This window comes from Thioclava sp. NG1, assembly GCF_003122275.1.
Taxonomy (GTDB): domain Bacteria; phylum Pseudomonadota; class Alphaproteobacteria; order Rhodobacterales; family Rhodobacteraceae; genus Thioclava; species Thioclava nitratireducens.
The window spans coordinates 111,048-220,449 of sequence record NZ_QFBB01000004.1 but is presented as its reverse complement, the minus strand read 5'-3'; the positions used below and the strand labels follow the sequence as shown (position 1 = coordinate 220,449).

Below are 109,402 nucleotides of genomic sequence, written 5' to 3'. Positions count from 1 at the left end.
TGCACGCGGTGCGAATGTCACCGATATCGTGGTGCTCGTGGTGGCGGCCGATGACTCGGTGATGCCGCAGACCATCGAAGCGATCAATCACTCGAAGGCCGCTGGCGTTCCGATGATCGTCGCGATCAACAAGTGCGACAAGCCCGAGGCGAACGCCCAGAAGGTCCGCACCGAGCTGCTGCAGCACGAAGTCGTCGTCGAAGAGATGTCGGGTGACGTGCAGGACGTGGAAGTTTCGGCGAAGACCGGCAAGGGTCTCGACGAACTGCTCGAAGCGATCGCGCTTCAGGCCGAACTGCTCGAACTGAAGGCGAACCCCGATCGCGCCGCGCAAGGTGCGGTGATCGAGGCGAAGCTCGACGTTGGCCGCGGTCCGGTCGCGACGGTGCTGGTGCAGAATGGCACGCTGCGCAAAGGCGACATCTTCGTCGTCGGCGAGCAGTGGGGTAAGGTCCGCGCGCTGATCAACGACAAGGGCGACCGCGTCGATGAGGCCGGTCCGTCGGTTCCGGTCGAGGTGCTCGGCATCAACGGCACGCCCGAGGCTGGCGACGTTCTCAACGTCGTCGAAACCGAGGCGCAGGCCCGCGAGATCGCCGAATACCGCGAGCAGGCTGCGAAGGACAAACGCGCCGCTGCCGGTGCCGCGACGACGCTGGAACAGCTGATGGCGAAAGCCAAGGCCGACGAAAGCGTCACCGAACTGCCCGTGCTGGTGAAGGCCGACGTGCAGGGCTCGGCGGAAGCGATCGTTCAGGCGCTCGAGAAGGTCGGCAACGAAGAGGTGCGCGTCCGTGTGCTGCATTCGGGCGTCGGTGCAATCACCGAATCCGACATCACGCTGGCCGAGGCGTCCAACGCGCCGGTCATCGGGTTCAACGTTCGTGCCAATGCGCCTGCGCGCAACGCCGCGAACCAGAAGGGCGTCGAGATCCGCTACTACTCGATCATCTACGATCTGGTGGACGACATCAAAGCTGCCGCTTCGGGCCTCCTGTCGGCCGAGATCCGCGAACACTTCATCGGCTATGCCGAGATCCTCGAAGTGTTCAAGGTCACCGGCGTCGGCAAGGTTGCTGGTTGCCGCGTCACCGAGGGTGTCGCCCGTCGTTCGGCTGGCGTGCGCCTGCTGCGTGACAACGTGGTGATCCACGAAGGCACGCTGAAGACGCTCAAGCGCTTCAAGGACGAGGTCAAGGAAGTGCCCTCCGGTCAGGAATGCGGCATGGCCTTCGAGAAATACGACGATATCCGCCCCGGCGATGTCATCGAGATTTTCGAGCGCGAAGAGGTCGAGCGGACGCTCTGATCCTTCGGGACCATCCTACAGATATGAAAACGGGGGCCTTCGCGCCCCCGTTTTGCATTTGTGGTTGTGATGTGCGGGCTCTGGGCGTGCGGTTCTTACTTTGCGCGCCCGCTAGAAGCGCAAGCTCAGGAGGATCCGCGACAAATAAGTGAACCGAGGCTGGGCAGGTGCGAGAGATTGCGGACAGGATCACGAAGGTTAATCGCGTCCGGACTCCGCTCAGAGCCAGTCGCGCAGGATGGGGATCAGCGGGATATCCGCTGGCGGCATCTCGTAATCGCGCAGATCGCGCGCCCGCGCCCAGGCGAGCGTTTGTCCCTCGCGGGGGCTGACGATCCCCTGCCACTTGCGGCAGGCAAAGAGCGGCATCAGCAGGTGAAAGTCGTCATAGGCGTGGCTGGCGAAGGTCAGCGGCGCGAGGCAGCTCTGATGGGTCTGGATGCCCAGTTCTTCGTCCAGCTCGCGGATCAGCGCGGCCTCGGGCGTCTCGCCCGGCTCGACCTTGCCACCGGGAAACTCCCACAGACCTGCCATCGACTTGCCCTCGGGGCGCTGTGCCAGAAGCACGCGCCCGTCGGCGTCAATCAGGGCGACGGCGGATACCAGAACCATCTTCACGAACGATAATCCGCGTTAATGTCGATGTAGCGGTGGGTGAGATCGCAGGTCCAGACCGATTTCGATGCGCGACCGAGCCCGAGATCGACGCCAATCACCAACTCGTCATTCTTCATATAGGCGCTCGCGGCCTCCTCGGAGTAATCCGGCACGCGCCAGCCTTTCTCGGCCACCACCATGTCCCCGAAGGAAATCTTGAGCTTGTCGCGATCGGCCTCGGCCCCGGACTTGCCGACGGCCGCCACGACGCGGCCCCAGTTCGCGTCCTCGCCCGCGATCGCGGTCTTCACCAGCGGCGAATTCGCGATCGACATCGCGATCTTATGCGCGTCCTCGTTCGAGCGCGCCCGCGTCACGCGGATCTCGACGAACTTGGTGGCGCCTTCGCCGTCTTTCACGACCTGATGGGCCAGATCCATCATCACGCCGCGCAGACCGGCCTCGAACGCCTTCGCCGGCTCCGAGCGCAGATCGGCGATCTCGGCGGCGTCGGATTTCCCGGTCGCCGCGACGATCAGCGCATCCGAGGTCGACGTATCGCTGTCCACGGTGATCGCGTTGAACGTGTCATCCACCTGCCGCGACAGCATCTTTTGCAGCCGCGCCGGCGTGATTTTCGCATCGGTGAAGATATAGACCAGCATCGTCGCCATGTTCGGCGCGATCATCCCAGAGCCTTTCGCGATCCCGGCGATCTTGATCTTGCCGCCTTCGCCCTGAACTTCGGCAAAGGCGCCTTTGGGATAGGTATCGGTCGTCATGATCGCGCGCGCGGCATCCTCGATCCCGGCAGGGGAGAGGCGCTGCGTCAGGCTGTCGATCACCGCGACGATCTTGTCATGGGGAAGCGGCTCGCCAATGACGCCGGTGGAGGAGGAGAACACGCGGCTGATCGGCATGTCGAGCGCCTGAGCCACCGCTCCGGTGACCTTGTCGACGCTCTCCTGACCGCGTTTCCCGGTGAACGCGTTGGCATTGCCGGAGTTGACTATGATCGCGGCACCGGCGTCGTCCGGCGCGCGCATCGCAAGCTTTTCCTGACAATCGAGAACGCAGGCCGCGCGGGTGGAGGACGTGGTGAACACGCCCGCGATCGAAGCGCCCGGCGTAATCCGCGCCAGCATCACGTCGGTGCGACCGGCATATTTGACCCCCGCCGCAGCGGAGGCGAATTCGACCCCCGCGATTTCCGGAAGATCGGGAAATTTCGCGGGGGCGAGCGGCGAGATCGTGACCGATTTCGCCTTGGTCTGTGCCGCAGGCGCGGCAGGGGCGGGCGCGTCGGAAAGGTCGGACTTCAGCGCCTTCACCTTGGCGCGGAGCTTTTTGACCTTGGCCTTCAGCTCCTTGGTGTCCTTCGACTTTTTCTTCGCCATCGCGCCCGCCTTTTGATCGATCAGTTGCTACCCAGGATGGACTGATCTTTCAGAACGCTCGGATCAATCCCGTCGGTCATCTTGTCGATTTTGGCTTCGTCCACAACAGCCTTTACGCGGTTTTGCACAGCCTCCTGGCGAATATCGCCCACCAGCTTCTTGCGCACATCGGCCAGTTTCGGGGCATCGACCATCTTGGTGCCGAGCAGCTTCACCACGTGCCAGCCGTATTGGGTCTGGATCGGACCGGCGACTTCGCCTTCCTTCATGCCCGCGACCTCGTCCGCGAAGGGCTTGACCATCGCGTCGAGCTTAAACCAGCCCAGATCGCCGCCATTCGCCGCAGCGCCATCGGTCGAGTTCTTCTTCGCCAGTTCCGCGAAGTCGGCGCCGTTATCGATCTCTTTCTTGATCTTCTCGGCCTCTTCCTTGGTTTTCACGATGATATGGGCGGCGTGATATTCCTTGGTCGGCTCGGCCTTGGCGTATTTCGCGTCATAGGCTTTCTGCACGGCTTCGTCGGTCACGGCCTTGTCGGCGGTGTAGTTGAGGAACGCACCCGACAGGTAAGCGCGCTTTTGCACTTCAAGGGCGATCTTATCGCGCTGGGTGATGCGCTTTTCCTCGAGCTGTGCGAGCGCGGTCTGCTGGATCAGCTGCTGCAGGACGCCGTCGAACAGCTTGTCGTCGGGCAGCTGCTGGTATTGCGCGGGCAGGCCGTCGCGCACGGTTTGCATCATGCCAAGCGTGATGTCCTGGCCATTGACGGTAGCCACGACAGTGTCGGCGCTCAGGTCGGTGCGCGGCTTGGCGGCGGTTTCCGATTTCGCGGTATCCCCAGCGGGTGCAGGCGCTTTTGCGTCCTCTGCCTGTGCGATTCCGGCAGTCATCGCGCAGATCGCTACGCTCGCAAGCAGTTTCGTCAGATTCGGCATCCTTGCCACTTCCTTTCTGCCGCGTCTTTAGGCGGCGTTGACACTCTGGCAGTCGCCCCTTACATCGCCAAGGGTCTGTAAGAGCCGTTTCGGCCTTGTTTCGCTAGCTCTTCTAGGCAAGCAAACCCTATGCGGCAAGGCACAGGGAATAACGATCTGGTCAGCTACCCTCGGAGATTACATGCTCGGCATCGGAACACTCGCGAAGAAGGTCTTCGGCACGTCGAATGATCGTAAGGTGAAATCGGTGCGCCCGCTGGTGGCCAAGATCAACGCGCTGGAGGAGGAATACGCAGCCCTCTCCGACGAACAGATCATCGAAAAGACGCGCGATTTTCAGCGCCGCGTGCAGGAAGAGGGCGAGAGCCTCGACAAGATTCTGCCCGAAGCCTTCGCCAACTGCCGCGAAGCCGCGAAGCGTGCACTCGGCCTGCGGGCCTTCGACGTGCAGCTGATCGGTGGCATCTTCCTGCATCAGGGCAACATCGCCGAGATGAAGACGGGCGAAGGGAAAACCCTCGTCGCGACCTTCCCGGCCTACCTGAACGCGCTGGCGGGCAAGGGCGTGCATGTCGTCACCGTGAACGACTATCTCGCGCGGCGCGACGCGGAATGGATGAGCAAGGTCTACGGTGCGCTGGGTCTGACCACCGGCGTCGTCGTGCCCTTCCAGGCCGAGCCCGAGAAGAAGCAGGCCTACGCCGCCGACATCACCTATTCTACGAATAACGAGCTCGGCTTCGATTATCTGCGCGACAACATGAAGACCTCGGTCGACCAGATGATGCAGCGCGGCCATTTCTACGCGATCATCGACGAGGTCGACTCGATCCTCATCGACGAGGCGCGCACGCCGCTGATCATCTCGGGCCCGTCCGACGACCGCTCGGAGCTGTATATCACGCTCGACAAGTTCATCCCGAGCCTGACCGAAGATCATTACACCATCGACGAGAAGGCCCGCACAGCGACCTTCACCGAAGAGGGCAACGACTTCCTCGAAAACCTCCTGCTGGAGGCAGGCGTTCTGCCCGAGGGGCAGTCGCTTTACGATCCGGAAAGCACGACCATCGTGCACCACGTCAACCAGGCCCTGCGCGCCCACAAGCTGTTCTTCAAGGATCAGAACTACGTCGTGCAATCGGGCGAGGTCGTGCTGATCGACGAATTCACTGGCCGCATGATGAAGGGGCGCCGCCTCTCGGAAGGGCTGCATCAGGCGATCGAAGCCAAGGAAGGCGTCGATATTCAGCCCGAGAACGTGACGCTCGCCTCGGTCACCTTCCAGAACTACTTCCGTCTCTACGACAAGCTCGGCGGCATGACCGGTACCGCGGCCACCGAGGCCGAGGAATTCGCCGAGATCTACTCGCTGGGCGTGGTCGAGATTCCGACCAACCGTCCGATCGCGCGGAAAGACGAACATGACCGCGTCTACCGCACGGCGCAGGAGAAATACGACGCTGTCGTTGAGGCGATCAAGAAGGCCCACGAGAAGGGGCAGCCGATGCTGGTCGGTACCACCTCGATCGAGAAATCCGAGATGCTCTCGGATATGCTCAAGAAGGCCGGCATCAAGCACAACGTCCTCAACGCCCGTCAGCACGAGCAGGAAGCGACCATCGTCGCCGAGGCCGGTCGTCTGGGTGCGGTGACCATTGCGACCAACATGGCTGGCCGCGGCACTGACATTCAGCTCGGCGGTAATGTCGAGATGCGCGTTCAGGACGAACTCGCTGCGAATCCCGACGCCGATCCCGAAGAGGTCCGCAAGCGGATCGACGCGGCGACCGCCGAGGAAAAGGCGAAGGTTCTGGAAGCGGGCGGCCTGTTCGTTCTCGCGACCGAGCGCCACGAAAGCCGCCGCATCGACAACCAGCTGCGCGGCCGTTCGGGCCGTCAGGGTGACCCGGGCCGTTCGCTGTTCTTCCTGTCGCTGGAAGACGACCTGATGCGGATCTTCGGCTCCGACAAGCTCGATTCGGTCCTCTCGAAGCTGGGCATGAAAGAGGGCGAAGCGATCGTCCACCCGTGGGTGAACAAGTCGCTCGAGCGTGCGCAGGCGAAGGTCGAAGGCCGCAACTTCGACATACGCAAGCAGCTTCTGAAATTCGATGACGTGATGAACGACCAGCGGAAAGCGGTCTTCTCGCAGCGTCGCGAAATCATGGAAACCGAAGAGGTCGGCGAGATCACCCGCGATATGCGCGTGCAAGTGATCGAAGATCTCGTGGACCGCTACATGCCGCCGAAATCCTATGCCGATCAATGGGATGTCGAAGGGATGCATCAGGCGGTGATCGAGCAGCTCAACCTCGACGTTCCGATCGCGGAATGGGCCGAGGAAGAGGGCGTCGATCAGGAGGTCGTCACCGAGCGTCTCGAAGAGGCGACCGATACGCTGATGGCCGAGAAAGCCGAAGCCTTCGGTGCCGACACGATGCAGATGATCGAAAAGCAGGTCCTGCTGCAGATCATCGACGCGAAATGGCGCGAACATCTGGTTACGCTCGATCAGCTGCGCCAGACCATCGGTTTCCGCGGTTATGCGCAGCGCGATCCGCTTTCGGAATTCAAGACCGAGGGCTTCCAGCTGTTCGAGATCATGCTCGACAGTTTGCGCTCGGACGTGACCCAGCAGCTGGCCCGCATCCGCCCGCTAACCGAAGAAGAGCAGGCGCAGATGATGCAAGCGCAACAGCAGCAGCTCGCGCCCGCCGAGGCGCCGGCGGCCGAGGCTGCGCCCGAGGTCGAGGTGGTGGGAGAGCCGCTGCCGGGCTTCGATGAGACCAATCCGGCAACCTGGGGCGAGCCGTCGCGGAACGATCCCTGCCCCTGCGGCTCGGGCAAAAAGTTCAAGCATTGCCACGGGCAGCTCGTTTGACACAACTCTGACGGGAATATGGCAAAGTTGAGGCGGCTTCGGCCGCCTTTTCCATATCTTGTTGGAGTCGTTGACTCTCTTGGCAGGGTGACCCCACCCAAAGCCAGCTATGGGTGCACGATTTCCCCAATCGCGCCCCAGCTTCGCCGCTTTCGGCCATTAGGAAAAAATTAAGCAGTTTTCTAAGACCGAGTTCGAGGCGGCGATGCGCACCATTCGCAAGATTTCCATGATCGGAGCGACATTCCTGCTCGCCGCCGCGACTGGTCATGTGATGCAAAGCGTGGGCCCGCGTCCGCAACTCGGTGCGTCTTTGGTCGCCAGCTCGGTCGGAAGCGAGTCCTGGGAAAAGCGTGTCGCGCCGCCCCGCGAAGAGCCAAAGGTCCGGCTGATTTCGAAAACCGTGCTGCGCAATCCTCCAGTCTATCATTTTGCGACCGATCCCGGCGTCGGGATCGTTCCGGCGACTGTGCGCACCTCTGGCGACCAGTTCAACGCGCCTCTGCCGCAACCGATGCCGCTGAAAACCGGTGCCACCGATTGCGACAACCCGGTGCTGTCGGTGAGCCCAGTCGGAGACGGCTTGACCAAGCTGGAACTGAACGCGCCGTGCCATCCCGATACGAATCTGGCGATCCGTGACGAATCGCTCTCGATCGCGGGGCAAACGGATGCGTCGGGGGTTTTCGAGGCGGTGCTGCCGCTTCTCGCGCCCACGACATCGCTGCAAGTCACTGCTGACGGTGCGATGATCGCGCAGCTGGAAGCCGGAGCCTCCGGCCTTGATAAGATCAACCGGGCGATCTGGGTGACGAAGGCCGAGAGCCCTTTGCATCTCAACGCCTATGAGAACGGCGCGCAGTTCGACGACGCTGGCCACCTCGACGCGACGAAGCCGCGTTCGCCGGACACGTCGCTGGGCGGGTATATGCAAAGCTTCACCGCCGCCGATGGCAAGCGCATCGAGATCTATACTGCACCCAAGACCCTTACAGATCTCCGGCTGCAGTTGGAGGCGAGTTTTTCACCCGAGGATTGCGGTAAATCCGTCGGCGGGCGCCTGATGCGGATGCATGGCACGGGGACTGCCGCGATGCCGATCACGCTCGATCTGCCCGCTTGCCCCTCCGATGGCGGCACGGTGGTTCTGCCGCTTGACGGGTTCGAATCTCAGGGCCTGACCGCTCAAAAGTAACCCTCCGAGCGTAGGCTGATCTCGCAACCCTTTCCGAGGATCAGGTGATCATGAAGCACGATGCCGAAGAGCTTCGCTGCCTCGTCGATCTGTCGGGTCAGGACGATGTCCGCCTCTGACGGAGTGGGATCGCCAGAGGGATGATTATGGACGAGTATCAGCGCCGAGGCATTTGCCTCCAGCGCACGCTTCATCACCTCGCGCGGATAGACCGGGACATGATCGACCGTGCCGCGGCCCTGTTCCTCATCCGCGATCAGCGCGTTTTTCCGATCCAGCAGCAGCAGGCGGAATTGCTCCGTCTCGGCATGGGACATCGCCATGTGGCAGTAATCGACAAGCGCCTGCCACGAACTGAGCACGGGGCGATGCATCACCTTCGACCGCGCGAGCCTTTGTGCTGACGCCTCGACCAGCTTCAACTCGATCACCACAGCCTCCCCGACGCCGGTCACCTGTCGCAGCCGGTTCGGCGGGGCGGAGACCACCCGCCCGAAATCGCCAAAGGTCTGGATCAGGCGGCGGGCGAGGGGCTTCACATCCTGCCGGGGAATGGCGCGAAACAGCACCAGTTCGAGTAGCTCGTAATCGGGCAGGGCCCGCGCGCCGCCTTCCATGAACCGCGTGCGCAGCCGGTGCCGGTGGTCGAGCAGATAGGAAGGTTTGGACGCACGCGGCGGCGGACGGACCGCAGTCCCGCTGGCAAACAGCGGCAGCGGAGGCTCCTCCATATGATGGGGCGTCTGGTCCATGAAACAGACCATGAACGATTCGGATTGAAGAAAGCCTTAATCGCCCTCTGTCAGACCAAGAAAAAAGGCGCCCGAAGGCGCCTTTCCTATGTTTGTCACTGGGTCATGCCATCCCAGAAGCTTTTGACTTTCTTAAAGAAACTCGCACCTTCCGGGTTGTTCTCGGCTTCGATCCCCTGGAACTCCTTGAGGATTTCCTTCTGCCGTGCGGTCAGGTTCACCGGGGTTTCGACGGCCAGTTCGATGAACATGTCGCCGGACCCGCCGCCGCGCAGCGCGGGCATACCCTTGCCGCGAAGGCGCATCTGGCGGCCCGATTGGCTGCCTGCCGGGATTTTAACGCGGCTGCGGCCACCGTCTATCGTCGGCACCTCGACCTCGCCCCCAAGGGCTGCGGTCGCCATGCTGACCGGCACGCGGCAATGCAGATCGGTGCCTTCGCGTTCGAAGATCGCGTGCGGCTGGACCTCGATGAAGATGTAGAGATCGCCCGACGGACCGCCACGCAGCCCCGCCTCGCCTTCGCCGGCGTGACGGATGCGGGTGCCGGTCTCGACCCCCGGAGGGATGTTAACCTGAAGCTGGCGATCGACCTCCACGCGGCCTGCGCCATGGCAGACCTTGCAGGGGTTCTTCACCACCTGACCCTGACCACCGCAGGTCGGGCAGGTCCGCTCTACCGTGAAGAAGCCGTTCTGCGCGCGCACCTTGCCCAGACCGGAACAGGTCGGACAGGTCTGCGGCTCGGAGCCGCCCTCCGCGCCGGAGCCGTTACACGCCGTACAGGCGGCCGAGCTCGGCACGTTGATCGTCTTGTGGGTGCCGCGATACGCCTCTTCGAGCGTTACGCGCATATTGTAGCGCAGGTCGGAGCCTCGCTGTGCGCGCGAACGCCCACCGCCGGGACCGCCTCTGCCGCCGCCCATGAAGTCGCCGAACAGGTCTTCGAAGACGTCGGAGAAGGCCGAGGCGAAGTCGCCCTGACCGCCCGCGCCGCCATAACCGCCGCCCGGACGCCCGCCGCCCATGCCGCCTTCGAACGCCGCATGACCGAACCGGTCGTAAGCCGCCTTCTTCTCGGCGTCCTTGAGGACGTCATAAGCCTCGTTCACTTCCTTGAACTGGGCCTCGGCATCGGGATTGTCGGAATTTCGATCGGGATGAAGCTCTTTCGCCTTCTTGCGATAGGCTTTCTTGATCTCTTCGGCCGAGGCGCCTTTGGCAGTTCCCAGAACGTCGTAATAGTCGCGTTTTGCCATTGGTTACCCCCTTGGCGGAACGCAGGCGGGCCCGCCCTTGGAAAAGGCAGGCCCGCCCGACATTCCATGCGCAATTACTTGCGCTCGTCCTCGCCCAGATCTTCGAAGTCAGCGTCGACGATATCGTCATCGACATCGCGCGGGCTGTCTTCGTCGTTGGAGCTCTCGCCCTGACCGGCTTTCTCCTGCTCGGCCTTGTAGATGGCCTCGCCGAGTTTCATCGCCGCATCCGTCAGGTTCTGGATCGCGCCTTTGATCTTGCCGGCTTCATCGGTCTTGAGGGCTTCCTCAAGCGCGTTGGCCGCGAGTTCGATCGCTTCGACGGTCGAGGCATCGACCTTGTCGCCATGCTCTTCGAGCGACTTGCGGGTCGAGTGCAGCAGCGATTCGCCCTGGTTCTTGGTTTCGACCAGTTCCTTGCGGGACTTGTCCGCGTCGGCGTTCGCCTCGGCGTCCTGAACCATTTTTTCGATCTCTTCGTCGGACAGGCCGCCGGACGCCTGGATCGTGATCTTCTGCTCCTTGCCGGTGCCCTTGTCCTTCGCCGAAACGGAGACAATACCGTTCGCGTCGATGTCGAAGGTCACTTCGATCTGCGGCATGCCGCGCGGGGCCGGCGGGATGTCCTCGAGGTTGAACATGCCGAGCATCTTGTTGTCGGCAGCCATCTCGCGCTCACCCTGGAAGACCCGGATCGTCACCGCGTTCTGGTTGTCTTCCGCAGTGGAGAACACCTGGCTCTTCTTCGTCGGGATCGTCGTGTTGCGATCGATCAGGCGGGTGAACACGCCACCCAGCGTCTCGATACCGAGCGACAGCGGCGTCACGTCGAGCAGGACGACGTCTTTCACGTCACCTTGCAGAACGCCTGCCTGAATGGCCGCACCGAGCGCCACGACCTCATCCGGGTTCACGCCCTTATGGGGCTCCTTGCCGAAGAAGCCGGTCACTTCCTGCACGACTTTCGGCATACGGGTCATACCGCCGACGAGCACGACTTCGTCGATCTCGTCCTTGGAGACGCCGGCATCCTTCAGCGCGGCGGCGCAGGGCTTCAGCGAGGCCTTGATGAGATCGCTCACGAGGCTCTCCAGCTTCGCACGGGTCAGTTTCATGACCATGTGCAGCGGAGTGCCGTCCTTGCCCATCGAGATGAAGGGCTGGTTGATCTCGGTCTGGCTCGAGCTCGACAGTTCGATCTTCGCTTTCTCGGCAGCTTCCTTCAGACGCTGCAGCGCCATCTTGTCCTTGGTGAGGTCAACGCCATGCTCTTTTTTGAACTCGTCAGCGAGGTAGTTGACGATGCGCATGTCGAAGTCTTCACCGCCGAGGAACGTATCGCCGTTGGTCGATTTCACTTCGAAGAGACCGTCGTCGATCTCGAGGATGGTGATGTCGAAGGTACCCCCGCCAAGGTCATAGACCGCGATGGTTTTCGATTCTTTCTTGTCGAGGCCATAGGCCAGCGCAGCCGCGGTCGGCTCGTTGATGATGCGCAGCACTTCGAGACCGGCGATCTTGCCAGCGTCTTTGGTGGCCTGACGCTGGGCGTCGTTGAAGTAGGCAGGCACGGTGATGACGGCCTGCGTGACTTCTTCGCCCAGATAGCTCTCGGCGGTTTCCTTCATCTTCTGAAGGATCACGGCCGAAACCTGTGCGGGGGAATATTTCTCGCCCTTCACTTCGACCCATGCGTCGCCATTGCCGCCGTCGACGATGGAATAGGGAACGAGTTTCTTGTCCTTCTCGACTTCCGCGTCCGTGGTGCGGCGACCGATCAGGCGCTTCACGGCGAAGACGGTGTTCGAGGGGTTGGTGACCGCCTGGCGTTTCGCCGGCTGGCCGACCAGACGTTCGTCGTCAGTATAGGCGACGATCGAGGGGGTGGTGCGTGCCCCTTCGGAGTTTTCGATCACTCGGGGCTGTGCGCCATCCATGATGGCGACGCAGGAGTTCGTGGTCCCGAGGTCGATACCAATGACTTTACCCATGATGTTACCTCTCTTGGCGATATGACGGGGAACGGGTCCATTCAGGCCCCCGGCCCCTATCCCTTGGGTTTCGGTTTCATGTTCTGCTATCTGGCGGTGTGGTCCGCCATCGGCTTCGAAGCGTATATAAGGAGGGGAAAATCGGCCTGCAAGAAGGCTCCCCCGAGGAAGATTGCGAGAAAATGACAGAAAATCCGAAACACGCAATATCTCGCCCCGACCCGCAGGAGATCCGTGGCTTCCGGCATTACCCCGGCTGGCTCGGTCTCGAGGAGCAAAAGGCGCTGATCGAGACGCTGCGTAGCGTCGTGGCGCAGGCACCGCTTTTCTCGCCGATGACCCCTTACGGCAAGCCGATGTCGGTGCGCATGACCTCGGCCGGGCGCTTCGGCTGGATCTCCGACCGACGCGGCTACCGATATTCCGAGACTCATCCCGACGGGCAACCGTGGCCCGCGATACCGCAACCGATCCTCGATATCTGGGAGGCGGTCTCGGGCACGAGTCGCGCCCCCGAATGCTGCCTCATCAACTTCTACGGCGAAGGTGCGAAGATGGGGATGCATCAGGATCGCGACGAGCAGGATTTCGACCAGCCCGTTGTCTCGGTCTCGCTGGGCGATGACGGGCTGTTCCGCATCGGCAACCGTACCCGCGGCGGAAAGACCGAAAGCATCTGGCTGCGTTCGGGTGACGTGATGGTGATGGGGGGCGAGGCGCGGCTCCTTTATCATGGAATCGACCGCGTGAAGCCCGGCACCTCGCCGCTGATGCCGAAGGGCGGGCGGATCAACCTGACGATGCGCGTCGTGACCTGAGGCCTGTGCGGGCTGCGCCGGCGGGAGCCTCCGGCGGGGATATTTTCATCAAGAGGAAGGGGCGCGTCAGAAAGAGCCGCGCGGCAACGGCGTCATGCCCGTGTTATAGGGCGTCCAGTCCTCGACATCCGGGTAGTATTTCCGCCGCCACGCCCGCACGCGCGGGTTCATCCGGCGGCGCCAGAGCGGCGGGATCATCGCGAGCGCCGTCATACCGGGATAGCCGAAGGGCAGCTGCGGGGCTTCCTCGGCATCGTAGGTCTGCAGCAGCGGGAAGCGGCGATCGGGTTTGTAATGGTGATCTGAGTGGCGCTGCAGGTTGATCAGCAGCCAGTTCGAGGCCGTGTGATCGGCGTTCCAGCTATGGCGCGGGAGGACATGTTCGTAACGCCCCTCGCCCTTGTATTGCCGGGTCAGGCCGTAATGCTCGACATAGTTGGTCAACTCCAGCTGCCAGACCGCGAAGAGGGCCTGCAGCAGGAACAGGCCGAGCCCCATCCATCCGCCGAGCAGCGCCGCCACGACCAGCGCCAGCACCTGCAATGCGCCGTAGCGCCAGAACGGGTTGGAGCGGTGCCAGACCGGGCGGCCCGCGCGGCTCAGTTTCAGCTTCTCGGCTTTCCAGGCGGAGCGGGGGCATTCAAAGATCACCCGCCAGAAGAAGCGGTGAAACCCTTCGTTGTAGCGTGCCGAGACCGCATCGCGCGGCGTGCCGACCCAGAGGTGATGGACCAGCAGATGCTCGGTCCGGAAATGGGAATAAAGGACTGTGGCCAGCAGCAGGTCGCCCAGCCAGCGTTCCAGCCTGGACTTCTGGTGGAGCAGCTCATGCGCATAGACTATGCCGATCGTGCCCGAGATCACGCCCACGCCGAACATCAGGGCGACGATCTCGAAGCCGTTCAGGTGATCGGTATGCGTCACCCACCAGATCGTGCCGAAGATCACTGCCGCCTGAATCGGGAACCAGATCAACGTGATTGCGCGGTACCAGAACAGGTCGTCCTCGGGCGTTTCCGTGTCGGGCTGGTCCTCGTTACGCCCCAGCAGCTGGTCGAGCACCGTCGTCAGCCACCACGCATAGGCGGGCAGCAGGATCAAGGTCCAGCCGCCGAACCACGCCTCGATCCCCGCCAGCGGCACGGTGCCGAGCGATAGCCAGAAGGGCAGGGCGTGCGAGGGGCGGCGGATTTCGTCGCGGCTGGACATCGGGGCCTCGTGAGCGATGCGGGCGCGGTCATACTAGCCGAACGCTAACCCGATACAATCATTCAGCTTGCGACCCATCGGCGCTCTGCGCGGCATCCCAGACCTTGCGCATCAGGGTGGGCAGATCGCCCGGGCGGAAATCTGTCCGCGAGGTCATGGACTCGGTCTCCTTGCGGGCGACATGGACCTGAAGGATCAGATGGAAATGGGTGAAGGTGTGGCGCACCTCGACGGGGGAGAGAATCCAGTCGGCCTGCACCGGCGGGGCGGGTGTCGGCGCGTCGGACCAGTCCGAGCCGGGAAAGCCTAACGTGCCGCCCAGAAGCCCCTTGTCCGGGCGACGTTCCAGCAGCACGTCGCCTTGAGCGTTCATCACCACATAGGCAAAGCCGCGACGGGTCGGCTTTTCTTTCTTTGGGGCTTTGCGCGGCAGCGTCTCGGCAATACCGGCGGCACGCGCGGTGCAACTGTCGATCAGCGGGCAGATGCCACAGGCCGGGTTGCGCGGCGTGCAGATCGTCGCGCCCAGATCCATCATCGCCTGAGCGAAATCTCCGGGTCGGTCCTCGGGCGTGATCTGCGCGGTCAGGTCGGTCAGTTCCGCTTTCGCGCCGGGAAGGGGCGTGTCGACGGAGAAGAGGCGCGAAACCACGCGCTCCACATTGCCGTCGACCACGGCGACGGGCTCGTCATAGGCGATTGCGGCGATGGCTGCGGAGGTATAGGGGCCGATGCCGGGCAGCTTTTGCAGTTCCGCCGCGCTTTCGGGGAAGCGACCGTCCATGTCATCCGCCACGACACGCGCGCATTTCAGCAGGTTGCGGGCGCGGGCGTAATAGCCGAGCCCCGCCCATTCTGCCATCACGTCGCCGTCTTCGGCTGCCGCCAATGCACCTACATCGGGCCAGCGCTCGGTGAAGCGGCGGAAATAGTCGCGCACGGCGGCGACCGTGGTCTGCTGCAGCATCACCTCGGAGAGCCAGACGCGGTAGGGGTCGGGTCGCTCGCCCTCTGCCCGATCCGCAGGCGATACGCGCCACGGCATGACGCGGGCATGGGTGTCGTACCAGTTGAGCAGGGTTTCGCCGATTGCCCCTTTACCGTCACGCAATGTTTATGCTCCCCTCTTGCCGACCGGTTGGCCCGGCCCGATGTGCTGCCTAGAATGGGATGGATCAAGAGGAACCGCCCCGAATGAGTAAAAGCGACCCGCAAAAGACGCCGGATCGGCGGATGCGTGGCTTTGAAGCCGCGGGCGGGCTGCTGCGCAACCGGATCCGAGCCGCGGGCGAAGCGCGGGGTTTCGCGGTGTCGCGTCTGCTGACCCATTGGGCCGAAGTCGTGGGTCCTGAGACGGCCGCGCAATGCCGCCCGGTGAAGATCGGCTACACGAAAGGCGGCTTCGGGGCGACCCTTACTCTGCTGACCACCGGGGCGGCGGCGCCGATGCTGCAGATGCAGCTGCCGCAAATCCGTGACAAGGTGAATGCCTGCTACGGCTATAACGCGATCTCGCGTATCTCGCTGACGCAGACGGCGCCGACCGGCTTCGCCGATGGTCAGGCGCAATTCGCACCGAAACCGAAACCTGAACCCAAGGCGCCCGATCCCCGTATCATCGAAGAAGCGAAGGCGCGCGTTGCGGAATGTAGCGATGCCGGTCTGAAATCGGCGCTGGAAGAACTGGCAAGAAACGTTCTATCGAAGTCCGCAGAGCGGGCTGGACAGAAGAAAGGCAGATAAATGAGCAAAACTCTTTCGATCCTCGGCGGCGCGGCCGTTATGGGCCTCCTCGCTACGGGCGGCTGGTACGCCAGCCAGCATAGCGAAGCGAGCCTGATCACTGCGGCGCAAGCGCAGGAAGCCACGGCGAGCAAAGATGTCGAGACTCTGCCCGACGTGGTTCTCGGTCAGGAAGATGCGCCGGTCACGGTGATCGAATACGCCTCCTTCACCTGCCCGCACTGTGCGGAATGGCACAAGGTCGAGTATCCGCAACTGAAGAAGAACTACATCGATACCGGCAAGGTGAAGTTCATCCAGCGCGAAGTCTATTTCGACAAGTTCGGCGTCTGGGCGGGTCTGATCGCGCAGTGCGGCGGCGACCCGAAATATTACGCGATCTCGGACATGATCTATAACAAGCAGAAGGAGTGGATCGGCGACGGGAAGCCGCAGACCATCGCGGACAATCTGCGCAAGATCGGCCTGCAGGCCGGGCTGAGCAACGATCAGGTCACCGCCTGCATGAACGACGAGAAGCGCGCCGAGAAGATGGTCGCGACCTTCCAGAAGAACGCGGGCGACGACAAGATCGACGCGACGCCGACCTTCATCATCGATGGCGAGAAGCATTCCAACATGGCTTGGGACGACTTCAAGAAGATTCTCGACGACGAGCTGGCGAAGCAAGCCAACTGAGCTTTTGTACAGATCAAGCGAAGGCCGGTCCTGCGGGGCCGGCCTTTCTCATATCCCGAGTTGGTCGAGCGCGGCGTCGAGCTCTGCGGAGTCGTCGATCGCAAGCCGCACGGGCAGCGCGAGAACCTTCGGACGGAAGCTGTCGGGCAGGCGCACCGCATCCTTCTCGGTCGTGACCATCTGCGCGCCGAGCATGTCGGCCTCCGTCTCGATCCGCTGCAAGAGGCGCATTGTGAAAGGCTGATGATCTTCCAGCGCCTCGCCGCGCAGCAGGTTAGCCCCGAGACCGCGCAGCGTGGCGAAGAATTTCTCGGGATGGCCGATGCCCGCGAAGGCGAGGACGGGAAGCCCTTCCCAATCCATGCCCGTCTGCAGCGGCGCGAGTTGGCCCGTCAGGTGCGGTTTAGAAATTCTGGAACCCCAGAAATTCGTGAAATCTGCCTGTGCGGTCTCCGGTCCGATAGACAGCAGGAAGTCCGCGCGGGCCATCCCAGCCTCGATCGGTTCGCGCAGCGGTCCGGCGGGCAGACACCGCCCGTTGCCGAAACCCTTATGGGCGTCGACCACCACGATGGAGAGGTCTTTCTCCAGCGTGGGGTTCTGATGGGCGTCGTCCAGAACGATCACCTGTGCCCCGGCGGCGACCGCGGCGCTCGCCCCGGCAGCGCGGTCTCGCGCGACCCAGACCGGTGCGAAGGCGGAAAGCAGCAACGGCTCGTCTCCGGTCTCTTCGGCGCGGTGGCTGCGCTCGTCGACCCGCACCGGCCCTTCGAGTGATCCGCCATAGCCGCGTGTGACTACATGCGCCGTCACACCGCGTGCCGCCAGCCGCTGCACCAGCCAGATCACCGTCGGCGTCTTGCCCGTCCCGCCCGCGTTGATATTGCCGACCGAGATCACCGGCACGTCGAGCCTCAGACCCGGCTGCGCCACGCGCCGCTTCGTCATCGCTGCGTAGATTGCCCCAAGCGGAGACAGCAGCCGCGCCCGCAGGCCTGGCGCATCGGGGGCGTTGAACCAGAAACCGGGCGCGCCCATCACGCCACCCTTGCGGGCTGAGTGCCCGACAGGATCTCGGCAAGATCGCGGGCGATGGTCTCCACCGCACCGGCCCCGCCAGACGTCACGGCCCAGGCGTTATGGGCGAGTTGGGCGGAGCGTTCGGGCGCGATCAGGTCGGCCACCACTTCGGGCAGATCCTCCGGCACCACGACGCCGCGACAGGCTTTCGCGGCCTCGAGCCGCAGGTAATCCTCGCGGAAAGGCGCAAGTTTCGGGCCATGCAGGATCGCCGAGCCAAGTGCCGCCGCCTCGACCGGTGAGCGCGGCGACTGTGCGGTCCCCGACAAAGTGCCGCCCATGTAGCTAAGCGCGGCGAGCCGATACCACAGCCCGTATTCCTGCGCGTCGTCCGCGATGAAAATCTCGGTCGTCAGTTCCGGCTCGCCCTCGAGAGAGCGGCGCGCGACCGACCAGCCCTCGGCGGTCAGTTGCGCGGCAAGGGTTTCGCCTTGGGATTCATCATCCGGCACGAGCAGAAGCAGCAGCCGATGCGCGTGGCGCTGAGCGTAGCGATGCGCCGCCGTCACCGGGCCGACTTCGGCCTCGGGCACGGCTGCGGCCAGCCAGACCGGACGCGCGCCCATCGACTCGGCCATCGAGGCGCGCTCGGCCTCGGACCCGTGAAGCGGCTGCGGTGGCTCGCCGAGCGCGCCATCATTGACCACGATTACCGGGCCGCTCAATCGGTCGTCCACCCGTTCTAGGCTCGCCTCGTCTCGCAGGTAAATGCGGTCGATTCGGCCCAGCAGCGCCAGCGAGACATCGTCGAGCCGCAGCCCGTCCTGCCCGCCGAATTTCGCGTCGGCCAGCACGCTGGCGATACCGCGGGTTTGCGTCTCCGCGATCAGGGCGGCGGGCAGCGTTTCGTCCATGATGAGCACGAGATCGGGGCGCCACGCATCCAGCACGAGACGGACGGAGGCCGGGCGATCCTCGGGGGCGGCGCGCAGGAAAACCTGATCGGGCAGCCCATCCGGCGCGCTCTCCGAGCCGCGCACCGTCATCGCGATGCGGATATCGGGCATCCGCGCCGCGACCCTGCGCGCGACCAGCCCGGCGGCCTCCGCGCATGTCCCCGCAGCCCAGATCCACAGTAGCGGGGCGTCGGCGCGATCTTCCCCCTGACCGGCCTCGACCGCGGCTTTCGCCTTGGGTCCCGCAGGACGCAGGGCCGAGAGCCGCAGTCTGAGCCAGAGAGGAAGAGAGCCCGCCATGCCAGCCTTAGCTGCCGAGCTCTTCGGTGGTCGAAACCTCGAGCTCTTCGTCGCGCAGGCGATGCAGGTGCGCGATGAAGTAGCGGGTGTGGGCGTCGTCGACGGTACGCTGCGCCTCGGCCTTCCACGCGGCATAGGCGGAAGCGTAGTTCGGATACATCCCGACGATATGGATATCGTCGACATTCTTGAATTCGGTGCGGCTCGGGGTCACCAGCTCGCCGCCGAAGACGAGGTGAAGACGTTGCGGGGTCTTTTTGGCCATGTGAACTCCTGTCGGCTTTTCTGCGGCGCAGAGATTACGCTTTGCCCTCACCCTTCACAAGGAGAGGGCCGGGGCCGCACGTAGCCGTTACCGCGCCAGTCCCAGAGACTCCAGATATTCCGCGCCTTTTCTCACCCCAATCTCGTCATTCACTTCGAGGATCAGGCGAGGCATCTTGGGCAGCTTGCCAAGCGCCTTGAACACCGAATGCCACGCGATCGTGCCCTCGCCCGGGTGCCAGTGGCGGTCGCCATAGCCGTCGATATCCTGCAGGTGGACATGCTCCAGCGCCGCGCCCGCCGCATGGACGAACACATCGACCGGCGGCGCGCCGCAGCGGCGATGCATGAACTGCGCATGGCCCGTATCGAGCGAAACCTTCACCGCTTCGCTCTTCATCTTCGCGGCCAGTTCGACGCGCAGGTTCGGCGTGATGTCCTCGCAATTCTCGATGACCAGCTTCACGCCCAGCTCCTCTGCCCTTTTGATCACCGGGGTGAGGACATAGCGCACGCGTTCGACCTGAATGAACGCGTTCGCGGGGTTCTGCTCCAGATCGGCCTCCTTCCAGAGGGTGTAGGGCGAGTGGATCACCATCTGATCGCCGCCCAGTTCCGCCGTGATCTCCAGCACACGCAGCATCCGGGCGCGAATGATCTCGACGATCTCCGGGTCGGCGCAGTCGATGTTGAAGGAGGTGAACGGCCCATGCAGCCCCAGCCGTCCGGTATAGCCGTCGAGCAGGTCTTTCGCGCGTGCCACCATCTTGCGCAGGTCCGCATCCGTCGCGTTCGGCCAGCAGAAGCTCTGCAATTCCAGATCGCGCTGATCGGCGACGATCCAGTCGCGATGATGCGCGAGCATATCGAGGCTCAGCGCAGCGCCGAGCAGCGGTAATTCCTTGGCCATGGGGTCCTCCTCCGGATCGGATGCTCGCGCAAGCCGCGGGGCTTTTCAATCCCGTGAGCGCGCTATATCGGAACGTCATGAAACGCAGCTTGCCCGAGTTTTACGAGTCCATGGTGGAGAACGGGGACCTCAACCCCGATCCCGCCCAACGCTCCATTTTGCCCGAACTGGAGCGCGTGCGCCGCGCGCTGGAAAATGCCCCCGCCGCCGAGCCGGTGAAACGCGGCTTCTTCAAGCGCAAGATCAAGCCGGTCGAAGGCGTGCGCGGCCTCTATATCTGGGGCGGTGTCGGGCGCGGGAAATCCATGCTGATGGACCTGTTCTTCGGCCAGACCGACGTGCCGAAACGCCGGGTGCATTTCCACGCCTTCATGCAGGAAGTCCAAGGCAAGCTCGACGATGCGCGCCGCGCCAATACCGTGGATGCGATGCGCCCCGTGGCCGAAGAGGTGGCGGGCTCGCTGCGGCTCTTGTGCTTCGACGAGATGCAGATCACGGACATTGCCGATGCGATGATCGTGGGGCGTCTCTTCGAGGCTCTGTTCGAGCGTGGCGTGACTATCGTCACCACCTCGAACCGCGTGCCCGAGGACCTCTACAAGAACGGACTCAACCGGCAGCTATTCCTGCCCTTTATCGGGCTGATCCGCGAGAAGCTCGACGTCTACGAGTTGGCCTCCGAAAACGATTACCGACAGAACCGTCTGGCAGGCCAACAGGTCTATTTCACGCCTGCGGGCCGCGAAGCGCGCACGAAGATGGATGCGCTTTGGGATGAGCTGACCGGGGGCGATCATCACGGCAAGCTCGATATCCCGGTGAAGGGACGCACGGTCGAAATCCCGCATTTCCACAACGGGGTCGGTCGTGCGAGCTTCTGGGATCTCTGCGCGCAGCCGCTGGGTCCTGCGGATTACCTCGCCATCGCGGATGCGGTGAAGGTGCTGTTGCTCGATGATATCCCGCTGCTCTCGGCCTCCAACTTCAACGAGGCGAAGCGCTTCGTCACGCTGATCGACGCGCTCTACGAGGCCAAGGTCCGGCTGATCTGCTCGGCCGCGGACGAGCCCGAGCGGCTTTACGTAGAAGGCGAAGGCACGTTCGAATTCGAGCGCACCGCCAGCCGCCTGCGCGAGATGCAGGCAGACGGCTGGGCGGCGGAGGCTTAAGCCAGCATCTCCGCCAGAAGCGGGCGCACCTTGGTGCCGTAAAGCTCGATCGTCTTGCGCAGATGCGCGGGGTTCTGCGGCCCGCCGCTGTATTTCAGCGTGAATCGCGACAGACCCAAGGCTTTCACCGTCCGCGCGATCTTGCGCGCCACGGTTTCCGGGCTGCCGACATAGAGCGAGCCATGCTCGATCTCCGACAGGTAGGCCTCGCGCCGGAATGGCGGCCAACCGCGCGAGCGCCCGATCATGTCATGCATCCGCGCGTAGCCTTCGTAGAATTCTTCCTGCGCGATCTCGTCGGTCTCGGCGATATGGCCGGGAGAGTGGACACCGATCTTGCCGGGCTTGGTGCCCAGCTGCTCATGCGCGCGGTGATAGAGGTCGACATGCGGTTTGAACCGGGTCGAATCCCCGCCGATGATCGCCAGCATCAGATCCATCTGCATCGCGGCGGTCTCGACCACCGATTGCGGCGAGCCACCGACCCCGCGCCAGATCTGCAGCGGCGTCTCGGGGCGGGGATAGACTGTGACGTTCTTCAGCGGCGGGCGCATCTGCGCATCGAAGCTGACCTTCTCCTGCGTCGCGAGCAGGTGCAGAATCTGCGACTTCTCGGTGAACAGCGCCTCGTAATCGTTCAGGTCGAGCCCGAAGAGCGGGAAGCTCTCGGTAAAGGAGCCGCGCCCGATGGTGATCTCGGCCCGCCCCGGCGCGAGCGCGTTCAGAGTGGCGAAGCGCTGGAACACGCGGATCGGATCGTCCGAGGACAGCACCGTCACGGAGGTGCCCGCCTTGATCTTTTCGGTGCGCGCGAGGATCGCAGAGAGGATCGGCTCGGTCGAGGAGATTGCGAAATCGGGGCGGTGATGTTCGCCCAGACCGATGTAATCGAGCCCGACCTGATCGGCGAGCTCGCCTTCGGCCAGCGTGTCGCGGATCACTTCGGCATGGCTGCGCAGCAGGCCGTCCTCGCCGCGCGTCACATCGCCGAACGTGTCGATCCCAAGCTCAAGCTGCATGGTGGTCTCCTTTCCTGTTCACGCGAAGATAGGGGCGCGGGCGCAGGTCAGCCACCGGCATACTCGCACAGAGCTCGTGCGAGGCCGCAGCTTCAGCCGTTCTCGCGCAGCACCCGGCCCGCGAGATAGAGCGAGCCGCAGATCAGGATGCGGGCATGCGGATGGATCGCGACGATCCCCGCGATGGCCGAGCCGACCGAGGCCGCCGGGCGTGCCTCGATGCCGACCGCGCGCGCCGCTTCGGCGGTGTCTTCCGCCGAGAGGGTGTTCGCCTCGCCAGGGATGGACACGGCTAGAAGGCTCGCTGCGTGAGGGGCCAGGGGACGCAGATACCCGGTCACGTCCTTGGTATTCAGCATGCCGCAGATCAGGTGGGTCGGGCGCTGCGGCAGCGTGCCCAGCGTCTTCGCGATCATGTCGCCCGCCGCCGGGTTATGGCCGCCATCGAGCCAGACCTCGGCCTCGGGCGCGCCGTCGACCAACGGTCCGTGGCGCAGCCGTTGCATCCGCGCGGGCCATTCGGCCTTCGTCACGGCTGCCTCGCAGGCGGCTTCGTCAAAGCCCAGGTGCCGCAGCGCCGCGAGCGCTGCCCCGGCATTCGCGATCTGATGCGGGCCGGGCAGGTTCGGCAGCGGCAGATCGAGCAAGCCGTTCTCGTCCTGGAAGATCAACCGGTCGCGCTCTTCCCAGACCTGCCAATGCTGGCCATGCACCAGAAGTGGCGCGCCGAGCTTTTCCGCCCGCGCCTCGATCACGTCGAGCGCCCCCTCCTGCTGGGGACCGACCACGCAGGCCACGCCGCGCTTGAGGATCCCGGCCTTCTCGCCCGCGATCTCGGCCAGCGTCTCGCCAAGGAATTGCTGATGGTCGATCGAGACCGGCGTGATGATGCTCAGCGCGGGTTTGTCGATCACATTGGTCGCGTCGAGCCGCCCGCCGAGACCCACTTCCAGCAGCGTGTAGTCCGCAGGCGTCCGGGCAAAGGCCAGAAGCGCCGCCGCCGTCGTCACCTCGAAGAAGGTGATCGGCTTGCCGCCATTCGCCGCCTCGACCTCATCGAGAAGCGCGGCGAGATCGTCCTCTGAGATCAGTGCTCCGGCGATCCGGATACGTTCGTGGAAGCGCGCAAGATGAGGCGAGGTATAGGCGTGGACGCGCTTGCCCGCAGCCTCCAGCCCGGCCCGGATCATCGCCTGGGTCGAGCCCTTGCCATTGGTGCCCGCGATATGGATTACCGGCGGCAGGTCGCGCTCGGGATGGTCGAGATCCTCAAGCAGCCGCTCCATCCGGTCGAGAGACAGGTCGATGACCTTGGGATGCAGCGCCATCAGGCGGTCGAGAATATCATCGGAGCTTTGCGTCATTGGCCCCTCCGGCCTCAGATGGCGGACCGGGGAGGGGGCGCTGCCCCCGCGGCTGGCGCCGCCCCCCGGGATATTTCAGCCAATACGAAGATCAGGTCTTGGGCTTCGCCTCGGCCTCGGGAGCGGCCTCGGCGACCGCTACCTCGGGGGCCTTCTCCGGCGCGGGCAGATCGCCCTTCACCGCAGGCGGCAGGTTCATCAGCATGCGCAGGATGGTGATCAGCTCGTCGCGCATCTTCATGCGATGCGTCACGCGGTCGAGCATCCCGTGATCGAGCAGATATTCGGCGCGCTGGAAGCCTTCGGGCAGCTTTTCGCGGATCGTCTGTTCGATCACGCGGGGGCCCGCGAAGCAGATCAGCGCATTGGGTTCGGCGATATGCACGTCGCCCAGCATCGCGTAGGAGGCGGTCACGCCGCCGGTCGTCGGATGGGTCAGCACGACGATATAGGGAAGGCCCGCTTCCTTGAGCATCTGCACGGCGACAGTGGTGCGCGGCATCTGCATCAGCGACAGGATACCTTCCTGCATCCGCGCGCCGCCAGCCGCCGAGAACAGCACCAGCGGACGTTTGAGCTTCACCGCACGCTCGGCCGCCGCGATGATCGCGTTGCCGACATACATGCCCATCGAGCCGCCCATGAAGGTGAAGTCTTGCGCGGCCGCGACGATCGGCGTGCGCCCGATCTCGCCCTCGGCCACCAGCATCGCCTCTTTCTCGCCGGTCGATTTCTGTGCCGCCTTCATCCGGTCCGGATAGCGTTTCTGATCCTTGAAATGCAGCGGATCGGCGATCGGTTCGGGCACTTTCACTTCGGAGAAGATGCCACCGTCGAACAGCGCCTCGAAGCGCACGCGGGGCGTGATCGCGAGGTGATGGTCGCAATTGGTGCAGACGTTCAGATTGTCCGACAGCTCCCGGTGGAACAGCATCGTCCCGCATTCGGGACATTTCGTCCAAAGGTTCTCGGGCACTTCGCGGCGCGAAAACAGCGAGTTAATCCGAGGACGGACGTAATTGGTGATCCAGTTCATCGTAAGAGCCTCTCGCTGGGGCGGGTCGGTTTGGCTTGAAATACGCCGCCCCTGCGTGAATTGCAATCAGACGCGCAGGGTGAGGCGGATCAACAGCCACGCGATCAACAGGTGCAGCATGTCGAGAACGAGCCACGGCAAGAGGTCCCACAAGTCGCGTGTATTGATCACGATCGTGTAGAGCGCCAGCCCGTCGAGCTGGCCGTAGAAGCCCACGAGGAAAAGCGAGCCGAAGTTATTGGCGAAATGCAGCGCGAGGGCGGCCCCGAGATTGCCGGTGCGCGCGGTCAGGTCGCTCGCGAGGCAGCCGAAGCCGAAGGCCCAGAGCGCGGGCCAGAACGCGTTGCTGCCATAAGTGCCGGGCGAATAGTGCAGCGCCCCGAAGAGCGCCGAGGGCAGGACCATCCAGACCAGGGGGCTGCGCCAGCGCGCTGCGAGCTGCTGCAGCAGGTAGCCGCGAAACAGGACCTCTTCGGTGGCGATCTGGACGAACAGAAGCGGCAGTGCGATCGGCGCCCAGCCCAGCACGTTCATCAGCGGATTGGAGCGGGCCGTGGATTCGCTGAGCTGGGTGAGCGCGAAGGAGAAAAAAGCAAAGAGCAACAGCGTCGGCAGCACCTTCGCGAATGTCGAGAGGCTCTGCTTTCCGAACAACGTCGCCGCCGCGCGGTGGTGCAAGTGGCGGCTGACGAGGAAGGTCGCGATCAGAAGCGGCGCGAAGGTTGCAAGCAGGATGGCGAGGCCGCGCGGGGTCGAACCATGGGCGATTTCCTGAAACAGCCTGAGCATCGAAAAATCGTCGAGCATCGAGGAGAAGAACAGGATCATCGCCCAGCCGCTGAGCAGGTAGAAGGCGACGATCACGCCCAGTCCGAGCATCCCGCGCCAGATCTGGGAATAGGGTTTCGCAGGGGCCGCGAAAGCGTCGAGCGGCGCATATCGGTGGGTCCGCGCGATCACGACGCGGCCTTCGCGGAGGGGGGGACGGTTTCGGAGCGCGAGTGGGTCATCTGGGTCTTCCGCAAGGCTATGGGTCGGTGATAGCGGCTGCGGCCCCGTTGAGGCAACGGCTTTACTTTTCGCGGCGCGGGCAGGACAAGAGGCGGCTGTCTTCTGACCGGGGTGCAAATGTTTGAACTTCCTCTCGATCTGGTGGTGATGCTGATCGGCGCGGCTTTCGCGGCGGGGGTGGTCGATTCCATCGCGGGCGGGGGCGGGCTGATCACGGTGCCGGCGCTTTTGCTGGCGGGCGTGCCGCCGGTTCAGTCGCTCGCGACGAACAAGATTCAGGGCACGTTCGGCGCGGCGACGGCGGCGATTTCCTACGCGGCTTCGGGCCATGTGGTGCTGCGAAAACAGTTACTGGCCGCCGTGATCGGGTTCCTCGGAGGGCTCGCGGGGGCGCTTCTCGTGTCGCGCATCCCGACCGACAAGATCGAGATCGCCCTGCCGTTCATCCTCGTCGCAATCGCCGCGTTTTTCGCTTTGCGGCCGGGTTTGGACGACACGGATCGGGTGCAGCGTATTCGGCCCGGCCTGTTCACCGCCGCCTTCGTGCCGGTGATCGGCTTTTACGACGGTCTGATCGGGCCGGGGACGGGCTCGTTCTTCATGATCGGTTTCGTGACGCTGGCGGGTTACGGCGTGCTCAAGGCGACCGCACATACGAAACTGCTGAACTTCTCGTCGAATATCGGGGGGCTGACGGGGTTCCTGCTGGTCGGCTCGCCGCTCTGGGTGCTAGGCATCGCGATGGGGCTGGCGCAGATCGCCGGGGCGCGGCTGGGCTCGCGGCTTGCGATGCGGGTGGGCGCGCGGCTGATCAAGCCGCTGCTGGTGACGACCTCGACGCTGCTGGCCGCGAAGCTGCTTTGGGACCTGGTGTAGACCCTATCCCGGCACCTGCGACAGGATCCTGCGCAGCCGCGCGAAACTGCCCGCGATGCCGTCGGGGGCGGGTTCGGCAATGAAGGCGTCCAGTTCGGGCCAGACCTTGATCGCCGCGTCGATGCGTGGGTCCGAGCCTTCCGCATATAGCCCCGCCTGAATCATCATCTCGGCCCGGTCATAGGCGCCGAGCAGGCTGCGCGCCTTGCCGATCAACCGGTTTTCCTCGGGATCCGCCGCGTCGGGCAGCGAGCGCGAGACCGAACGCAGCAAATTGATCGCCGGGAAGCGCCCACGCTCCGCAATCTCGCGCTCCAGCACGACATGCCCGTCGAGCACGCCGCGCAGGATATCGGCGATCGGCTCGTCCATATCGGAACCGGCCACGAGGACCGAGAAGATACCGGTGATGTCGCCCTGACCTTCGGCGCCGGGGCCCGCGCGCTCGCCCAAGGCCATGATCTGATAGGAGGTCGAGGGCGGATAGCCGCGCAGCGAGGCGGGCTCGCCCCCGGCCAAAGCGACCTCACGATGGGCTTCGGCAAAGCGCGTGATCGAGTCGGCGAGGAACAGCACGTGCTGGCCCGCATCGCGGAAATGCTCGGCCACGGCCATCGCGGCCCAGGCGCAGCGACGGCGCACCAGCGGTGATTGATCCGAGGTTGCGGCGACGATCACCGCGCGGGCCATCCCCTCCGGGCCAAGGGTCTTTTCTACGAATTCCCGCAATTCCCGGCCGCGTTCGCCGATCAGCGCGATGACGACGATATCGGCAGACACCCCGCGCGCGAAACTCGCCAATAGCGAGGATTTTCCGACGCCCGATCCCGCGAAGAGGCCGACCCTTTGGCCTTGGACCAATGGCAGCATCGTGTCGAAAGCGGCGAGTGACGTCTCCAACCGGCCGCCCAACCGCTTGCGCTGGGCGGCAGGCGGAGGGCTTGCGCGCAATTCGCGCTCGCGCGCGCCGTGGATCAGCGGTTGCCCGTCGAGCGGCTTTCCGAACGGGTCGATGATGCGCCCGACCCAGCTGTCATGCGGAGCGATCCCGCCCTGACCGAGCAGCTCCACCTCGTCGTCGATCGCCACGCCATCGGCGGCTCCGTCTGGCAGCACGGTGACCGCCCCGCGCGTCAGCGACAGAACTTCCGCGCCGATCTCGCGCCCGCTTTGGCAGCGAATCGTCGCGCGGTCGCCTAGGGCCGCCGAACGGTCGAGACCGCTGACCTCGATCATCCCGCGCCGCACCTCGCGCACGCGCCCGACGGCGTGGGCGCTGGCGATAGCGCGCATTTCGGCGTGCAACAGGTCGAATCCCGCAAATGCCATTCTGGCCTCCGATGTTCTCGAAAGGTTTTCTAAACGATTCGCTCTTAAAGCTTGGTTGATAGCTCGGAGGAGAAGCCCCGATGTTCGAGAAGATTGAGATCATGAAAATGACCAGTGCGATGGCCCGACACGCAGCAGCCCGCCAGAACGCGGTTGCGAAAAATATCGCCAATGCGGACACGCCCGGCTACGCGGCGCGGGATCTGCCGCCTTTCGAAGACCTCTATCGTAGCGAGGTCGGCGGCGACCTGCGCGCGACGCGGCCCGGCCATATCGGCGCCGCGTCGACGATCACGACCGGACCGGAACCGCTCGCCTCCCCCGGGGTGACCTCGCCCGATGGCAATGCCGTTTCGCTGGAAGAGGAGATGGTCCGCTCGGTCGAGGTGAAGCGCGAGCATGACCTGTCGCTCGCGATCTACCGCTCCTCACTCAACATCTTGCGCAGTTCGCTTGGGAGGGGATGAGGATGACCGATTTCACCCAATCCATGGCGCTCTCCGCCTCGGGCATGAAAGCGCAGGCGATGCGGCTTCGGCACAGTTCCGAAAATATCGCGAATGCCGACACCCCCGGCTATCGCCGCAAGATGGCGGCCTTCGAGGAGGTCGTCGAGGCGGGCGGACGAACCGGGGAGGTTGCGCTCGGCCCGGTCCGGCTCGACCGTACGGAACTCACACGTATTTACGATCCTGGCCATCCGATGGCCGACGAGAACGGCTACTACGACGGCTCGAATGTCGATCTGGTGGTCGAAATCGCTGACGCGCGCGAAGCGCAGCGCAGCTACGAGGCGAATTTGCGCATGTTCGATCAGGCCCGGCAAATGTCGGCCTCCCTGCTCGAACTGCTTCGCCGCTAAGGACCGAGGAGATCTAGAATGGATTTGAACACCTCCCTTGCAACGCAAAGCTACGCCCAGGCCCGGGCCGCTGTCCCGCCGAAAACGGGTGGTTCCGGGCCGGGCCCCTTTTTCGAACAGGCGGCGAGTTCTTTTGTCGATGCGGTAAAGGCAGGCGAAGACGTCGCCAAATCTGCAATGACGGGCAAGGCCGATCCGCACGCGCTGGTGCAGGCCCTCGCGCAGAGTGAACTCGCGATCGAGACCGCGGTGACCGTCCGCAACAAGGTCGTCGAGGCCTATCAGGAAATTCTCAGGATGCCGGTCTGATGCAGGATGCGATCTTCTTCGACACGCTTCGGCAGGGCCTATGGATCGCCGTGCTGATCGCGGCGCCGCTGCTGTCGGTCGCCCTCGTCGCCGGGGTGACGATCGGCCTCTTTCAAGCGTTGACTTCGGTGCAGGAAATGACGCTGACATTCGTGCCGAAAGTGGGCGCGATGCTCGTCGTGTTCTGGGTGTCGATGAGTTTCATGTCGGAAAAGCTGGTGGAGTTCTTCACCCGCACCCTCCTGCCGATCATCGCCGGGGGCTAAGATGGATAACGCGATCTATGCCACGCTGACGCGGCAATCCGGCCTGATGCGCGAAATGCGCACTGTCGCCAACAACATCGCGAATGTCTCGACGACGGGCTTCCGGCGCGAAGGGGTGATCTTCTCCGAATACCTTTCGGGGCTCGAGGGCAACGAGCCTTCGCTGTCGATGGCGCGCGCGCATGGCCGCATGATCGACCGGAGCCAGGGGGGGCTGACCCAGACGGGGGGGGCCTTTGACTTCGCGATCGAGGGCGAGGGGTTCTTCATGATCGAGACCCCGCAGGGCAATCAGCTGACGCGGGCGGGAAGCTTCATTCCTTCCGCCGCAGGCGAGTTGTTGACGCCCGACGGCTATCGCCTCCTCGATTCCGGCGGCACCCCGGTTGCGATCCCGTCCGGGGCGAGCTCGGTCGCGCTCGCGGCCGATGGCACGCTGTCCAACAATGGCCAGCCGATCGCGCAGGTCGGCGTCTATCTTCCCACAGATCCCAACGGATTGCGCCACGTCGGCGGCACGCGGTTCACCGCCGAGGCGGGCGCCGAACCCGTCGAGGGCGCGGTGCTGATGCAAGGTTTTCTCGAAGACAGCAACGTCGATCCGGTCACCGAGATCGCACGCATGATCGAGGTCCAGCGCGCCTACGAAATGGGACAGGCCTTTCTCGAACGCGAAGACGAACGAATTCGCAGCGTCATCCAGACGCTCGCCCGCTAACAGGAGACCATGACATGAGAGCGCTTCAGATCGCGGCCACCGGCATGAGCGCGCAACAGATGCGCGTCGAGGTGATTTCCAACAACCTCGCGAACATGTCGACCACCGGCTACAATGCGCGCCGCGCCGAATTCGCCGATCTCTTCTATCAGCAGGCGACCCGCCCTGGCACGATCAACGCGACCGACGGGACGACCATTCCCGCCGGCGTTCAGCTCGGCCTCGGGGTGCGCCCGACCGCGGTGACGGTCAATGTCGCGCAGGGCTCGCTCAGCGCCACGGGCGGCGATCTGGACGTCGCGATCGATGGCAATGGATATCTGGAGGTGATGCTGCCATCGGGCATCTCCGCCTATACGCGCGATGGTGGGCTGAAACGCAACGGCACAGGCCAGATCGTGACCTCCGACGGCTACCCGGTCGTGCCCGAGATGACGATCCCGAACGATGCTCGGGCGATCGCCATCAACGCTCAGGGCGAGGTCTATGCCTATTTCAGCAATCAGGTGGCGCCGCAACTATTGGGGCAGTTCACCCTCGCGAATTTCTCGAACCAGAAAGGGCTCGAGGCGATGGGCTCGAACCTGTTTCTCGAAACCGGGGCCTCGGGGCCACCCAACGTAAACACGCCCGGCGCGGACGAATTGGGCACGCTGCGGCAGGGCTATCTGGAGGAAAGCTCGGTCGATCCGGTGCGCGAGATCACGGAGTTGATCAAGGCGCAGCGCGGCTACGAGCTGAACGCGAAGGTGATTTCGGCCGCGGACCAGATGCTCGGCGCAACGACGCAGGTGCGCTGATGCTGTTTCGGGCGATCCTGATTGCGCTAGCCGGCCTTTTGGCAGGCCAAGCTTCGGCGGACACGCTCGTCGCGCTCCACACTTTGCGCGCGCGCACGATCGTCACGCGGGCGGATGTCGGGCTGCGGCCGGGCGAAGTGGTCGGGGCGTTGAGCGGGTCGGAGAAGGCCGTCGGCCTCGAGACGCGCACGGTGATCTATGCCGGGCGCCCGATCCGCGCGCGCGATCTCGGCCAACCCGCGATCGTCGAGCGTAACCAGATCATCCCGCTGCTGTTCCGCTTCGGATCGCTTGAGATCCGTACCGAAGGCCGCGCGCTCGACCGTGCCGGGATCGGAGAGACGATCCGCGTGATGAACGCGGCCTCCAAAACCGTGGTGTCCGCAACGCTTGGCGCGGATGGAACCGCCCATGTCGCGAGATGACGGGATCCGAAAGAGGAATTCGCGATGAAATCTCCTGCACTGTTGCTTCTTTCGATTGCGCTTGTCGCCTGCGGGCGGCTCGAACAGGTCGGTAAGGCCCCCGATTTCACGCCGGTCGAAGGCGGGAACGAGTTCTATGCCATGGCCTCCTCGCCGCTGCCCGCCACGACCGTGGCCCGCACGCCCGAGCAGGAAGCTTCGCTTTGGTCGGGCGCGCGCAACTCGCTTCTGGGCGATCAGCGCGCCGCCCAGCGCGGTGACATTCTCACGGTTGTGATAGAGATTAACGACAAGGCTGAAATCTCGAATTCCACAGGCCGCTCGCGTAACGGCTCCGAAACGATGGGGGTGCCTTCGATGCTGGGCATTCCGCAGCGCATCGACAAGCGGCTGCCTGCGGGAGCGAGCATGGCCAATGCCGTCGCGACCAATTCGAACTCCTCCTATTCCGGCGACGGGCAAGTGTCGCGCAACGAGAAGCTGACCCTTCGCGTGGCCGCCACGATCATCGAGACACTCCCGAACGGCGTGCTGCGCATTCAGGGGAGCCAGGAGGTGCGAGTGAATTTCGAAGTGCGAGAGTTGATCGTCACCGGCTTCGTGCGCCCCGAGGATGTGAGCCGCCAGAACGAAATCACCTATGACAAGATCGCGGGGGCGCGGATTTCTTATGGTGGGCGCGGGCAGATCACCGATGTGCAGCAGCCGCGTTACGGCCAGCAGATCGCCGATGTTCTTCTGCCGTTCTGAGGTGCCTTGATGCTTGGCAAACTTCTCCCGCTTCTCCTTGGTCTGATCGGCCTCGCCGGCGGTGGCGCGGCTGGCTATTTTCTGCGTCCTGCTCCGCCGCCCGCAGCCCCCCCGACGGCCCCCGCCGCTGCGGAGGCGGGGGCGGGCAAGTCTGCTGCCGCGACCGACGCGCATGGTGACCCGGTCGCCGTCGCTAATGGCGCCGGAGGCGAAGTCACCTCCGAATTCGTCAAGCTCAACAACCAGTTCATCGTGCCGCTGGTGACCGAGTCGCACATCTCCGGAATGGTTATCCTTTCGCTGAGCCTCGAGGTGACGGCGGGCGAAACCGAAGCCGTTTATCGGGCCGAGCCGAAACTGCGTGATGCGTTCCTTCAGGTGCTGTTCGATCACGCGAATACCGGCGGGTTTCAGGGTCTGTTCACCGATTCTGCGAACATGTCGCGCTTGCGCCGGGCCCTGACCGAGACGGCCCGCAACATTCTGGGCCCGAGTGTTCTTGCGGTTCTGGTTTCTGATATCGTGCGTCAGGACAGTTGAGCGCAGGCCGCCCAGCGGCGAACCGCGAAAAACCAGAGCCTCCGCGCCTCAGCGGGGCATTTCGCGTTTCGGGCGACCGAGTTTCGTGACGACGTCATGTCGGCCGACCGCGCGTGCAGTCGCGTCATGCTGCTTCGCGATCGCGGGATTCAGCTCGTCACGCGCAGCGCGAAGCCGCGTTTCTTCCAGCGAGAGATACCGGAGATAAGCGAGCGTGTTTTGCCCGAATGTCGGGTCCAGCGCGAGCGTCGCCCGGCTCGACCGCTCTTCTGCTTTCAGGCTCGCAATGCGCAAATCGAGCGCGCGGGCCTGGGCGTTCAGCCGTGCGAGCGCGGCGAGTTCCGCCTCGCTTTGCATGCGCGTCAACCGGGCGAGTTTCCTTAGACGCGCGACCTGCAGTTTGCTCATTTGCGCCATGCCGCGCCTCTGCCCGCCGCCTTGCGCATCTTCTCCGCGAAGCGGATCGCGGCCGCGACGGGTTTGTAATGCTCGGGACGGATTTCCTCTCCAATCTCGATTGCCGCGAAGAGCGCGCGCGCGGTCGGTGGATCCGAATGCAAGGGTACCGCGTTCTCCGCCGCGATTTCGCGTATCCGCGCCGCGATCGCATCGACCCCTTTCGACAGGCAGACCGGGGCGCGACCCGAGGCGCGGTTCCATTTCAGCGCGACCGCATAGTGGGTCGGGTTGACGATCACGACGTCGGCCTTGGCGGTGTCGGGAACCGATTGCCGCATCGCAAGCTCCATCCCCTTCTGGCGCCGCTGCGCCTTGAGATGGGGGTCGCCGTCGGATTGCTTCATCTCGTCGGTCAGTTCCTTGCGCGTCATCCGGTTGCGCCGCAGGAATTCCACTCGTTGCCAGAGATAGTCGACGACGCCTATCGCTGCGGCGAGCGCGGTTACGATCATCAGGAACTCGGCGATCATACGAAACAACACGCCCGCGATCTGCACCGGTTCGAGATGCTGCGTCAGAAAGATCAGCTCCGCGCGCGCCCTGAGGTAGAGAAAGAGAGTCGTCGCGATCACGGCGAGTTTCGTCACGCTCTTGGCGAATTCGAACAATCCGCTGCGGCCGAATTTCTGCGCAGCATTTTTCAGCGGATTGATCCGGTTGAGCTTCGGTTGGATCTTGTCAGGCGCGACAACGACCGCGCGTTGCGCCCAATAGGCGACCAGCGCGGCGACCATCGGCACCACGAAAAACGGGGCGAGCGGCAGCAGGAGTTCTCCGATCACGCGCCCGCCCATGGCCGTCCCGCCACCGAAGAACTGCGCGGCCATCTCATCGGCGCGATCGAGCATTGCCATCGCGCCGCTACCGAACCGCGTGAGGCTGAAGATGCCAAGGCCAAAGAGCGTCGCGAGAAAACTGCCGTAAACGGCAGCGACCGAAATATCGGAGGAGCGCACCAGATCGCCCTTGCGCCGCGCGGCCTCCAGCTTGTGCGGTGTCGGGTCGAATTCCTTTTCACCGCCTTCGTCCTCGCTCATCGCACCGCTCCGAACGGGTTGGCGAGGAAGGCCATGACCGCCTCGCGCCAGATCGCGATCGCGGTCGGAGCGCAAAGCGCGAGCAGGATCAGCCCGCCCCCTGTCAGGGCCGGAGCGCCGACGAAAGCCACCATGAGCTGCGGCATGGCACGGTTAATCGCGCCGAGCGCGACGTTGTAGATCAACCCGGTGACCGCGAAAGGGGCGGCAAGCGTGAAGGCCAGCGAAAACGCTTGCGCGATGCCCGAGACGCCCCAGCCGCGCAATGCCTCGGGATTGGGCCACTCGCCGACGGGCAGAACGTCGTAGGTGCCGATCATGAACTCGATGAGCCGGACATGAAACCCGAGGCTCATAAGCACCGCGATTCCGGCGATCATCAGCAGGTTTCCGATCGCGGGTTGCGGCTCGCCGCTCATACCGCCAAGCAGTTGCGCGAGCGAGCTCGACTGTGCCGCCATCGTGCCCGCAATCTGCAAGGCGAAGACGAAAGCGCGCAAGCCGAACCCAAGGAACAGGCCGATCGCGATTTCCGAGATCAGCCAGATCGGCGGGCTTGCCCCAAGATCGACAGTGGCGAGCCTGGGGACGAGAGCCGGGATCATCACGAGCGTTATCGCGAGTGCGACGCCGGTCTTGATCCGCGCCGGCAGGCTGGTTTCGCCAAATCCCGGGGCCATTGCGACGATCCCGCCGACCCGAAGCAAGATGACGAAACCTATCAGCAAGAAACTTTGCGTTTTCTGCAGAATCTCTGCGAGTTGATCTAGAAGCGGCGGGCTCATGCCGGAACCTGCCCGACCATCGCGGGCCGCGCCTCGAGGCCAATTTCCTCGTAGCTCAGAACCGGCGCGTTCAGACCTTTTGCGTTGATGACGGTGCGCAGAAACCGTCGCCTGCGTCCCGAAGAGACGAGCGCCGGGAACGTGCCCGCCTGTGCCGCGCCGGCAAGTTTTTCGGCGATATTCGCAGCGAGTTTGTTGAAGAGATCGGGCGGTAAAGCGACATCGCCGCTCGCGTCGCCACCGATCGTGTATTTGCCGAACCGCTCCTCCCAATCGGGCGCCAGTTGAATCAGGGGGATCGTGCCGTCGTCGCGCCGCAGATCGGCGACGAGCTGGAAACCGAGACGCTGGCGAACGTGCTCGCAAATCTGCTCCGGGGTTTGCAGGTGGCGGGCCTCCGAGATCGCCTCGACGATCAAAAGAAGGTTTCGGATCGAGACCCGTTCATCGAGCAGCAAGCGCAGGACCGCTAGAAGCAGGTCGATCGGAACCTTGTCGGGTATCAACTCGTCGAGGACGCGCCGATTTGCCTGCGCGCGCGTCGGATCGGAGAGGTTCGCGACCTCGTCTAGCAGCCGCCGCAACGCCCGTAACGTCATCAAACGCGAGAAATTCGCCTTGATTACCTCGAGAAGGTGCGTCGCGAGCACCTCCGTCGGCCCGACCACCGTCGAGCCTGCGAGCGCCGCATCCTCCTGCTGATGAGCGGGCACCCAAAGGGCTGGGGCGTGGAAGACGGGTTCGCGCACCTCTTCCCCGTCGGGCAGGAAATCGCGATTGTCCGCGATCAGTGCCAGCACATGCTCCGGCATCAACCGGTCGCGCGCCTGCTCCACCCCCTGAACGCGGATTCGGTAATGTCCAGGCGGCAAGGTCGCGTCGTCGGTCAACCGAATTTCCGGCAGGATCAGCCCGAAACTCGCCGCGACATGGTTACGCATGTTCGAAATCCGCGCGTCGAGACCTGTGGCGGGATCGAGCGCCATCTTCACCAGATCGGGGGCGAATTCGACATGGATGTCGTCGATGTCGAGCACGTCGCCCATGGACTTCTGTTTCGGCCCGGTTTCGGGCGTGGGCATCTTCATCGCCTCGCGCCGGGCGCGCGTCCGCTCTGCGCGCCGCAGCATGAAGGCAGCCCCGCCAAGGAGGACGGCTCCCGCGGTGAAGGGCACGAAAGGCAGCCCCGGCACGAGACCGAACAGCGCCATCAGGACCGCCACGGTGGTCAGCGCGGCCGGATATTTACCAAGCTGGCGAAACAATTCCAGATCGGTGGAGCCTTTCGCGCCGCCACGCGAAAGCAGGATCGCCGCTGCGATCGAGATGATGACCGCGGGTATCTGGCTGACGAGGCCGTCGCCGACCGTGAGGATCGCATAGGTTTCGAGCGCGCGATCGAGCGGCATTCCATGCACCACCGTGCCGATGGTCAGACCGACGACGAGGTTGAGCAACGTGATCAACAACCCTGCGACCGCGTCTCCTTTCACGAATTTGGACGCGCCATCGAGCGAGCCGAAAAAAGTGGTTTCCGCCTGTTCGCGTTCCCGCCGCTCCCGCGCTTCGGCGTGGTCGATCGCGCCCGCATTCATGTCGCTATCGATCGCAAGCTGCTTGCCCGGCATGGCGTCGAGCGCGAAACGCGCGCCGACTTCTGCCATGCGCCCGGCGCCTTTCGTGATCACGATAAAATTCACGATCAGGATCACGCAGAACACGACGAGCCCGATCAGGACCGAGCCGCTCATGATGAAATTCGCGAACCCCTCGATCACGCCACCTGCCGCGCCGGTGCCTGTATGGCCGTTGCCGATGATGAGTTTCGTCGAGGTAACGTTAAGCGAGAGCCGCAACATCAGCGTTGCGAGGAGAATCGTCGGGAAGGCGGAAAAATCGAGCGGTCGTTCGATGAACAAGGTGACAGTGAAGATCAGGATCGCGAGGGCGAAGGAGGTCGCCAGGCCGATGTCGAGAATCCAGGAGGGCACCGGCAGGATCATCATCGCGATGACCGCCATCAGTGCGAGCGCCAGCATGATGGTGGGTTGAAACGCACGGTGCACGAGCGGCGACGCCATCACATTCCTCGCGCTTTTTGCGCGGCTCGGATGAAGAGCGAGGCTCCCGGAGCACCGCCCACGCCTGGAGGCTCTGTTCCTTCCGAGCGAAGCAGGAGGGGATATTGGTTATCCCTGCTTTGCGCCGACGGTTCGGTTCGTGCCAATACGATCTCCGGAATCTCAGGCGCCCCGGCGGTTGCCCGCGTGGCGGAGGTATTCACCACCTTTTCAGGTTCGACCTTGCCTGCGAGTTTGGCATGAAGACGCGCGAAGCGTTCAGAATAGCGCCTCGCATATTTCGGCGTGCGCGAATGATAGACCCCGGCAGCCTTCGTCCAGTCCCCAGTTTCGGCATAGAGAGATTTCAGAAACCGAGCCGCATATCGTGCATTTGTCAGCGGGTCGAACATGTCTTCGATCGAAGAAAAATGCTGCCCATGCCATTTGAAGTTGATCTGGAAACAGCCGACATCGAAACTTCGCGCGCCGCGTTTGAATTCCTTGAATACATAAGCCAGCGCCAAATCTCGGGAGTCGAACCAGTGTCCCGCGCCCTCCATGTTCACGGTCCAGGGCCAGGGCTGGAAGCCACCTGCTCCCTTGCGACCCGTCTCATTCAACGAAATCGCCATGAGCACCGCGTAAGGCACATCGCTTTCGCGCGACGCTTGTTTCGCGGCGGCCTCGCATAGCTGGGGCTGTCCCGCCGCGGATAGCGGGGTGAGGGTAAGACATAAGATATAAAGTGCCCGCCGAAACCAAGGCATGGGATTTTCCCTTTGCAGTGCAATTCTTGCGACCCCAAACCTAGCGGGCAAAGCTTTAGAATCCGTTTTCGAAGATTTTGCCCGTCACTGCTGATCAGGGGGCAAAGCAAGGCGATCGAGCATTTTCGACAGCGTTTCGCGTTCTGCCTGGCTTTGCTCCAACAGGCTGCGGGCCCGCGTGAGCGGCCCGCCTTTCACCTCCTTCGTTTGTGAGGACGTCGCCCCGAAAGTTTCCAGAAAACGCTGTTCTACCGCATCTGGAGGGGCGTCCAGGCTTGACCAATCGCCCTTGTGCCAGGATTGCGCGCGGGCCCCTTCCGGATTGCCCGCGCGAAGGTAGGCGGCGCGCGCCTCGTCGTGGCGACCGAGTCGAGACAAGGCAGCGGCTCTGATCTGCTCGATCTGTTTACCCTCCAAATCCTTCAGATGCGCGACGGCGGCAGCTGGATCCAGTTCGAGGAGCGCGGCTCGCGCGAGCAGAGTTTTGTCCTGCACCGACAACGGATCGGCCTGTCCGAGAAGGCGCACGGCAACGGCAGGCATTCCCAGAGATATTGCACGTCCGGCCAGTTCTTGTCGCAGCCCGGAGGTCTGCGCGGCTTTCTCGGCTAGGGGCAATTGGTCATAGAGAGTTCGAAGGAAATCCCCGTCATCGGCTTGCCCAACCAACCGCGAGAATATCGCTTCGAGCGTGCCCTTCGAATCCGCGATCTCGGTCGCATCTGAGTAAATCTCGAAGGCTTTGCCGAATTCGGAATTCGCGGCGTGGCCAATCGCGGCGATACGACGCAATTCCGGAGCCTCCGGCGCGTCGGCGAGTTCGAAAGCCAAGGCCTCTGCATTCGCGAGAGCTGCCGGGTCGACCGCTCCACCCGCGTCGATCTGGCTGTTTAGCCACAAGATCAACGCGCGCAGCCCTTGCGCCGAGTTCGTCTTCGAAAGCGCTTCAAGGCGCCCCGAAGCTTGCGGATCGCCTTCCACCACTTGGATTTCGGCTTCCATCGTGTCGAGCGCACGTCGATCCCCGGTCGTGATCCGGCTGACAGCCGGCTCGAGCGATCGTGCCACATCCGCCGCTCCGATCTGCGTGAGGCGGGCCACAAGGTTTGGCGCCAGAGACCGTCGCAAATCGGCTGGAAGCGCCTCGAAATGTCGGCGAAGCGCCGCGAAGGCAACATCGCGTTTTTCGGGAAGCGGGTCAGCTGCGAGGAAGGCCCAAAGCGCGACCGCGCCATTGCAATCGGTGAGCTGAGCAAGCGGCGAGGTGGCGGCGGCAGGATCGGCGTCGAGCACCGCTCCCACGAAGAGCAGCGCATTCTTGCTCGGTCCATCCTTGCCCATATCGCGCAACAGCGCGCGGGCCTCCGTCCCGAAGCCGAAGGCGATGTAAAGCCGCGCCAATGCTGTCACCTTACGTGGATTGGGTGCGTCGAATTCGCCCAAGAGGCCTTTTCGCGCATCGCTGATCTGAGCGAAGGCCGGACGCTCGTCGACCCAGTTCGCGAGCTCGAAATATCGGTCGGGCGGGCACCCGGATACCTCGGAAGGCGCCTGAAGGCCTGTGGCAAGTTGGTCACGGTCGATCGCTGTAACCGAGTCGATCGCAAGATGCGGTGGAGGTCTCGGGCCCTGAGGCGCCTGCGGAATTTCAGCCGTTTCGGCGGCCCTGTCGCCTGTGGGTGGTGGAGCGTGTCGCCCTTGCGCGGGCTTTTCCACGGTCGGCGTCATCTGTGGCGTGACGAGCCCCTGCGATGCCGCGCGCGACATCTGGCGTAGAAGGCGCTCTTCAATGCCATCGAGCCGTGGATCGGGTTTCGGGGGGAGGGGCGGTTTGGGCGCGCCATCAGAGATATTCACCGGCGCGTTGGCAGGCTCCTCTTGTGCAGTCGTAGCTCGCCAGAACAGGTCGAGGTAGTCGTCTCCGATCCTCACGGGTTGAACGGTTTTCGGGCGGGGCCGAGAGGCTGGTGGGGGCTTCGTTGACGTGGTCTGCGATCGATGTTCACCCGTCGCAATTACCGGGGGGACGTTTTGACCTGGAGAAGGATCCTTGAGGTCGATGACAAACGCGCCGCTCTCGAGCGAGAAGGTTTCAGGCGCGACCCCGGGCGCGAGTTTCAGAAACAACCCGCCATCGGCTTGTGCCGCGAGCGCCTGCAATCTGTCACGGGGTATCAACTCGAAAATGTTCTGGGTCGCGAATTGCGGCTCGGGGGCGTCAGTATCTATCCGTATCCCCCCATCGACAGGCGTAATTGCCCGGCTCGCCGATGCCGGTAGATAGACGACAAGGCGGGAAAAGCCGTCATGCTCCCCCGATTTGACCGGAATCACCGTTGCATGTGCCGGCGCGAGGGGCAGCAGAAATAGAAGTGCGAACCAGAGCCTCATGCCGCCTCCGACTTCACCGACTTCAAGGCCTCCTCAAGGTCGGAGAAGCTGGGGCGAATATGGTGGGGCGTGTTCTGGCGACCGACCTCGATGCAGATATTGGTCGCGTGGTTGTGCAGGTTGGCGATCAACACCTCGCGGATAAGCTTGTAGAAGTGGCTGTCTTCGTCGGTCACCCCTTTCATCCGGCTCGCGAAAGGGGCGATGAATCCGTAGGCGATGAACACGCCGAGAAAGGTTCCGACAAGCGCGCCCCCGATCATCTTGCCGAGAATTTCCGGAGGCTGATCGATCGAGCCCATCGTCTTGATCACGCCGAGCACTGCCGCGACGATCCCGAGGGCGGGCATCGCGTCGGCCACCGACTGCATAGCGTGGCTCGAATGCATGGCATGGTGGTAATTTGCCTCGAGTTGCTTGTCGAGCACCTCTTCCACCTGCATGGGATCGTCGTAGTTCATCGAAGCCGATCGCATCGTGTCACATATGATGTCGACCGCCTCGTGATCGTGGAGGATTTTCGGATATTTTCCGAAGATCGAGGATTTTTCCGGATCTTCGATATGTTCTTCGATTGCGACGGGGTTCTGTCGGGCGAGCCGGATCAATTCGAACAGAAGACACAGAAGATCGCGATAGTCGTCGGGTTTCCATTTGGGGCCTTTGAAGACCTTCCCGACATCCTTCAGCGTATGCTTGATCGAGGCCAGGTCGTTCGAGAGTACAAAGGCGCCCACGGCTGCGCCGCCGATCATGATCATCTCGAAAGGCAGGGATTTGAGGATAATCCCCATCTTGCCGCCCGCCGCGACATAGCCGCCGAACACCATGACGAAGATGATCACGATCCCGATGACGCCGATCATGGAAAGCCCCTTCCGTTTCTCTCGGGCGACTTTGGATGATTCGGTTTAAGAAAGGCCCAAGAGCCTCAAACATCGCTCAGTTGCGCGGTGCGCCCGCGTTGCGGCCTGCCATCAGCACGCTGATCGCGTAGGCCGTTTTGGGTTCGAGACTCTCCATGACCGCAGCGGCGGCGGCGGGGCGCATGCGCGCGAGGAAACCGGCGGCGAAATTCGGGTCCATTTCGGCGAAAAGCGGCGCGGCCTGTTTCGGCTTCATGTTCTCGTACAGCGCAACGAGCTTTCCGACATCCTTGTCGGCACCCTCTTCCGCCACGGCGACGGTCTTGGACAGCGCCTCTTCCGCCGCGACGAGATCGTTCAGTCGCTTTTCCAAGCGGGTTTCGGCAAGGGCGAGCGCATTGCGGCGGTCAGTAAGCAGTCCTTCCTGTTCGACCAGTTTCGCTTCCCGCGCCTTGAGATCGGCGAGCATCGCCGTGAACCCGGCGTCGTCGATACAACCGTCCTGCGGTTTTGTCGCCTGTGTCTCGTGCGCTGGTTCCGCGGTATCGCGCGCCCAAGCTCCGCTCTGTGCAAGCTGCATGCCGCCGGAGAGGACAAAAAGCGCAGCGATGATCCAGAGGGCACCGCGGCCCGGGCGGGGCCTGCGCCTACCGGGTTTGCGTTCGGCTGCGCGGTTCATTGCGCGGCCTCGATATCCGTTTCGCGTTGCCGCCGGCGCAGCACGCGGCGGCGTGGTTCACCGTCTTCGGGAAGATCATGCAGGGAGGCCAGAAGCAGCTCGAGCTTCTCCGCCCCCGCCTCCGCGCGTTCGGTCAGCGCGCGCAATTGTCGCTCGGATGTGCCCGCGGTGGCCTGCGCCCGTTCAAGCGCGCGAGTCATGTCGTCGACCTGCGCGGACAGCACGGCGATGGCCCCGCCCATCCCGGTTTCGAGTTGGTTGAAACGCTTGAGCCTGCGCGCGAGCACGAAGCAATAGGTCGCCGCCGCCAAGGCTGCGAGCCCGGATGTGATTTCGGCAAGGAATTGCATCAGCCTCTCCCTCAGTTCAGCACGAATTCGATGACGAGAAGGTCGCGCACGCGCCCGTCTCCGGTGACCAGTTGAATCCGTCGCAACATCTGCGCGCGCAGGCGCATCATCGCGCTCGGGTCTTCCAGAAGGCTGACGTCGACGGCGCGCAAATACCCATTCAGCACGTCCATCACGCGCGGCTTCAACAGCTCTACGTCATGTTCATAGGCGCTCGGCACTTCGAGTTGCGCCGCGAAGCGCAGATGGCGCGCGGAGGCGCCGCTCAGCGTAATTGCGAGCGGGTCGAGTGCGACATAGGCGATGTCGGGAAGTGCCTCCGGTGTATGCGCCTCCGGCGCAGCGGCGGCATGCGTGGCCTCTGGAGGCGCGAGAACCAGCCCCGAATAGACCGCGTAGAACCCACCGCTCCCCAGCATAAGCATGAGGACGAGGCCGATCAGGAGCATCAGCTTGGTCTTCTTCTTCGGCGGCTCGTCCGCCTCGGCAGTTGCTTCCGTCATGGGGGCCTCGCTGTGTCGGGTCGAGGCTTGGAATAGCCGAGTCGGACTAACCGATTGTTAATCGCAATGAAGGAAGGTGCCCGTGACGCCGGGCAGAACGCCCGCTCTCTGGAGGTTCGTCTTGCAGCAACTCATCGACACTTGGGCTGGCCTGGATATGCGCCGGAAACTCGCCGCGGTTTTCGGTGTGATTGCGATGGTCGCCACGGTCTTCTCAATCGGATCGATCGCGTCGAAGCCGACGCTGGCCTTGCTTTACGCGGGCCTCGGCAGCGCGGAGGCGGGCGAGGTGATCTCCGCGCTCGAACAGCGCGGGGTGGCCTACGAGGTGCGCGGCGATTCGATCTTTGTCGCCGCGCCGAAGCGGGACGAATTGCGCATGACTCTCGCCTCGCAAGGTCTGCCCGCGACCGGTGGCGCAGGCTATGAGCTGCTCGATTCGCTCTCGGGCTTCGGCACGACCTCGCAGATGTTTGACGCCGCCTATTGGCGCGCGAAAGAAGGGGAATTGGCGCGAACTATCGCTGCGGTGCCGTCTATTCGGTCGGCGCGCGTGCATATCGCGAATCCGACGAATGCGCCTTTTCGCGGAACGCCTGAGCCGACGTCCTCTGTGACGATCACGCCGGCTCTTGCGGGGCTGAGCGCTGCGCAGGCGAAGGCCGTTCGCTATCTCGTGGCCTCGGCGGTAACCGGCATGACGCCCGAAGATGTCTCGGTAATCGACTCGGCGCGTGGGCTCATTCCCTTCAGCGACAATCCCGCGCTGCCCGGCGGCGGGGAGACTCGCGCTCTGGCGCTGAAGCGGAACGTCGAACGGCTGCTGGAGGCGCGCGTCGGTCCCGGGAATGCCGTGGTCGAGGTGGCGCTCGACACCGTGACAGAGCGCGAGGCGATCACCGAGCGTCGCTTCGACCCGCAGGGCCGGGTGGCGATCGCGACCGACACGTCCGAAACCTCGAAAACCTCCGATTCGACGACACCCCCGGCGACGACCGTGGCCTCCAACCTGCCCGACAACGGGACTGGCGCGACCGGCAAGTCGCAAAGCCGTACGAGCGAGACGCGCGCGCGCACCAACTTCGAAGTCTCTGAGACGCGTCGTGAATTGCTTCGCAAGCCCGGCGCTCTCAAGCGGCTTAGCGTCGCGGTGCTGGTCGATGGGGTGCGCGGCACCGATCCCGACGGGACACCTAGCTGGACGCCGCGCAGCGATGCCGAACTGGCCGATCTGCGCGAGCTCGTGGCCTCCGCGGTGGGATTCGACGAGGCGCGGGGCGACGTGATCACGCTGCGCTCCATGCAGTTCGAGGCGCTGCCGGAAGCGGGGACCCTCGCTGGCGCCGGATTCATCGACAGCATGGCCCTCGATCTGACGCAGATTATCCAGATCGCGGTGCTCGCAATCGTTGCGCTTGTGCTCGGCCTCTTCGTCGCGCGTCCGATCCTGCTGCAGAAAACCCGAGAAGGAGCCGCGGAACTGCCGGCGCCAAATGCCACGTCAGAGGAAAACTCCCGGTCTTCAACGACGCTCACCGGTGAAATCGACGATGGGGAGATGCCCGATATGAACATGCAGCTGGTGTCCGACTTCGACCTCGGGGATCTACCGATGGCGCGACAGACGGATTTCGATCTCGACCGCCCTGCCGATCCGGTTGACCGCCTCAAGAAGATGATCGAGGAGCGTCAGGCCGAAACCGTCGAAATCCTGCGTAGCTGGATGGAAGAACCGTCGGAGAAAGCGTGATGGGCCAAAGGCTGAAACTCGAATCCTTTGAGCCGAAGGCGAGCGAGGCGGGTGAAATCGCGCTCGACCCGGCCGAGTTGGAAGAGACCAAGCTGGCTGCGTTCGAGACCGGTTACCAGGCAGGCTGGGACGATGCGGTCGCCGCGCAAAACGCCGAAACCGCGCGACTTCACGGCGATCTCGGGCGCAACCTGCAGGCGCTGGGCTTCACCTATAACGAGGCGCGCCAGCACATGCTCGGTGCGCTCGAGCCGCTTCTGCTCGAGATCTGCGGAAAACTGTTGCCCGAGCTCGCGCGTGCGTCGCTTGGCGCCGTCGTGGCCGAGCAATTGATGCCGATTGCCGGGGATCTCTGCGCGAGGCCGATCACGGTGGTCGGCAATCCGACCGCATTGCCGCAGATCCAAGAGGCGCTGGCGCCGCGCGCAGACTTGCCGCTCGCATTCGTCGCGGAGCCCAGCCTTGGCGAAGGGCAGGTCTATCTGCGCTTCGCCGATACCGAGACCCGCGTCGATCTCGACGCCGTCATCGCCGCCATTTCGCGCGCGGTCACGACCTATTTCACCGCCACCGCGAAGGACAAGCCCGATGAATGAGACCGCGCCGAATGCCTCGACCGCCAATCCCTTCACGCAGGTGCCGATCGAGATCACCATCTCGGTCGGCAAGGCCCGCCCGCTGGTGCGCGATTTGCTGCGCCTGAAGCGCGATGCGGTGCTGTCCCTCGACCGGAAAGTGGACGACCCGGTTGAACTCTACGTGGGAGACAAGCTGATCGCGCGCGGCGAGCTGACCGAGATTGACGGCAGCGACGGGCAGCTTGCGGTACGGCTCACCGAGGTGGCCGATCTGCAAAACGGCCTGTGACATGCCTCGCCGCCTACCCTTTGCCGTTCCCGACGTCCCCCTCGCGCGCTCTCCCGCGCCAAGGTTTGTCCTGCTGGCAGCCTTAACCTTAATCCTCGCGGCCCTGCCGGCGCAGGCCCAGGACATCACGCTTTCTGTCGGGGAGGGCGACAGCCTCGCCGGGCGCTCGCTGCTGATCATCGCGGCAATCACACTTCTCAGCCTCGCGCCGGGGCTCGCGATAATGGTGACTGCGTTCCCGTTCATCGTCACGGTGCTGTCGATTCTGCGCCAAGCCCTCGGACTTCAGCAGTCGCCGCCAAACATGTTGATCATCAGCCTCGCGCTATTCCTGACATGGTTCATCATGGAGCCTGTCTTCCTTGAGAGTTGGCGCGTCGCGGGCCAGCCCCTGGTCGAAGGCGCGATCGACTGGCAGGAGGCGTTTACGAAGGGGATAGAGCCTTTCCGCATCTTCATGGCAGGGCGCACGAATCCCGACACCTTCGCGGCCTTGGCCGATCTGCGCAACGGCACCGCCGCGACGGGAGCCCCGACAAGCCTCGATGCCGCGCCGCTCTCGACCCTCGTGCCCGCCTTCATGCTGTCCGAGGTCACGCGCGCCTTCCAGATCGGCTTCCTCGTCTACCTGCCGTTTCTGATCATCGACCTCGTCGTCTCGGCGGTGCTGATGTCGATGGGGATGATGATGGTGCCGCCCGCGGTCGTGGCGCTTCCGTTCAAGCTCGCCTTTTTCGTGGTGGCCGACGGCTGGGTGCTGCTCTCGGGGGCCTTGGTGCGCAGTTATTTCTGACGCCGAGAGCGGCTCACGTAACCGCAGACCCCAAAACGCAAAAACCCGGGCCGAAGCCCGGGTTTCTGAGGGTGATGGTGAGCCGTGCAGGATTCGAACCTGCGACCCACTGATTAAAAGTCACTACCATATGTAGCGTTTTCAACTACATAGCATCTAGCCATAGTGTTTTCACTTTAAGTCTTTTCAATGGGTTAGGGTCGCGTCCGACGCAGACCTATGGTGAGCTCAGACCCGCCGCGCGCGCCTGGATGGCCTCTCGGAAGTCATGCACCGCCTGCAGCTTGCTCTCATCGCACAAGCGGCCAAACTTCTCGGCCGCAGCGGCTTTCAGGAGGGTCTTGTCATCACGCGGCGTGGCGCCGATCCAGCCGCCGCAGGGCTCGAGGTCGAGCGCGTCGAGCCCCGCGAGATCGCGGGGCTTAGGGCCACAGCTTGCGAGCACCAGTAGCGAGATAATTACCCAGGGGCGCATCGCCGCCCTCCTCTTTTGCCATGTCCTGGTCGAACTGCTCCGCGCCGGCGGAGATCTCGGCACGGCGCATGTCGTCCACACGCCGGAGCTTGGTCGCTTCTTTGTAGGCCTCGACCCTGGTCTCGAGCTGGTCGCGCTCCGCCCTGAGCGAGACGATGTCAGCGCGCTGCCAGGACGCCCACACGATGACGATCGCCAGTGCCGCGGCGAGGAGCGACAGGAGGACCGTCCGCCAGTTGGCAGCGAACCAGATCATGAGGCGATCTCGAACGGAGTGTCGCGGATTGCAGCCCATCGCGCATAGGCGGCAGCGAGGCGCTTGTGATAGCCGTGCCGGGCATATCCGGGGCCATTGTAGCCCCGAGCGAACGCTGCCCACTCGTGACCACGAAGCTCATCGTCGAGATGCGTGGCCTTGATGAAGTCGACCATGCCGTCGAGCTGGTTCGCCTCGCTCTCGGTGAAAGCTTCGACCATCTCGAGTGCGGTGTTGTATCCCGCGGCTTCGTGGTTGAAGCCCATGATCTGACCGAGGCCCCAAGATGCCGAACGGAGCGCGGTTTCGGTGTCGATCTTCATTGCCTGCACCAGGCGCGGATAGCTGTCGCGGGGATAACCTTGCTCGCCCCAGTGGCGATAGGCGAGGCCCTCCCGCGCAGCGCGATCACGCTTGGCGCCGGGGCCGAGCTCCTTCCAGAAGATGTGCGGCTCGAACAGCATCTTGGGCCGCCCGTGAGCGTCGAACCCGCTGCCGCTGGTCTCGACATCGAGGACGGCATGGATCTCGTCCTCGCCGACACCGATCAGTGCGCCGATGCGCGGGAGATCGATGTCGGCGAGACGCAGGGCTTTTCCCGTGAATTGCATCATTTCCTCCATACGTCGCGCAGCGCCGCGGCGAGGCGGGTCACGCAGATTGTTCGTGGGTAAAAGGGAGCAGAGAGAAGCGAATAGCGGGTGCGCTCCTCGGCCGGGATCATCTCGCGCAGCAGCGCGAGCTTGTGGTAGACGCTCGCGACCACCAGCAGGCCGAAGACGATATTGGGTGCCGCGCGTCCGAACGGTCCCCCGGGGTGCCAGGCTGAGCCCATGAGGATCGGAAGCACGTCCCAGTAAGCGGAGCGCAGCGCGATCGCCGTCACCATTGCTGAGACGCCCCAGGCCATGTGGTGGACCCTTCGGTCGCTTGAGCCAAGCAACATGGGCCAGAAACCGCGGGCCACGAGCAAGAGGCCCGCTACCTGAAAAATCGACAGCGCTGCCGCCAGTCCTTCACTCATTGCTTCTCGCCTTTCTTCTTCTGTCGTGCCCGCTCAAGCTCCGCGATCAATGCCTCGGCTCGCGTTTCGACTTTGCGCACCTCCGCGCTTGTTTGGGATTTCATCTGTGTCGCGATCTCGGCCGTCTGCTGGCTGCGCTGGGACCGGCCGAAGAGGGTGTGCCAGAAGTCAGCCATTGCCGTTGCCCTCCTTGATTTCGGAGGTGAGCGCATCGAGGACGCGGTGGTTCGTGACCAAAAGATCGCGCATCTGGGCAGAGGTGTCGCGAAGATCATCCATTCGCCCCGCGCGTTCGGCGCTGAGTGCCTTCCAGAGCATCACGACCGCGTAGCCCAGAAAGAAGATCACGACGGCGGAGAGGCCGCCGCCGAGCGCATCGAGAATGTCAGAAAAGGGAATGTTCATCGCGCCTTGTCCGAAATGTTATGCTGCTGAACGACATCAATCACGCCGCGAAGAGTTCGATGATTGCGGTGTCGTAATCGAAGAAAAGACGATACGTCGCGCCCATGTCCGTCAGCCCCTTGAGGCTCGGATGTACATCGTCCCCGTTTGCCGTATTGAGCTCATAATCATCGCCCTCGAAAGCGGTGACGTCCGCGTTGGCAGCCGCGAAGTCCCGGCAGGCGGTGCGGATCTTGAGCAAGTTCGCAAAGCGCCGCTGACCGTCCGCGTCGTTAGGGTAGGACGTCACCACGCCGAGTTGCGCCGCCTCGGTTTCGGGCTGGCCCGGCACCGGGAGGTGCGGAACAAGAAGGACAGTCGTCATCGGATCGATCCCGAGCCGGGCCTTCTTGCGATCGTGCTCTAGCTGCAACCATCCTTGGTAGGTCGCGGCGTCTGGCAGTGTCGTCGCGTCGAGCCTGAAGGCATCGTTAATCCCCTCTGCCCAGTAATCCGTTATGAACTCGATGCCATAGCCCATGCGCCGCAATTCGGCCTCGTATTGCAGGAACCCCTGTACCAGCACGGTAGAGAATAGGTTTATGCCACCATCATCGGGCAGACGGCTGGATGCAGAATTCAAGGTGCTGCCATCTGACAGAACGGTTCCTACCGGAGCAAGAAGTGTCCCACCGATTGCCAGCTTCATATGGAACATCGGAATTTTGAACGGCGTCGGCGCATAGAGGTGACGATCCGCGAAACCCTTGAGTGGCCCCATCTTCGCGGCCCTGTCATTGTAGCCGAGCCCGACACCCTCATTCCCGGTCGATAGGCCGTTTGAGGTCTCGCGACCATCGAGGTAGGTCAGCTGCTCAAATGTGCGAACCTGATCGCCCTCGGCTATCGTCTTATCCACGCCCGTCAAAAACGTATTGCCGTAGTACCGCTGCCGAAGGCTGGGGTCTGCGGTGAGCGTCGGATCGGTGTCCATCACCAGGGAAGTGTGGTGCGTGCTCTCCCCCGTCCACAGTGCGACGGCACACCGCTTCGGGCAGACCTCTGGTGTGAGATAATGCCCACGCTTGGCCAATTGCTTAGCGAGGAAGCTACGCACCTTCTTGGCCTCGTCGAGCGTGAGCGTTCCCGAGGCTGTGGCCACGCAGACTACGCGATAGGGATAAGGCACAGCGCCCGCTCCATCTTCCCGGCTGGCCCCGAGGAAAATGCTGCCAGTTTGTTGCGCGGTTTTCTCCGCCCAGATCCCGGTCAACCCGCCAATGGCCTCGCCCTTGAGCGCCGCACCATCGCTGAGACGACGCTCGAAATCACGGATGCCGGGACCGCTTATAGAGCGCTCGCGCGCTAGAGTGTTGCGATAGTAGGTGGATAGGATGGAGTCGGTGTTCCTCGGGAAAGTAAGCAAGTAGTGCCCCCGAAGAACATCTATCTCGTAGACCAAGAAGATCGTCTGGGCCGTGACTGTGTTGGGCGATCCGACCCACGCGTTCTCCAAAGTCAGCACGCCATCATCCGCCCAATAGATCGAGCCACCCGTGTTCGTTCCTGAATACGTCAGATCAGAGGTATCAATGTCGACACCGCCGATAACATCTTTCAGTATGGTTCCATGCCCTTCGTCACAGGGCCAGTAGTGATTGAGAAGGCTGCGGCCCTCCGGCTCATCGCGGTTGGGGTTGTATGCCTCCCAAACGCCAGAGGCACCGCGCCGAACAATATCCCCGACAGTCGAGCCGTAAGGCATCCTGTTGGCATCGCCGATCCGAACCCATGCGCTGGACTGCACCTCGTATAGGCCATCAACCGCCTCATCACCGGAGCCGCTCACATATCCCTTGTCACCGGCGGTGAGTGTGGTTGGATCAGTGAGACCCGCAACGCTGGTGGCGCGAGACACCACTCCCGCATAGGTTTCAGAGAGGTCACGGGCATTTTCAGCCGCAGCTTGGGCGGCAACGGCGCCGCCCTCCGCGTCTTGGGCTGCTGTAGCGTAACCAGAAGTTTGCACACGATCGGCAGCGGTGGCTTCAGCATCAGCAGCGGTTGCCGCCTTCGCATCATCGAGCGCGCCAAGATTGACGAGGTCAGACCACTCCTTCGCGCTTTTCGTTCCGGGGCCACCGGGCTCTGTTCCCTGCGCCCACTTTTCCGATAGGGCGGCGCTGTCGCTGGAATTCGTCGCATACTGCTGTGCCGCCTCAACTTCATCAGCCGTTGGTCCGTTTTCCCAACCAAGCCCATCGGCGCGGACCATCGGAACCCGGCCAGGCTGGGGATCGAATGCGGCCATCGGCTTGCGTGCGCGCAACGCTGCGCCAATCTGGACACGATCCTCCTGAGCGCCCATCACGTCCTGATCGAGCTGGGCCTCCATTCCCGCCTCGCGCCCGTCATCGCGAGCCATCCATCCCTGCTCGAGGGGCGTCGCGCGATCGACCCAGAGCGTGCGCCCATCATGCGTGGTGGCAGCGGCAGCGGTTAGAAGGAGGTTCCCCTGGTCGGCCGCAGTTGCCGGATCGACGCTGAAATCCGCCCCGTCGAGCTGGGTGGGAACGTCCTCGATCAGCACATAGGCCACGATGGTGCCCGTCAGATAGGGATGCGGGATGGGGTAGGGGCCGACGCCCGAAATAGTATAGGCCGGAGCCTGTGCGTAGCTTTCGACGGTCATTGAGCGTCTCCGAGTGCGTTGTTCAGGTCAGGCGATCGTTCGGGCAGGAAAGATCCTCGCTCCCACCAGGAGGTGGTGCGGAAGTCGCGCGCGAGGCGCTTTTCGTATTGGCGGAACTGCTTGTCGGCCTCCGGGTCCAGGAAGGGCTGGATCTGGTCCCAGAGCATGCGATCGAGTGCGACGCGCGTCGGGATTGGCAAGAGCGGCTGGAAGGTCGCGGCCGGGTTGTAGCGCCGCGCGATCTTCACCAGGTCACGGCCGATCAGCGGTGCTTTGCCTTCCGAGATCCGCGCGGCGTTCGAGGCGACGGCCCGGGTCACGTCGCCGGCGATGCCAACCACGGGGCCGGCCAGCGTCTCTGCCAGGCCGCCACCGGCGCGACTCGTCTCGGAGGCGAAGAAATCGCCGAAGATGCCGACGCCGCCGCCCTGCATGAACGCCGCCATCCAGAACGGCGTGTCATCCATCGGCCGCGGGTCGCGCCCTTTGGCGATTTCCTTCAGCTGCACCGCCAGCGCGCCCATCAGCGTCATCGATGAGACCCAGGCGGTGGCATAGGTCGCTTTTGTCCAGAAGCCCTGCATCTCGCGCACGCGCCGGAGCTGGTTGAAAAACACCGAGAGCGAATAGCTCTTGTACATGATGCTCGAGCGGGCCAGCTCGCCGATGAACGAGCCGGGCTTGCTGTCGCCGAGGAAGGTCGCGCGGCCGCGAAGGCTCGACGATGGGATTGCGTATTCCTGATGCGCCTGCCAGAGCCCCGACCAGCGGATCGCGATGTCCTCCGCCTCGGCGCGATCGAGCGTGGTGTGCTCGAGAAACCAGTTCGGGTTGAGATGTTTGCCGCCGCGCGGGTCGGTATAGATCGCCTCGGGTGCGCGCAGGGCGTCCCAGTCGCTGGCGCTGATGCCACGGTTCTCCATGAAGGTCCGCAGCTCCGGCTCGAGCGCGTCGAAGCTGCGGCCGGCGCGATCGGCAAGGTCGGAGCCGAAGGCCATCGAGACGGCAACGCGTTCGCGATCGGTCAGAAAGGCCATGCCGTTGCCGCGCAGCACTGCGTTTGAAATCCGCTCGGTCAGCTCGGGCGACCAGATGTCGCCCATGAAGCGCGCCTGGGCCGCGCCGGTGTCGAACCAGGTGTCGAACACATAGCCCAAGTCCTTGGCCATCTGCCGATCGAGGCCCTTGGTCGAGATCTCGATCATCGTCTTGATCGGAGCATTGGGGTTCAGGGCAATTGCCTTGGCCGCGATCCGCATCGAAACCACATCGGTTACCTGGCTCAGACTGGCCGAGCCGAGCTGCGCCGCCGTGAGCAGGTTGCGCGTGCCAGCCAGCAGGGTCGCCATTGCATGATCGGCCGGCTGGTTCGCTTCCCCCGACAGGATCCGCATCATAACGCGGGCCTTGGCCGCCTTTCGCCGCGCGAGGGCCGAGGCCTTGCGGCCCGCTTCTCCGCCGATCGTCGACGTGTCGCGCTCGATTACCTGGATCGCGTGTTCGAGCCCGGCTTTCGGGTTCGGCCCGAAGCTGCGCATCAGGGCGATATCACGCGCCATGCCGCGCAGATGCGAGATCACGCCCTCGAAGGGGTTTTCGCGCCCGAAGAGCTCGTTATAGGCCATCCAGTCATCGGCCGACTTGAAGTGCAAAACCCGGTGCGCGTTGCGCGAGTTCTTCAGGGCACGCGCGCCCAAGCCCATCGAGGGCGCCCGATCGTCCCAGCCGCGCGTGACGATGCCGCGATAGATATCCTCGAGGAAGGGCCGCACATCGTCATAGAAAGGCTTCACGCCCGACTTGAAGCTGAAGGGCTTACCGGTCGCGAAGTTCTCGATCCGGTGCCAGTCGGCGCGCTCCCACACATCGCGCGACCACTGCTCGAAACCGGCCTGCTCGATCTTGTCGGCATCATGGCTATGCGGCACCCCGAAGTCTTCGAGCTTGCCGATATCCATCCCGTTCGCATTGGCAAGCGTACGGGCCCGCTCGTATTGCGCCTTGATCGCATCGGCGACTTCCTTGGCCGCAGCGTTGCCGGAGGCCTCGCCATGCAGCTCGCGCGTCACCTCCATCAGCTGAGCCCGATCGCGCACCTGGCCGATGATATTGGTGCGGTGCGTTTCGAGGAAATCGCGGATGCCGCCCATGAACTGACGCTCGAGCCCATGGAACTCGGCCTCGGTCCATTCGAGATCCTTGAGCACGATATCGGGGTCTTTCTCATGGGCATTGGCATAGCGCGCCTCGTTGCGGCCCATGACCTCGAGCTGGCGCAGCGTGGCGTGCCGGCGCGCCCGAGCGCGCTTCATGAAGCTCTCGAGGACATCCTCGCCGGCCGCGATCTGAGCCTCGGCCGCGTTCATACCGCCCAGCTTGTAGCGCTCGATCTGATCGAGATAGTCGGCCTTCACGGCCGCAGCGCGCTCGGCGTCGATTTCTCCGGCTTGCACGGCCGCGTCGATACAGGCGTCGAACCTCATGCGCCCCCTCCTGTGCTGCAAAATGACATGCGCTCGATCAGCCGCTGATCGGCGTCGAGATCATCGAGGACGTCGCGCATGGTGAATTCCGGGCTGGCCTTGTCTTCGCTGAGACGGAAGGGCTTGTCGGGGCCAGCGACATCCCCCGCGGTCAGCTCATCGGCCAGGCGGGCGTCCACGCGCTCCGCAGCGGCGCTCTGCGCGCCCTCAGCGTAGCGTGCGGGATCGACGACCGAGATGTCCTGCAGCGGCTCCACAGGGCCGCTCAGCGGCTCGGAGGGTGCTGCGCGGCCCGCCATCGGCTCGAAGGGCGACTTGCCGTCGTAGCCATCCACAGCGGCGCGCAGCGCGTCATGCGGTGTCACAGGCTCGCCCAGTAGATCTCCGATGTCGGCGCGGCCCACTTGCGCCGCCTCGGCGGCGTAGCGGCGCAGGATCTCCTCGGTGGCCGACGGCGCCCGCGCGCGCTCGCCTTTGTAGAAGGCATCGATCAGCGCTTCGCTCAGATCGTCGCGCGTGGCGAACATGTCGCCCTGGGCGAGTTTGTCCCGGATCGCGGCGATGACGCTCTGCCCGTCACGTGCCCCGCTGCGGGCCTTGGCGATCACGCGCACCGTCTCCATCAGCTGCGGCGTGATGTCGAATTCGGGGCGGATCTGCCCCGCCTCGACGGCTGCCCGGAAATAAGCCCAGTCGGGCGCGATCTGCTCGAGCATGCCGATCAGGCTCTCGACCTGCTTGCTCTCGGTCTCGGCGAACATCTTGATCAGATCATCCGCCTCGAAGGCGCGCGCAAAGAGCGCCTCGCGCACGCGGCGGATGCCATCGCGATTGAGCGTGCCGTCAGCCGCAAGGAAGGCGCTGCGTTCTTCCGCCGGGATGAGCGAGAGCATGCGCCGCGCGAAGGGCGCGTTCTCGGGGGCGTTGAACTTGGCGCCTGGCACATAGGCGTCAAACGCCCGCTGATCGAGGAAACCCGCATCGAACTTCGCCTGCTCGGTAGGCGCCATCCGCGCGATCGAGCTCATATTGCTCTCGCGCACGAACTTAACGCGATCGGCCGGGGCCAGCTCGCCCTTGCGCACGCCCACAAGAACCGGGTTCTTTACGCCCTTGGGGACGTTAGCCACGCCCTTGATCTGATTGACATAGGCGGCATAGGCCTCCGGGTTTTGCCCCATTGCCTGGCGGAGCCCGGCAACACGGCCGTTGCCGCTCTCGACCACCATGTCGGGCCCGACGATCGGCGCGCCGCGATCGCTTTCGCGCGACGGCATCAAGCGCTGCGGGTCGAGCCGCGCGGCAATCTCGCCGATCTGGGCATCGCTGGCTGCGCGGGAGCGATCGCGCGGCTGCAGGTCACCGCTGGCGGCCTTTAGATCGGCCATGTCGACGATCTTCCATTCGACCGGCACGCGCGTGCCAGCGGGCGTCGAGATCTCGCTCGGGAAATCGCTTGTGCCTCGCGCGCCGCTTTCGCGGCCCACGCGCGGGTCGAAAAAGCCGTCGCCCGTCGACGCGACGCCTTGGTAGCTACCGCCATCGGTTGGCGTGAAGCTGTCGCGCGGACCGCGATAGCCTTTCCAAGCCTCTGTGCCTTGCACGCGATAGATGTACTGGCCGAGCCGCTCTTGCAGGGCGGGGGTCATGATCTCATCGCCCTTAAGGCCGAGACCTTTCTTGGCCGCGCGCAGCGTCGAGCCCACGATCTGATAGGCGCCCATTGGCGTCGAGATGACGCCACCATTTTTCGACTTCACCCACTTCCCATACGGTCCGTTTGGGTCAGCGAACGCGATGGCTTCATCCACCGTCATTTCCGAGATCTTCACATCGGAAAACGGCCCGCCCTCGCGGTTGGAAAAGCCGAAGAGCGCGTTGTAATCCCCGCCGCTCTCGCCCGCGAAAATCCCGTTGCGGATCTGCGCCCAGTTCTGCGGGGCATCCTTGCCGACGGGCGGCATGCGCCCGGTGCGCAGGGCCTGCTCGGCCGCATCAATCCCTTGGGAATATTCGCCGCCGGTCAGCTCCGCCGGACGGTTCGCCCCCTCGCCACGCACGCGCTCGCGGAAATACTCGACCCCGCGGATCACGCTCTTGCGGGCCGGGCCAGTTTTGCCGGTGATCTTCGGCAGCATATGCGAGATCCCCGCGACGGCACCACCGAAGAGACCGCCAGCCACCCCGCCGATCGCGACCTGGGCGACTGCTTCGCCGGGCGTCACCGGATCCTTGCCCTGCCACGTGCGGACGTCATTCTGCTTGATCACCGCAGGCACCTCGCCCGCTGCGCCGAGCAACGTCTCCATGGCCATGACCCGGGCGACGGATCCGCCGCCGCCCAGAAAGAGCAGGGGGAGCGAGTATTCGTCGGTGGCTGCCCCGAAGAGCGAGCCCGCGAATTTCGTGACCGAACTGCTGCCGCGTGCGAGGGTGGCGTCGTTCTCTTCCTGGTCGCGGGTGTAGCGGCGCTTCACCTCCTGCTCGAACTCGTCGCGGTTTGTCGGGAGGTTGGCGTACTTGCCGGGATCGGTCTCACGCGCAGTCGCGATGAGACCGCCGAGATAGTCGGCGTCGACCTGCGGCAATCCGAGCGCACCTTGCGATGGCTGGTTCGGATCTTGGGGGCGCACCTTGTCCCAGCCACCGAGGGCATCGACCATCTCGTTCTCAAGGTCGATCCGGTATTTCTCGCGGCGATTGTGGCTGTCCTGAGCGTAGTAACTGCTCTCGATCGACCCCAGAAACTGATCGAGCCCAGACGGGATCGCACCTTCGAGCTCGGGCTTGTCTTCATTCGTGCGATCGAGGAACCAGCTCATTGCGCCAAGCTCCCGACGCCTGCGCCGCCCTGAGCGCTACGCGCCTTTGCCGCTTTCTCGCCGGCGGCGATCGTATCAAACCGCGGGAATTTCTTGCCGGTGGTCGCCTCGTATTGCCGGGCAAAGCGCGCAGCATCCACCCGGTCGTACACCTTGGGCGTTCCGTTCTGGTCAAACCAAATGGTCGGAATGTTCCAGTACCCGCCGTCAGGGGCGTCTTCGGTTGCCTCAAGCTCCGTGGACGGCCCGCCGTAGCCCATGTCTTTGGGGGTATCGACACGATTGTCGAACGGCCGGACCTTCATACCTTGGGGAATGAGATCGGCGCCGGTTAGGATGCTCGGACCGCCGGGCGCTTCATCAGGCTTTCGGATCTTCGTGAGGAGGGGCCGGATGTCGACTGCGAACGGTGCGCCGTCATCGCCATAGACATACTCTTCGCGCCCTGTGGCCGGGTTATGAACCATCAGGTTGTAGGTGCTGCCGCCGACGGCGCGCAGATAGGTGTTGCTCCACGTCGCATCATTGCCATGGGCCGAAAGCGCCTCGCCGCCGACTTGCGGTATGGCTCCGGTGGTGGAGATCTCGCGCCAGAACTTTTCACCGAAATTCGTGCCACCGACATTGCGGACCCAGTCGATCGCATCCTCGACATCGCCGCCCTTGATGTTGGACGGCAAGATCGTGACGTGGTCACGGATTTCCTGAATGCCACCGCGCGCGTCCGAGCTGTTGAAACTGCCGGAGCCGCCCATAACTTCGTGCACGGCTTGCAGATAGGCGGCCTGATCCACCTGTCCGTCCATGCTGCTAGGATTTCCACGGCCGCGATAGGCGTAGAGCGCGTCGGCGGCGGCCAGCACTTCATTGCGCACCTTGGTCTCATCTCGCGAGCCCGCCCGTGTGCCGTCGTCGAACAGGCCGGTGAGATCCTTGAAGAAGGTCTGCCGCCGCTCCGACACCGGCGGCATCTTCACATCCTTGTCCTTCATCGCGCGCTGACCGGAGAAGATCTCGCGCGCCAGGCTCTCGGTGCCGCCATGCGCGAGGAGTCCGCCGACATAGCCAAAGATCGGCCCGGCGTCGATTTCGCCGGCGACACGGGAGACGTCCTTGCCGAGAGATCCAGCGAGCGACATGGCGAGCTTTGCGCGTTCGGCCGGCGGCGCATCGAGCCCGGCTTTCTCCTTCCAGACGGCGGCCTCTTCCGGGCTGAACAGCTTGAAGTCGTCGACATAGCCCATCTGGGTCAGCGAGGCCGAATACTGCGCGCGCTTCGTGATCGCGGCACTCAGCTCCTCGGCGCTTGCCGTGGCGGGGTCAGGCAAGGCCGGGGCCGGGTTGAGGCCGATCTTGGCGGCATAGGCGAAGCGATCATCGGCAAAGCCTTTGCGATCGGCATCGACGGATTTCTGCATGGCCTCGGCGACATCCGCTTCGAACCCTTCCGAGATCGGCTTCTTGCGCTGCTCGGTGAGCGCCTTTTCCTTCTCCGCGATCGGCAGCTTTGAGAACTCGGGCATCAGCTCGAAGAGCTTCTGCGCACCGATATACTCGCGCGCCTCCGGCGTGGCTGCGACGAGCGGATCCTTGAGCAGCTGATCGGCCTGATCGGCCCCGGTCCAGGCGCGCCCTTTACCGAAGACCGTCGCGCCATCCTTGAGGAACGAGGTCGCCTGGCTGAGTGCTTCCTTCTGCGCGCGGTCGGCCTCGACCTGCGCCGCCTTCGCATCAGCCGCGAGCTGCGCGGTGGCGCGGGCGCGATACCCTTGCATCTGGCTCGGGTCCATTCCGGAGAACTCGCCCTGGTCGATCCCGTCGATCAGCGCCTGCGGATCAGTGCTGAGCAGCTTCGTTGCCCGCGTCGTGCGCATTTCAGACATCGCCTTCTGGCGACGAAGCTGAGCATCTTCGGGCGTGATCGTACCGTTAGCGACGAGGTCATTGAGATGCTCGTCGAGCATGTCGACATAGGTCGCCTGCGTGGCGGGGTCTGCCGTGCCGGCCGTCTCAACCGTCGTCTGGGTGGTGCGGGCCAGCTGCGCCATCGAGACACTGCGACGCAAGCCGATCGCCTGGCGACCGATTGCCGCGCTGTGCGGCACCTCGAGCTCGTCGAAGAGGAGGCTCGCATCCTCTTGGATATGCGGATCGAGCTTGCCGACGATCTGGGCCTTGAGCTCCTTCGCACGCGCCGGAAATTCGCGATCGATCACATCCGGGTCGCCGACTTGGTCGAATTCCAACCGCAGATCGTTGAGCCCCTTCATCATTTCGATCCGCGCTTCGGAATACTGGCGCTGACGCTGCTCGTGCGCGATTTCGGTGCCGACCTTCATCATCGTGTCGCCGAGACCAGCGACGGCCCCGCCGATATCAGGCTGAGAGATGGTCGGGGTCGCGGAGCGTCCCGCGACGACGCCGGCTTTCGGAACCGTCAGGCTCATTGCAGTACCCCGCCACGTGCAAAGCCCGGCCATAGCTCGGGTGCGGCCGTGAGGAACTTGCCGGCCGCCGAGGTGGTCCCGCGCAGCCAGGAGGTGGTCTTATCGGCCAGCGCTGCTCTGCGGGCGGAGCTTAGCTCGATCTGCTTGGCCTGCCCGCCCGATCGCACGGCTTGGCTCTCGAAGGACAGCTCGCGGCCGGCAGCCTGCCCCAGCGCGATCGCGGTCGGGCTGTCGAGCTGCACCCCACGCGCGGCCAGCTCAGCACGCTGCTGCGCGATCGCGCTGCGCATCTCTTTGCGGCGCCGATTGTCCTCGATCGCGTTGAGCTGCTTTTCGGTCTCCATCTGCTGGCCGATCGCATCGGCCTGCGCTTGCGCGGCCTTGGCGCCAGCGATGCCGGAATAGAGCGTACCGCCAATCGAGGCGATGGTGCCGATCGTTTGCAGCGCCGAAAACCCGGTGGCGGCGGCGCCAGCGGTCGCCGCGGCTGCGCTTCCAGCTGCCGGGATGAGGGATGCGGCGGCGGTGGCACCGGCAGCCGTCGCGCCAGCGGTGCCGAACAATGGCGCTAGAAAGGCGGGGTTACACATTACCGACCGGCCTCCTGAATGGTGGGGGTGATCTTGGTGATGGTCAGCGGTGCGCCACCATGCGGCTCGATACGCAGCGACACTTCCGTCGCCATGCCGCTCTCGACGTCCACGGCGACTTCGCCGCTATAGATTTCGGTGAGATCGGCGCTGACCTGCGCCGGGACGATCGCGACCCGGTCACGCTCACGCACTGCATGCGGCAAGTCACGCTCGATCGCGCGCATGTAGCCTTGCGCAGTACGCATGATCGCCACGCCCACGCGCGCATGCAGTCGGCGCTTGCGGCCGGTCATGTCGCCCTCGGGAGAGGCCGCGGTGACACCAAGCGTTTCCGCTTGGTGCGAGGTGTCGAACATGCCGATCACGCCGCGACTTGCTGCGCGCGGCAGCGTCAGCGTTCCATCCGCCGCGACGTCGAGCGGCCCGAATTCGCCAGCATCGGTCCAGGCATATACGGTCTCGCCCGCCAGATGCGGGATCGAGAAGCTGGTCTCCGCGCTGGTGGTCGGGATCTTGAAGCCGGCGAAGAGGTGGTTGATGTCGTAGAAATCCGCGAGCGGGGAGGCCGAGTAGATATCGGCGAGCTCTTCGATGTAGCAGCGGCTTTCGCCATCGACGGTGCGCCGCACGGCCATCGTCACCGTGTCGAGGTCTCCGGAGCCAGCCGGGGTCACGGCCAAGCTCTCGACAATGCCGCCGGCGAGCGGCACGCGGGCCCAGCCAAGCACTTCCTCGGCTGGGTTGAACAGCATGACGACGGGATCGCCGCTTGCGAGCGTGATCCAAGCCAGTCGCTGCGGCGAGCCCTGCCAGGCGATCTGCGTGAAGATCTCTTCCCCGAAATGAGCAGCGGCCCGTGAAAGGTCGGTCGTCGTGTTCGCGTCGTCCTGAAAGGAGTACGAAATCTGCATCACCCGGCGCCCGTCACGCGAGATGATGATCGGGTTGCCATCGGGGGCAATCGGGACCGCGCCCGAGCTGCCATAGCTGCTGTCGACGCCGATCACCGTCGTGGTTGGGCCGATTACTTGGTTCTGGCTATCTGATCGAGTGGAGAGCTCTTGCCCGATCGCGAAGATATGCAGCGCTCGCTTGCCCCCGCGCAGGCCGATGATCCGGTTCATCGAGGCTTGGCCCGAGATCGTGTAGGCAAAGCTCTGGTCCGCCTCGACCCCGGGCTCGAAATCCGTGTAGCCGCCGACGGAAGAGAACCACAGCGTGCGCGGCTCGCTTTCGCTGGCGGCCAATACAAGGCGCTGATCGTAGATCTCAATGCAGGCCGGGTAGCCGCGCTCATCAGACCATGCGCCCTCGGACCAGCGATAGGTCGAGCCACCGACCAGGTTCGGGGGCATCTTTCGGGTGATGTTCCCAGTGGCATGCGTGGCATCGGTCACGGCGGTGATCTCGACGACGCCCTTGCCGTCGCTGATGAACTCCCACTTGATGCCTTTTCCCTTATCGGCGAGCTCGATCCCGTCAGTATGGATCGGCGGCTGCACGCCGGTATTGGTGCCTGCGGTCACCTTGTAGATCTTGCCGCCGTTACGCATGTAATCGCCAACCGCGACATCCGTATTCGACGTCCACAATGCGATGTTCTCATAGCCCTGAGGCTCGAACATGAAGAGCGCGCCGATATGTCCCGCAGTGAATACGTCGGCGCTTGCGGTCAGATCGACTTCGGGATCGCCCGCGGCCGAATAGGCCAGCGAGATCGTGAAATCCTTGTCGAGGTTCTGCACCCTGAAGGGGCCATTGCTAAAGGCCGCCTTTTCCAGCGCCCAGTTGTCGAGCGCGAAGCGCTTGAGCTTCTGCACCGGACGCGCGCCATCGGCGATGTAGATCACGTCGGCCGACTGGACATAGGTCATCCGCTCGATCGCGGCGGCGTCATAGGGGATCGCGAGCTCGTAGGGCGCGCCATCCTTTTCGACGAGCGCGCCATAGCGCCAAACCCGCATGACGAAGGGTATGAATTCGAGGATCAGCGCGTCGTCGATCGCGAACTGAAACGGGATCAGGCGCGGAGCCTGATCGCCCTTGGTGCGGCCCTTGTACCAGGTCCCCGGCGCGCGGGTGAGACCGCCCTCGAGGAGGGGCAGGAAGCCGCGCGCGGTGCGCAGCCCGGTCTGGTTGCGGATGTAATCATTGCGCGACCACAGAAGCGGCGAGACCTCGCCGCTCGCGAAGGAGCGTTGTGCTGGCGCCGACCGGGTCACAGCGTCACCTCGTCGGCCCAGAAGCCGTCATCGTCGCGGCCATCATAACGCTGTGAGGAGGCGTTGCCGCGATCGCCGCGCATCGCATCCTGCAGGCGCATCTTTGCGAGCTGCTCAAGTCGATCGAGCTTCGACGTGGTGCCGATATCGCGGTTGCCGAGATAGCAGGCGAGGCGAAGCGCGACAGCGTCCTGGAAATCTGCGGGAAGGATCGCCTCATTGCTCAGGCGGCGGGTGAAGCGCACGCGCAAGGGCGCAGGGGCGTCAGCGCGCAGAAGGCCGCTCGCGTCGATCCGGAAATCGACATCACCGTCGCCGACCTCCTGCATTTTCACGAAATCGCCGGGGAGCTGGTAGCTGTAGGGATAGGCGTCTTCAGCTGCGATGCCGGCGGGCAGCGCAGCCAGCGCGGGTAGGGAGACCGAGACCGAGGCGAAGCTCCAGTCGCAGGCCGCGAGGCAGGAGGACATGGCGAGCGGGTACATCTCCGCCGCGTCGCGCGCTTTCTCGCTGTCATCGCCAAACGAGCTCGGCGGTGCGAGCTCGAGATAGCGAAACGCCTGAGCGACGATGATCGACGTGGCAGCGGAAAAGGCCATGCGTACCTCCGGAAGTCAGGCCCGGGCCGAGATCGGCCCGGGCGGAGGCGTCAGCGCGCGCGGTAGTGGATCTCGAAGGGCATCGAGCCCGCGCCGGTCGCATCGGCGGGGCCGTGGGCGTATAGCGAGATCACGCCCGAGGCGGGCTCGGCCGCGAGGCCCAGAACTTGCCAGAGCGGCAAGCCGTGGTTGGCATCGCCGAATGCGACCGGGCTCACAGTATTGCCGGCGGATTTCAGCACGGTCGTGAGCGCGGTCGCGTCATCCTCGGTGCCGATATTCACCGTGGCAAAGCCCCAGTTCTCGACGTCGAACGCCGTGCGGCTGTCGAGGATCGCATAGGCTGGAATGTCGGCGAGGTGATACATCGAGCCGGCGTTATCGGAGGCGGCATTGTCCACCGATCCGGTCGCCACGATCGGACGGCCGGCCACCAGCTCGGGATCGGCGGGTTGGGTATTGGCGGCGTAATCGCCGACCAGGTTGGATTTGACTTTAACAACGGCCATGTCGGGCCCTCCTGTCAGATGGAATGCGTCAGCGGGGCCGGGTCATCCGGCCCGGCCGATCAGGCTTCCTTGCTCTCGATGACCACGACGCCCTTGTCCTGCGCCCGCACCACGTCGGTGTAGGAGCTGACATAGGCGTAGGGCAGGTTCTTGGCCGAGGTGTCGTTCCACATCTCGCCCTTCACCGCCTGCCATTCCGCCTCGACGATGTTCGACTTCGCCCAGACCGGGTTCAGACGGATATCGGCGGTGCCCTTTTTCAGGGGGCAGCGGTTGGTGAAGATCCAGGTGATCCCCATCAGCGTCGTCGGCTTGCCGGTCTCCAGCTGCTGGATCTGGAACGCGTTCAGATTGATCTTCGACGCGGCTGCAATGTTGAGCAGATCGGTTTTCTGCTTCGGCGTGATCGCGCAGAACAGCTCGTCCATGTTGTCCTCGAGGCCGAAGTCCGCGAGGTTCAGCATCTCGACCGCGGTGATGAGCTTTGCGAGCTCCAAGCCGGTTCCGCCGTTGTCGAGGTATTGGCTGGCCGGCAGAGGGGTGCCGGTGCCCGGCGTTTTGCCCTCACGCGCGATGCCCAGAACACCGCCCTCGGTCACCGAGAACTTGCCGTCGGTGCCTTTCGAGATGCCGAGGATTAGATCGGCGCGGCCACGGTTCACGGCCATCGTATGGGCGCGCACGTAGCTCGAGGTCGGATCGGTCGCGGTGCGGAACTTGTCTTCCTTGGTGATGTACTGCCCGGTCTCAACCGGTTCGGGCAGAACGGCCCAGCGGCGCGAGCCGGTGACCGGGTTTTCGGGGTTGCGGCGCGACTTCTCTTTGCCGCGCGAATATTCGACGGCATCGAGCAGGTCGGAAACCGACTGAGCTTCGCCCGAGGCCGGGGCCGGGGTCACTGCGCTCTGAAACGGGTTCTTGGTTTGCTGCGCGACCATCTGGACCGAGGCCGCGTATTGCAGCTTGTGGTGCTGCGTAACTTCCAGGGACATGATCCCCTCCGTGTGAAAACTGACGATGTTGTGTGAGTTCTCGGAAGGGGTGCCCGGATGCCGGACCCTGCCTCGACGATACGCTCGCCTGGGCGGCCGGCTTTCCGGCGGTCATCTGGACCCGATCTAGTGGCTCGGGGTGCCCGTCGCCCTAAATCGTCCCACGAAAGCGAAATACTTCAAGCGATAATTTCGGCGGGAAACGAAAAAAGCGCCGCGCTCAATCCGGCGCGACGCTTCTCATTTCTCGATCTGTCAGTCGATCACTTGCTGAAACTGGCCACGGCCTTCGTCAGCTGGTCGAACTTCGGGCGCAGCCGTTCAATCGTCGCACGATCGCCGGCCGCCGACGCCTTCGCCCATTCGCCGTCCGCCTTCATGAAGTCAGCCAAAGCCGCCTGCGCATCCGAGCGGCTTCCGGTCAGGCCGCTGCTTGCGCCCTTGCCCAGGCCGAGCCCGCTATCCTCGCCGATCGCCTCGGCGAAGACGTTCATGAACCGGATCGTCTGCGCGTCGCCCATGTCCTTGCTCAACCGCCCGATCACCGCCTCGAGGCTTTCCTGGTCGAGCCCGATCTTCTCGGCCGCGAAGCTTGCGACCTGCTGCGCCTTGGCCATGACCGCCGGAGCCTGCGCGCCGTACTCGCTGTGCAGATCCTCCATCATCTTGGCATTGGCCTGCTTGTAGCTTTCCTCGGCATCCGAGCTCAGCGCCGCGACCTTGCCGGCATAAAGCGCGACGAACTGATTGAGCGCGGCCGGCGGCACGCCTTGCTCGTGGGCGATCTTCTTCGCCTGGGCCTCGAGGTCGGTATCCCAGGGCGCATCCTTCGCCCAGTTCTCGGGTTTCGCGACCTCGTAGCCGTCGATCTCTTTCGGCAGGCCGAGCGCCTCGGCGTTTTTCTTGGCCCAATCGGCATAGCTTTCGCCCTCGGCGGGTTTCTCGAGGATCTTGTCGACGCCCCGACCGATATGCTTCTCGGCACTGCGGTGACCGCGCACCAGCTTCGGGATTGCCTCCTTCGGATCGTCGAGGGTCAGGCCGCGCGACTTGAGCCATTCACGATCCTCGGCGTCGAGCATCTTCTCATCTTCGAACCACTTTGCAGCCGGTGGGGCTGCGGGCGGGTCTGCCGGCGGCGGATCTTTCGGCGGGTCGCTGGGGGGCGGATCGGCCGGGGGATCATTGGGCGGCGGGTCTGCTGGGGGATCGGCCGGCGGCGCGCCGCCACCCGCAGGATCATCGGCCGGGGCCCAGGTCATACGCAGTCGCAGAAAGGACAGGAAGTTAGCGGTGGTCTTCATCGTGCTTTTCCTCCGTGAAAAGGCTGTTGAACTCGGTTTGGGTGAGGCCCATCAGGGCCAGAAGTTGCAGGGCGAGATCGCGCTTGCCCTGCTGATAGGCGAGCATTTCCGGCCCGATCGCCTCGGGCTCCGGCGCGCCGTCGATCCGCTGATGGGGCTGCATCAGCCGAAGCCCGGCGAGTTCGATCAAGTCGCCCTCGAGGCCGGGCACATCGCGGGCAGCTGCGCGCCAACGACGGCCGATCGAGATCGCGTCGCGGGGGCGGGTGAAGAGGGTCATCAAGGCTTGCATTCGCCAGCTCATGCGGAGATCTCCATGCTTGCGAGGGTGACCAGCGCTACGTCCGCGCGGCGGTTCTCTGCGGTGAGGCCCCGCGCCTGCTCGAGACGGCGGCGCAGAGCCCGCTCGACCCGGCGCCAGTCGTAGCCTGCCAGCGTGCAGACCTCGCAGAAATCGCGCGTCCCGATCCAGCTGCGCGCCTGCTTGGTGAGAAGCGCGTCCGGATTGCGGCCGAACATGTCGCGGATCGCGAGCAGCAGCACGGACACAAAGATCCGGCGACACGCCTCTGCCTCGTGGCGTGAAATCACTGCCCACCTCCTTGGGGATCGAGCATCCCCGCCTGATGCAGATCCTTCGCAACGCCAGCGCCGCTTTGGGCCGCCTGCATTGCCTGCGCCATCTGCTCCTGCTGGGCGCGCTGTTGCGCGAGCTGGTCGGCTTCGTCGCGCGAGCGGAAGGCCCGGCCCGGCGCACCACGCGCGTCGATCAGCGTCTCCAGGAGACCATCGTCGTCGATGCGGTCGAGCAACCGAGGCTTCGCCTGCGCCAGGGGCCCGATATCGGCGAGGATCCGCAGCAAGGCAGTGCCCTCGCTCGCCTTCTGCGCCGCGGCTGCCGCCGATTTGTAGGTCACCTGGAGAGCCGCGCCTTCCATCTCCGGCGGGGGCGGCGGCAGCTGGCCGGCGCGCCACAGGAGCGAGAAGCGCCGCTGCACCTTGGGCGCGAGATACTCGCCTTGCACCCGGCCTTGATAGGGGGCCCAGAGGCGCTGGCGTTCCTCGTTGATCGTCATGACCTCGGTCGCGGTCATGCCGGTGCGTCCGGCGAGGTTCATCAGCGTGTAGTGGAACGCGTCGCGGATTTCGTCGATCTTCGCCTGCTTCTCCTCGAGCGTGAGATTGATCCCGCCGCCCGTCTGCAGCACGTCGAGCATCCTGCTGCCGTTCATGCCGATCCCGCCATAGACGACATTGCCCGGACGGACGCGACCATTCAGCGGCCAATCGCCCCGATCGGGGGCGAGGATGGTCGGATCGGCGGCAAACTGTGCCGCGCGCATGGTCGCATCGTCCATCCGGTTGTGTGCGCGCGCGGCGGGCAACGCCATGTAGCCGGGCCCGGTGCCGTAGATAGCGCCACTTTCGACATCCCAACGCGGTGCATGAAAAGGCATTTCATCGTAACCGCTCTCGCGCAGCAACGTCTGCTCCATCTCGCAGGCATAGCGCGAGATCCAGCGCTTGCCCTTCACACCGAGCGCGCGCTGGCGCCAGTCATCGTTGCGCAGCACATGCTGGTAGAAGTTGATCTTCTCGACCGAGCCGTCCTCGGCCATCTTCACCAGCTTCGCGGGAAGGTTGCCCTTGAACATGGACATCGCCGCCGCCGGCTTGAGCTTGAAACGGCGCACCACTTCAACCACCCGCCCGAAGGCGTCGATCTCGTAGCAGACCTCAGCCAGCGACAGGGTGACATCGAGGATCCGGCCCTCGTCGAGCATGACCTCGTCGTAATTCGCTCCGTTCCCGAAGGCCGCGAGATCCGAGAAGACCTGCGTCGTCGCGTCGTAGAACGGGCTGACGGCGGGCCGGAAGCTGTCGAGGATGCGATCGGTCACGGCGTCGAGCCAGAGCTTGGCCGGTTTCCACGCGTTGAGATCGCGATTGTTCGTCTCGAGCCCCATCCAGCGGTTTGCCGGGTTGGTAAGCGAGCCGTAGAGGCCCGAGCTGAAGTTAACCTGGGCCGAGATCGGCGCCGAGCTGAGCGGCTTCGAGGTGCCCCGGGTCGTGTGATCGTCCGAGCTGAAGCCGCCACGCTGCGGCCGGATCAGCTCGGCGATTGCTTCCCAATCGCGCTCGTGGCGAGCGCGATCGGATTTCATCTCGTCCCAACGCCGCATCGCGGTCTGGGCGGCGGGATCCTTTTCCCGGATTGCGAAGAGCGCACTCATCAGGCTGCCCCCCCCATCGTCGTCGAGGCGGGGATCCCCGTCTGGCTGGTGAGCACGTTCGCCGCGGCCCCGGCGCGTAGCCGGCGCAGGCGGGCCTCGATGTCGGCCTGCTGGTTCGCCTCGGTGTTGTCCATGGCCGCAACCCTTTGCGCGGGGATACGGGGCTTACTTCCAAAACCACACATGTCTATGTCCTTTCGCTGGTTTTCAGGTCAGGCGCTTCAGGGGCGGGCGTGTTGTAGGGGGCGACCCAGGCGAACTGGTGGAACGCGTGATCGCCCAACGGGCCGAAGCCCGGCATCGTGGCTTCCAGGTGAAACCCGCAAGCCACCAGGAGACGCGCGCCGCTCGGGTGCTGGACCCAGCTGCGCGTCTCGATCCGGTGCACGCCGAACTCCTCGGCGAAGACCGGCATTTCTTTGCGGATCCGCAGAGCGGCCTCGGCGAGCGGCCTACGGAATTTCGTGTGATCGCGCGCCAGCAGCGCCGCCTGCGCGACCCCTGCCTGCCCGGTATGGGAGAGGCCGAGGACCGCGAATGGCGTGCCCACGTCGGTCAGGAGCACCGTGCTGATCAGGCGCGCCGCGTTGGCTGCGCGCCAATCGGCGAAGATGGCCAACGGGGGCTCATGACCGCCGCGCACGACTTCCGCCTCGAGCTGATCCATCGGATCGAGCCGGGAGAGAACCGCGTGCGCGGCGAAGTCTTCGTATGGCCGCACTTGGATCACAGGACCTCCGGCGGCAGGCAGGTACCGAGCATCATTCGCCAGCGGCCCGAAAGGTTCATGACGAGCTGGCGCTCGGCCGCCTCTTGCTGGCGCCGGCGCTCCTGCTCTCGCAGCTTGTCGAGATGCGCGGTGGCAGCTGCGGCGCTGACCGGCAGCGCCTGATACTGCCCGGTAACCGGGTTGTAGAACCCACTCATGCGGCACCGCCTTTTAGGACACGCCGAGCCGCATTGGCCCAGTTCGTCAGCGCACCGTGCTTGCCAGCCGTGCTAACGGCAGAGAGCCCTGCCATGCGGCAGCCGGTGTTGCCCTGGGCGCGATTGCTGAACTTCATCCCCTCCTCGGCCTCGAGGCGGGCGACGAGATCGAGGAAATGCGTGCGGTGCAGCGCCTCGATGTCATCGGCGAGGCGGCGCAGGCGGTCGAGATCGAGGGCGGTTTTTTTCTTGGTCGCCATGGATCAGCCCTCCGCCGGTGCAGGCTTGGTTTGCGCCTTGACCGCCCACATCGCGCCTTCCTCGATCGCGGACTGGGCCAGCGCCTTGAGACGTCCGGCCTCGTTGCCCTGCGCGGTCTCGCGATCGCTGGGGATCTGCTCGACCAGATCGATCAACTCGGCCGCGAGGCCTTTGATCCGATCGACAGCCGTGTCGCTCGAGGGGTTGAAGGAAATACCGACGCGGTATTGGCCTTTGCTCTGCATGTTCACTCTCCGTAGGGATCGAGCACGTCGTGCCCGGTTTGCAGGCCGTCACGATCCCCGGACAGGGACGGCCCTCCATTGTGGCCGATCAGGCCGCGATCTTCCGGGGTATTGGGTTCGGTGGTGCCGTCGCCGCGCACGCGGCTCAGAAGCAGGTATTGCAGGGCGTCCATCACGTTCGCCTCGGTCAGCGCCTTGTTGGGCACTTTCACCTTGTCGCCCTTCTGGTTGACCTCGAATGCCCAGACGTAGCGGGCCTCGAAACCGGCGATCAGCAGCTTGCAGCTCGGATCGATGAGAAGGCCGACGCGACCGGCCGAGGTCGGCGCTTCGAGCGCGGCGCGCACTGCCTCGAGGCGCGGCGTGATGCGGTTGGTGCCGATCCGTTGCGGGCGGATGCGGAAGCCAGCGGCGCGGCTGACAAGGCGGTTCCAGGTTGCGTTCTCGTCGGCGGCTTGGCTCGCGCCATGCTCGCCCGCCATGTCGCCCCAGCCGCCCTCGACGCGCATCGTGCGGAAGCGTGTCTCCAGCAGCTCGGCCAGTCGCGTCCCGAAGGTGCGCGCCATCAGGCGCTCGTCGGGATAGTGCAGCTCCGCGAGGATCTGCCAGAAGACGCGCTGGTTGCGGCCCGTGCCTTCGGTGATCACCTGGCCGATGACGGCTGCGCCCTTGAAGCCCTGGTCGAGGCCGACGCGCAGCGGCACGCCCGGCCATGGCGTCAGCGGCACGTCCGAGACGTGGACGCGGCGGCTGAACTCGCGCTGGAAGACCGGCTCGCCCGCCTTGGTGTGGACGATCTTGTTGTAGACGAGGCGGTCGATCTGATCGCCGCGCCCCATCAGCTTCATCGTCGCGATTTGCTTCTGGTAGTAGGTCGGGCCGAGGTTCTGCAGGTTCTCCGCACCCTCTTCGCCATAGCCGGGCTGACGGTAGAAGCTGATCTGGATTGCCGTCGCCCCCTCTGGCAGCTCGGCATTCATCAGGTCCATCAGCTCGGCGCGCTTCTTCTCGTCGTGGAAGAGACCCACCGCCCAGTTATCCGGCTCCGGCGCGTTGAAGTCGCCGACCATCTGGCCGTAATCGCGCAGCTCGTCGGAATAGCCCCGGAAATGCGCCTGCCCGGGGTAGCGCCCGATCCGGGTGATGCCGTTGACAATCACGTCGACGGGGTTCGTGTCCATCTCGTGCAGCCACATGTCGGTGGTCTGCAACCCGCGCATCGACCCTTGGATATCGTCCCCAAAGGCCATGAACTCGACAGTGAAGAAGATCTCGTTCGACCACTCGCCATCGTGACCGGGCGGCGGCGGATCGTCGAGGCCATCATCGAAGATCATCACAAAGCTGACCGGGCCCCCGCGACCGCCAGACCAGTCGCCGAGGTGCTTGGGGTAGACCTTCAGGAAGTCGGGAATTGTGGTCGACCAGAGCTGCCGATAGGTCGCGCGGACGATCGTGAGCTTGTAATGGCGGCGGCCGTCGATCACCGAGCGCGGCATGCACATGGCCCGGCGCAGGCGCGACTTCAGCATCGTCGTCGTCTTGCCGGAACCGACCGGGCCCTGGATGCCAACGACCGCGCCATCGTCCCAATAGGCGGCCTCCGCGATCGGTCCCGGGAATTCTTCCGGCGCATCGAGATCGAGCTTGTCAGCCCCATCCTCGATCTCTAGCATCGAGATCGCCTGTTTCGCGTCCATCTCGATCACATCGGAAATGTTCGCGTCTCCCCAGACCCCCTTGCCGGTTTCTTCCGGTTGAGAGGCGTTGCCCCCCTGACCCCCGATCGCTGCTCCGAAATTCGCGCTCATGCCCGGACCTCGTTTGCCTCGAAAATGGGAAGTGGCCTCACTGCGAGGGGCAGAGAGGATCGCGCGCGGAGGCCCCCCCGGGGGTCGAGCGCGCGCGCGGGCGCGCCGGCCGCGAAGGCAGGGGGGGTGGTCGAGCGGCGCACCAGGGCGAGGGCGCGCAGGGGGCGCGACTGATTTTTGATCAGTGACGCGAAGGCGAATTTGCGCTGCGATTTCATGCGGTTAGTCATTCCGTCCGATCCTCTCCGTCCGACGATCCGTTGCCCGGTTTCGTAACCTGTTGTTTTCGCTGCATTTCATGCGGCATCGGCGGCGGGCCGATCCGACGCGGTTTCGCGGTGATGTCGCGGGCGTCATCGCCACCGCGACGCGGAGCCTGCGACGGCGCGGGCACGTTGATCTGGGTGACGTTCTGGGTCAGCGCGATGTCGGGCGTTGCCTTGGCGGCCGTGTAGGGCATCACCGCCTCGAGGGCGCGCAGGATGATCGTGTACTGCTGGGCGAACACATCGAGGCGCATGGCGCTGGTGGGCTTCGGCGCGGCCTTCGCAGGCACGTGCGCGCCATCGAACGCCCAGTCGAGGATCCGCTCGGCGCGCGACATCGCCAGCGTGATCGCATCATCGCGGCTGCGCAGGCCCGCGATCTCGGTCAGCACATCCTCGGGCATCCGCAGGCCCTGGGCGGCCAGCCAGTCGCGCAGCTGGGTCGAGGCCTTGTTCTTCGCGCCCTTCGGACGGCCAGCGCCGCCCTCGGCCTCGGCCTCGGGCTGCTCGTCGGGCAGGAAGGTCAGCTGCTCGCCGATCTCGCGCTGGCGCTCGATCCGGTCGGCCATCTCCCGCGCCTCACGCTCCCACTGGTTGTTGGGCTTAGGCATAAAAACCCCCTTTTCCGGGGTGTTGTGGGGAAAAGCCTTGAGATTTCAGCGCCTTGCGGCAAGCCACAACGGTTGAGATTTTGAGCGTTGTGGGCTTTGTTGTGGCTAAGTTTCTGTTTTCTCTCTCTTTTCTTCTATCCACAACGGTACAACGGAGAAGAGAGAGAGAGTTAACACACGGGTGCGCACGCGCGCGCACATACGAGAGGGAAGGCAATTTTGCCGTTGTGGCGTTGTGACCACATACTAACCCATTGGTTTCGCTGATTTTTTGCCCACAACGCGGCCCACAACGCTTGGATTTTGAACCGTTGTGGCGTTGTGGCCCTGACCCATGCCCGCAGGACCGCCGCGTATGCGAATAATGGCATGCCAAGGGGGTGTGGGGAAAGCAGAAAGAAACCTGCAGTTTCAATTGCCTAGAGATCACGTGGGGCATTTCAAAAACCATCCTCGTATTCTTGAGACATCGGCGGCGCAGCCGCGCTTGATTGGGTCGGGGCGCTGTCCATCGGGAAGGAGAGGAAGCCGCCGATCGATTTGAGCGGCACGTAGACGCCGCGTGTGCGCTGCCCGGCGAGTGTGAGAGGGCTGGAGACCGGCTGAGCACCCGGCACTCGCTTCGCCGACTGCGCCCATTCGCCGTTCGCCCAGTGCGACTTCTCGAAGAGCTTGCGCAGCCCTGGCAGGCGCGCGTTGGCAATGAAGAGCGCAGCGTCTGCTTCCTTGCCCCGTACTCTCAGACCAACCTTCGCGAGCTTCTCATTGGCGCGCTTTGCGGCCTCCTCGCGAATGGTGTTGTCGATCTTGCCTCCGACATCTTCACCGCCGGCCACAAGCGCTTGGGGCGCAGCTGGCATTTGCGCGGCCACCATGATCCAGTGCGCGACGTTCCAGAGCTCGCCGCGCCGGAACACGTCAAAGGGCTGACCGATCAGCCATTGCAGCATGTCTTCGGCGTCGGAGCCGATCTCTTCGGTTTCGGTCTGGGCAAAGACAGCTAGCTTCTCGGCCCAGCCTTTCCGCATGTCCTCCGAGGGCATTTCCTCGTTCAGCGCCATGTCGGCCATTGCGATGGTCGTGGCGTAGTTGTCGCCGTTGCGGCCGGAGAGGCCCGCTTTTGCCAACGCTGCGCGCCATAGCTCGAGGCGCTCGGGCCATGTCTTCCATCGGCTGATCAGGGTCCATTTCAGCTGCCTGCCTGTTTCCTTCCACGCCTTGGGGTCCAAATTCAGCTTGGTTGCCTTGGCATCGAGCGGACGCAGGTGCAGAGTGATGAGGCGTGAGCGGTCCTGCGGCTTCATCGAGCCGGGAATGAGGATCGAGGAGAACAGGAAAGCGGAGTAGACGTTGCCGCTCGCGCCTTTCTGATCGCTCGAGCCACGCATCCACTGACCGCCTGATGACGCAACGCGGGCCAGCTCGATGATCGCGCGCTCTTTGCCAGATCCTTCGTCGCCAGGTTCAAGTTCGTCGAGCGCAACCGGCAGGGACGAGTGGCCCAGCCGAGAGGTGATCCCGCTCTTCGTCGCGTCCGTGGATTGAACGAGACCGTGGTCGCCGCCCATCAGGTACTTGATCAGATCCTGGAACGCTGACTTGCCATAGGCCTTGTCGCCAGTCAGCCAGTAGGCCGGACGCCAATCCATGGCGCCGCAGAGCATCAGAACGCCCGTCATGCCGAGCGCGATCATTGGCGTGGTGTCTTGCCACTCCCAACTCCAGGTCTCGAACTGCTTCAGGGCCTTCGTAGCAGGATCTGTCTTTGCACCAGGCTTCTCGGGCGCAGGGATGGGAGGATAAGCTGGGTAGATCTTGCCGTCTAAGTCCTGCGGATCTTTGTCCCCTTCGTCGGTGATCAACTTCTGTCCGCAATGGTAGATCAGCTTGCCGTCGTCATCCTTCCACGCGCCGACGCCGCGCACCGCGCCGTCTGGATTGAACAGGCCCTTCTCTGAACAGGCGCTGATCATCGTCATTGCGGCTGAGGTCTGGTCGAACCGATCGCGCTTGCGGCTGCCCTCCTTGTCGTATTGCGGGAATTTCTGACAGAGCAGCTCGATCCGATCGCCAAAGAGATGCAGAATGACCTGCGCCTCGTGCTTCTTCACGGCGCGCAGCTGTCCGTGACGGTCAAGATAATAGCTCATCTCGCCGTTGACGCCGAGCGGGCGAACCGGGCAGTCCTGCCAGATCGCGCCGCGCGGCCGGCCGGAGCTCGTCTTATCGCCGCCATCATCGGACGTCTGCTTCTTGTTGGAGGCAGCGGCCTTCTTCTCGGCCTTGGCTTTCGCTTCGGGGTCCGGCTCGGCTTTGATCGGCGCGTTTTCCAGCTGTTTGCGCAGGTCGGCATAGTCGGCGCTGTTTTCGGACGTGTCAGTCAAAACGGCACCTCACCGCGGATGCTACCCTCTTCGCCATTGAGCACCGCCAAGGCCAAATCGAGGCCGCCGATAAAATCGTCGCTGATAGAACCGTCGCCTCTCTCGTTTTGGTCGGCTGCACCGGGCCGATTGAGATCACGCAGCATCTCGAGGGTCTTCCGTATCCGCACTAGTGCCGCCAGCGATGAAATTGTGTCCGCTGCGGCGAGACCAGACGCCAGAGACCAAGTTTCAATGTCGCTGATCAGCGCTGCGCGTGCCGCCTCGACGCTCTCTGCACGGTTCCAAAAGAACGGTTGCATGCCATCCGTGGGGAGCGCGGAATACCAGGCGCCGCGCTTGCCTTCGGCATGCACGCCGCCGACAACTACGGAACCAAGATAGGCGTTCTCAACTGGCGATCCGGGGTAGGAGGGACGAAAGCTGATCATGACGCCACCTTCGGATCAAGTTCGTCGGCAAGGCTTACCAGCTCGTCGATCAGCCCCTCGATCGAGCGCGTATCCGGTCCCTTCTGAAAGGCCCCGAATGGAAACGGCCGACGCGAATACTCGAACTGCGCGATGGTCATCTCGAGCTCGTAGCGCAGTTGGCTGATCCTACCGCGCAGAACGTTGGCCGCGTCTCTGCGCGCCCGGTTGATCGGATCCGCCTCTGCCGCGATCGCAGCCTCGGGGAACCCGACATTGGCGAGGTAGCCATGCGGCTCCTCGCAATCCAGCATCTCGAGGATCCAGCGCGCGCCGGCGCATACCCGCTCAGTGAGGCGGTTCACCCAATTCTTCATGCTCTGCCCCTTCTTTCTGTTCCGCGCGCCGCTTGATCAGCGCGTCGTTAAGATCCTTGCCGCCATCGCCGTTGAGCCAGACGCGCACCTGGCGGCCAGCATCGGCATGCGCACGCACCGCGCGGCCGAGGGCCTCACGTGCCTGCGGGCCTTCATCGCGATCAGCCACCAGCGTCACCGAGGCGATCGCTGGAGGCAGCTCGACCGCCGCGAGATTGGAAAGACTGATCGTCGAGAGGATCCGCGCCTCGGGCAGCACCACCGCGCAGCTCAAGGCGTCCTCGATCCCTTCGGTCAGAAACACATGGCTGCCGGGATCCGCCTCGGAGAGGCGCTTTCCCTTGCCGCCGCGCGGGCCCAGCCCGCGCCAGATGTGGATCGAGGCTCCCTTGTAATCGCCCAGGACCTTCTTGGCCTCCGGCAGCTGTGCCTTGCCCCACCGGCCGCGATCGTCGAGGCCCAGATAGGTGCGGTGGCAGGCGACCCCGTCGCCCTTGAGATTGCAGGCCAGCGAGAGCATCGCCGGGAACTCGCCCTCGATGATCTCGCCGGTCTCCGGATCGACGTGCTTGTAGTAGCAGGCCGGATGAAACCGCAGCGCACGGGGCTGGAAGCCCAGGCGCTCGAGGTCGATCCCACGCGCATCGCGCAGGTAATGCTCGACGGGGGTGTTCTTGATCTTCTCGCGCGCCGACAGCCAGAGCGCGAAGGCCTGCTTGCGCCGCTTCGCGCGCTTGGCCGCTTCATCCCGCCGCGCCTCTGCCTGCCGTTGCCGCGCCCGCTCGGCCGCGGCCTTGCGACGCGCGATATCCTCGGGACTATCCGCCTGTAGACCAAGGAAGCTCCGGGCTTCGCGGAAGGCGGATTTCAGGTCGCAGCCCAGGGAAAGCGCAATCAGATCCAGCAGGTCGCCATGAGATTGGTGGCTGGGACCATATTCGTTCCAGCGGCCCGCCTTTGGCCCGGAGATCCATACGACGAAGCTTCCAACGCGACGATCGATCCGCCCCGGGTTTAAGGTCCAGTAACCGCCACGATCGATATAGGAACCTTGAGCCCAGGGCGCATAATACCGCGCCACGTCCTCGACGCGATCGAGCAGCATGCCCTTCACGTCCTCGACGGTGTATGTCTGGCGCGCCGCGTTCATGGGTCAGGCCTCGCGCTCGTAGCGTGCGCGCAGCACCTGCATCAGCTTGCGCTGGTGCTCCATGCTCTCGAACTTCCCGCCGGGAACGAGGGCGCGGAACCGCGCCATGATCTCGCCCACCTCGACGCCCAGCTGATCGGCCATCAGCGCCTTGTCGATGCCTTTGGCGAGGCCCTCGATCAGCACGATGTCGCGGCCGGTGGTCCAGCCGCCCTTCTGTCCGATGGCATCCAGATGCGCCTCGATCGAGCGGTCGGTCGTCGGGATAGGAGCATGTTCAGCGGGCTCCGAGGTGCCCGCAACCACCTCGGCACTGCCGGCCGGCTCTTCTCTCCGGTCCGGATTGGGGCCTTGATCCTGCGTCACCGCTAAGGTCGGTTTCGGCACAGGCTCTGCGGGCCCGTCGGTATTCTGTTCTGGCTCGTCGACGGCGCTCGGCAGCTTGGACATGTAGATTGCGACCGTCTGCAAGCGGCGGTTCAGATCGGCCGCTACATCTGCTGCGGGTCGACCCTTCAGTCTTGCCGAGGCCATCACGGCCTTTTCGTGATCGCTGAGCGGCCCCATCACCACCTCGCCCGACGGGGCGGAGGTGGCAGCCTCCGCCCCGGCCTCCGGCGCAGCACTTCCTGCCACCGCGCCGTTATCTACCGAAGAGGTCGGCTCGGGCGGGAGATCCTCCGCCTCGCTCTCCGGCGCGGGTTGCTCAGCCAAGGGGGAGGGCTGAGGGTCGATCGAGGGCGCGCAACGCCCCACGAGCACTTGGCGAAACTCCTGCGCGATCTCCTGGTGACGCAGCGGGTCCAGAACGCAGGTCACGGCCGGTGTTCCGATCGGAGATCCGACCGGAACCGGGAAATGCCTTGCAGCCTGCAGCATCTGGTGATCTGCAGCCCATTTCAGAACGGCGCGAACGGCAGGCGGCACGCTGAATTCGGAAAGATTACCTTCGTCGATCAGTCTGGCTTCGAGATCGAACAGCGTCGCGAGGTCAATCGAGGCCCCGTTATAGTCATCATAGGTCTTCCGGGCGTCATCCATTACGCACCTCCCTTTCTGCGGCTTGAAGAACCTCCCAGGCGCGGGCGAGCCGGTCGGCGTGCCAGCGCTGCAGCAGCAGCTGCGCATCCCACATCGCCCGCGCATGCTCGGCCCCCTTGCGGGAGGCGAGCGCGGCGAGGATTGCTTCGCCCGCATCGGCGAACTCGCTCACGATCGGCAGCGTCCGGTTCGCCAGGGGCAGCACGTCGCGCAGGATCGAAGAGATGGATTTCACATGGTGCTCGCCGCCCGAGACGTTGTTGGCGAGCCAGCCGACGCAGTGCATCAGCGTGTGATCAGCGGAGGAGAGGCGCGGAGCATTCACCATGACGCCACCCAGATCCGGATCAGATGCACCGCGGTCGAAACCGGCGCGTCGATCAGGTTCAGCACGCTGAGCCAGAGCGCCGCGAACCAGATCCAGCGCGAGAATGCGGTCATGCTCTCGGCCGGCTCAACGAAGACATGACGGACAGACCCCGCGCGGCCACGATCGATCTCGCGGGCCAGCTTGATCTTCTCTTCCGGTGTCAGACACACAGCGACAACGCTGGTGCCGCGCGCCGATGACAATCGCAGCATGTCCGGCAGCTCGTTGAGGCCTTTGCCTGGATATTCGATTACTGGATCAACCATGGATGTCGGCCCTCCCGGCATCGGGCGCATCGGGGCGCGCGGCGATCTCGACTGCGCGGGTCAGCTCTTGGCCAAGCTCCGCCACCCGATCGGGGCGGCGCATGTTGATCTCGTAAGCGGTCTTGAAGCGGCTGATCTCGGCGCGCAGCGGATCTGTGTCCTCGAGGTGATGCTCGGCCTGATACCAAAGTGCATCGACGGCGGACGGCTCGAGCCGCCCGGCCTTCGCGGCCATGGCGACAGAAAACGCCCCCATGCGTACCTTCATCGCATCACTGCCCATCGCGACCTCCCGCGAAAAGGCGGGCGAGGCCGAAACCTCGCCCGAAGTCAGGACAGGGAGCAGTGACGGCGCGCATGACCCCGCGCGCCACAGGGAACTGGTTGGGGCGGCAGGCACACACTGCCCGGCCCACCGCCCCGCCCTGCGCTCGCATCGCCTGTTTCGCTTGCGCAGGGATCTGGATGCGATGCGGCCGACCCGAGGGAAAGCGGGTGGACAAGGCCGCATCGCTGATCGGCGCCGGGATGGAGAAGAGCGCCGATGTTTCATGGAGGCGGAGCGGCGCACGCCGGGTGAGGCCCGCGCACCGCTCCGCCGACGCGGCCGGGAGGAACTGCCAAGAAAAACCCGCCCGCATCATTCCGCAGCCTCCCGCGCCGTGTCGCGGCGCAGCAGGATCTCGTCCACCTCGGCGCGCGGCGCGCCCCAGATCAGATGATCGGCCGTCAGCCCAAGCCCGCGAGCGGCGGAATAGGCGAGGATCCGGCGCATCACGCGAGCGCCAGGCACGTCGCCCGCATCGCGGATCGCGCTCGCCCGGCGCCAGGGAAACACCGTGGTGCGGTGAACCCCGGCCGCCTTGGCCACGCGGTCGACCCCGCCGAGCAGGGCCTCGCATACTTGGACTGGTGTGAGGTGTGCAGTCATAACACTAGATGGTGTAATCGCAAAAAGTGCGACGCGCAATCAAGAATTTGCGATTTAGGCACATCAATTTGCGATCCTGCGTGACTAGGTATGTCACGATGGATGACAAGTGGTTCAAACAGCAGCAGAAGCGGGTCGGAGTAACGGCCGAAGATATCGCGCGACACTTGGGGCGCGATCGATCGGTCGTGTCGAAGATCTACACAGGTCAGAGGTCGATGACGTTAGACTTCGCGCGCAAGTTTGCTGAGGTGCTGGACGTTCCCTTGGCAGAGGTTCTTGAGCGTGCGGGCGTTGGAACGGGTGTCGAATTGAAGAGCATGGCCCCCGGGATCTCTGAGGGTGATGCTGTGCCTTGGTCGCCAAAGGAAAACGATCGTCGCAGGACGCCAACGATTGCCGAAGCCTTTGGTGCAAGTGCGGGCGTTGATATCTGGCGGGTTCAAACCGGGTCTATGGCGCTACAGGGATATATGCCTGGCGATTACATGCTAGTTGATACGCATCAGGCTGAGCGTGCGAAAAATGGCGATGTGGTCGTCGCCCAAATTTTCGACAATGCGAAAAACCGAGCGGTAACGGTGCTGCGTAGGCTTGAGACGCCAGTTTTGGTCGCCGCATCGATGGAGCCGGGAGACCGGCGCGTGCATGTTGTCGATGGGATCAATGTGGTGGTGCGTGGCAAGGTTATCGCAAGCTGGCGGATGGGCGATGAGGCGCGAAAGCTTAGCGAGGACGAGGTCCGCGCTATCAACCAATCCGCGCACGGGATAAAGTCCACTGGACCAATTCGCCCAAAGCTTACCACTAGGCGAAAAATCGACACTGACATTTGGATCGCCGGGGGAAGTAGCGAGGATCAATGATCGACGCGTATGGCGAGGGATGGCCGACAGACTACGTCGAGCAAGACGCGTTTGATCGTGCGAAAACCAAATGGCACGACCGCTCTTGGCTCTCAATTTTTCTAATCTGCGTGTCGGGCGCCTATGCCATGGACCACTATTTCTGGTGGACCAGGCTTGAATGGGTTTTGAGCTTGGGGTTCCTCCTGAGCATCCCGCTTTTAATCGGTATAAATATGGCCGCTGAGGGGATCGGGGATTGGGCGGGGCGACGCGCTGTTCTCCTCCATCGCTACGGGCCCTCTCGGCAAAAAATGCGATAATCGCACAATTTGCCTTGACAGTGTGCGGTGCCCACTCCTAACTCTTGATGCAGAACCACTGCACCAGGAGCCAAGCCCATGGCACACTCGCCTCTCGTTCCGCCGGCCGAACTCGGCCCGATCTCCGATAAAACCCTCGAACACGCCATCTCGGCCGCGACGAACGTAGAGCGCGCGCTGGCCGACGATGGCGGCCTCGATCATCTCGACCCGCACTCGGCCGAGCTGCTGCTTCTGGTCGCGCGTCCGGCCTTCGAGGAGCTGCTGCAGTATCGCCGCCGCATGAACGTGATCCGGGACCTTGCCGCTGACGACAAGGTCATCCTGATGCCGGGGCGCTGAGCGATGAAGATCTTCTCGCTCCACACGATCGAACAGCGTCACCGCACCCATCGCATCGCCGCGCGTGATGCGGCAGCTGCGGAACGCGCTCTGAAATCCCGTCTGCCGCGCGGCGCCCGGATCATCGAGCGCGCCGTGGCGGTCGACATCGACGCCGACGCAAGCTCGGCCGAGGCGGCGATCTCCCATCTACTCTCCACCGACTTCCTGCAGCTCGACGCCGGGATCGACGCGAAGATCGAGGACTGGGTGCTCCACGCCCGCTCTCAGCGCCACCTCCCGTCTGCGCTTGCGCGGATCAATGCAGGGCTCGGCCCGGTCGGCCTGCGCGTAAGCGCGGATGATCGCCTCTGGATCGGCTCCGCCGCGTCCGTGCCAGCGATCGGCCTGATTTTCGAGGGCACCGAATGGGCGGGCACCGGCCTGACTTCGGCTCTCCGCCACATGACCGGGGCAGAGCTCTCCAACATGACCTTCGCGGGCAAGCGCGCCCGGGCCGTTGGCCTGCCTTTGTCCGTCGTCTTCGCCATCCAGCCGCAAGAGGTGACGCAGTGACCATCTCCATCCCCATGCCGACCGAACTGATGACCGCAGCGGAGCGCGCCGGCTGGCGCATGGCCTGTGAGGCGATGCGGCTGAACGGTGCTCGGATCGAACGCTCCGGCAACCAGATCGGCTCCAATGACGAGACCACCGTCCGCAAGGGCGATCTGCTGACCCATTGCGGGAAGATGGTCCAGGTCGTCGCCGATCTGACCGAGATCCAGCTTGAGCATCGCCGCGTGGGTCCGCCTGTCAGCGTGGCGGCACCGCCGAGCGACACCCTCCTCTGATTACCCCACGGGGGCCGCCCGCGAAGCGCTGCTCGCCTTCGCCCCCACGCACCCCACGCTCCAGCCGCAGGCGGCAGGCGGGAGCCAACGAGAAAGCAGAACCGATGCACGCACTGTTCACAGGTTTCCGGGCCATGCTGCGCAACTGGCTGCAGCATTACGCTCTCGCTTCGGCCGAGCCCGAGACGCAGGACGACTTTACCGCCTCGATCGCGCGCCAGCGCGCGGTGCTCGAGGCCCGCAATAACGGGGGGCTGAAATGAACCGTGCCAACCGTACCCGACCGATGCTCTCGACCGACCTTGTCCAGGCACTCACCTTCGCCCGCTCAGCTCATCACCTGATTGTCTCTGTGCAGGAGATCGCGGCGATAGCGCATTGCAACCCGGCGACGCGCCCGCTCGGCATGGGCCTGGACGCTGCTCTGGCCGAGGCGTTCCCGGAAGCGCCGCGCGCCGTTTCGAGCGCGCCCTTTCGTGACGGGAGGGCGGCCTGATGACTGAGCGAACCTTCATCGACACCGCCGAAGTCGCCGAGATGCTGGGCCTACCGTCGTCGCAAGCCTTCCTGATCCGCAGAACGGATCTCGAGGACCATCACGGATTTCCGATCCCGATGCCGCACTGGAAGCGCCCGCTGAAATACCGCCGCGACCAGATCGAGCACTGGATCGAGATGAACGGCACGCCGAAGGGCGAGGATCCCGCGATCGACCCGGCGCTCATTGCATCGGGCAAGGTCCGGATGCTCGCGGAGGCGCGGCGGTCATGAGCGATTATCATTTCACCGCCGGCATCCTGCGCGACCAGATCGTGTCGGAGCTCGCCGATAACCTCGAGCAGACGCCATACGTGGTCGCAGAGCTCGCGTCTCGCCTGGAGCGAGGCACGATGGACTTCGATGACTTCATGGATGGGGTCCGCACCCTCGATGACAATCAGCAAAAAGCACTGCTGACCTTTTGCAATGCGGTGTCGCTGAGCCTCTCGGAAGAAACCGTCTGATGCGCCGCAAGCTCGCCATTGGCGCGGGCATCGCAGCGCTCTGGCTGATCCTGCTCTGGATCATGCCCGGTCCGACAATCGGGGCCACCGTCACCACTCTAGGAACCGCCGCGCTCGCACATGGGCTCGGCTACGACTGAACCGGAGCCATAATGAACAAGCCGCTGATAAACGAACCGAACGCATGCGCTCGCATAATCTCTGAGATCGCGCAGACATGCTTCCTCATCGGGGCGGAAACTGAGTTCGACGCCTTTTTCCGCTGGAGCGGGCACGTAGGCGCGATCGACGTCATGGTATTCTCAAAAGAGGAGACCAGGTGGCACCCGGGAGATGCGCTTCTGAGATTTGAGGAGTACCTCACGCAGCCAGGTGCGGACCAGCATCCAGATTTCTGGACCGGCACCTGTCAGCGGGCTGAGAAATTCGCGGCACAACTCAACGCATTTCGTGAAGAGAACCGCCGCTAAAATCAAACCGTCGGACAAGCCCATGCCCAAACGCCTGATCCCTAATCCGCCCAACGGCCTGCGTGAACGCACGCGCTCGAATGGCACCACCCGTCTCTGGTGGGAACCGTCGGCCGCCGCCCGCAAGCTCGGTTTCTCCTCTGTCGAACTCGACGAGCGTCGTCTCACCTGGTCGAAGCGCGAGGCCGAGCGGCTCAACGCCGAGCTCGCACGCGCGATCGCCACTGGAAAACGCGAAGCGCCGAGCCCGATGGGCCGCTCGATCGAAGCCTTGATCGAGAAATATCGTCGCTCGACCCGCTGGACGGACCTCAAGCCTGCGACGAAATCCGATTACGAGGCGAGCTTCCGGCTTATCCTGCGGAAGTGGGGCCCGTACCAGGTGCGCGACTTCGACAAGTCGATTGTGCACGCCTGGTACGAGACGCTGCGCGACGGCTCGGGCGAGTGGCAGGCAAAGAGCCTGATCCGGAAGCTCTCGATCCTGATGTCCTACGCAGAGATCCTCGGCTGGCGGCCGGACGGCTCGAACCCTTGCGCGAAGCTGGGCCTCAAGACGCCGAAAGGCAGGGGCCGCGTAGTGAGCTGGGAGGAGTTCGACGCGTTGCTTGCCACGGCCGACGACATCGGCCTGCCCTCGATCGGTACGGCCATGGTGCTTTCGCTCCTCCATGGACAGCGTCAGACGGATTGCTTCTCCGCCCGCATCGAGGACTTCCACCAGCTCGAGTTCATCCAACCCGACGGGGCTGTCGCATCGGGTTGGGTCTGGATCTTCGACCGCTCGAAGCGTGGCAACGAGGGCGCCCTGCAACTGCACCAGGATGCGGTTGCCCGCATCGAGGCCGCGATGGCCGCAGCGGCAGAGGCGGGCCGCAGTGGCGCGGATCCGCTGCTGCACGACGAGCGTCTCAATCGACCCTATGAGCGAGACCTATTCCAGCGCCGCTGGCAGGAGGTTCGCGCTGAGACGATCGCGCGCGACGAGAGCGGCGCATTGCGCTCGATCGAGACAATGCAGTTCCGGGATCTGCGCCGCACCTTCGGCGTGCTGGCCCGCCGCGCCGGCGTCGAGCGTGACGACATCGGCGATGTGCTCGGCAACACGATCGCGAGCAACGCGCAGCTCGCCATGATCTACACCCCGGCCGAGATCGAGACCCGCTCGCGGGCGATCCGTGCTATCAAGAGACCTTCGACGGAGAAAAAGGCATGACGCATGCCACCTGCGCAGATCCGCGCTGCGGACACATCCTCGGTAAAGACAACGTCTCCGGCTGCTGCGCGCTTCACGCGCACGGCGCGCACTGCCAGTGCGAACGGTGCCGGAACAAGCCGAAGCCCTTGCCCGAGTGGCTCGACGGTACGGCAGAGAAGCGCTCAGCTTCCGTCACCTGCATCAGCTCAACCTCGAGCACCAATCATGTCGTGAAGGTTTCGCTACCGCGGGAACCATGGTCATAAGGGCGCGTTTCTCAGCAACGAAAGGGTGACGCTACCGCTGTTCCAACCGCTGGTTGTGCCAATTATGACTCGCATTGGCCATAAAATGAGCGGATTTTTGGCATTACGTTCACGTGACGTGCGGTTGGTTCGTGACAAACCGTCACTAGATTTCGTAAATCTAGTATATGGGAGGATATCCGGTCGCTGCTGCGATTTGGATGAAAAGGACTGGACAAATGAAACTCAACGCATGGAAGAACGACAAGTTGCTTGAGCGTCTCCAAAGGGATGCGGGTCGAAAAATGTCGGAACGTGAGATCCGGCAGCAGAAGATTTCGTTCGTCATGGGGTCGCTCGACGAGAAAAGCGACCTCACTCGTGACGACGTTGCAAAGCTCATCGATGAGCATGAGGGCCGAGAGCACGAGGACGAAGCTGCTTGATCCTCTACAACATTTTCCAAAACGAGGCGCATCCTGAGTACAAGAAGCTCGCCGCTTCAAACGGGGTGCGCCACTACGATTTCCTCAAATCTATTGTCGAAGCTGCTATCGGGTCGCAGCAATTGCACCTGTCGGGTACGATAGTAAAAGCCCTGAACTTCCACGCGATCGCCTGTCTGCACACTGACGCAGGACAGTGGCGATCGGGGAAAGTGTACATGTCCTCTGAAGATGGTCTCAAGGATATGTTTCCCGAGCCTTGGCAGCTTCCGGACACGATGGATCAGTTCATCAACGAGGTGAACCGAGCGTGGCTGGAAGCCGATCCCTTAACGCTTGGAGCGTATGTACTGTGGCGGCTCAATCTCATCCATCCATTCTTCAACGGGAACGGAAGAACTGCTCGCGCGGCCTGCTACTTCGTTATTTGCGTCAAGCTCGGTGGTTGGCTTCCGTATTCGACGATCCTGCCAGAAAAGATCGTCGAGAATCGGCCTGAGTACATCGAGATACTGAAGCGGGTGGATGCCTCCGCTGCACTTGGGGCCTTGGACTTGAGTGAGCTCACCGCTTTCCTCGATCGTCTTCTCCAGGAGATCCACGACCGAGATCAGCCGGGAGAAGCGCCGCCAGCGCAACCTTAATCCTCGCGTCGTTACGTAGATGTCCTGGACGAGGCTACCCGCCCAGGACAACGCTTATCAAACCAAGATCGACTGGAGCGCAGCGCGCAAGCTGCCAGGGTGGATGCGGCCTTTGAGGACAGCATCCACTTGCGATTGGCTCACATCGAACCAAGCCGCAATAGCAGCAATCGATTTGCCTTGAAGGTTGTGGCGCCACACGTCGGTGGCATCGTCAAAGTCGAGCCAGTGGCTCATCGTCGAGGCGTTCATCAGGATCTCCTTTTTCGCCCGAGACCGCCGAATTTCTGTTGCGCCTTCCGCAACGGGCATGCGAGCATGGCCGTCAGAAAGCCCGTGAGAATGGGCGGTCTATTTAAGTGCTCTGAGGGGGTCGCGTTCGGCTCAATGAATTTGAACCCCCTCAGCGCCGGCTTCTACCACTAGGGCAGATCGGATACCGGCACACACAATGTGCCGTTCGTGCTGTGGGGGCGTCAACGAAACTTTCGCCCAATGTCTGTCCATTTTTCAGTTGACCGGTAGGGAAAGGAAGCGCACGCGCGATTCCTCCAACGTCCTGATTTGCTGGACATTTTGTCACATGAGACATCTAAGTTATGGGAAACAAAGCGGAAACGTCCGCCGCGCCGCAGCTGGGTTTTCAACGGCTTACCAGTAATCGCTCGAAAGCGTGCATGACCATAAAGACAGGTAAAAAAATCCCGGATTTTTCAGTGCAGTAGCGTTTTCGGCTACTCTCGACTGCCGAACTCAGACGTGGGTGATTCGTCCAGCTCAGTTTTCGGTGTGGTAAACGATGCGAAGCTCAGCCGCGCCGCGGCGGCCACAGCGCTGGCAGACGGCCTTCCGCGCCAAATCCTCGACCGTGACCTCAGGGTTCCTCTCTGCCGCCTCTCGCAGGCTCACAGAGCCCCTGTGGCCGCAGGCGCACCAGAGGTGCAGGCGATGGCGCTGGAGATCTCGAGCTTTCGTCACCTGATTTTCCCTCGCTCAATCCGAGCGTCCGATCCGGACGCTGTCGGACGGTCGGACGCATAACCCAGCCGAGGCTGAGAAATGCGTTACATATTAGGGGGATGATGGTGAGCCGTGCAGGATTCGAACCTGCGACCCACTGATTAAAAGTCAGTTGCTCTACCAACTGAGCTAACGGCCCATCACAGGGCGCGTCTCTACAAACCCCCGCCGGGGGGGTCAAGGCATAAAATTCACAAAAATTGCACATCTGGAAAAAACCTTGGCGCGGGCGTATATCGCGCGCCATGAATACAAAGCGCATACAGAGCGGACTGCCCTTCATGAAGATGCATGGGCTCGGCAATGACTTCGTCGTGATCGACGCCCGGAACGGCGACGATCCGGTCACGCCTGCGCTCGCGCGTGCGCTCGGTGATCGGCATCGCGGCGTGGGATTCGACCAGCTCGCGGTGATCCGCCCCGCCCAAGGGGCTGATTTCACGCTCGATTTCTGGAACAACGATGGCACGCGGGCGGGTGCATGTGGGAATGCGACCCGCTGCGTGAGCGATTACATGATGCGCCAGCTTGGTCGGGAGAGTGTCACGCTGCTCACCGAACGCGGGCAACTCAGCGCGGTGCGGCGCGAGGACGGGATGGTCTCGGTCAATATGGGCGCGCCGATTCTCGAAGCGGCGCAAATTCCGATTCTGCCCGGCATCGATCCCGCGCATCTGCCGCTGGGCGGCGACCCGATCGCGGTCGGCATGGGCAACCCGCATTGCGTCTTCTTCGTGGACGATGCCGAGGCTGTCGAAGTGGATCGCCAGGGCCCGGTGATCGAGCATGATCCCCTGTTCCCCGAGCGCACCAATGTCGAATTTGCCAGCGCGATCGGCCTCGACCATCTGCGGATGCGCGTCTGGGAGCGCGGCACCGGCATCACGCTGGCCTGCGGCTCGGGCACCTGCGCCACCGCCGTCGCCGCGCATCTGCGGGGGCTCACCGGCAAGCGCGTCCTCGTCGATGTCGATGGCGGCCAGCTGGAGATCGACTGGCGCGAAGATGGCGTCTGGATGACCGGCCCCACCGCGCATGTGTTCGATGCGACCCTCACTCAAGATTTTCTGGACGCGATATGAAACCGCCCGTTTTCTCGACTCTCGGCTGCCGTCTCAACGCCTATGAGACGGAGGCGATGAAGGAATTGGCTGCAGGCGCCGGGCTCGAAGGGGCCGTGGTCGTCAATACCTGTGCCGTGACCGCCGAGGCCGTGCGCAAGGCCAAGCAGGAAATCCGCCGTCTCGCGCGCGAGAATCCGGACGTGCCGGTGATCGTGACCGGCTGCGCTGCGCAGACCGAGCCCGACACCTTCGCCGCGATGCCCGAGGTCACCAAGATCATCGGCAATCACGAGAAAATGCAGGCCGACACCTGGGCGCAGCTCGCCCCGCAAGGCCCCGATTTCATCGGCGAGACCGAGCGGGTGATGGTCGACGACATCATGTCGGTGAAGGAGACCGCCGGTCACCTGATCGATGGGTTCGGCCGCCATCGCGCTTATGTGCAGGTGCAAAACGGCTGCGATCACCGCTGCACCTTCTGCATCATCCCCTTCGGGCGCGGCAATTCGCGCTCCGTCCCGGCGGGCGTCGTGGTCGAGCAGATCAAGCGCCTCGTGGATCGCGGCTTCAACGAGGTCGTCCTCACAGGGGTCGATCTGACTTCCTGGGGCGCGGACCTGCCGGGCGAGCCGCGTCTGGGCGATCTGGTGATGCGAATCCTGCGCCTCGTGCCGGACCTGCCGCGCCTGCGCATCTCCTCCATCGACTCGATCGAGGCGGATGAGAACCTGATGCTGGCGATCGCGAGTGAGCCGCGTCTGATGCCGCATCTGCATCTCAGCCTTCAGGCGGGCGACGACATGATCCTCAAGCGGATGAAGCGCCGCCACCTGCGCGACGACGCCATCGCCTTTACCGAGGAAGCGCGCAAGCTGCGCCCCGGGATTGTCTTCGGCGCGGATATTATCGCGGGTTTCCCGACCGAGACCGAGGAGATGTTCGAAAACTCCCTGCGGCTCGTCGACGATTGCGGGCTGACCTTCCTGCATGTCTTCCCCTATTCCGCGCGCAAGGGCACGCCCGCCGCGCGGATGCCTGCCGTGAAAGGTCCCATCGTCAAGGAGCGCGCGGCCCGGCTGCGCGCGAAGGGCGACGCCGCGCTGGCCGCCCATCTCGACGCGCAGGTCGGCACCGAACAGCGCGTGCTGACCGAGACCCCGCGCGTCGCGCGCACCGAAGGCTTTGCCGAGGTGACGTTCGAGGCGGACCAGCCCGAAGGCACGCTGATGAGCGTGTGCATCACTGGCCATGACGGGGCGCGGTTGCTGGCGGGCTGAAGGGGGCTTTCGTTTTTCGCAGCGTGAGCTAGCTTGTGGCCCATGCTGCGGATCAACGATCAGATAACCATCGAGGATTGGGAAATCACCGAAACCTTCACCCGGGCGCAAGGTCCAGGGGGGCAGAATGTGAACAAGGTTTCGACCGCGGTGGAGCTGCGCTTCGAGGCCGAACGCTCGCCGCACCTGCCGCAACCGGTGAAGAACCGCTTGCGCCGGATCGCGGGGCGCAGATGGACCAGCGACGGGGCGCTTTTGCTGCTGGTGCAGGACACGCGCAGTCAGGCGCGCAACCGCGAGATCGCGCGCGACCGCCTCGCCGAGATGATCCGAAAGGCCTGCGAAAAGCCCAAGAAACGCATCCCGACGCGGCCCACGCTCGGCTCGAAGAAGCGGCGTCTGAAGGCGAAGGCGATTCACGGCGAGAAGAAAGCGCTGCGCGGGAAGGTCTCGGATGGGGAGTGATCTGCTGGACCGGCGCGAACGGCTTTTAGGGCCGAACGTGCCGACCTTCTACGACCGCCCGGTGGAGATCGTGCGGGGAGAGGGCGCTTCGCTTTTCGACGCCGACGGCCAGCGCTACCTCGACGCCTATAACAACGTCGCCCATTGCGGCCATTGCCATCCGCGCATCGTGAAGGCGATCTGCGAACAGGCCGCGACGCTCAACACCCACACGCGCTATCTGCATGAGGGCATCCTAAATTATGCCGAGGCGTTGCTGGGCAAGTTCGCCTTCGACGGTCAGCTTCTCATGACCTGCACCGGGTCCGAGGCCAATGACGTCGCTTTGCGCATGGCGCAGGCGGTGACCGGCAAGCGCGGCTTCATCGCGACCGACAACACCTATCACGGCAACACCACCGCCGTGGCGCATCTGTCGACCCGCCGCCCGCCGATCGGGGGCTGGCCCGACCATATCCGCCGGGTGCCGGCGCCCGACAGTCTCACCCCCTTGGGCGGATCGCTCGAGGCGCAGTCCGAAGCCTTTGCGGCCAACGTCGCGCAGGCGATTGCCGAGCTGGAAGAGAGCGGCCACGGCTTCGCGGGGCTCATGCTCTGCCCGATCTTCGCCAATGAGGGGATGCCCGGCATCGCGCCCGGTTTCCTAGACCCGACCGTCGAGGCGATCCGCCGCGCGGGCGGGCTGATCCTGTGTGACGAGGTGCAGCCGGGTTTCGGCCGGATCGGCTCGCATTTCTGGGGGCACGAATGGCTGGGCGTCACGCCTGACGTGGTCACGATGGGCAAGCCGATGGGCAATGGGCACCCGGTCGCGGGCCTTGTTGCGACGCCCGAGGTGATGGGCGCCTTCCGCGAGGCTTTCGGCTATTTCAACACGTTCGGCGGGAATCCCGTTTCGGTCGCAGCCGCAATGGAGACGTTGCAGGTGATCGAGGACGAAGGCTTGCAGGAGAACGCGGCACAGGTCGGCGACTACCTTCTGCAAGGGCTGCGCGACCTGTCCCATCCGCTGATCGCCGACACGCGGGGCCTTGGCCTGTTCCTCGGGATCGAACTGGCGCAGGACGGCAAGCCCGCCAGCGAAGCCGCGGGCCGGATCGTCGAAGCGATGCGCGAGCGCCATGTCTTGATGGGCCGCGTGGGCCGGGCACAACACATTATCAAGATCCGCCCGCCGATGGTCTTCAATCGCAGCGATGCCGATGAAATGCTTGAGAAGCTTTCGCAGAGTTTCGAGGAGCTTCCTGCATGATCTCGGACGAGACCGCACGGGCGATGGCGGAGTCTGCCCTCGCTTCATGGGGAGGTGCGCCCGAGCCGCCGCGACTGGTGAAGAACCGCGAGAATATCGTCTTCGAGGCGCATCTGAAGGATGGACGCCATGTCGCGTTGCGTTTGCACCGGCCCGGTTATCAGGGCCGCGAAGGGGTCGAGGCCGAGTTGCGCTGGTGCGAAAGCCTCGCCGATCAGGGGATGCCGGTGCCGCGCCCGGTGCGCACGAGCGAGGGCGCTCTGACAGGGCTCGTGGAGGACCGCGTCACCTCTTGCGTGGGTTGGCTGGACGGGACGCCGATCGGCGCGGGCGATCAGCCGCTCTCCGGGACGCCAGAAGCAGTGCGCACCGAGGCCCAGGCGCTGGGTCGCCTCATCGCGCAGCTTCACATCAGCAGCGATGCCGCCCCGCCCGACGGGTTCGACCGGAACCCGTGGGATGGCGAGGGGTTTCTGGGGGAGCGTCCGCTTTGGGGTCGTTTCTGGGAACATCCTCAGCTTTCGGAAGTTGAGGCCACAACGCTGTCCTCGGGCCGCGGCCTTGCGCGTGTGCTTTTGGCACAGGCACAGGACTATGGTCCGATCCACGCCGATTGCCTGCGTGAGAACGTGTTGTCGACGCCGGACGGGCTCGCCCTGATCGACTTCGACGATTGCGGGCCGGGCTACCGGCTCTACGACCTCGCGACGGCGCTGGTGCAGGGCTGGGGCGACCCGCTTTGGGGCGAACAGGCGGCAGGGCTCGTCGAGGGCTATCGCAGCCTGCGACCGCTTCCGCCCGATCAGGAGGCACTCCTGCCGCTTTTCGTGGCGCTGAGGGCCTTCGCCTCCGCTGGCTGGATTGTGACCCGGGCCCTGCCTTCCGATCCGCGCCAAAAACTATATGTAGAACGTGCGCTTGATCTCGCACAGCATTTGGAGAACCGTACGCCGCCATGGGAGACCAGTCGATGAAATGGGCGAAATCCGTCGCCAAGGGCCTGCTGGGCTATCGTCCCGCCTCTTTGCAGGTGGGCGCGCTCTGTCTGCGCATCCGTGACGGAAAGACCCAGGTTCTGCTGATCACCTCCCGCGATACCGGGCGCTGGGTCATCCCCAAAGGCTGGCCGATGCGGGGACGCTCGCTGTCCGGCGCAGCCAAGCAGGAGGCGTGGGAAGAGGCCGGAGTCGTCGGCAAGATCGACAAGGAGCCCGCCGGGGCATTCCGTTATGACAAGATCCTCGATAGCGGCTTGGCGACGCCCACCGATGTCGTCGTCTTCCCGCTGCGGGTGGAGACCCTGATGAAGTCCTATCCCGAGGAACATCAGCGCAAGCGCAAATGGTTCGCGCCGAAGGAGGCCGCGAAGCTTGTGGCGGAAGAGGGGCTGCAAAAAATTCTGCGCAAGCTCTGAGCGCCGAAACGGGCCTGACGCCTTGTCACAGCGGGTTAAACCCGTTACCCCGCGCGGGTTCTGACAATTAGATGACAGGTTCGTGACGGTGGCCAATCAAGACAACGAGTCCCGCGTCAATCAGTGGAAAACGCTCGACAAGGATCTCAAGCGGATCGGTCGTGTCGAAAGCGCCGCGCAATTCGTGGCGCGTGGCATGGTTGCGCCGGGAGTCGCGCTGGCCTTCATCGTGCTCGCCGGACTGGTGGCCGCCGTGCTGGTGGGAGGTCAGCCTGGCCAGCTGGTGGTGATCTTCGCTGCCGCGATCGGGGCCTATATGGCGCTCAACATCGGCGCCAATGACGTGGCCAACAACATGGGCCCCGCCGTGGGCTCACGCGCGATGACGCTGATCGGGGCGCTGATCGTCGCCGCCATCTTCGAAAGCTTGGGCGCGCTCGTCGCGGGCGGCGATGTCGTCAAGACCGTCGCGAAAGGCATCATCGAACCCACCGCCTTGCCCGATTCCGGGCATTTCGTCTGGGCGATGATGGCGGCGCTTCTGGCGGCGGCTTTGTGGCTGAACCTCGCGACATGGCTGGGCGCGCCGGTCTCGACCACGCACTCCATCGTCGGCGGCGTCGTCGGCGCGGGCATCGTGGCCGCGGGCTTCGGCGCGGTCGACTGGGCGTCGATGGGGATGATCGCGGCAAGCTGGGTGATCTCGCCGATCCTCGGCGGGGTGATCGCGGCGGCCTTCCTCGCACTTATCAAGTCCAAGGTGATCTATGTCGACGACAAGATCGCGGCCGCCCGGCGATGGGTACCGATCCTGATCGGGATCATGGCGGGGGCCTTCGCTGCCTATCTCGCGCTCAAAGGCCTGAAGCACCTGTTCAAGATCACGATCGTCGAGGCCGTCCTGATCGGGCTCGTCGTCGGTCTTGTGGGCTGGCTGATCACGATCCCGATGATCCGCCGCCAATCCGAGGGGATGGAGAATCGCAAGAAGTCCCTCAAGACGCTGTTCGGCCTGCCGCTCGTCGTCTCTGCTGCGCTGCTGAGCTTCGCCCATGGTGCGAATGACGTCGCCAATGCGGTGGGTCCGCTCGCCGCCATCGTGCACACGGTGGAGCAGGGCGATATCGCGGCGCAGGTCGACATCCCGTTCTGGGTGATGGCCGTGGGTGCGCTTGGCATCTCTTTCGGTCTGTTGCTGTTCGGGCCCAAGCTGATCCGCCTCGTCGGCAACGAGATCACCAAGCTCAACCCGATGCGCGCCTATTGCGTGGCGCTGTCGGCGGCAATCACGGTGATCGTGGCGTCCTGGCTGGGTCTGCCGGTCTCCTCGACGCATATCGCGGTCGGCGGCATCTTCGGCGTGGGTTTCTACCGCGAGTGGCACGCCGAGAAACGCGCGCGTGAGCTGGGCACCCGCAAGGGCAAACCCGTCCCGCCGGAAGAGCGCAAACGCCGCCTACTGGTGCGCCGATCGCATATGATGACTGTTGCCACGGCGTGGATCGTGACCGTCCCAGCCTCGGCCGCGCTCTCGGCGGTGTTCTACCTGATCCTCAACGCGATGACCTGATCGCTCAGACCATGACCTTCATCGCCTGCTGCTGGCCGACGTCGAAGACGCGCTTGTAGCGGGCGATTTCCGCCTCCGGCCCCATCGCCTTTTCGGGATTGTCCGACAGTTTCACCGTCGGACGCCCATCGGCCTCGACCGCTTTGCAGACAAGGCTGAACGGCGCAAGCGCGTCATGCGGCACCAGCCCGCGGAAGTCGTTCGTCAGCAGCGTGCCCCAGCCGAAACTGACCTTCACGCGCCCGGCGAACTGCGCGTGCAACTCGCGAATCTTGTCGACGGTCAGTCCGTCCGAGAAGATCACCAGCTTTTGGCGCGGGTCCTCGCCGCGTGCCTTCCACCAGTCGATCGCGATATCCGCGCCGGTCGCCGGATCGCCCGAATCGATGCGAATACCGGTCCAGCCCGCCAGCCAATCCGGTGCGTGATCGAGGAAACCCTTCGTGCCGTAGGTGTCGGGCAGGATGATACGCAGGTTGCCGTCATGCTCCTCGTGCCAATCGGCCAGCACCTTGTAGGGCGCCTTTGCCAGCTCCGCATCGCTATCGGTCAGCGCCGCATAGACCATTGGCATCTCATGCGCGTTGGTGCCCACGGCCTCGATGTCGCGCCGCATCGCGATCAGGCAGTTCGAAGTGCCGGTGAACGCGCCCCCTTCGGAGATGTCACCAAGCCCTTCGAGCATCGCCTGCACGCACCAGTCCTGCCACAGGAAGCTGTGCCGTCGCCGTGTGCCGAAATCCGCGATCCGCAGGTGATCCAACTCGCGCAGCGCCTCGATCTTCTCCCAGACCTTCGTCATGGCGCGGGCATAAAGCACCTGCAACTCGAACCGCCCCATCGTGTTCAGCACTGCCCGGCCGCGCAGCTCCATCAGGATCGCGAGCGCCGGAATCTCCCAGAGCATGACCTCGTGCCACTTGCCCTCGAAGGTCAGCTCATATTGCCCGTCGCGCTTTTCCAGGTGGTAGGGCGGCAGTTGATAGCCCTCGAACCATTCCATGAAATCCGAGCGGAACATCTGTCGCTTGCCGTAGAACGTGTTGCCGCGCAGCCAGGTGCTCTCCCCGCGCGACAGTTTCAACGAGCGTGCATAATCGAGCTGCTCGCGCAGTTCCGCCTCGTCGATCAACTCCGCCAGCCGGATCGACTTGCTGCGATTGATCAGGCTGAACTTGACCCGCGTCTCCGGCTTGTTGCGAAAAATCGACTGACACATCAATAGCTTGTAGAAATCTGTGTCGATCAGGGACCGCACGATCGGGTCGATCTTCCACTTGTGGTTATAGACGCGGCTCGCGATGTCGACCATGGATCAGGCCTCCAGCTTTACACCGGCAGAGCGCATCTCGCTATGCGCCTCCTGCAGCGAGCCGTCGAGGTCGATCGCCCGGCAGGCGCCTTCGATCACGGTCGCGCGGAAGCCCAGCTTCGCCGCATCCAGCGCCGACCACGCGACGCAGAAATCGGTGGCGAGCCCCACGAAGGTCAGATCCTCGATGCCCCGGTCGCGCAGATAGCCTGCAAGCCCGGTCGGCGTCTTGTGGTCGTTCTCGAAGAAAGCCGAATAGCTGTCGACGCCGCGCCGGAACCCCTTTCGGATAATCAGCTGCGCGCGGTCCACGGCGAGATCGGGGTGGAACTCCGCCCCTTTGCTGCCTTGGACGCAATGATCCGGCCAGAGGGTCTGCAGCCCATACTCCATGTGGATCTGCGTGAAGGGCGCGCCGCCTTCGTGCTGGCTCGCGAAAGAGGAGTGATCCGCCGGGTGCCAATCCTGCGTCAGCACCACGGTGTCGAACTCGGTCATCAGCGTGTTCACGCGCGGAAGGATCTCGTCGCCCCCCGCTACCGCCAGCGCGCCGCCGGGGCAGAAATCGTTTTGCACGTCGATCACGATCAGGGCTTTGGTCATTTTGTCTCTCCCGCAGGGTCTCTCCATGGGTAGGGCGCGGGCCCCACATGGTCAACGGCTCTTGCCTAATGCCCCTGCACGGCGCTAATGCGGGGCCCATGTTCACCGTTGCCGCCCTTTACCATTTTACCCGGTTCGAGTCCCCCGAGGCCTTGAAGGCCCCGCTGGCGAAGCTTGCCTGCGCGCAAGGTGTGAAAGGCTCGCTCCTGCTCGCGCACGAAGGGATCAACGGCACGATCGCCGGGACCCGTGAAGGGATCGATGCGGTGCTGGCGCATATCCGCGGCTTGCCGGGCTGCGCCGATCTGGAATGGAAGGAAAGCGCGGCGGCCGAGATGCCTTTCGGCAAGATGAAGGTTCGGCTCAAGCGCGAGATCGTCACGATGGGCGAGCCCGATATCGATCCCAAAGCCCGCGTCGGCCATTACGTCGAGCCGCAGGACTGGAACGCGCTGATCTCCTCGCCCGACACGGTGGTGATCGATACGCGCAACGATTACGAGATCGAGATCGGCACTTTCGAGGGTGCCATCGACCCCGGCACGAAGAGCTTCCGCGAATTTCCGCAATGGTGGCGCGACAATGCGCATCGCTTCCATAACAAGCGCGTCGCGATGTTCTGCACCGGCGGTATCCGCTGCGAGAAATCGACGAATTTCCTGCTCTCGGAAGGGGTGCCCGAGGTCTCTCACCTCAAGGGCGGCATCCTGAAATATCTCGAAGACATGCCCGAAGACGGCTCGCTCTGGCAGGGCGACTGCTTCGTCTTCGATCAGCGCGTGAGCCTGCGCCACGGGCTGAAACAGGGCGATTACGACAGCTGTCACGCCTGTCGCCGTCCGGTTTCCGCGGAAGACAAACGCCACCCCGATTACGAGGAAGGCGTCTCCTGTCACCGCTGCATCGGCGAGTATTCCGATGCCGATCGCGACCGCTTCCGGGAGCGCGAACGTCAGATGCGCCTCGCCGCCGAGCGGGGCGAAGCGCATCTCGGACGCGATTAATTATCCGCGCAGACCTGCGTCAGATCGTTGCAGCCTTGCGTGACGGTCGGAGCCCCGGTGGTCGGGAAGTCCAGACGCGGTAGCGAGAAATCCCCGACGCCAGCCGACGCGGCAGTCGCGCCAAACACGGACAGAACAAGGGCGTAAGCGAGACGTTTCATAGCGGTTCTCCATAACTGAACTACTTGGTTCGGAGCGCAATATGAACCGTTCGGTTCGGAAATCAAGGCCTAATGAACTGAATGGTTCAAAATACTGCCTTGCACTGAAGGCAAAGCCCCCTATTTTAGAACCGTTCTAAAAAAGAGGGCCTCCCATGCTTCCCGGTTTCGCGTCACGCCGCCGTTTCGACGATCTCTCCGAACAGGAAGTGCTTGCGCTCGCGATTTCCTCCGAGGAGGACGACGCGCGCATCTATCGCCAATATGCCGAGCATCTGCGCGATGAGTTTCCGGGCTCCGCGAAGATTTTCGACGAGATGGCGAAAGAGGAAGACGAGCATCGCCGCCTCCTGATCGCCCGGCACACGGAGCGTTTCGGCGAAGTAATCCCGCTGATCCGTCGCGAGCATGTCGCGGGCTTCTACAACCGCAAACCGATCTGGCTGACGAAGAACCTATCACTCGATACGATCCGCGGCGAGGCCGAGGCGATGGAGCGCGAGGCGGGCAAGTTTTATACGCTCGCCGCCCAGCGTAGCTCTGATGCCAGCACGCGCGAGTTGCTGGGCGATCTCGCCGCAGCCGAACTCGGCCACGAGAAGAAGGCCGAAGAGCTGACCGGCACGCATCTGCCCGAGAGCGAGAAGGAAGAAGAAGACCGTCAGGCCCATCGCCAGTTCATCCTGACTTGGGTGCAACCGGGTCTCGCCGGACTGATGGACGGCTCGGTCTCGACCCTCGCGCCGATCTTCGCCACCGCCTTCGCGACCCAAAATCCTTGGACCACCTTCCTCGTGGGCCTCGCGGCCTCGGTCGGCGCGGGCATCTCGATGGGCTTCACCGAAGCCGCTCATGATGACGGCGTGATCTCGGGCCGCGGTTCGCCGATCAAGCGCGGCATCGCCTCGGGCGTGATGACCATGCTAGGTGGCTTGGGCCACGCGCTGCCCTACCTGATCCCCGATTTCTGGACCGCGACCACCATCGCGATCATCGTCGTATTCATCGAGCTCTGGGCGATCGCGTGGATCCAGAACCGCTTCATGGAAACGCCCTTCCTGCGCGCGGCCTTCCAGGTCGTGCTCGGCGGCGCGCTGGTCTTTGCGGCCGGTGTCTTGATCGGCGGCGGCTGACGCCGACCTGCGATTTGCCTTCGGCTTGGCGAAAATATCCCCGCCGGAGGCATCCCCGCCTTTCCACGGGTACATGGGTCACATTCCGTATCTGGCACTTGCCAAAGGCGCATGCTAGCCCTTGGCCATGCTCGAGATCTTTCTGAAGACCTTGCCCTTTTTCGCCCTGATCGGGCTTGGCTGGTTCGCCGGACAGATCCGCTTTTTCACCGCCGAGGCGACCGCGTGGCTGACGAAGTTCGTCTTCTACTTCGCGCTCTCGGCGATGCTGTTCAAATTCTCCGCCAATCTCGATCTGGACGCGCTCGTCGATCCGCAGTTCATCCTCGCCTACCTGACCGGCTCCGGCGCGGTCTGGCTGATCACTTTCGCCGTCGCCAAGGCGCGCAAACTTCCCACCGCGCTTTCGGCGATGGAGGCGCATACCTCGATGACCGGCAATACCGGCTTCCTCGGCGTGCCGATGCTGGTGGTGCTGCTGGGACCGGCAGCGGTCGGGCCGGTGCTGATGGTGCTGAGCTGCGATCTGATCGTGTTCTCCTCGATCATCACGATCTTCATCACCGCCGCGCGGCACGGGAAGGTCTCTCTCGCGCCGATCGCGCTGGGGCTTGTGAAGAACCCGATGATCGTCTCGATGGTGGCGGGGCTCGCCTGGGCGGGGCTGAAGCTGCCGATGCCGGGTCCGCTTGAGGAATTCATGACGCTTTTGGGCGCCGCCGCCACGCCGGGCGCGCTGTTCGCCATTGGCGCGTCGCTCGCGGGGAAATCGGCGGAGAAACCCGCGCCGGCGGTTTGGCTGTCCTTCGGCAAGCTCTTCCTGCATCCGGCGGCCATCGCGATCACGTCGCTTCTGATCTTCGACGTCGATCCCTTCGCGGCAGGCGTGATGATCGCCGCCGCCGCCCTTCCGGTCGCGGGCAATGTCTATATTCTGGCGCAGCATTTCGGGGTGGCGCCGCAGCGCGTCTCGGCGTCCATCCTCGTCTCGACCGCCGTCTCGATCCTCACGGTTCCGGCGGTCATCCACTGGGTTCACGGCTAAGGAGGCTCTGATGAAAACGATCTCGGAAAACCGCTGTTTCGGAGGCGTCCAAGGCGTCTACTCGCACGCCTCGAAGGTCAACGATTGCGAGATGACCTTCGGGCTGTTCCTGCCGCGCGAGGCCGAGGACGGGCCGGTTCCGGTGCTGTGGTATCTCTCGGGGCTGACCTGCACCCATGAGAACGCCATGACCAAGGCAGGCGCACAGGCGTTTGCGGCCGAGCACGGGATCGCGCTCGTTTTCCCCGACACTTCGCCGCGCGGCGAGGGCGTCGCCAACCATGAGGATTACGATCTGGGGCAGGGCGCGGGCTTTTACGTCAACGCGACGCAGGATCCGTGGGCGCCGCATTTCCGGATGTGGGATTACATCGCCGAGGAACTTCCGAACGCCATCGACGCCGCTTTCGAGATCGATCCCGAGCGGCAGGCGATCACCGGCCATTCGATGGGCGGGCATGGCGCGTTGACGCTGGCGATGCACCAGCCCGAGCGCTTCCGGTCCGTCTCGGCCTTCGCGCCGATCGCGAACCCGACGCAAAGCGATTGGGGCCGCAAGCAGTTCAGCGCCTATCTGGGCGACAACGAGGCCGCATGGGCCGCGCATGATGCCACGCTTCTGATGCGCGAACGTGGGTTCGACGGCGAAGTGCTGATCGACCAAGGCGGCTCGGATCAGTTCCTCGATCTGCTGAAGCCCGAGGCGCTGGCCGAGGCGATGGCCGCGCGCCGTCAGCCCGGCACCTTCCGGATTCAGGAAGGTTACGATCACAGCTACTATTTCGTCTCAACTTTCATTCCCGATCACATCGAGTTCCACGCCGAGGCGCTCTGGGCGTGATCTGGGTCGATGCCGATGCCTGCCCGGTGAAGGCCGAGGCCGAGAAGGTCGCGACCCGTCTCGGGATCAAGCTGATGCTGGTCTCCAATGGCGGGCTGCGGCCCTCGCCCAATCCGCTGGTCGAGATGGTCTATGTCGGTCAGGGGCCGGACGTGGCCGACATGTATATCGCCGAGCGGGCGACCGTCGGTGATGTGGTGATCACCAATGACATTCCGCTAGCGGCAAAATGCGTCGAGTCCGGCGCGCGCGTCCTGCGCCCCGATGGCGAGGCGCTGACGCCCGCCAATATCGGCAACGTTCTGGCAACGCGGGATTTGATGGCGGATCTGCGCTCTGCCGATCCGTTCCGGCAGGGCGGCGGCAAGCCGTTCTCCAAGGCGGATCGGGCGCGGTTCTCGGATGCGCTCGACCGGGTGGCGCGGGCGGCGGCAAGAGAGGTTAAGAATGGTTGAGGCAGTTATCTTCGACATCGGAAACGTGCTGATCGAATGGCAACCCGAGCGGCATTACGACCGGATCATGCCGCGCGAGACCCGCGAGCAGATGTTCACAGAGGTCGATCTGCACGGCATGAATGACGAAATCGACCGCGGCGCGCCCTTCCGCGAGACGATCTACGCATGGGCCGAGAAATACCCGAGCTGGCGCGATGCGATCCGGCGTTGGCACGACGACTGGATCGAGATGGCCTCGCCGGGTATCCCGCATTCGCAGCGGCTGATGAAAGCCCTGCAGGCCAAGGGGATACCGGTCTTCTCGCTGACGAATTTCGGGATCGAAAGCTACGATTTCGCGGCGACGCATTACCCGTTCCTGCGCGAGTTCGACCGCGATTTCATCTCTGGCCATATGGGCGTCACGAAGCCCGATCCGAAGATCTATCAGATGGTCGAGGACGCGTCGGGGCTGTCCGGCTCGGATCTGATCTTCACCGATGACCGCGCCGACAATATCGCGACGGCGCATACCTTCGGCTGGAAGACGCATCTCTTCGACGGGCCCGAAGGCTGGGCGCGGCGGCTGGTCGAGGAAGGGCTGCTGGAGGAGGCGGAGGCCGCATAAGTTGAACTTATGCAGCCGCCTCGAAAATAAGGAAAACTTATCTCAGGCGCGTTTCGCGACCGCAACGCCCAGAAGTTCGAGCACCTTCGCCTCGATCTGCGGCGCATCCATGCCCGCCGAGTGATACATATCTTCGGGCGAGGCGTGATCGATGAACGTGTCGGGCAGCACCATCGAGCGGAACTTGAATCCGTGATCGAAGACGCCCTGATCCGAGAGGTATTGCGCGACATGGCTGCCGAAGCCGCCCACCGCGCCTTCCTCGATGCAGATCAGCGCCTCGTGCTCCGCCACCAGCCGGTCGATCAGATCGGTGTCGAGCGGTTTCGCGAAACGCGCATCGGCGATGGTCGGCGCAAGGCCGCGGGCTTGCAGCGCTTCGCGGGCTTTCAGAACCTCGGCGAGACGGGTGCCGTAGGAGAGGATCGCAACGCGCGCGCCTTCCGCGATCATCCGGCCCTTGCCGATCTTCAGCGGCACGCCTTCTTCGGGCATGTCGACGCCCATGCCTTCTCCGCGCGGATAGCGGAAGGCGATCGGGCCGTCGTCATATGCTGCGGCGGTGGCGACCATATGGACCAGCTCCGCCTCGTCGGCGGCGGCCATCACGACCATGCCGGGCAGCGAGGACATGAAGCCCACGTCGAACGAGCCCGCATGGGTCGCACCATCTGCGCCCACCAGACCGGCGCGGTCGATGGCGAAGCGCACGGGAAGGCGCTGGATCGCGACGTCATGGACGATCTGGTCGTAGCCGCGTTGCAGGAAGGTCGAGTAGATCGCGCAGAACGGCTTCATACCGGAGGCCGCGAGACCGGCAGAGAAGGTGACGGCGTGCTGCTCGGCGATGCCCACGTCGAAACAGCGGCGCGGATAGACGCCCGCGAATTGCTTCAGTCCGGTCCCGTCCGGCATGGCGGCGGTGATGCCGACGATCTTCTCGTCTTTCGCCGCTTCCTTGATCAGGCTTTCGGCGAAGACTTTGGTGTAGCTCGGGGCGTTGGAGGGCGATTTCTTCTGCTCGCCGGTGTTGAGGTCGAATTTCGCGGTGGCGTGACCGCCATCGGGGCGGCTCTCGGCGGGGGCATAGCCCTTGCCCTTCTTCGTCAGCGTATGGATCAATACCGGGCCGGTCGCGCGCGCCTTGAGCGTACGCAGCAGCGGCAGAAGCTGATCGAGATCGTGTCCGTCGACCGGGCCAACATAGGAGAAGCCGAGCTCCTCGAACAGCGTGCCGCCCATCGCGATGCCTTTCAGCATCTCTTTCGCGCGGCGCGCGCCCAGCTGGAACGGCACCGGCAGCAGACCGACCGCGCCCTTGGCGGCGGATTTCAGGTCCTGCAGCGGGGCCTCGGAGTAAAGCCGCGTGAGATAGCTCGACAGCGCGCCGACGGGCGGGGCGATCGACATCTCGTTGTCGTTGAGCACGACGAACATGCGCTTGCCCAGGTGGCCTGCGTGGTTCATCGCCTCGAAAGCCATGCCGCCCGACATCGCGCCGTCACCGATCACGGCAATCGCGTCGCCAGTTTCAGCGCCCAGCTCGCGGCCCATTGTGAAGCCGGTCGCGGCCGAAATCGAGGTGGAGCTATGGCCCGCGCCGAACGGGTCGTAGGGCGACTCGGAGCGCTTGGTGAAGCCCGACAGCCCGCCCTTGGTGCGCAGCGTGCGGATGCGGTCGCGGCGCCCGGTCAGGATCTTGTGCGGGTAGCACTGGTGGCCGACGTCCCAGACGATCTTGTCGCGCGGCGCGTCGAACACGGCATGCAGCGCGACCGTCAACTCGACCACGCCGAGACCCGCGCCCAGATGTCCGCCGGTTTGCGACACCGCCGAGATCGTCTCGGCGCGCAACTCGTTGGCGAGCGTTTTCAGCTCGGCATCGGAAAGGCCTTTCAGATCGGACGGCAGTCGCACCTTGTCGAGGAGCGGCGTGGCCGTTTGGTCGTTCGGGTTGTCGCTCATTGGCTGCCCCCTAGGCGCGCTACATTTCGCGGGAGATAACGAAACGCGCAGCGGCCCGCAAGTTTTCCGCTTCCTCGCCGTAAGGTGAAAGCGCGTCTATCGCCTGGTCGATCAGCTCGCCCTCGCGGAGCCGCGCGCCAGCAAGGCCGAGCAGCGAAACGAAGGTCGCCTTGCCGGCCTCGGCGTCCTTGCCGACCCGCTTCCCGGCGGCCTTTTCGCAGCCCGTCACATCTAGGATGTCATCGTGAATTTGAAAGGCCAGACCGACCGCATCGGCGAAATCGCTCAGAGGGCCCTCGTCTTCGCCCGCGAGGATCGCGCCGGTGCGCGACGCGAACGAAATCAGCGCCCCGGTCTTGCCCGCCTGCAGCGCGGTGATCTGGCTCAGCGAAAGGGGATTGGTGGCACTTTCCGCCGCGATGTCGAGCGCCTGACCGTGGCCCATGCCCGCCGCGCCGGAGGCTTTGGCAAGCGCGAGGCTGAGCGCGATGCGCCGCTCTGCCGGGCCGAGGAGGGGATCGGCGCAAAGCTCAAACGCAAGCGTCTGCAGCACGTCGCCGGTGAGCACGGCGGTGGCCTCGTCCCATTTCACGTGAATCGTCGGCTGGCCGCGGCGCAGATCGTCGTCATCCATGCAGGGCAGATCATCATGCACGAGGCTGTAGGCGTGCAGCGCCTCGACCGCGGCGGCGGCGGGCATCGCTTGAGCTTCGGGAATTCCGAAGATCGCGGCGCTTTCGATCGCGAGGAAGGCGCGCAGCCGCTTGCCGCCCTGCAGCGCGTAATGCATCGGGTCGCGCAACGGCCCCTCCGGCTGGCGCGCCACGGCGGCATCGAGCGCGACCTGAACGGCCGCCTGCACCTCTTTCAAACGGGAGGAGAACATTTACAGACCTTCGGCGGGGGCCGTGCCTTGCGGTGCGCCGTCGGCATTGAGCGTGATCTTCTCGACCCGCGCCTCGGCCTCCTTCAGAAGCTTGGCGCAATGCTCTTTCAGCTTGGCACCGCGCTCGTAGAGCTTGATCGACTCGTCGAGGGGCACGTCGCCGTGTTCCAGTTTGCCCACGACTTCCTCGAGGGCCTTCATCGCCTCTTCGAAGCTCAGCGCGTTAATATCGCTCATCAATCTGCATTCCCGGTGATATGTCGTCCAATAAGGCTCTGACGCCCGGCTTCCTGCAAACCATATCCGGCTCGCGGAGTCGAGATCACCCCGCGAACCCGGCCCAGCAGTGAACGTCTTGTCGCCTATTTCTGGAGCGATTCGAGATATGTCGCGAGGGAGAGGACGCGCCCGCGCGTGGCCAGCACGTCGGTGTAATACGGCGCGCCGTGCCCGCCCTGGTCCATGAACACCTCGCCGAAGACCGGCATCGGCCCGCCATGTGCCCGCACGCCCGTGCGCCCGTCGATGATGTGGATCGTTTTGAGCATCGGGAACGCGCCGTCATTCGCGGCAGCAAGCCCGGTCAGATCGGCAGGTTTCACGGTCAGATATTCGGCCATCGGCCCGGTGCCGGTGCCGTCGTCGCCATGACAGCTGGCGCAATATTGGTCGTAGAGAACTTTGCCGACATCGGCGTTCTGAGCGATGGCCGGCGTCGCGGCGAGACATGCCGCGGCGATGAGGTAAGTGAAGCGCATTGTATCCTCCCACAAAGATGACGCGGGGGAAGGTTAGGCGCGAAACGTGATCACGTCTGTGATCGGCGTCAACGAAGAAAGGCGCCCCGTATGCTACGGAGCGCCCCACGAAAAGGGCCATCTCTATTCGAGATGACCCTCCGAGATCTACGGAGATGGTCCGGTTAGGGTCCGAAGGATCCAGCCGTCCCAGTCAGGGTTCTTTGCCCTAGGGTTTGCCCTCAGGCCACGGCCCCCCTCACTGTCCCGACACCTCTCTCCACTATCACTCTAGACACTGGACCACCTCCTTTCATGCGTTGCCGTTATCCACAGCGTGCCACAGATTTTGTGTGTGGCAAGAAAAATCACGCAAGTCTTGGAGAAAGTTTCGTGACGAGTGCCTTGAAAGGCAGCAGTGCGATCAAAGTCAGGGCAAGTTTGACAAGCCAGTCGGCGGTGGCGAGCGACACCCAGAGCGGCACTGTCGGCCCGACGCCCAACAGGGGCAGGGTCTCATTCGCCCAGGACACGTCGTTGCCCGGCTCGAGGAAGGTCAGCCCGGCCGAGAAAGCCACCGAGAAGAAGATCAGCGTATCGAGCGAGGCGCCGATCAGGGTCGAGATCGCCGGGGCGCGCCACCAGACGCCGTCGCGCAGCTTGTCGAAGACGAAGATGTCGGTCATCTGCGCCACGAGGAAGGCCGCGCCGGAGCCGAGCGCGATGCGCAGCGTCACCGCCGGATAGGTGAAGCCGTCACCCTGCAGCATGATCTGGCTGCCGATGAGCGAGCAGATCACCCCCACGACAAAACCCGCGAAGACCACGCGACGCGCGGCACCGGGGCCGTAGACACGGTTCATCACGTCATTGACGAGGAAGGCGAAGGGGTAGGTGAAGGCGCCCCAGGTCAGCCAGTCGCCGACGAGGAATTGCACCAGGATGTTCGAGGCCACGACGATTGCGGCCATGGCAATGATGCCAGGAATATAGCGGGTCATGATGTTCAACCGTTTTTACATGGTAGCGGAGACATGGCCCGGATCAGCCCGGGCAAGGGCGCGCGATACGCCGTCACGACGCGCGCGTCAATCCTTCTTAGCGGTGCGGCGCGTGTTGGGCAGGACGTATTCGACGATTTCGGTGCGCTGCAGGAACCGGAAATTGTCGTCGGAGATCATCGTCAGGCGGATCGCACCCTCGTCGTCGCGCCAGACCGACAGGCCCTCGAGATTGTCGTGTCGTCCCGCGCCGGTTTCCAGCAGAACCTCGCCGCCCGAGATCGAATCGCCGTTGATGTCGAAGACCTGCACGCGCGAGCGGAAGCCCAGAAGGCCCCAGAAGTCGCGCTCCAGCAGATAAAAGCGGCCATCGGGCCCGAAATCCGCACCGACCGGCAGCCAGTTATCGGAGCGCGGGATGGCGAAGGGCTGATCCCATTTGCCATCGCGATAGCGCCAGACCGGGTAGGGCCTGTCCTTCGCGCCCGAGCGTTCGGGCATCGTGTAGAGCGTGCCCTGATCGTCGATCGCCAGCGCCTCGAGCGAGGAGTTGTTCTGCATCTTCGCGAAGGCATCCGGGCGCGGCAGTAGCTCGGCCGGACCGCCGTCGGTCGGGAAATGCGACACCCGCGCCAGCCCTTCGAAGGAGATGTAGACCGAGCCGTCGGGCGCCAGGGCCAAGCCTTCGCTGTCGCCCTGATGGCGGTTGAGCACGCGGCCCTTGGAACTGTGAAGCCAGTTCGGCCCGTTGGTGATTTCGACGTCGCTGATCCGGCCCTGCGCGTCCCGGTCCAGCCGCCCGCGCCAGATCGTCGTGCGGTCGGATTGGGTGATGAAGTTGCGCCCGTCGGGGCCCAGCTCGAGCCCCGAGAAGCCGCCGAAGACGCTCACGCCCGGCATCGTCCAGTGATAGCTTTGCAGGAAGCGGGCGCGCGGTTCCGGTCCGGCCGGCGCGAGCCCCGCGAGAACCGCCAGCCCCGCCCCCGCGATCAGCGCGAAGACAGAACGGCGCGGCATTGGCTAGGCAGGTCCGACATGACGTAGGTCTTGGCGTTCTTTTTCGGCGGCCCTTTCGGCTTGGGCTTCGCTGCGGTTTTCGGCGGGTTGAGGTAATCCGTCACCCACCAGTTCAGCGTCTCGTCACAGCCGTCGCCTCCCTTCGACAGCTGCGCCACGGTCGGCTTCTGCGTCTGGCAATAGCGCGCACCGGGCGGGCATTTCAGGCGGACATGGAAATGGGTGTTGTGGCCATACATCGGACGGATTTTCTGCAGCCAAGCGCGGTCGTTGCGCGGCACCGTGTTGCACATCGCGATTTTCACCGCAGCGGCGACGAAGATGCGGTCGACCCGCGGATCGGCGGCGGCATGGCGCATCAGCTCGAGATGCTGCGGCGTCCAGTTGCCGTTGATATGGCGCTGGTCGGCGGTGCGCACCGAGATCGAGGAGATCTTCTCCCGCTGGGCGCGGCTGAGATTGAGGTTCGTGGCCGGCAGCATCCAGATGTCGGCATCCAGCCCGATCTGGTGGCTGGCATGGCCGCCGGTCATCGGGCCGCCGCGCGGCTGGGAAATGTCACCGATATAGAGCCCGTTCCACCCCGGCAGGGTCGCGGCGTAGCGCGACAGATCCTGCAGATAGGTCAGCATTGCAGGCTGGCCCCAGTTGCGATTGCGCGACAGGCGCATCGCCTGCCATGTCGGCCCGCTCTCGGGCATCCGTTGCAGCCCGGCGGCGCAGCCGCGCGAATAGAAGCCGATGGCAGAGGGCGCCTGCGCCGAGGCTACCGCTTCCGCGCCAAAAAGCTGGCGGGCGAGCGGTTCGGAGAATCCGGGGGCGGCAGTCAGGCTGAAAGAAAGAGCGGCGGCGAGTAATTTCGCGATCATGGTGAGGGGGGTCCTTCGGGCGCAGGGTCTCCGTGGCTTCTCACGAAGCCTAGCAGGACCAGGCCCAAAAGCAAAAGAACGATGATCGGCGTGATGCCGGTCGACTGATTTCCGCTTATCTGCGTCGTAATCCCGATTGCAAGCGGCGCGATGAAGGCCGTGGCCTTGCCAGACAGCGCGTAGAGGCCGAAATGCTCGGTGATCTTTTCCGGGTCGGCCTGACGCACCATCATCGTGCGCGAGGCCGATTGCAGCGCGCCGCCGCAGGCCCCGATCATGCCGCCAAGTACCATGAAGGCGATGTCGGGCAGTTTGCTGTCGGGGGTGACAGCCATGCCGAAGACGCTTTCGCGCGAGATCATCACGATGCCGAGCACCACGAGCGTGAGGATCACGAGCGTCGTGATGATGACCGTGCGCGGCCCCCAGCGGTCGTCCGCCTTGCCGCCGAGCCATGCGAAAGTCGCGCCGGTGATCGTGCCGAGGATGCCGAAGATGCCGATCAGGGTGATCGACCAGCTCAGCACGCCCGCCGCGTAGAGCCCGCCGAAGGTGTAGATGCCGTTGAGCGCATCGCGATAGAACATCGAGCTGAGCAGGAACGAGGTCAGCGAGCGCCGATGTGGCAGCGCGCGGAGCGTCGCGCGCAGTTCCGGCCATGCGCCGCGCAGTGCCGTGCCGATGGGCAGCGCGTCGGCTTTGCGCGGCTCGCGCACCCAGAGGAAGAAGGGGATCATGAATACCGCGTACCAGATCGCGGTGAGCGGCCCGACCGCGCGGGTGTCCTCGCGCGTGGCGATGTCGAGGCCGAACAGCGGCTCGATCCCGAGCATGGTTTTCCCGGTCGTCGGGCTCGCCTGCAGCAGCAAAAGCATGATGAACAGCGTGATCATCCCGCCGATATAGCCGAACGCCCAGCCCGAGCCGGAGATGCGCCCGATTTCTTCGCGGGGCCCCAGATCGGGCAGAATCGCATTGGTGAAGGTGGTCGCAAATTCCATACCGATCATGCCGATGGCGAAGCTGATCATGATCGCCATCAGCTTGAAATCGCCCGGCACCGCGTACCATAGCCCCCACGCGCCCAGAACGTACATTACCGAGAAGACCCAGATGAACGGCATCCGCCGCCCCGATCGGTCGGCAATCGCGCCGAGGAAGGGCGAGCCGAGCGCGATGATGATCCCCGCGATGCCCACGCCATAGCCCCAGACGGTCTGCGCTGCGGTGCCCGAGCCCATAAGGTCTTTCACGAAGGGCGCGAAGATGAAGGTGATCAGCAGCGTGTTATAGGGTTGGCTCGCCCAGTCGAAGAACCACCAGCCCCAGATGCGTTTCTTCGCCGTGATCATGTCGCCCTCTCCCCGCCGCGCCAGCAATTGCGGCGATCAAGCCCGAAAAGGGACGGTCTGGCAAGGGGTTCGACGGTCGGGGCATGCCGCGGGCGCGGCAGTGTCACATCTGCGGCGGCCAGGGACGCTTGAGGTCTGCCTCCGCCCAGGCGGTCACGAATTCGGGCAGCGGCGGCGAGGTCGCGTCCTGCCCCATCTCGGCCAGAACCTGCGCCGGTGGGATCATGCCCTTCTTCGAGGTCACGGCACCACGGATCAGCACATGCGAGGTGCATTCGCCGCTTTCGGTGAACATCGCATGCTCGAGCCAGATCCAGCGATCGTCCCAGCCAAGACAGCGCGAGCGCATCTCGAATTTCTGGAAGGCCTGCACCCGGCGGCGATAGCGCGTGGTGTTCCCGGCGACCACGATGCCCCATTTGTTGCGCTTCAGTGCGCCCCAGAGCCCTGTGCGGATCGCAAGCGGAATTCGCCCGAGATCGTAGAGCGTCAGCGTGCGCCCGTTGTTCAGCTCCATCCAGAGGTCGATGTCCCACGGCCAGCAGATATGCTGGCTGACATGCGTGCCCGTGATCGGCAGCGCCGGGGCGTTGCGGAACTTCACGATCTCTTTGGCCATACGGATAACGGGGTACATGCGGGCACTGGTGCTGCGACGCCGCGGGAGGGTCAAGAGAGACGTTACGGAAAATGCGCGTGAGCCTGCGGTTGCAATGCCGCGGCGCCTCGCTTACCTGTCTTTGCGATCCAAAGCGGAGGTTTCGATGGTCACGCTCTTTCAGGCCCTGGTGCTGATCCTGAACGTCATCTGGTTCGTCATGATCGCCCATATCATCATGAGCTGGCTTATCAATTTTCAGGTACTGAACCTGCGCCAACCCTTGGTGGCGCAAATCTGGTTCGGCCTGAATAACCTGCTGGAGCCGATCTACGGGCGCATCCGTCGCTTCCTGCCCGACACGGGCGGGCTCGATCTGGCGCCGCTGGTGGCCTTCATCATCCTGATCATCATCCGTCAGGCGCTGTTCAACAACGCGGCCTTCTTCTACGGCAACAGCTTCTGATGCCTGCGGCTGCGGCAGCCGAAGCCCCCGCAGAGCTACTGGCGCGAGTCTGGGGGTTCGACGCCTTCCGACCCGGTCAGGAAGAGATCGTGCGCGCGGTGATCGAGGGCCGGAACGTGCTGGCGATCATGCCGACGGGCGGCGGGAAATCCCTGTGTTATCAATTGCCTGCGCTGGCGCGCGAGGGCGTGACGGTGGTGATCTCGCCGCTGATCGCGCTGATGCGCGATCAGGTGCGCGCGTTGAAACAGGCCGGCGTCGAGGCGGGCGCGCTGACCTCGGGCAATACCGAGGAGGAGACCGAAGAGGTCTTCACCGCGATCGACGAAGGACGGCTGAAGCTTCTCTACATGGCGCCCGAGCGTCTGGCCTCTGGCGGGGCGCAGCACCTGCTGAAGCGCGCAGGCGTCAGTCTGATCGCGGTGGACGAGGCGCACTGCGTCAGCCAATGGGGCCATGATTTCCGCCCCGACTACCTGCGCATCGGCGAGCTGCGCCGCAGCCTTGGCGTACCGCTTGCGGCCTTTACCGCGACTGCCGACGAAGAAACCCGGACCGAGATCGTCACGCGCTTGTTCGACGGGCAGCCCCCCGAGAGCTTCCTGCGCGGCTTCGACCGACCGAATATCCATCTGGCCTTTTCGCCCAAGGATCAGCCACGCCAACAGATTTTGCGCTTCGCGGCCGCGCGAAAAGGGCAATCCGGCATCGTTTATTGCGGCACGCGGGCGAAGACCGAGAGCTTGGCCAAGGCGCTGAGCGAGGCCGGGCATCTCGCCTGTCACTATCACGGCGGGATGGAGGCCGATGACCGCCGCGCTGTGGAGACCCGCTTTCAGCAGGAAGAC

Annotated in this window: 125 protein-coding genes and 1 tRNA gene (2 of these 126 only partly in view); 50 read left to right on the top strand and 76 right to left on the bottom strand. The window is 64.0% G+C overall.

The genetic code is table 11. The features are described from left to right. Positions 1–1,309, top strand: the 3' portion of a protein-coding gene (gene infB, locus DEM26_RS09330) for a translation initiation factor IF-2 (protein WP_075775230.1). 1,220 nt of this gene lie to the left of the window's left edge; the window shows 1,309 of its 2,529 coding nt (coding positions 1,221–2,529); the start codon falls outside the window, past its left edge; its stop codon occupies positions 1,307–1,309. A gap of 219 nt (positions 1,310–1,528) precedes the next feature. Here infB and mutT read toward each other — a convergent pair whose 3' ends face one another. From mutT to DEM26_RS09315, 3 genes are read right to left on the bottom strand one after another with little or no spacing between them, the layout of a single operon-like run. Continuing rightward, complete coding sequence (gene mutT, locus DEM26_RS09325; RefSeq protein ID WP_075775231.1) at positions 1,529–1,927, bottom strand: 8-oxo-dGTP diphosphatase MutT; 399 nt, start codon at positions 1,925–1,927, stop codon at positions 1,529–1,531. Next, positions 1,924–3,303, bottom strand: a complete 1,380-nt coding sequence (gene argJ / locus DEM26_RS09320; protein ID WP_109172256.1) for a bifunctional glutamate N-acetyltransferase/amino-acid acetyltransferase ArgJ — start codon at positions 3,301–3,303, stop codon at positions 1,924–1,926. The genes mutT and argJ overlap by 4 nt, the downstream gene beginning before the upstream one ends. Before the next feature lie 20 nt (positions 3,304–3,323). After that, positions 3,324–4,238, bottom strand: coding sequence for a peptidylprolyl isomerase (locus DEM26_RS09315; RefSeq protein ID WP_075775232.1), 915 nt, complete (start codon positions 4,236–4,238; stop codon positions 3,324–3,326). Between the two features lie 181 nt (positions 4,239–4,419). Here DEM26_RS09315 and secA point away from each other — a divergent pair, with 181 nt between their 5' ends. Together secA and DEM26_RS09305 are read left to right on the top strand one after the other, a co-directional pair. Further along, entirely contained in the window at positions 4,420–7,122 is a 2,703-nt protein-coding gene (gene secA / locus DEM26_RS09310; protein ID WP_088719888.1) for a preprotein translocase subunit SecA, read from the top strand. Between the two features lie 205 nt (positions 7,123–7,327). Next, entirely contained in the window at positions 7,328–8,317 is a 990-nt protein-coding gene (locus DEM26_RS09305; protein WP_109172255.1) for a hypothetical protein, read from the top strand. Here the strand turns inward: DEM26_RS09305 and radC are convergent. The 3 genes from radC to dnaK form a co-directional block, all read right to left on the bottom strand. Then, positions 8,308–9,069 (bottom strand): RadC family protein, encoded by a 762-nt coding sequence (gene radC / locus DEM26_RS09300; protein WP_109172362.1) that lies wholly within the window; start codon positions 9,067–9,069, stop codon positions 8,308–8,310. The genes DEM26_RS09305 and radC overlap by 10 nt on opposite strands. A 95-nt stretch (positions 9,070–9,164) precedes the next feature. After that, on the bottom strand, positions 9,165–10,328 hold the full coding sequence (gene dnaJ / locus DEM26_RS09295; protein WP_075775235.1) for a molecular chaperone DnaJ: 1,164 nt from the start codon (positions 10,326–10,328) through the stop codon (positions 9,165–9,167). Positions 10,329–10,402: 74 nt separating this feature from the next. Next, positions 10,403–12,319 (bottom strand): molecular chaperone DnaK, encoded by a 1,917-nt coding sequence (gene dnaK / locus DEM26_RS09290; protein ID WP_088719886.1) that lies wholly within the window; start codon positions 12,317–12,319, stop codon positions 10,403–10,405. A gap of 182 nt (positions 12,320–12,501) precedes the next feature. On the opposite strand from dnaK, the gene DEM26_RS09285 reads away from it, so the two are divergent. Then, positions 12,502–13,137, top strand: coding sequence for an alpha-ketoglutarate-dependent dioxygenase AlkB family protein (locus DEM26_RS09285; RefSeq protein WP_109172254.1), 636 nt, complete (start codon positions 12,502–12,504; stop codon positions 13,135–13,137). 66 nt (positions 13,138–13,203) lie between these two features. Here DEM26_RS09285 and DEM26_RS09280 read toward each other — a convergent pair whose 3' ends face one another. Then, entirely contained in the window at positions 13,204–14,346 is a 1,143-nt protein-coding gene (locus DEM26_RS09280; RefSeq protein WP_109172253.1) for an alkane 1-monooxygenase, read from the bottom strand. A gap of 58 nt (positions 14,347–14,404) precedes the next feature. Beyond that, positions 14,405–15,457, bottom strand: a complete 1,053-nt coding sequence (gene mutY, locus DEM26_RS09275) for an A/G-specific adenine glycosylase (protein WP_088727591.1) — start codon at positions 15,455–15,457, stop codon at positions 14,405–14,407. Positions 15,458–15,540: 83 nt separating this feature from the next. On the opposite strand from mutY, the gene DEM26_RS09270 reads away from it, so the two are divergent. Next, positions 15,541–16,089 (top strand): DUF721 domain-containing protein, encoded by a 549-nt coding sequence (locus tag DEM26_RS09270; protein WP_075775240.1) that lies wholly within the window; start codon positions 15,541–15,543, stop codon positions 16,087–16,089. Next, the gene (locus tag DEM26_RS09265; RefSeq protein WP_075775241.1) at positions 16,090–16,767 is read left to right on the top strand and encodes a DsbA family protein; all 678 of its coding nucleotides are present in this window, start codon (positions 16,090–16,092) and stop codon (positions 16,765–16,767) included. Between the two features lie 48 nt (positions 16,768–16,815). Here DEM26_RS09265 and lpxK read toward each other — a convergent pair whose 3' ends face one another. The 4 genes from lpxK to DEM26_RS09245 all read right to left on the bottom strand — a co-directional run bounded on the left by lpxK (position 16,816) and on the right by DEM26_RS09245 (position 20,217). Beyond that, on the bottom strand, positions 16,816–17,805 hold the full coding sequence (gene lpxK, locus DEM26_RS09260; protein WP_109172252.1) for a tetraacyldisaccharide 4'-kinase: 990 nt from the start codon (positions 17,803–17,805) through the stop codon (positions 16,816–16,818). Further along, positions 17,805–19,043, bottom strand: a complete 1,239-nt coding sequence (locus DEM26_RS09255; protein WP_075775243.1) for a 3-deoxy-D-manno-octulosonic acid transferase — start codon at positions 19,041–19,043, stop codon at positions 17,805–17,807. The genes lpxK and DEM26_RS09255 overlap by 1 nt, the downstream gene beginning before the upstream one ends. A 7-nt stretch (positions 19,044–19,050) precedes the next feature. Continuing rightward, positions 19,051–19,308, bottom strand: coding sequence for a DUF4170 domain-containing protein (locus DEM26_RS09250; protein ID WP_075775244.1), 258 nt, complete (start codon positions 19,306–19,308; stop codon positions 19,051–19,053). 87 nt (positions 19,309–19,395) lie between these two features. Continuing rightward, positions 19,396–20,217, bottom strand: coding sequence for a sugar phosphate isomerase/epimerase family protein (locus DEM26_RS09245; protein ID WP_109172251.1), 822 nt, complete (start codon positions 20,215–20,217; stop codon positions 19,396–19,398). 77 nt (positions 20,218–20,294) lie between these two features. Here DEM26_RS09245 and zapE point away from each other — a divergent pair, with 77 nt between their 5' ends. Beyond that, a complete protein-coding gene (gene zapE, locus DEM26_RS09240) occupies positions 20,295–21,386 on the top strand; it encodes a cell division protein ZapE (protein ID WP_075775459.1) in 1,092 nt (363 codons plus the stop codon). Here zapE and DEM26_RS09235 read toward each other — a convergent pair. The 4 genes from DEM26_RS09235 to DEM26_RS09220 all read right to left on the bottom strand — a co-directional run bounded on the left by DEM26_RS09235 (position 21,383) and on the right by DEM26_RS09220 (position 25,765). Next, the gene (locus DEM26_RS09235) at positions 21,383–22,405 is read right to left on the bottom strand and encodes an LLM class flavin-dependent oxidoreductase (RefSeq protein ID WP_088723167.1); all 1,023 of its coding nucleotides are present in this window, start codon (positions 22,403–22,405) and stop codon (positions 21,383–21,385) included. The two genes, zapE and DEM26_RS09235, sit on opposite strands and share 4 nt — an antisense overlap. Positions 22,406–22,497: 92 nt before the next feature. Further along, positions 22,498–23,769, bottom strand: a complete 1,272-nt coding sequence (locus DEM26_RS09230) for a bifunctional folylpolyglutamate synthase/dihydrofolate synthase (protein ID WP_088723166.1) — start codon at positions 23,767–23,769, stop codon at positions 22,498–22,500. A 91-nt stretch (positions 23,770–23,860) separates the two neighbouring features. Beyond that, positions 23,861–24,805: an acetyl-CoA carboxylase, carboxyltransferase subunit beta gene (gene accD, locus DEM26_RS09225; RefSeq protein ID WP_075775248.1), complete on the bottom strand. Its 945-nt coding sequence runs from the start codon at positions 24,803–24,805 to the stop codon at positions 23,861–23,863. A 66-nt stretch (positions 24,806–24,871) separates the two neighbouring features. Then, complete coding sequence (locus tag DEM26_RS09220) at positions 24,872–25,765, bottom strand: CPBP family intramembrane glutamic endopeptidase (RefSeq protein WP_088727597.1); 894 nt, start codon at positions 25,763–25,765, stop codon at positions 24,872–24,874. A gap of 168 nt (positions 25,766–25,933) precedes the next feature. On the opposite strand from DEM26_RS09220, the gene DEM26_RS09215 reads away from it, so the two are divergent. After that, the gene (locus DEM26_RS09215) at positions 25,934–26,692 is read left to right on the top strand and encodes a TSUP family transporter (protein ID WP_109172250.1); all 759 of its coding nucleotides are present in this window, start codon (positions 25,934–25,936) and stop codon (positions 26,690–26,692) included. A 3-nt stretch (positions 26,693–26,695) separates the two neighbouring features. Here the strand turns inward: DEM26_RS09215 and DEM26_RS09210 are convergent, their stop codons facing one another. Next, complete coding sequence (locus DEM26_RS09210) at positions 26,696–28,021, bottom strand: FliI/YscN family ATPase (protein WP_109172249.1); 1,326 nt, start codon at positions 28,019–28,021, stop codon at positions 26,696–26,698. An 80-nt stretch (positions 28,022–28,101) separates the two neighbouring features. On the opposite strand from DEM26_RS09210, the gene DEM26_RS09205 reads away from it, so the two are divergent. The 9 genes from DEM26_RS09205 to DEM26_RS09165 are packed head-to-tail and all read left to right on the top strand — an operon-like array spanning position 28,102 to position 32,691. Continuing rightward, the gene (locus DEM26_RS09205; RefSeq protein WP_109172248.1) at positions 28,102–28,488 is read left to right on the top strand and encodes a FlgB family protein; all 387 of its coding nucleotides are present in this window, start codon (positions 28,102–28,104) and stop codon (positions 28,486–28,488) included. A gap of 2 nt (positions 28,489–28,490) precedes the next feature. After that, positions 28,491–28,883: a flagellar basal body rod protein FlgC gene (gene flgC / locus DEM26_RS09200; RefSeq protein WP_088727600.1), complete on the top strand. Its 393-nt coding sequence runs from the start codon at positions 28,491–28,493 to the stop codon at positions 28,881–28,883. Between the two features lie 18 nt (positions 28,884–28,901). Beyond that, a complete protein-coding gene (fliE, locus tag DEM26_RS09195) occupies positions 28,902–29,192 on the top strand; it encodes a flagellar hook-basal body complex protein FliE (protein WP_109172247.1) in 291 nt (96 codons plus the stop codon). Then, a complete protein-coding gene (locus tag DEM26_RS09190; RefSeq protein WP_088719873.1) occupies positions 29,192–29,458 on the top strand; it encodes a flagellar biosynthetic protein FliQ in 267 nt (88 codons plus the stop codon). The genes fliE and DEM26_RS09190 overlap by 1 nt, the downstream gene beginning before the upstream one ends. A gap of 1 nt (position 29,459) precedes the next feature. Beyond that, positions 29,460–30,176, top strand: a complete 717-nt coding sequence (locus DEM26_RS09185) for a flagellar hook-basal body complex protein (protein WP_088719872.1) — start codon at positions 29,460–29,462, stop codon at positions 30,174–30,176. A gap of 14 nt (positions 30,177–30,190) precedes the next feature. Further along, positions 30,191–30,976, top strand: coding sequence for a flagellar basal-body rod protein FlgG (gene flgG / locus DEM26_RS09180; RefSeq protein WP_088719871.1), 786 nt, complete (start codon positions 30,191–30,193; stop codon positions 30,974–30,976). Beyond that, positions 30,976–31,401, top strand: a complete 426-nt coding sequence (gene flgA, locus DEM26_RS09175; RefSeq protein ID WP_109172246.1) for a flagellar basal body P-ring formation chaperone FlgA — start codon at positions 30,976–30,978, stop codon at positions 31,399–31,401. Before flgG ends, flgA begins: the two co-directional genes overlap by 1 nt. Positions 31,402–31,425: 24 nt before the next feature. Then, complete coding sequence (gene flgH, locus DEM26_RS09170) at positions 31,426–32,151, top strand: flagellar basal body L-ring protein FlgH (RefSeq protein ID WP_109172245.1); 726 nt, start codon at positions 31,426–31,428, stop codon at positions 32,149–32,151. A 9-nt stretch (positions 32,152–32,160) separates the two neighbouring features. Then, entirely contained in the window at positions 32,161–32,691 is a 531-nt protein-coding gene (locus DEM26_RS09165; protein ID WP_109172244.1) for a flagellar basal body-associated FliL family protein, read from the top strand. 48 nt (positions 32,692–32,739) lie between these two features. On the opposite strand, the gene DEM26_RS09160 is transcribed toward DEM26_RS09165, so the two are convergent. From DEM26_RS09160 to DEM26_RS09135, 6 genes are all read right to left on the bottom strand, one after another. Beyond that, entirely contained in the window at positions 32,740–33,108 is a 369-nt protein-coding gene (locus DEM26_RS09160) for a hypothetical protein (protein WP_109172243.1), read from the bottom strand. Next, a complete protein-coding gene (locus DEM26_RS09155; protein ID WP_109172242.1) occupies positions 33,096–34,187 on the bottom strand; it encodes an EscU/YscU/HrcU family type III secretion system export apparatus switch protein in 1,092 nt (363 codons plus the stop codon). The genes DEM26_RS09160 and DEM26_RS09155 overlap by 13 nt, the downstream gene beginning before the upstream one ends. Next, positions 34,184–34,972, bottom strand: coding sequence for a flagellar biosynthetic protein FliR (locus DEM26_RS09150; protein ID WP_088735442.1), 789 nt, complete (start codon positions 34,970–34,972; stop codon positions 34,184–34,186). Before DEM26_RS09150 ends, DEM26_RS09155 begins: the two co-directional genes overlap by 4 nt. Then, entirely contained in the window at positions 34,969–37,053 is a 2,085-nt protein-coding gene (flhA, locus tag DEM26_RS09145; RefSeq protein WP_109172241.1) for a flagellar biosynthesis protein FlhA, read from the bottom strand. The genes DEM26_RS09150 and flhA overlap by 4 nt, the downstream gene beginning before the upstream one ends. Continuing rightward, positions 37,053–37,802, bottom strand: a complete 750-nt coding sequence (locus DEM26_RS09140) for a transglycosylase SLT domain-containing protein (protein WP_109172240.1) — start codon at positions 37,800–37,802, stop codon at positions 37,053–37,055. The genes flhA and DEM26_RS09140 overlap by 1 nt, the downstream gene beginning before the upstream one ends. An 84-nt stretch (positions 37,803–37,886) precedes the next feature. Next, on the bottom strand, positions 37,887–38,804 hold the full coding sequence (locus DEM26_RS09135) for a hypothetical protein (protein WP_146194453.1): 918 nt from the start codon (positions 38,802–38,804) through the stop codon (positions 37,887–37,889). Here DEM26_RS09135 and DEM26_RS20195 point away from each other — a divergent pair. After that, entirely contained in the window at positions 38,766–39,578 is an 813-nt protein-coding gene (locus DEM26_RS20195; RefSeq protein WP_146194452.1) for a hypothetical protein, read from the top strand. The genes DEM26_RS09135 and DEM26_RS20195 overlap by 39 nt on opposite strands. Positions 39,579–40,189: 611 nt before the next feature. On the opposite strand, the gene motA is transcribed toward DEM26_RS20195, so the two are convergent. The 4 genes from motA to DEM26_RS09115 all read right to left on the bottom strand — a co-directional run bounded on the left by motA (position 40,190) and on the right by DEM26_RS09115 (position 42,591). Beyond that, complete coding sequence (gene motA / locus DEM26_RS09130) at positions 40,190–41,059, bottom strand: flagellar motor stator protein MotA (RefSeq protein ID WP_075775267.1); 870 nt, start codon at positions 41,057–41,059, stop codon at positions 40,190–40,192. A 76-nt stretch (positions 41,060–41,135) separates the two neighbouring features. Continuing rightward, positions 41,136–41,639 carry a MotE family protein gene (locus tag DEM26_RS09125; RefSeq protein WP_146194451.1) on the bottom strand — a complete coding sequence of 168 codons (504 nt, stop codon included), beginning with the start codon at positions 41,637–41,639 and terminating at the stop codon, positions 41,136–41,138. A gap of 95 nt (positions 41,640–41,734) precedes the next feature. Further along, complete coding sequence (locus DEM26_RS09120; protein ID WP_075775269.1) at positions 41,735–42,088, bottom strand: hypothetical protein; 354 nt, start codon at positions 42,086–42,088, stop codon at positions 41,735–41,737. A gap of 11 nt (positions 42,089–42,099) precedes the next feature. After that, positions 42,100–42,591 carry a flagellar basal body-associated FliL family protein gene (locus tag DEM26_RS09115; RefSeq protein WP_075775270.1) on the bottom strand — a complete coding sequence of 164 codons (492 nt, stop codon included), beginning with the start codon at positions 42,589–42,591 and terminating at the stop codon, positions 42,100–42,102. A gap of 121 nt (positions 42,592–42,712) precedes the next feature. Between DEM26_RS09115 and fliF the strand changes: the two genes are divergently transcribed. From fliF to fliP, 4 genes are read left to right on the top strand one after another with little or no spacing between them, the layout of a single operon-like run. Further along, on the top strand, positions 42,713–44,341 hold the full coding sequence (gene fliF, locus DEM26_RS09110) for a flagellar basal-body MS-ring/collar protein FliF (protein ID WP_109172237.1): 1,629 nt from the start codon (positions 42,713–42,715) through the stop codon (positions 44,339–44,341). Then, positions 44,341–44,937 carry a FliH/SctL family protein gene (locus DEM26_RS09105; protein ID WP_109172236.1) on the top strand — a complete coding sequence of 199 codons (597 nt, stop codon included), beginning with the start codon at positions 44,341–44,343 and terminating at the stop codon, positions 44,935–44,937. Before fliF ends, DEM26_RS09105 begins: the two co-directional genes overlap by 1 nt. Further along, positions 44,930–45,208 carry a FliM/FliN family flagellar motor switch protein gene (locus DEM26_RS09100; protein ID WP_075775273.1) on the top strand — a complete coding sequence of 93 codons (279 nt, stop codon included), beginning with the start codon at positions 44,930–44,932 and terminating at the stop codon, positions 45,206–45,208. Before DEM26_RS09105 ends, DEM26_RS09100 begins: the two co-directional genes overlap by 8 nt. A 1-nt stretch (position 45,209) precedes the next feature. After that, the gene (fliP, locus tag DEM26_RS09095) at positions 45,210–46,001 is read left to right on the top strand and encodes a flagellar type III secretion system pore protein FliP (protein ID WP_109172235.1); all 792 of its coding nucleotides are present in this window, start codon (positions 45,210–45,212) and stop codon (positions 45,999–46,001) included. A 217-nt stretch (positions 46,002–46,218) separates the two neighbouring features. Here fliP and DEM26_RS09090 read toward each other — a convergent pair whose 3' ends face one another. The 35 genes from DEM26_RS09090 to DEM26_RS08915 all read right to left on the bottom strand — a co-directional run bounded on the left by DEM26_RS09090 (position 46,219) and on the right by DEM26_RS08915 (position 78,087). Continuing rightward, complete coding sequence (locus DEM26_RS09090; RefSeq protein ID WP_146194450.1) at positions 46,219–46,476, bottom strand: hypothetical protein; 258 nt, start codon at positions 46,474–46,476, stop codon at positions 46,219–46,221. Continuing rightward, on the bottom strand, positions 46,424–46,732 hold the full coding sequence (locus DEM26_RS09085) for a hypothetical protein (RefSeq protein WP_109172233.1): 309 nt from the start codon (positions 46,730–46,732) through the stop codon (positions 46,424–46,426). Before DEM26_RS09085 ends, DEM26_RS09090 begins: the two co-directional genes overlap by 53 nt. Beyond that, positions 46,729–47,343, bottom strand: a complete 615-nt coding sequence (locus DEM26_RS09080) for an N-acetylmuramidase family protein (protein ID WP_233243059.1) — start codon at positions 47,341–47,343, stop codon at positions 46,729–46,731. Before DEM26_RS09080 ends, DEM26_RS09085 begins: the two co-directional genes overlap by 4 nt. Continuing rightward, on the bottom strand, positions 47,343–47,756 hold the full coding sequence (locus DEM26_RS09075; RefSeq protein ID WP_146194449.1) for a hypothetical protein: 414 nt from the start codon (positions 47,754–47,756) through the stop codon (positions 47,343–47,345). The genes DEM26_RS09080 and DEM26_RS09075 overlap by 1 nt, the downstream gene beginning before the upstream one ends. Beyond that, on the bottom strand, positions 47,753–47,932 hold the full coding sequence (locus tag DEM26_RS09070) for a hypothetical protein (protein ID WP_109172230.1): 180 nt from the start codon (positions 47,930–47,932) through the stop codon (positions 47,753–47,755). The genes DEM26_RS09075 and DEM26_RS09070 overlap by 4 nt, the downstream gene beginning before the upstream one ends. Next, positions 47,925–48,161 (bottom strand): hypothetical protein, encoded by a 237-nt coding sequence (locus tag DEM26_RS09065; protein ID WP_109172229.1) that lies wholly within the window; start codon positions 48,159–48,161, stop codon positions 47,925–47,927. The genes DEM26_RS09070 and DEM26_RS09065 overlap by 8 nt, the downstream gene beginning before the upstream one ends. Positions 48,162–48,201: 40 nt before the next feature. Beyond that, complete coding sequence (locus DEM26_RS09060) at positions 48,202–50,832, bottom strand: hypothetical protein (protein ID WP_109172228.1); 2,631 nt, start codon at positions 50,830–50,832, stop codon at positions 48,202–48,204. Beyond that, on the bottom strand, positions 50,829–53,315 hold the full coding sequence (locus tag DEM26_RS09055) for a hypothetical protein (RefSeq protein ID WP_109172227.1): 2,487 nt from the start codon (positions 53,313–53,315) through the stop codon (positions 50,829–50,831). Before DEM26_RS09055 ends, DEM26_RS09060 begins: the two co-directional genes overlap by 4 nt. Beyond that, positions 53,312–56,137, bottom strand: coding sequence for a hypothetical protein (locus tag DEM26_RS09050; RefSeq protein WP_109172226.1), 2,826 nt, complete (start codon positions 56,135–56,137; stop codon positions 53,312–53,314). Before DEM26_RS09050 ends, DEM26_RS09055 begins: the two co-directional genes overlap by 4 nt. Beyond that, complete coding sequence (locus DEM26_RS09045; protein ID WP_109172225.1) at positions 56,134–58,584, bottom strand: hypothetical protein; 2,451 nt, start codon at positions 58,582–58,584, stop codon at positions 56,134–56,136. The genes DEM26_RS09050 and DEM26_RS09045 overlap by 4 nt, the downstream gene beginning before the upstream one ends. Next, positions 58,581–59,174, bottom strand: coding sequence for a hypothetical protein (locus DEM26_RS09040; RefSeq protein WP_109172224.1), 594 nt, complete (start codon positions 59,172–59,174; stop codon positions 58,581–58,583). Before DEM26_RS09040 ends, DEM26_RS09045 begins: the two co-directional genes overlap by 4 nt. Next, the gene (locus DEM26_RS09035; RefSeq protein ID WP_109172223.1) at positions 59,174–61,399 is read right to left on the bottom strand and encodes a hypothetical protein; all 2,226 of its coding nucleotides are present in this window, start codon (positions 61,397–61,399) and stop codon (positions 59,174–59,176) included. Before DEM26_RS09035 ends, DEM26_RS09040 begins: the two co-directional genes overlap by 1 nt. Continuing rightward, complete coding sequence (locus DEM26_RS09030) at positions 61,396–61,998, bottom strand: hypothetical protein (protein WP_109172222.1); 603 nt, start codon at positions 61,996–61,998, stop codon at positions 61,396–61,398. Before DEM26_RS09030 ends, DEM26_RS09035 begins: the two co-directional genes overlap by 4 nt. A gap of 50 nt (positions 61,999–62,048) precedes the next feature. Beyond that, positions 62,049–62,507, bottom strand: coding sequence for a hypothetical protein (locus DEM26_RS09025; protein WP_075775288.1), 459 nt, complete (start codon positions 62,505–62,507; stop codon positions 62,049–62,051). 59 nt (positions 62,508–62,566) lie between these two features. Continuing rightward, a complete protein-coding gene (locus DEM26_RS09020; RefSeq protein WP_109172221.1) occupies positions 62,567–63,499 on the bottom strand; it encodes a phage capsid protein in 933 nt (310 codons plus the stop codon). A gap of 263 nt (positions 63,500–63,762) precedes the next feature. Beyond that, a complete protein-coding gene (locus tag DEM26_RS09015) occupies positions 63,763–64,803 on the bottom strand; it encodes a hypothetical protein (protein WP_109172220.1) in 1,041 nt (346 codons plus the stop codon). Then, a complete protein-coding gene (locus tag DEM26_RS09010) occupies positions 64,787–65,107 on the bottom strand; it encodes a hypothetical protein (protein WP_075775291.1) in 321 nt (106 codons plus the stop codon). The genes DEM26_RS09015 and DEM26_RS09010 overlap by 17 nt, the downstream gene beginning before the upstream one ends. Further along, positions 65,104–65,394, bottom strand: coding sequence for a hypothetical protein (locus tag DEM26_RS09005; protein ID WP_075775292.1), 291 nt, complete (start codon positions 65,392–65,394; stop codon positions 65,104–65,106). Before DEM26_RS09005 ends, DEM26_RS09010 begins: the two co-directional genes overlap by 4 nt. Further along, positions 65,391–67,037 (bottom strand): portal protein, encoded by a 1,647-nt coding sequence (locus DEM26_RS09000; RefSeq protein WP_109172219.1) that lies wholly within the window; start codon positions 67,035–67,037, stop codon positions 65,391–65,393. The genes DEM26_RS09005 and DEM26_RS09000 overlap by 4 nt, the downstream gene beginning before the upstream one ends. After that, on the bottom strand, positions 67,037–67,171 hold the full coding sequence (locus DEM26_RS20815; RefSeq protein WP_255415024.1) for a hypothetical protein: 135 nt from the start codon (positions 67,169–67,171) through the stop codon (positions 67,037–67,039). Before DEM26_RS20815 ends, DEM26_RS09000 begins: the two co-directional genes overlap by 1 nt. A gap of 53 nt (positions 67,172–67,224) precedes the next feature. Further along, positions 67,225–67,767: a hypothetical protein gene (locus tag DEM26_RS08990; protein WP_109172217.1), complete on the bottom strand. Its 543-nt coding sequence runs from the start codon at positions 67,765–67,767 to the stop codon at positions 67,225–67,227. Beyond that, positions 67,764–67,964: a hypothetical protein gene (locus DEM26_RS08985; protein ID WP_109172216.1), complete on the bottom strand. Its 201-nt coding sequence runs from the start codon at positions 67,962–67,964 to the stop codon at positions 67,764–67,766. The genes DEM26_RS08990 and DEM26_RS08985 overlap by 4 nt, the downstream gene beginning before the upstream one ends. Next, positions 67,961–68,224 (bottom strand): hypothetical protein, encoded by a 264-nt coding sequence (locus tag DEM26_RS08980; protein ID WP_109172215.1) that lies wholly within the window; start codon positions 68,222–68,224, stop codon positions 67,961–67,963. The genes DEM26_RS08985 and DEM26_RS08980 overlap by 4 nt, the downstream gene beginning before the upstream one ends. A 3-nt stretch (positions 68,225–68,227) precedes the next feature. Beyond that, positions 68,228–68,470 (bottom strand): Acb2/Tad1 domain-containing protein, encoded by a 243-nt coding sequence (locus DEM26_RS08975; protein ID WP_109172214.1) that lies wholly within the window; start codon positions 68,468–68,470, stop codon positions 68,228–68,230. 2 nt (positions 68,471–68,472) lie between these two features. Continuing rightward, positions 68,473–70,281: a hypothetical protein gene (locus DEM26_RS08970; RefSeq protein ID WP_109172213.1), complete on the bottom strand. Its 1,809-nt coding sequence runs from the start codon at positions 70,279–70,281 to the stop codon at positions 68,473–68,475. Between the two features lie 226 nt (positions 70,282–70,507). Continuing rightward, positions 70,508–71,158 (bottom strand): hypothetical protein, encoded by a 651-nt coding sequence (locus DEM26_RS08960; RefSeq protein WP_146194448.1) that lies wholly within the window; start codon positions 71,156–71,158, stop codon positions 70,508–70,510. Positions 71,159–71,598: 440 nt separating this feature from the next. After that, positions 71,599–73,542, bottom strand: a complete 1,944-nt coding sequence (locus tag DEM26_RS08955; protein ID WP_109172210.1) for a hypothetical protein — start codon at positions 73,540–73,542, stop codon at positions 71,599–71,601. Beyond that, positions 73,539–73,973 (bottom strand): hypothetical protein, encoded by a 435-nt coding sequence (locus DEM26_RS08950; protein ID WP_109172209.1) that lies wholly within the window; start codon positions 73,971–73,973, stop codon positions 73,539–73,541. Before DEM26_RS08950 ends, DEM26_RS08955 begins: the two co-directional genes overlap by 4 nt. Continuing rightward, complete coding sequence (locus DEM26_RS08945) at positions 73,970–74,329, bottom strand: hypothetical protein (protein ID WP_109172208.1); 360 nt, start codon at positions 74,327–74,329, stop codon at positions 73,970–73,972. Before DEM26_RS08945 ends, DEM26_RS08950 begins: the two co-directional genes overlap by 4 nt. Then, complete coding sequence (locus DEM26_RS08940) at positions 74,301–75,479, bottom strand: DUF7146 domain-containing protein (RefSeq protein WP_109172207.1); 1,179 nt, start codon at positions 75,477–75,479, stop codon at positions 74,301–74,303. Before DEM26_RS08940 ends, DEM26_RS08945 begins: the two co-directional genes overlap by 29 nt. Before the next feature lie 3 nt (positions 75,480–75,482). Then, complete coding sequence (locus DEM26_RS08935) at positions 75,483–76,520, bottom strand: hypothetical protein (RefSeq protein ID WP_109172206.1); 1,038 nt, start codon at positions 76,518–76,520, stop codon at positions 75,483–75,485. Then, positions 76,513–76,848: a hypothetical protein gene (locus DEM26_RS20370; RefSeq protein ID WP_158275104.1), complete on the bottom strand. Its 336-nt coding sequence runs from the start codon at positions 76,846–76,848 to the stop codon at positions 76,513–76,515. Before DEM26_RS20370 ends, DEM26_RS08935 begins: the two co-directional genes overlap by 8 nt. Next, complete coding sequence (locus DEM26_RS08930; RefSeq protein ID WP_109172205.1) at positions 76,842–77,156, bottom strand: hypothetical protein; 315 nt, start codon at positions 77,154–77,156, stop codon at positions 76,842–76,844. The genes DEM26_RS20370 and DEM26_RS08930 overlap by 7 nt, the downstream gene beginning before the upstream one ends. Then, on the bottom strand, positions 77,149–77,439 hold the full coding sequence (locus DEM26_RS08925; RefSeq protein ID WP_109172204.1) for a hypothetical protein: 291 nt from the start codon (positions 77,437–77,439) through the stop codon (positions 77,149–77,151). Before DEM26_RS08925 ends, DEM26_RS08930 begins: the two co-directional genes overlap by 8 nt. 357 nt (positions 77,440–77,796) lie before the next feature. Continuing rightward, positions 77,797–78,087, bottom strand: a complete 291-nt coding sequence (locus tag DEM26_RS08915; protein ID WP_146194447.1) for a hypothetical protein — start codon at positions 78,085–78,087, stop codon at positions 77,797–77,799. Between the two features lie 98 nt (positions 78,088–78,185). Here DEM26_RS08915 and DEM26_RS08910 point away from each other — a divergent pair, with 98 nt between their 5' ends. From DEM26_RS08910 to DEM26_RS08855, 13 genes are all read left to right on the top strand, one after another. Then, entirely contained in the window at positions 78,186–78,953 is a 768-nt protein-coding gene (locus tag DEM26_RS08910; protein WP_109172201.1) for a LexA family transcriptional regulator, read from the top strand. A 380-nt stretch (positions 78,954–79,333) separates the two neighbouring features. Next, positions 79,334–79,597, top strand: coding sequence for a hypothetical protein (locus DEM26_RS08900; protein ID WP_109172199.1), 264 nt, complete (start codon positions 79,334–79,336; stop codon positions 79,595–79,597). 3 nt (positions 79,598–79,600) lie between these two features. Further along, positions 79,601–80,152 carry a hypothetical protein gene (locus DEM26_RS08895; RefSeq protein WP_109172198.1) on the top strand — a complete coding sequence of 184 codons (552 nt, stop codon included), beginning with the start codon at positions 79,601–79,603 and terminating at the stop codon, positions 80,150–80,152. Further along, a complete protein-coding gene (locus DEM26_RS08890; RefSeq protein ID WP_109172197.1) occupies positions 80,149–80,430 on the top strand; it encodes a hypothetical protein in 282 nt (93 codons plus the stop codon). Before DEM26_RS08895 ends, DEM26_RS08890 begins: the two co-directional genes overlap by 4 nt. A gap of 104 nt (positions 80,431–80,534) precedes the next feature. Next, positions 80,535–80,693: a hypothetical protein gene (locus tag DEM26_RS20365; RefSeq protein ID WP_158275103.1), complete on the top strand. Its 159-nt coding sequence runs from the start codon at positions 80,535–80,537 to the stop codon at positions 80,691–80,693. Continuing rightward, the gene (locus DEM26_RS08885; protein ID WP_146194446.1) at positions 80,690–80,926 is read left to right on the top strand and encodes a hypothetical protein; all 237 of its coding nucleotides are present in this window, start codon (positions 80,690–80,692) and stop codon (positions 80,924–80,926) included. The genes DEM26_RS20365 and DEM26_RS08885 overlap by 4 nt, the downstream gene beginning before the upstream one ends. Further along, a complete protein-coding gene (locus tag DEM26_RS08880) occupies positions 80,926–81,201 on the top strand; it encodes a hypothetical protein (RefSeq protein ID WP_075775317.1) in 276 nt (91 codons plus the stop codon). Before DEM26_RS08885 ends, DEM26_RS08880 begins: the two co-directional genes overlap by 1 nt. After that, positions 81,198–81,434, top strand: a complete 237-nt coding sequence (locus DEM26_RS08875; RefSeq protein WP_109172195.1) for a hypothetical protein — start codon at positions 81,198–81,200, stop codon at positions 81,432–81,434. Before DEM26_RS08880 ends, DEM26_RS08875 begins: the two co-directional genes overlap by 4 nt. Next, positions 81,434–81,574: a hypothetical protein gene (locus DEM26_RS20360; RefSeq protein ID WP_158275102.1), complete on the top strand. Its 141-nt coding sequence runs from the start codon at positions 81,434–81,436 to the stop codon at positions 81,572–81,574. Before DEM26_RS08875 ends, DEM26_RS20360 begins: the two co-directional genes overlap by 1 nt. A 12-nt stretch (positions 81,575–81,586) precedes the next feature. Next, positions 81,587–81,904 (top strand): hypothetical protein, encoded by a 318-nt coding sequence (locus tag DEM26_RS08870; protein ID WP_109172194.1) that lies wholly within the window; start codon positions 81,587–81,589, stop codon positions 81,902–81,904. Positions 81,905–81,926: 22 nt separating this feature from the next. Next, on the top strand, positions 81,927–83,120 hold the full coding sequence (locus tag DEM26_RS08865; protein ID WP_109172193.1) for a hypothetical protein: 1,194 nt from the start codon (positions 81,927–81,929) through the stop codon (positions 83,118–83,120). A gap of 466 nt (positions 83,121–83,586) precedes the next feature. Then, positions 83,587–83,793, top strand: coding sequence for a hypothetical protein (locus DEM26_RS08860; RefSeq protein WP_109172192.1), 207 nt, complete (start codon positions 83,587–83,589; stop codon positions 83,791–83,793). Continuing rightward, a complete protein-coding gene (locus DEM26_RS08855; RefSeq protein WP_109172191.1) occupies positions 83,790–84,437 on the top strand; it encodes a Fic family protein in 648 nt (215 codons plus the stop codon). The genes DEM26_RS08860 and DEM26_RS08855 overlap by 4 nt, the downstream gene beginning before the upstream one ends. 57 nt (positions 84,438–84,494) lie before the next feature. Here the strand turns inward: DEM26_RS08855 and DEM26_RS08850 are convergent, their stop codons facing one another. Then, positions 84,495–84,689 (bottom strand): hypothetical protein, encoded by a 195-nt coding sequence (locus DEM26_RS08850; RefSeq protein ID WP_109172190.1) that lies wholly within the window; start codon positions 84,687–84,689, stop codon positions 84,495–84,497. An 831-nt stretch (positions 84,690–85,520) separates the two neighbouring features. Further along, a tRNA-Lys gene (locus DEM26_RS08845) sits at positions 85,521–85,596 on the bottom strand. Positions 85,597–85,738: 142 nt separating this feature from the next. Here DEM26_RS08845 and dapF point away from each other — a divergent pair. The 7 genes from dapF to DEM26_RS08810 all read left to right on the top strand — a co-directional run bounded on the left by dapF (position 85,739) and on the right by DEM26_RS08810 (position 92,499). After that, entirely contained in the window at positions 85,739–86,539 is an 801-nt protein-coding gene (gene dapF, locus DEM26_RS08840; protein WP_369907759.1) for a diaminopimelate epimerase, read from the top strand. Beyond that, the gene (gene mtaB / locus DEM26_RS08835) at positions 86,536–87,798 is read left to right on the top strand and encodes a tRNA (N(6)-L-threonylcarbamoyladenosine(37)-C(2))-methylthiotransferase MtaB (RefSeq protein ID WP_109172188.1); all 1,263 of its coding nucleotides are present in this window, start codon (positions 86,536–86,538) and stop codon (positions 87,796–87,798) included. The genes dapF and mtaB overlap by 4 nt, the downstream gene beginning before the upstream one ends. Before the next feature lie 42 nt (positions 87,799–87,840). Then, positions 87,841–88,263, top strand: coding sequence for an alternative ribosome rescue aminoacyl-tRNA hydrolase ArfB (gene arfB, locus DEM26_RS08830; RefSeq protein ID WP_075775325.1), 423 nt, complete (start codon positions 87,841–87,843; stop codon positions 88,261–88,263). After that, entirely contained in the window at positions 88,253–89,515 is a 1,263-nt protein-coding gene (locus DEM26_RS08825; RefSeq protein ID WP_109172187.1) for an aspartate aminotransferase family protein, read from the top strand. Before arfB ends, DEM26_RS08825 begins: the two co-directional genes overlap by 11 nt. Further along, a complete protein-coding gene (locus DEM26_RS08820) occupies positions 89,512–90,489 on the top strand; it encodes a phosphotransferase enzyme family protein (RefSeq protein ID WP_109172186.1) in 978 nt (325 codons plus the stop codon). Before DEM26_RS08825 ends, DEM26_RS08820 begins: the two co-directional genes overlap by 4 nt. After that, positions 90,486–90,929 (top strand): NUDIX hydrolase, encoded by a 444-nt coding sequence (locus DEM26_RS08815; RefSeq protein WP_088719854.1) that lies wholly within the window; start codon positions 90,486–90,488, stop codon positions 90,927–90,929. Before DEM26_RS08820 ends, DEM26_RS08815 begins: the two co-directional genes overlap by 4 nt. 88 nt (positions 90,930–91,017) lie before the next feature. Next, a complete protein-coding gene (locus tag DEM26_RS08810) occupies positions 91,018–92,499 on the top strand; it encodes an inorganic phosphate transporter (protein WP_075775461.1) in 1,482 nt (493 codons plus the stop codon). A gap of 4 nt (positions 92,500–92,503) precedes the next feature. Here the strand turns inward: DEM26_RS08810 and pncB are convergent, their stop codons facing one another. After that, positions 92,504–93,811 carry a nicotinate phosphoribosyltransferase gene (pncB, locus tag DEM26_RS08805; RefSeq protein WP_109172185.1) on the bottom strand — a complete coding sequence of 436 codons (1,308 nt, stop codon included), beginning with the start codon at positions 93,809–93,811 and terminating at the stop codon, positions 92,504–92,506. Positions 93,812–93,814: 3 nt separating this feature from the next. After that, a complete protein-coding gene (gene pncA / locus DEM26_RS08800) occupies positions 93,815–94,414 on the bottom strand; it encodes a bifunctional nicotinamidase/pyrazinamidase (protein WP_109172184.1) in 600 nt (199 codons plus the stop codon). A 98-nt stretch (positions 94,415–94,512) separates the two neighbouring features. On the opposite strand from pncA, the gene trhO reads away from it, so the two are divergent. Further along, on the top strand, positions 94,513–95,418 hold the full coding sequence (gene trhO / locus DEM26_RS08795) for an oxygen-dependent tRNA uridine(34) hydroxylase TrhO (RefSeq protein ID WP_109172183.1): 906 nt from the start codon (positions 94,513–94,515) through the stop codon (positions 95,416–95,418). Here the strand turns inward: trhO and DEM26_RS20355 are convergent. Continuing rightward, positions 95,415–95,579, bottom strand: coding sequence for a hypothetical protein (locus DEM26_RS20355; protein WP_157771528.1), 165 nt, complete (start codon positions 95,577–95,579; stop codon positions 95,415–95,417). The genes trhO and DEM26_RS20355 overlap by 4 nt on opposite strands. Positions 95,580–95,734: 155 nt before the next feature. Between DEM26_RS20355 and mbfA the strand changes: the two genes are divergently transcribed. The 5 genes from mbfA (at position 95,735) to DEM26_RS08770 (ending at position 99,663) form a co-directional block, all read left to right on the top strand. Continuing rightward, positions 95,735–96,712 carry an iron exporter MbfA gene (gene mbfA / locus DEM26_RS08790; protein WP_075775332.1) on the top strand — a complete coding sequence of 326 codons (978 nt, stop codon included), beginning with the start codon at positions 95,735–95,737 and terminating at the stop codon, positions 96,710–96,712. A 127-nt stretch (positions 96,713–96,839) separates the two neighbouring features. Then, positions 96,840–97,757, top strand: coding sequence for an AEC family transporter (locus DEM26_RS08785; protein ID WP_088725212.1), 918 nt, complete (start codon positions 96,840–96,842; stop codon positions 97,755–97,757). 10 nt (positions 97,758–97,767) lie between these two features. Continuing rightward, the gene (gene fghA, locus DEM26_RS08780) at positions 97,768–98,598 is read left to right on the top strand and encodes an S-formylglutathione hydrolase (RefSeq protein WP_075775334.1); all 831 of its coding nucleotides are present in this window, start codon (positions 97,768–97,770) and stop codon (positions 98,596–98,598) included. Then, positions 98,595–99,053 carry a YaiI/YqxD family protein gene (locus DEM26_RS08775; RefSeq protein ID WP_109172182.1) on the top strand — a complete coding sequence of 153 codons (459 nt, stop codon included), beginning with the start codon at positions 98,595–98,597 and terminating at the stop codon, positions 99,051–99,053. The genes fghA and DEM26_RS08775 overlap by 4 nt, the downstream gene beginning before the upstream one ends. Continuing rightward, a complete protein-coding gene (locus DEM26_RS08770; RefSeq protein ID WP_088723139.1) occupies positions 99,046–99,663 on the top strand; it encodes an HAD family hydrolase in 618 nt (205 codons plus the stop codon). The genes DEM26_RS08775 and DEM26_RS08770 overlap by 8 nt, the downstream gene beginning before the upstream one ends. Before the next feature lie 42 nt (positions 99,664–99,705). On the opposite strand, the gene dxs is transcribed toward DEM26_RS08770, so the two are convergent. The 9 genes from dxs to DEM26_RS08725 form a co-directional block, all read right to left on the bottom strand. After that, on the bottom strand, positions 99,706–101,628 hold the full coding sequence (gene dxs / locus DEM26_RS08765) for a 1-deoxy-D-xylulose-5-phosphate synthase (RefSeq protein WP_088719849.1): 1,923 nt from the start codon (positions 101,626–101,628) through the stop codon (positions 99,706–99,708). A gap of 19 nt (positions 101,629–101,647) precedes the next feature. Then, on the bottom strand, positions 101,648–102,514 hold the full coding sequence (locus tag DEM26_RS08760) for a polyprenyl synthetase family protein (protein ID WP_088725210.1): 867 nt from the start codon (positions 102,512–102,514) through the stop codon (positions 101,648–101,650). Further along, positions 102,515–102,751 (bottom strand): exodeoxyribonuclease VII small subunit, encoded by a 237-nt coding sequence (locus DEM26_RS08755; protein WP_075775339.1) that lies wholly within the window; start codon positions 102,749–102,751, stop codon positions 102,515–102,517. Positions 102,752–102,876: 125 nt separating this feature from the next. Next, positions 102,877–103,272, bottom strand: coding sequence for a c-type cytochrome (locus tag DEM26_RS08750; protein WP_088725209.1), 396 nt, complete (start codon positions 103,270–103,272; stop codon positions 102,877–102,879). Between the two features lie 347 nt (positions 103,273–103,619). Further along, positions 103,620–104,252 (bottom strand): queuosine precursor transporter, encoded by a 633-nt coding sequence (locus DEM26_RS08745; protein WP_075775341.1) that lies wholly within the window; start codon positions 104,250–104,252, stop codon positions 103,620–103,622. A gap of 87 nt (positions 104,253–104,339) precedes the next feature. Continuing rightward, positions 104,340–105,269: an esterase-like activity of phytase family protein gene (locus tag DEM26_RS08740; protein WP_075775342.1), complete on the bottom strand. Its 930-nt coding sequence runs from the start codon at positions 105,267–105,269 to the stop codon at positions 104,340–104,342. Beyond that, positions 105,242–106,138 carry a penicillin-insensitive murein endopeptidase gene (gene mepA, locus DEM26_RS08735; RefSeq protein WP_075775343.1) on the bottom strand — a complete coding sequence of 299 codons (897 nt, stop codon included), beginning with the start codon at positions 106,136–106,138 and terminating at the stop codon, positions 105,242–105,244. The genes DEM26_RS08740 and mepA overlap by 28 nt, the downstream gene beginning before the upstream one ends. Further along, on the bottom strand, positions 106,135–107,490 hold the full coding sequence (locus DEM26_RS08730; protein WP_109172181.1) for an MFS transporter: 1,356 nt from the start codon (positions 107,488–107,490) through the stop codon (positions 106,135–106,137). The genes mepA and DEM26_RS08730 overlap by 4 nt, the downstream gene beginning before the upstream one ends. 103 nt (positions 107,491–107,593) lie before the next feature. Then, the gene (locus DEM26_RS08725; protein WP_075775345.1) at positions 107,594–108,127 is read right to left on the bottom strand and encodes an acyl-CoA thioesterase; all 534 of its coding nucleotides are present in this window, start codon (positions 108,125–108,127) and stop codon (positions 107,594–107,596) included. Positions 108,128–108,254: 127 nt separating this feature from the next. On the opposite strand from DEM26_RS08725, the gene DEM26_RS08720 reads away from it, so the two are divergent. Then, positions 108,255–108,554 carry a YggT family protein gene (locus DEM26_RS08720; RefSeq protein ID WP_075775346.1) on the top strand — a complete coding sequence of 100 codons (300 nt, stop codon included), beginning with the start codon at positions 108,255–108,257 and terminating at the stop codon, positions 108,552–108,554. Beyond that, on the top strand, positions 108,554–109,402 hold the beginning of the coding sequence (gene recQ / locus DEM26_RS08715) for a DNA helicase RecQ (protein WP_109172180.1). It continues 1,215 nt past the right edge of the window; the window shows 849 of its 2,064 coding nt (coding positions 1–849); the start codon lies at positions 108,554–108,556; its stop codon lies off the right edge, out of view. Before DEM26_RS08720 ends, recQ begins: the two co-directional genes overlap by 1 nt.

Coding starts and splice junctions, on each gene's coding strand:
- argJ (WP_109172256.1), bottom strand. CDS start 3,303: ATGGCGAAGAAAAAGTCGAAGGACACCAAGGAGCTGAAGGCCAAGGTC.
- DEM26_RS09315 (WP_075775232.1), bottom strand. CDS start 4,238: ATGCCGAATCTGACGAAACTGCTTGCGAGCGTAGCGATCTGCGCGATG.
- secA (WP_088719888.1), top strand. CDS start 4,420: ATGCTCGGCATCGGAACACTCGCGAAGAAGGTCTTCGGCACGTCGAAT.
- DEM26_RS09305 (WP_109172255.1), top strand. CDS start 7,328: ATGCGCACCATTCGCAAGATTTCCATGATCGGAGCGACATTCCTGCTC.
- radC (WP_109172362.1), bottom strand. CDS start 9,069: ATGGACCAGACGCCCCATCATATGGAGGAGCCTCCGCTGCCGCTGTTT.
- dnaJ (WP_075775235.1), bottom strand. CDS start 10,328: ATGGCAAAACGCGACTATTACGACGTTCTGGGAACTGCCAAAGGCGCC.
- dnaK (WP_088719886.1), bottom strand. CDS start 12,319: ATGGGTAAAGTCATTGGTATCGACCTCGGGACCACGAACTCCTGCGTC.
- DEM26_RS09285 (WP_109172254.1), top strand. CDS start 12,502: ATGACAGAAAATCCGAAACACGCAATATCTCGCCCCGACCCGCAGGAG.
- DEM26_RS09280 (WP_109172253.1), bottom strand. CDS start 14,346: ATGTCCAGCCGCGACGAAATCCGCCGCCCCTCGCACGCCCTGCCCTTC.
- DEM26_RS09270 (WP_075775240.1), top strand. CDS start 15,541: ATGAGTAAAAGCGACCCGCAAAAGACGCCGGATCGGCGGATGCGTGGC.
- DEM26_RS09265 (WP_075775241.1), top strand. CDS start 16,090: ATGAGCAAAACTCTTTCGATCCTCGGCGGCGCGGCCGTTATGGGCCTC.
- lpxK (WP_109172252.1), bottom strand. CDS start 17,805: ATGGGCGCGCCCGGTTTCTGGTTCAACGCCCCCGATGCGCCAGGCCTG.
- DEM26_RS09255 (WP_075775243.1), bottom strand. CDS start 19,043: ATGGCGGGCTCTCTTCCTCTCTGGCTCAGACTGCGGCTCTCGGCCCTG.
- DEM26_RS09250 (WP_075775244.1), bottom strand. CDS start 19,308: ATGGCCAAAAAGACCCCGCAACGTCTTCACCTCGTCTTCGGCGGCGAG.
- DEM26_RS09245 (WP_109172251.1), bottom strand. CDS start 20,217: ATGGCCAAGGAATTACCGCTGCTCGGCGCTGCGCTGAGCCTCGATATG.
- zapE (WP_075775459.1), top strand. CDS start 20,295: ATGAAACGCAGCTTGCCCGAGTTTTACGAGTCCATGGTGGAGAACGGG.
- DEM26_RS09235 (WP_088723167.1), bottom strand. CDS start 22,405: ATGCAGCTTGAGCTTGGGATCGACACGTTCGGCGATGTGACGCGCGGC.
- DEM26_RS09230 (WP_088723166.1), bottom strand. CDS start 23,769: ATGACGCAAAGCTCCGATGATATTCTCGACCGCCTGATGGCGCTGCAT.
- accD (WP_075775248.1), bottom strand. CDS start 24,805: ATGAACTGGATCACCAATTACGTCCGTCCTCGGATTAACTCGCTGTTT.
- DEM26_RS09215 (WP_109172250.1), top strand. CDS start 25,934: ATGTTTGAACTTCCTCTCGATCTGGTGGTGATGCTGATCGGCGCGGCT.
- DEM26_RS09210 (WP_109172249.1), bottom strand. CDS start 28,021: ATGGCATTTGCGGGATTCGACCTGTTGCACGCCGAAATGCGCGCTATC.
- DEM26_RS09205 (WP_109172248.1), top strand. CDS start 28,102: ATGTTCGAGAAGATTGAGATCATGAAAATGACCAGTGCGATGGCCCGA.
- flgC (WP_088727600.1), top strand. CDS start 28,491: ATGACCGATTTCACCCAATCCATGGCGCTCTCCGCCTCGGGCATGAAA.
- fliE (WP_109172247.1), top strand. CDS start 28,902: ATGGATTTGAACACCTCCCTTGCAACGCAAAGCTACGCCCAGGCCCGG.
- DEM26_RS09190 (WP_088719873.1), top strand. CDS start 29,192: ATGCAGGATGCGATCTTCTTCGACACGCTTCGGCAGGGCCTATGGATC.
- DEM26_RS09185 (WP_088719872.1), top strand. CDS start 29,460: ATGGATAACGCGATCTATGCCACGCTGACGCGGCAATCCGGCCTGATG.
- flgG (WP_088719871.1), top strand. CDS start 30,191: ATGAGAGCGCTTCAGATCGCGGCCACCGGCATGAGCGCGCAACAGATG.
- flgA (WP_109172246.1), top strand. CDS start 30,976: ATGCTGTTTCGGGCGATCCTGATTGCGCTAGCCGGCCTTTTGGCAGGC.
- flgH (WP_109172245.1), top strand. CDS start 31,426: ATGAAATCTCCTGCACTGTTGCTTCTTTCGATTGCGCTTGTCGCCTGC.
- DEM26_RS09165 (WP_109172244.1), top strand. CDS start 32,161: ATGCTTGGCAAACTTCTCCCGCTTCTCCTTGGTCTGATCGGCCTCGCC.
- DEM26_RS09160 (WP_109172243.1), bottom strand. CDS start 33,108: ATGGCGCAAATGAGCAAACTGCAGGTCGCGCGTCTAAGGAAACTCGCC.
- DEM26_RS09155 (WP_109172242.1), bottom strand. CDS start 34,187: ATGAGCGAGGACGAAGGCGGTGAAAAGGAATTCGACCCGACACCGCAC.
- DEM26_RS09150 (WP_088735442.1), bottom strand. CDS start 34,972: ATGAGCCCGCCGCTTCTAGATCAACTCGCAGAGATTCTGCAGAAAACG.
- flhA (WP_109172241.1), bottom strand. CDS start 37,053: ATGGCGTCGCCGCTCGTGCACCGTGCGTTTCAACCCACCATCATGCTG.
- DEM26_RS09140 (WP_109172240.1), bottom strand. CDS start 37,802: ATGCCTTGGTTTCGGCGGGCACTTTATATCTTATGTCTTACCCTCACC.
- DEM26_RS09135 (WP_146194453.1), bottom strand. CDS start 38,804: ATGGAAGCCGAAATCCAAGTGGTGGAAGGCGATCCGCAAGCTTCGGGG.
- motA (WP_075775267.1), bottom strand. CDS start 41,059: ATGATCGGCGTCATCGGGATCGTGATCATCTTCGTCATGGTGTTCGGC.
- DEM26_RS09125 (WP_146194451.1), bottom strand. CDS start 41,639: ATGCAGCTTGCACAGAGCGGAGCTTGGGCGCGCGATACCGCGGAACCA.
- DEM26_RS09120 (WP_075775269.1), bottom strand. CDS start 42,088: ATGCAATTCCTTGCCGAAATCACATCCGGGCTCGCAGCCTTGGCGGCG.
- DEM26_RS09115 (WP_075775270.1), bottom strand. CDS start 42,591: ATGACGGAAGCAACTGCCGAGGCGGACGAGCCGCCGAAGAAGAAGACC.
- DEM26_RS09105 (WP_109172236.1), top strand. CDS start 44,341: ATGGGCCAAAGGCTGAAACTCGAATCCTTTGAGCCGAAGGCGAGCGAG.
- DEM26_RS09100 (WP_075775273.1), top strand. CDS start 44,930: ATGAATGAGACCGCGCCGAATGCCTCGACCGCCAATCCCTTCACGCAG.
- fliP (WP_109172235.1), top strand. CDS start 45,210: ATGCCTCGCCGCCTACCCTTTGCCGTTCCCGACGTCCCCCTCGCGCGC.
- DEM26_RS09090 (WP_146194450.1), bottom strand. CDS start 46,476: ATGCGCCCCTGGGTAATTATCTCGCTACTGGTGCTCGCAAGCTGTGGC.
- DEM26_RS09085 (WP_109172233.1), bottom strand. CDS start 46,732: ATGATCTGGTTCGCTGCCAACTGGCGGACGGTCCTCCTGTCGCTCCTC.
- DEM26_RS09080 (WP_233243059.1), bottom strand. CDS start 47,343: ATGCAATTCACGGGAAAAGCCCTGCGTCTCGCCGACATCGATCTCCCG.
- DEM26_RS09075 (WP_146194449.1), bottom strand. CDS start 47,756: ATGAGTGAAGGACTGGCGGCAGCGCTGTCGATTTTTCAGGTAGCGGGC.
- DEM26_RS09070 (WP_109172230.1), bottom strand. CDS start 47,932: ATGGCTGACTTCTGGCACACCCTCTTCGGCCGGTCCCAGCGCAGCCAG.
- DEM26_RS09065 (WP_109172229.1), bottom strand. CDS start 48,161: ATGAACATTCCCTTTTCTGACATTCTCGATGCGCTCGGCGGCGGCCTC.
- DEM26_RS09060 (WP_109172228.1), bottom strand. CDS start 50,832: ATGACCGTCGAAAGCTACGCACAGGCTCCGGCCTATACTATTTCGGGC.
- DEM26_RS09055 (WP_109172227.1), bottom strand. CDS start 53,315: ATGAGGTTCGACGCCTGTATCGACGCGGCCGTGCAAGCCGGAGAAATC.
- DEM26_RS09050 (WP_109172226.1), bottom strand. CDS start 56,137: ATGAGCTGGTTCCTCGATCGCACGAATGAAGACAAGCCCGAGCTCGAA.
- DEM26_RS09045 (WP_109172225.1), bottom strand. CDS start 58,584: ATGAGCCTGACGGTTCCGAAAGCCGGCGTCGTCGCGGGACGCTCCGCG.
- DEM26_RS09040 (WP_109172224.1), bottom strand. CDS start 59,174: ATGTGTAACCCCGCCTTTCTAGCGCCATTGTTCGGCACCGCTGGCGCG.
- DEM26_RS09030 (WP_109172222.1), bottom strand. CDS start 61,998: ATGGCCTTTTCCGCTGCCACGTCGATCATCGTCGCTCAGGCGTTTCGC.
- DEM26_RS09025 (WP_075775288.1), bottom strand. CDS start 62,507: ATGGCCGTTGTTAAAGTCAAATCCAACCTGGTCGGCGATTACGCCGCC.
- DEM26_RS09020 (WP_109172221.1), bottom strand. CDS start 63,499: ATGTCCCTGGAAGTTACGCAGCACCACAAGCTGCAATACGCGGCCTCG.
- DEM26_RS09015 (WP_109172220.1), bottom strand. CDS start 64,803: ATGAAGACCACCGCTAACTTCCTGTCCTTTCTGCGACTGCGTATGACC.
- DEM26_RS09010 (WP_075775291.1), bottom strand. CDS start 65,107: ATGAGCTGGCGAATGCAAGCCTTGATGACCCTCTTCACCCGCCCCCGC.
- DEM26_RS09000 (WP_109172219.1), bottom strand. CDS start 67,037: ATGAGTGCGCTCTTCGCAATCCGGGAAAAGGATCCCGCCGCCCAGACC.
- DEM26_RS20815 (WP_255415024.1), bottom strand. CDS start 67,171: ATGGACAACACCGAGGCGAACCAGCAGGCCGACATCGAGGCCCGCCTG.
- DEM26_RS08985 (WP_109172216.1), bottom strand. CDS start 67,964: ATGAGTGGGTTCTACAACCCGGTTACCGGGCAGTATCAGGCGCTGCCG.
- DEM26_RS08980 (WP_109172215.1), bottom strand. CDS start 68,224: ATGGCGACCAAGAAAAAAACCGCCCTCGATCTCGACCGCCTGCGCCGC.
- DEM26_RS08975 (WP_109172214.1), bottom strand. CDS start 68,470: ATGCAGAGCAAAGGCCAATACCGCGTCGGTATTTCCTTCAACCCCTCG.
- DEM26_RS08970 (WP_109172213.1), bottom strand. CDS start 70,281: ATGAGCGCGAATTTCGGAGCAGCGATCGGGGGTCAGGGGGGCAACGCC.
- DEM26_RS08960 (WP_146194448.1), bottom strand. CDS start 71,158: ATGCCTAAGCCCAACAACCAGTGGGAGCGTGAGGCGCGGGAGATGGCC.
- DEM26_RS08950 (WP_109172209.1), bottom strand. CDS start 73,973: ATGATCAGCTTTCGTCCCTCCTACCCCGGATCGCCAGTTGAGAACGCC.
- DEM26_RS08945 (WP_109172208.1), bottom strand. CDS start 74,329: ATGAAGAATTGGGTGAACCGCCTCACTGAGCGGGTATGCGCCGGCGCG.
- DEM26_RS08940 (WP_109172207.1), bottom strand. CDS start 75,479: ATGAACGCGGCGCGCCAGACATACACCGTCGAGGACGTGAAGGGCATG.
- DEM26_RS08935 (WP_109172206.1), bottom strand. CDS start 76,520: ATGGATGACGCCCGGAAGACCTATGATGACTATAACGGGGCCTCGATT.
- DEM26_RS20370 (WP_158275104.1), bottom strand. CDS start 76,848: ATGGTGAATGCTCCGCGCCTCTCCTCCGCTGATCACACGCTGATGCAC.
- DEM26_RS08930 (WP_109172205.1), bottom strand. CDS start 77,156: ATGGTTGATCCAGTAATCGAATATCCAGGCAAAGGCCTCAACGAGCTG.
- DEM26_RS08925 (WP_109172204.1), bottom strand. CDS start 77,439: ATGGGCAGTGATGCGATGAAGGTACGCATGGGGGCGTTTTCTGTCGCC.
- DEM26_RS08915 (WP_146194447.1), bottom strand. CDS start 78,087: ATGACTGCACACCTCACACCAGTCCAAGTATGCGAGGCCCTGCTCGGC.
- DEM26_RS08910 (WP_109172201.1), top strand. CDS start 78,186: ATGGATGACAAGTGGTTCAAACAGCAGCAGAAGCGGGTCGGAGTAACG.
- DEM26_RS08900 (WP_109172199.1), top strand. CDS start 79,334: ATGGCACACTCGCCTCTCGTTCCGCCGGCCGAACTCGGCCCGATCTCC.
- DEM26_RS08895 (WP_109172198.1), top strand. CDS start 79,601: ATGAAGATCTTCTCGCTCCACACGATCGAACAGCGTCACCGCACCCAT.
- DEM26_RS20365 (WP_158275103.1), top strand. CDS start 80,535: ATGCACGCACTGTTCACAGGTTTCCGGGCCATGCTGCGCAACTGGCTG.
- DEM26_RS08885 (WP_146194446.1), top strand. CDS start 80,690: ATGAACCGTGCCAACCGTACCCGACCGATGCTCTCGACCGACCTTGTC.
- DEM26_RS08880 (WP_075775317.1), top strand. CDS start 80,926: ATGACTGAGCGAACCTTCATCGACACCGCCGAAGTCGCCGAGATGCTG.
- DEM26_RS08875 (WP_109172195.1), top strand. CDS start 81,198: ATGAGCGATTATCATTTCACCGCCGGCATCCTGCGCGACCAGATCGTG.
- DEM26_RS20360 (WP_158275102.1), top strand. CDS start 81,434: ATGCGCCGCAAGCTCGCCATTGGCGCGGGCATCGCAGCGCTCTGGCTG.
- DEM26_RS08870 (WP_109172194.1), top strand. CDS start 81,587: ATGAACAAGCCGCTGATAAACGAACCGAACGCATGCGCTCGCATAATC.
- DEM26_RS08865 (WP_109172193.1), top strand. CDS start 81,927: ATGCCCAAACGCCTGATCCCTAATCCGCCCAACGGCCTGCGTGAACGC.
- DEM26_RS08860 (WP_109172192.1), top strand. CDS start 83,587: ATGAAACTCAACGCATGGAAGAACGACAAGTTGCTTGAGCGTCTCCAA.
- DEM26_RS08850 (WP_109172190.1), bottom strand. CDS start 84,689: ATGAACGCCTCGACGATGAGCCACTGGCTCGACTTTGACGATGCCACC.
- dapF (WP_369907759.1), top strand. CDS start 85,739: ATGAAGATGCATGGGCTCGGCAATGACTTCGTCGTGATCGACGCCCGG.
- mtaB (WP_109172188.1), top strand. CDS start 86,536: ATGAAACCGCCCGTTTTCTCGACTCTCGGCTGCCGTCTCAACGCCTAT.
- arfB (WP_075775325.1), top strand. CDS start 87,841: ATGCTGCGGATCAACGATCAGATAACCATCGAGGATTGGGAAATCACC.
- DEM26_RS08825 (WP_109172187.1), top strand. CDS start 88,253: ATGGGGAGTGATCTGCTGGACCGGCGCGAACGGCTTTTAGGGCCGAAC.
- DEM26_RS08820 (WP_109172186.1), top strand. CDS start 89,512: ATGATCTCGGACGAGACCGCACGGGCGATGGCGGAGTCTGCCCTCGCT.
- DEM26_RS08815 (WP_088719854.1), top strand. CDS start 90,486: ATGAAATGGGCGAAATCCGTCGCCAAGGGCCTGCTGGGCTATCGTCCC.
- pncB (WP_109172185.1), bottom strand. CDS start 93,811: ATGGTCGACATCGCGAGCCGCGTCTATAACCACAAGTGGAAGATCGAC.
- pncA (WP_109172184.1), bottom strand. CDS start 94,414: ATGACCAAAGCCCTGATCGTGATCGACGTGCAAAACGATTTCTGCCCC.
- trhO (WP_109172183.1), top strand. CDS start 94,513: ATGTTCACCGTTGCCGCCCTTTACCATTTTACCCGGTTCGAGTCCCCC.
- DEM26_RS20355 (WP_157771528.1), bottom strand. CDS start 95,579: ATGAAACGTCTCGCTTACGCCCTTGTTCTGTCCGTGTTTGGCGCGACT.
- mbfA (WP_075775332.1), top strand. CDS start 95,735: ATGCTTCCCGGTTTCGCGTCACGCCGCCGTTTCGACGATCTCTCCGAA.
- DEM26_RS08785 (WP_088725212.1), top strand. CDS start 96,840: ATGCTCGAGATCTTTCTGAAGACCTTGCCCTTTTTCGCCCTGATCGGG.
- fghA (WP_075775334.1), top strand. CDS start 97,768: ATGAAAACGATCTCGGAAAACCGCTGTTTCGGAGGCGTCCAAGGCGTC.
- DEM26_RS08770 (WP_088723139.1), top strand. CDS start 99,046: ATGGTTGAGGCAGTTATCTTCGACATCGGAAACGTGCTGATCGAATGG.
- dxs (WP_088719849.1), bottom strand. CDS start 101,628: ATGAGCGACAACCCGAACGACCAAACGGCCACGCCGCTCCTCGACAAG.
- DEM26_RS08760 (WP_088725210.1), bottom strand. CDS start 102,514: ATGTTCTCCTCCCGTTTGAAAGAGGTGCAGGCGGCCGTTCAGGTCGCG.
- DEM26_RS08755 (WP_075775339.1), bottom strand. CDS start 102,751: ATGAGCGATATTAACGCGCTGAGCTTCGAAGAGGCGATGAAGGCCCTC.
- DEM26_RS08750 (WP_088725209.1), bottom strand. CDS start 103,272: ATGCGCTTCACTTACCTCATCGCCGCGGCATGTCTCGCCGCGACGCCG.
- DEM26_RS08745 (WP_075775341.1), bottom strand. CDS start 104,252: ATGACCCGCTATATTCCTGGCATCATTGCCATGGCCGCAATCGTCGTG.
- DEM26_RS08740 (WP_075775342.1), bottom strand. CDS start 105,269: ATGCCGCGCCGTTCTGTCTTCGCGCTGATCGCGGGGGCGGGGCTGGCG.
- mepA (WP_075775343.1), bottom strand. CDS start 106,138: ATGATCGCGAAATTACTCGCCGCCGCTCTTTCTTTCAGCCTGACTGCC.
- DEM26_RS08730 (WP_109172181.1), bottom strand. CDS start 107,490: ATGATCACGGCGAAGAAACGCATCTGGGGCTGGTGGTTCTTCGACTGG.
- DEM26_RS08725 (WP_075775345.1), bottom strand. CDS start 108,127: ATGTACCCCGTTATCCGTATGGCCAAAGAGATCGTGAAGTTCCGCAAC.
- DEM26_RS08720 (WP_075775346.1), top strand. CDS start 108,255: ATGGTCACGCTCTTTCAGGCCCTGGTGCTGATCCTGAACGTCATCTGG.